Here is a 115,343-nt window from a genome sequence, read left to right as displayed (position 1 = left end):
CTGGCCCGCTGGGAGGCGCGGACCACGACCGAGGTCATCGAGGAGATCACCGGCGCGGCCGACGCCCCCGAGGTGCAGTTGCGCGCCCTCGTCGTGCGCGTCATCGGCGCGGCGGAAAGCGATCGCGTCGGTCCCGCCCTGCTCGCCACCGCCGGCCACCCGGCGGTCGCCGACGTGCTGGCCCGCGCCACGCGCGCCCGCCTCGACGTGATCACCACGCTGCTGCGACGGCTGGGGTTCCCGGCCGAAGAGGCCCGGCACCGGGCGCTACTCGCCTACAGCGCGTACCTCGGCCACGCCCAGGTGGCCCACTCCACGCCCGCCGAGTTGCCGGCCACGAAGGACGCCCGCCGCGCGTACCTGGACCACGTGTTGCGAGTCCTCACCGCGCGCTGAGGCTCTCTCCGGGCGCGACCGGATGGCCATACCGCCCGCGTCCACCGGCCCGGACGCCGAGCCCTGATGGTGACCAGCAGTCACACCGCGGTCCGCAGGCGATCGGCGGTCAGAGATCTGCGCCGTGTGGGCGGATGGCCTGAAGCCAGGTTCGCGGGCCGGGCTGCTCGAGCTGCCAGAACCCCCAGCCGTTGCGGTTGTCGTTGACCTGCGGGTTGTACTGGCGAACGACCGCTCGGGCGGCCGCTGTGGGGGTCTTGAAGGACCTGCCCCTCAGGGGGCCGTCGGTGATCTGCACGCGGGCGGGCGCGAAATAGAGCGCTCGGGTGCGGTGCCCCGAGTAGTCGGCGTAGATCGGCACGCCTTCGTCCTGGGCCGCGGGCTCCGCTTGTTGATCCGCGTGCGTGGCCACGAGCCGTCGGACGATCTCCCCCTCGCTCACGCCGGCCATCCGGGCGGCGAACGCCGACAACCCCGTGCACTGGTGGCAGTGGGGTGAAGAAGCCTTCGCGGAGGCCAAGCGGCGGGACGTCCCGGTGCTGATCTCCGTTGGGTACGCCTCCTGTCACTGGTGCCAGTGAACTTGTAAACCCAATACTAGATCTTTTGCGGAAATGGCCGCATGACGTGTGTCAAGCCGCTGTTACCCAGCCCTGTTGACGTAGAGCGTCCCATGCGGTCGCGACGTGTTCCGAGGTGAACATGCGCTCTTTCCGGCGGCTCCATGCCTGCACCAATTCCGCTGCCGACGCGGCACTCGACGCCGCTGGGTCGTTGTGCGTGGCGACCCAATGCACTGTCGAGAGCAGCTCCATGCCATAGGCAGACTCGAAACCTTCGATGAGTGCCATGACCCGGTCGATCCGCTCCAGCGTTAATGACTGGCCTGCCAAGAACCGGTGCGCTGCAACGTCGGCGCCCGGCAGGAGCCTCAAAGGCTCAGCTTCCCGCACGAGTGCGCTACCGTCGCCGAAGCCGATCAGGTAATGCCCTTCGAGCGTTTGAAGAGCGTGACGGGCGTTGTCTGCGTACGGGCCGTAGAGACCCTTGGCGTAGTTCAACTTCAGCGGTTCGCCAGCAACCTGCAAGAAATACATCAACTTCTGAACTTCGATTAGAGATGCTTCAAGTGCGCGGTCGATGTAGCGCGACAGCAGGTGGATCACGCTTGCCCGGGCGACTGTCAGCGGCGGCATTGGCGTTGCGGTGCGCATCAGTTCCGCGGCTGGCGTAGGTCCGGGGGGGTACACGACGACGTGAACGTCGGGAACCGCGCTCATTGCCTTCCAGATCAGTGGCCTGACGTCCGTCCAGGCGAGTCCGCCGTTGCCGCAGCCAAGCGGTGGCAGGGCGACGGACTTGATTCCGAGATCCTTGATGACCCGCACAAGGTCCTCTAGGCCGCGATCAACATCGGCCAACCTGGACCGCGCTCGCCAGTGACCTTTGGTTGGGAAGTTGATGATGTACCGAGGGTCGGTGAGTCTTCCGGTCGGCCATACGTGCATTCGACCCAGCTCGATCTGGCCGGCCCTAGCGACACGGGCATACTCGCGAAACATGTCCGGATAGGCACGTTTGAACTGTAGAGCGAGGCCTTTGCCCATCACCCCGGCGGTGTTGACAGTGTTGACCAACGCTTCCGCCTCGGCGTCGAGCAGGTTGCCGCTTGCCTCCGTGATCATCTCGGTCGCCTCATGCACTAGAAGTACCACTCGGGCCTGACGGCAATCGTTGACGAGGCTCCGGCAGCCTCCAGGGCCGCCCTGGCTTGCCGCGCCCAAGTCTCACTTTTGACCGCTACGCCGAGGAAGGCTGCCCAAGGCACCTGCTTGTGGATCAAGCACTCAGCCATTCTTCGCTCACGGCGGTCTGGCTCTTCGTCCGTATTGTACCAATATCTGGCTTTCATAAGATTCCAGTCGATCATTGAATCAAGGTCGGAAGGGTCGTTACTGAACCTTGCGACACGTAGCACTGCGTTTCGGTCGGTAAAGACCGCCGGAAGCCCGAGCTCGATGATCCGCTCAACGCTGCTGACGAGATACACGAGCTCGTCGCAGGTTCCCCGGTATGTAGGAACTTTGCCGTTGGCGATCGCGGACATCATGGGGCTACGGGCGGCGAAGTAGAAGGGTACGTAGTCTGCGATGACGCCCCCTGGTGGCACCGGAACCGGTCGTTGGCGGCGCTGTTCCTTGATGCCCACATTGCCAGCCTCGATCTTGAAGCTGACGGTCCTCTGCGCAGCCGAGTCTGACAGAAGGCCGTCTTGCCCGATGGCCGTTAGGTGACCGACGTGTGTGAAGTGCATGATCAACCTAGATTGAGGTGTCACAGGGACATGTTAGGTCGATCATGGCGTTGCAGCGATCGCTGCGCCCCGTGTGAAGCGTAGCGGCCCGTATGAGAGGGTGGGCCTCATGAACCGGCTCGGTGGTGCGACCTCGCCCTACCTCCGCCAGCATGCTGCCAATCCAGTGGACTGGTGGCCGTGGGGAGAGGAGGCGATGGCAGAGGCTAAGAGACGCGACGTTCCCGTACTGATATCAGTTGGGTATTCGTCGTGTCACTTATCCGGGTGACCATTGGTGCCATGTCATGGCGCACGAGTCGTTCGAGGATGACGAGGTCGCCGCCGTCGTCAACGAGCTGACCGTACCGATCAAGGTGGACCGGGAGGAGCGGCCGGACGTCGACGCCGTCTACATGACCGCCACCCAGGCCATGACCGGGCAGGGCGGCTGGCCGATGACCGTGTTCGCCACGCCGGCCGGCGAGCCGTTCTTCTGCGGCACGTACTACCCGCGCCAACAGTTCGTCCAGCTCGTCCGCGCGGTCGCGCAGGCGTGGCGCGACCAGCGCGAGGCGGTCCTCGCCCAGGGCGCCGCGGTGGTCGAGGCCCTGGCCGACTCACGGTTGTCGGGCGCGAACGCGCCGTCGGGCACCATCACGGCGGCCCTCCTCGACGCCGCCGCGGCCAGCCTCCTTCGGGAGTACGACCCGACGGACGGCGGGTTCGACCCGCTCGCCGCGCGCGGCGAACCCAGCCCGGGGCCGAAGTTCCCGCCCCACATGGCGATGCTGTTCCTGCTGCGCCATCACCAGCGTACGGGCGACGCGCAGGCGCTGGAGGTCGTGCGGCACACGGCCGAGGCGATGGCCCGGGGCGGCATCTACGACCAGCTCGCGGGCGGCTTCGCCCGGTACTCCGTCGACAACCACTGGCTCGTGCCGCACTTCGAAAAGATGTTGTACGACAACGCGCTGCTGCTGCGGGCGTACTCGATGATCTGGCGTCTCACCGGCGACGCGCAAGCCGAACGCGTGGCCCGGGAGACGATGGCCTTCCTCCGCGACGGGCTCGGCACGGCCGAGGGCGGCTTCGCGTCCGCGTTCGACGCGGACACCGCGGGCGAGGAGGGGCTCACCTACGTGTGGACCCCGGCCGAGCTGATCGAGGTGCTCGGCGAGGACGACGGCCGGTTCGCCGCCGACCTGTTCGGGGTGACCGAGGAGGGCACGTTCGAGAAGGGCGCCAGCGTGCTGCGGCTGGCCCGCGACATCGACGACGTGGACCAGCCGGTCGCCGCCCGCATCGCCAACGTGCGGGCGCGGCTGCGCGCCGCGCGGGCCGTCCGACCGCAGCCGGCGCGTGATGACAAGGTCATTTCGTCGTGGGCGGGTCTGGCGATCACGGCGCTGGTCGAGTTCGCGATCACCGCCCAGGTCGTCGAAGCGCAGCGGGGTACGCCGATCGCCGGGTCCGCCCTGGCGCACGCCGCGGCCTCCGGGCCGGGTGGCGGGTTCGCCGGGCTGGGCGCCGAGGCCGTGGCGGCGCTGCGCCTCGCCGTGCGGGCCGGCTCGCTGCTTGCCGGCACGCACCTCGTGGACGGGCGGCTGCGGCGCGCGTCGCTCGGCGGGGTCGTCGGGGAGCCTGCGGGCGTCCTGGAGGACTACGGCTGCGTGGCCGAGGCGTTCTGCGCGCTGCACCAGGCGACCGGCGACGGCCGGTGGCTCACGCTGGCGCGCGACCTGCTCGACGCGGCGCTGGCCCACTTCGCCGACGGCGAGGGCGGCTTCTACGACACCGCCGACGACGCGGAGAAGCTGGTCACCCGCCCGTCCGACCCGACCGACAACGCGTACCCGTCGGGACTGTCCGCGCTCGCCTCCGCGCTGGTGACCTACAGCGCGCTGGCCGGCGAGCCGTCCTACCGCGACGTGGCGGTACGGGCGCTGGAGACGGTCGCGCCGGTGATCCTGAAGCACCCGCGCTACGCCGGGTACTCGGCGGCGACCGGGGAGGCACTGGTGTCCGGCCCGGTCGAGATCGCGGTGGCGGACCCGGCCGGCGACTCGGCGTTGGCGCTCGCGGCCCGCCGGCTCGCCCCGCCCGGCGCGGTGGTCGTCATCGGCCCGCCCGACGCGGACGGCGTCCCCCTCCTGGCGGACCGCCCCCTACGCGGCGACCTGCCAACGGCGTACGTCTGCCGCGGCTTCGTCTGCGACGCCCCGGTAACGACCGTCGAGGACCTGACAACGGCCCTCACCCACTGACCGGCCCTCCCGCCCTCCCACACCGTCCCGCGCCCTCCCCTCGCCGTCCCCGCGCTGCCGCGCGCCCTCGCGCGCCCTCCCCTCGCCGTCCCCGCGCCCTCTCCGCGCTGTCGCGCGCCCCACCCAAGCCGACGTTTGGGCGATTCTGCGTGTAATTCCGGGGCGGGTTAACACGCGGAACCACCCAAACGTCGGCAGGAGGCCGCGCAGCGCGCAGCGCGGAGGGGGTGGGGCGCGGAGGGGGTGGGGCGAGGGCGGAGGGAGGGGGCGGGAGAGGGTTAGAGGCTCGCGCGGAGGGTGCGGTCTTTCTCCTCGACCATGGTGCGCAGCGAGTCCTGGAAGGCCGTGATGCGGGCGCGCAGCTCAGGGTCGGTCGCGCCGAGGATGCGGACCGCCAGGAGGCCGGCGTTGCGGGCGCCCGCGATCGACACCGTGGCGACGGGAATGCCGGCGGGCATCTGGACGATGGACATGAGCGAGTCCATGCCGTCGAGGTACTTCAGCGGCACCGGCACCCCGATCACCGGCAGCGGCGTGGCGCTGGCGACCATTCCGGGCAGGTGGGCGGCCCCGCCCGCCCCCGCGATGATCACTTTGAGGCCCCGGTCGGCGGCGACGCCCGCGTATTCCAGCATCGCCAGCGGGGTGCGGTGGGCGGAGACGACGCGCACCTCGTAGCCCACACCGAACTCGTCGAGCGCCTCGGCCGCCGCCTTCATGACGGGCCAGTCGGAGTCGCTACCCATGATCACGCCGACGTCCATCAGTGTCATGCCCTCGCTGGTTGGTGGTGGGGGTCGATCTCGCCCTCGCCGTCGCGCAGCCAGCGGGCCGCCGCGGCGGCGCGGGCCCGGACGGTGGCGAGGTCGTCGCCGAGCGCGGTGACATGCCCGATCTTGCGGCCGGGGCGTACCTGCTTGCCGTACAGGTGGATCTTCACGGCGGGGTCGGCGGCGAACAGGTGGTGCACCCGCTCGTCGATGCCCATGCCGCCGGCCGCGCCGCCGAGCACGTTGGCCATTACGACGACCGGCGCGGTCAGCGACGTGTCGCCGAGCGGGTAGTCGAGCACGGCCCGCAGGTGCTGCTCGAACTGCGAGGTCCGGGCCCCCTCGATCGTCCAGTGGCCGGAGTTGTGGGGTCGCATGGCCAGCTCGTTGACGAACAGTGCCCCGTCGACGGTCTCGAAAAGCTCCACCGCGAGTACGCCCACGACGTCCAGTTCGGTGGCGATCCTGATGGCGAGCTGTTGCGCGGTGACAGCCGTGTCGGCGTCGAGCCCGGGTGCCGGCGCGATCACCTCGACGCAGATGCCGCTCTCCTGGACGGTCTCGACGACCGGGTACGCCGCGACCTGGCCCCACGGGGAGCGCGCGACCACGGCGGCGAGTTCCCGCTTGAGCCTGACCCGCTCCTCGACGATCAGGTCGACGCCGGCGTCCAGCACGGAGGTCGCGTCGGCCACGGAGTCCCAGACCCACACGCCGCGCCCGTCGTACCCGCCGGTGGTCGCCTTGCCCACGACCGGGAAGCCGCCCACCTCGGCCGCGAACTCGGCGAGTGCCGCGTCGGCCGCCTCGCCCGGCAGGCGCCGCCAGCGGGGCACCGGCGCGCCCAGCGCCGACAGCCGCTCCCGCATGGCGCCCTTGTCCTGCGCGAACCGCAACGCCTCGGCGCCCGGCCGCACGGCCACCCCGTCGGCGGCGAGCGCCCGGATCAGGTCGCCGGGCACCAGCTCGTGGTCGAAGGTGACCACGTCGCAGCCCTTGGCGAACCGGCGCAGCGCCTCCAGATCGGTATGGCTGCCGAGGTGGGTGTCGGCCGCGACCAGCGCGGCCCCGTCGTCGGGATTAACGGCGAGTACGCGCAGCGACTGGCCGAGGGCGATAGCGGCCTGATGGGTCATGCGGGCCAGCTGCCCGCCGCCCACCATGCCGACCACGGGAAGATCGGTTCTGGGGTCCATCGCCGCCCAGCGTAACGGGCCGCCGGCTATGACATCTGGCGGAGGCGTCCCCGCAGGCGCACCAGGTCCCGGCGGCGCTTCTCGAACGTGGCGCCGAGGCCGAGCAGGAGCAGGCCGCCGAGCGCGAACACGAAGTACCCGGCCACCGAGCTGTCGATCGCGAGCAGGATCAGCTCGTGCAGCGCCACGATGATCGCCACGGCCGCGCCGATCACGGTGGGCGCGTGGCGCTGGTACGCCGCACCGATCGCCAGCACCGCGACCCCGGCGATGAACAACGCGATGCGTCGCCACAGTTCGCCCTCGCCGACGACGGCGAGCAGCAGGCTGGGCAGGAACCCGGCGGCCAGCGCCGGACCGTACGCGACCCAGCTCGACAGGTCTTCCCGGTAGCGCAGCTCGATCACGCCAGCGATCACGGCCACGGCCGCGAACGGCAGCGTGTACGCCTCGATCACGGCGACGTCGGCCGCGGCCATGAGCAGCCAGACGGCGCCCAGCTCGGCCAGGCAGGCGCCGATCACGAGCCGGATGCGCACCTGCGGGGTGCGGTCGCGGCGCAGGGCCGCCGCGCCGAGCAGCACGCCCCACACCATGAGGACGGCCGCCGTGTACCGCAGCGAGTCCAGGGTCAGCAGCAGCGCGAACGCCGACCCGACGTACGCGCCCAACTCGACCGCGGAGGCCTCGCCGGGGCGGTTGGCCGCCAGGTCGGGCCGGGCCAGCACCCACGACAGGGCGACGAGCAGGGCGGCGACGGCGAGCACCCCGAACGCGCTGGAGCGCAGGTCCGAGCCCACCGCGGCGGCCCCGGTGACCGGCAGGGCCAGTGCCGCGGCGCTCGCGACGAGCCACGCCGCCCGGCGGGCCACGGGGTCGCGCCCGAGCAGCGCGATGAGCCCGGCGGCGAACGCGGCGACGCCGAGGGCCACGAGGGTCGCCCCCGGGGTGGCCAGGCTGCCCGCGATGCCGGCCGCGCCGGTCAGCGCGCAGATCACGGCGGCGGTCGTGCGCAGGTGCTTGGTGGCGGCGGGCACGGTCGGTTTCACCAGCGCGGCACCCAGGCCGGTGGCCAGGGCGATCGCGAACGCCACCCACGCCGTCACCGGCCGTGGCGCGTTCACCGCCGTGGGCAGGACCAGCAGGAACGCGGCCGCGGGCGGCAGCGCGGCGGCGAAGACGTACCGGCGCCCGCCCAGGGCCAGCGCGGCGGCCGCCGCCGCGACGGTCAGCAGAGCCAGCGTGATCGCGGCCGGGCCGGCATTGGGTGGCAGCGGGGCGTCCGCGTACCCGGACCAGGGCTCGCGCAGCGTGCGGTACGGCCCGAACAGGGCGGTCAGCCACGCGGACGCGCTGGCCCCGATCGCGATGATCGCGGGCGGTCCGGCCGTGGCCACGAGGGCCGTGGCCCGATTGGTCGGCAGGGTCGCGCGGCGCAGCCGGATCATCGGCATGGTCGCGGTGGCCGCCGCCGCGATGAGGGTGGCCACGGCCGCGTAGATGCCGGCGGTGCGCCAGTCGGGCAGGCTGGCCAGCACCACGGCGATGGCGCCCAGCCCCACGCCGGCGACCGCGTACGTGAGCCAGGCGCGCACCGGTTGCCCGGTCTCGATGTCGATCGGCTCGGCGGGCTGGCCGGGGCCGCCCGCGAAGTCCCCGGCTGTCTCGGGCCGGTCGCCCGGTTGCGGCGCGGCGTCGGCGTGGAACGGCATCGGCGGGGTCTCGTCGTCCGCGAGCCCGGTCGCCGACCCGGCCCCGGCGCGGGCCGGGATGGGCCAGCGGCTGGCGGCCGCGAGCAGCGGCACGCCGAGAGCGGCCGCGCCCATGGCGAGCGTGAGGATGACCGACCGGGACGCGCCGGCAGCCGCGGCCCCCGCCGCGACCGCGCCGGGGACGGCGACGAGCGCGGCGGCCACGGCCACTCCCGGGACGAGCGCGACGCGGCTGCCGCGTCCGATCGCCGCCACGGCCACGCCGACGCCGGCGATGACCACGCCCGCGAGCGCGGCGGTCACCGCCTCGGGGCGCACCATGGCGGCGGCCACGGCGTACGTGCCGAGGATCGCCGCGAGCGCGAGCCGCTCCTGGGCCAGCGCCGGGTCGTCGATGAGGGCGGCGCCGATCCCGGCGGCGATGGCGAGCGCGCCCGCGATGAGGATGGGCGACCACCAGGGCAGCCCGAGCGCGGCCGGCATCGACAGGCCGGCCAGCGACAGCGCGACGAAGCCGACCCGCGCGTCGTTCGGCGCGGGCAGCAGGATGCCGGCCGCGGCGGCCGCGAGCAGCAGCGTGGCGGGCACCTGCCAGCCGAAGGGCGCGGTGGCGCTGGCCCGGGCCGTCCAGGTCGTCAGGTCGGCCGCGCCCCAGGGCAGGCCGGCCGAGATGACATTGGTCGCCTCCATGATCGCGACGGCGGCGGTGACGGTCGCGATCAGGCCGCCGAGGATGGCCGCGCCCAGGCGCGGGCCCCGCTGCCAGACCTCAGGCAGCAGGGACACGACGACCGACAGCACCACGACCATCGCGGTGATGAGCACCAGGTCGATGCCCGGCACGACCAGTCCGACGAGGGCGGCGACCGCCCACGCGAGCCCGGCCGTGGCGCCGGCCGCGCCCAGGTTGACGCCGTCGAAGACGCGGTCGCGGCGCTGGAACAGCGGCGGCGCCTGCTGGTCCTGCGCCACCCGGTTGTCGCCGGTCGCCGCGCGCGCGTAGGCGCCCACGGCCGACGGGGCCAGGCGTGCCGCGGCGAAGAACGCGTTGCGCCCGCCGTCGTCGACGGTCACCTCGAACACACGCGAGCCCATGGAGGCAGACGCCGAGACGAGCAGCAGCACCGCGAGCGGCACGTTGAGGTTGGTGAGGCCCAGCAGCTTGACCGTGAAGACGACACCGAGCAGCGCCACGAGGACGGCGCCGCCGGCCGTGATGGTGCGCGGCGTGTCGCCGGCCAGCTGCGCGAGGGCGGCGGCGGCGACGCTCACCGCGACCGCGAACAGGCCAACGGCCACCTGCGCGGTCTCGTCCACCCGCAGGACATAGGCCAGGGCGTACACGGCGACGGGCAGCGAGACGGTCGCGCCGCCGCCGGCCAGGTCGCCGACCCGGTCGGCGTATGGGCCGGCCCAGCCGGGACGCAGGTGGGCCAGCACGGCCACGGCCGCCCCGGCCAGCGCGCCCAGCGCGAACGTGGCGGCGGTCAGGCCCGGGCGGGCCAGGCTGGTCGCCGCCGCGTGCGCGGCCAGCAGCGCGCCCGAACCGGCACACAGGAGCGCGGCCGGCCCGTGTGGCGCGCCCAGCGCCACGATGGCGGCCACGGCGGAGCCGATCACGCTGACGATCGGGATGGCCCACCAGGCGAGCACGCCGGTGGCGGGCAGGGACAGCACCATGAGGACGCCGCCGAACACGACCGCCTCGCGCCGCCATGTCTCGGGCGTCGCCGCGTACGCCACGACGGTCAGCAGGAGCGCCGCGATCGGCACCTGCCAGCCGTCCACCTCCTGCGGGTGGATGTGGCTCGCGAAGCGGCCCAGGTCGGCGGCCCACGCGCGGGGGTCGAGGGCGGCCTTCACGGCGCCCACGGCCACGTACAGGGCCCAGAAGGTCACGGCGAGTGCCGCCACGGCGGCCGTGACCAGGGCGGCCAGCTCGGCCCCGGCCCGCACCGGCACGGGCAGCGCCCGGGCCAGGACGGCCACGATCGCGGCGAGCGCGGCGGCCAGGATGACCGTGTGCCCGGGCGCGGCGATCGCGTCCAGCCGCAGCAGCGCCGCGATGATGGCCAGCGTCCCGCCGGCCGTGGCGAGCAGCCGCCACCGGCTCTCGCCGGACGCGTACCCGCCCGCGATGCCGGCCGCGGCGGCCAGGATCAGGGCGGTCGCGGCCACGGCCGCGTCCGGGACGGTCGTGGCGAAGACGAGCGCGACCGAGGCGAACACGGCCGCGCCCGCCAGCGCGAGCCCGTACAGGCCCCACGCCGTCTCGCGCAGCAGCCCGGGCCAGCGCGGCGTTCCCGACCCGGCGTACAGGTCGGCCGCCTCGTCACGCGTCTGCGGGTCGTGCGCCGCCCGGTCCCGTACCGCCTGGTCGCGCGCGATGAGCTGCGCGGCGGCGAGGTCGGCCAGCGCGAGCACCGCCAGGGCCACGGCGAAGCCGGTGCGCCCGACCTCGGCGTGCAGCGCGATGAGCGGCAGCACCGGCTGCAGCGCGATGAGGGCGACGAACTGCGGCGCCGCGAGCCGTGTCGCGAGCCGGTAGGCCGCCGCGATGGCCGCGGTCAGTCCGAACAGGACGGCCGCGAAGATCTTCGGCGGTACGTCCGCCAGCCCGCCGAACTCGTTCTGATAGGCGACGAAGCCGTCGAGCAGGACGAGCAGCAGCCCGAACGAGGCGATGGTCTCGGCCGTCGCGTTCAGCGACCTGCGGGCCAGCGCGACCGGCAGCGCGAGCGCGACGGTCGTGGCCAGGACCAGGATGAACGCCTGACCGCCGCCGCTGGCGCCGCCGGAGAGCACCACGGTGGCGTAGACGATCGCGCCGATGCCCAGCAGCAGGCCGCCCAGTGTCAGCAGTACGTTCTGCGAGGTCTGCGGCGTTGTCTCCGGGTGCGCGTGGTGCTCGGGCTCGTCCGCCGGCGCCGAGCCCCAGGGACCCGGCGGGTCGGCGGGCGGCGAGGCGTCGGATGCCGTACGCCCGGCGCCGGCCGTTCCAGCGCCGGCCGCCCCGGTGCCAGCGGCGCCATCCCCGGCCGCCCTGGTGCCGGCTGTCCCGGCACCAGACGCCGCGGCACCAGACGCCGCGGCACCAGACGTCCCAGCCCCGGTTGTCGCGGCGCCGGTTGTCGCGGCGCCGGCCGCGGGCCGCGCCTGCGATGTGGCCCGGGGCGCGGCGGACGGCGCGTCGGTGGGGCCGGCGGTGGGCCGGGAGCCGGGCCGCTTGGTGGGGCCGTCGTAGTGCGAGGTCCCCGTCTCGGCCGGGGGCGTCCGGCGGGTCGGCCCGTCGTACAGCGAGCTTGCGCCCTCGGCCGGTGCGGAGCGCCGGGTCGGTCCCTCGTAGTGCGACGTGTCGGTCTCGGCCGGTGGCGTGCGTCGGGTCGGTCCGTCGTAGTGCGACGGCGTCCGGGTGGGCCGCGCGCCACTGTCGACAGTGGACCTGTCCCGCTCGGGCGCCGGCGCGCGCTCGGCGGCGGGCTCGCCCCCACGCGACCTGGCCTGCCGCGGTGCGCGCGTGCGCGTACCCGTCGAGGTGCTGCCCGATGGTGGGGCCGCGCCGCGGCTCGGACCACCGCCGACGGTCGCGTAGGTGACGCCGGCGGCGTGTTCGGCGACGAGGTTGCGGCCGATCTGCGCGATCAGGTCGTCGCTGCGGCGCTTGAGCGCCCTGCGGCGCGGGTCGTCGTAGCCGGTCGTGTCGAGGGTGTGACTGATGCGGGCCAGCTCCGCGGCGAGCGGGTCGTGCGGCCGGTGGCAGTCCCGGCAGCCGTTGTCCTCGTCCGCCACCCCGCCGCACGCGGGGCACGGATAAATCTCGACGCGGTCCACCGTTCGAGTCTGTCGTGTGGACACCATCGAGGGCCATACCCAAGTTCGGCGGGTATGGCCCTCGATCACATATTCGTCAGTTGTTGCCGTGCCTGACCGCTCACGGATGTCAGGCGCTGGGCCTTCCCAGGCCGCGCACGGTCCATCCGGCGGCCGTCCACAGTGCCTGGTCGAGGCAGTTGCGGCCGTCGATCACGAGCTTCGCGGCGACGAGGTCGCCGAGCGCGTTCGGGTCGGCGTAGCGGAACTCTTCCCACTCGGTGAGCACGCACACGAGATCGGCGCCGGTGACGGCGTCGTTGAGGCTCGGCGCGTACGTCATGTCGGGCAGCTCGCGCTTGGCGTTCTCCATGCCCTGCGGGTCGAAGATCGAGATCTGCGCGCCGTGCCGGGCCAGCGACCGGGTGATCGCCAGGGCCGGCGAGTCGCGCACGTCGTCGGAGTTGGGTTTGAATGTGGCGCCGAGCACGGCGATGTGCAGGCCGGAGAAGTCCGGACCGGCCGGCCCGTACGGGCGGGCGAGCAGCTCGGAGGCGATCTGCACGACCCGACCCCGGCTGCGCTGGTTGATCAGGTCGACCTCGTGCAGGAAGCGCAGCGCCTCGCCGGCGCCCAGCTCCTGGGCGCGGGCCTGGAAGGCGCGGATGTCCTTGGGCAGGCAGCCGCCGCCGAAGCCGATGCCGGCGCGCAGGAACTTGTTGCCGATGCGCGCGTCGTAGCCGATCGACTTGGCGAGCTGGGTCACATCGGCGCCGGCCGCGTCGCAGACCTCCGCCATCGCGTTGATGAACGAGATCTTGGTGGCGAGGAAGGCGTTCGCGGCGACCTTGACCAGCTCGGCGGTCGCGAAGTCGGTGACGACGACCGGCACCTCGCGGTCCTCGTTGTGGGCCAGGTCGAAGACGCCCTTGTGGGCCGTCATGAGCATGTCGTGGGCCCACTGGCTCTTCACGCCCAGGATGAGGCGGTTGGGGCGCAGGACGTCCTCCAGCGCGTGCCCCTCCTGCAGGAACTCCGGGCTCCACGCCACCTCGATGCCCAGGTCGGCCGGGGCGTGCTTGCTGACCAGCTGCTCGATCCACTCGGCGGTGCCGACCGGAACAGTCGACTTCCCGACGATGAGAGCCTTGCGGGTCAGGTGCGGGACCAGGGATATAACGGACGATTCGACGTAGCCGAGGTCGGCGCCCATGCCGTCGGCGCGCTGCGGGGTGCCCACGCAGATGAAATGCACGTCCCCGAACTCGGCGGCCTCGCGGTAGTCCGTGGTGAAGCGCAGGCGGCCGGCGGCGATGTTGCGGCGCAGCAGCTCGTCGAGGCCGGGCTCGTGGAACGGGACCGCCCCGGCCTGCAGCTTGCTGATTTTCGGCTCGTCGACGTCGACGCCGAGCACCTCGTATCCCAGCTCGGCGAAGCAGATGGCGTACGTGGCGCCGAGGTATCCGGTGCCCAGGAAGGTGAGGCGCGGGCGCGCCGCGCCGGAGGGCGGGGTCACCGCCAGCGCTGGCTGTGCCTGTGCACTCGCATACGGGTAGGTCACACGTCTCTCCGCTCATTCGGCACTGCGTCTTTGCTGTGCGTCGGGTACATCACCGTGCACTGCTAGCAGGTTATGCGCCATATGTACGTTTCGCCTCGCGCAGCACTCGTCCGTGATCGTCCTGCCTGGCTGCTCACGAGAGTGTGGTGAGAGTGGCGAGAATATCCGGTCCAGGTCCGGCGCGGGTAGCCGGAGCACGACAGGGCCAGTACAGGTTCCGGTTACCCCCTGGTAGCTTGACCCGCGGTCACTAGTGTGGATCACGGGGTTAGGAGGCGTGCCATGGCGTTCGAGGTGTACCAACTGCCGGAGGAGCACCAGGCGATCCGCGCGGCTGTCCGAGAGCTGTGCGATGCCAAGGTCGCGCCGAACGCGGCCGAGGCCGACGAGGCCGCCGAGTTCCCGCAGGCCTCCTACGACGCCCTGCGGGCCAGCGAGTTCCACGCCCCGCACATTCCCGTGGAGTACGGCGGCGCCGGCGCGGACGCCCTCGCCACCGCCATCGTGATCGAGGAGGTGGCGCGCGCCTGCGTGTCGACCTCGCTCATCCCCGCGGTCAACAAACTGGGCACGATGCCGCTGCTGCTCGGCGCGTCCGACGAGCTGAAGGACCGCTACCTGCCGCCGGTCGCGCGCGGCGAGGCGATGTTCTCCTACTGCCTGTCCGAGCCCGAGGCGGGCAGCGACGCCGGCGGCATGACCACCAAGGCCGTCCGCGACGGCGACGACTACGTCATCAACGGCGCCAAGCGCTGGATCACCAACGCGGGCGTGTCCGACTACTACACCGTGTTCGCCGTGACCGAGCCCGGCATCGGCACAAGGGGCATTTCGGCGTTCGTCGTGGAGAAGGCCGACCCCGGGGTGAGCTTCGGCGCCCCCGAGAAGAAGCTCGGCATCAAGGCGTCGCCCACCCGCGAGGTCTACTTCGACAACGTCCGCATCCCCGCCTCGCGCATGATCGGCGGTCCGGGAGAGGGCTTCAAGATCGCCATGCAGACGCTCGACCACACCCGGGTCACCATCGCCGCCCAGGCGGTCGGCGTGGCGCAGGGTGCGCTCGACGTGGCGCGCGGCTACGTGCGCGAGCGCCAGCAGTTCGGCAAGCCGATCGCGGACTTCCAGGGCGTACAGTTCATGATCGCCGACATGGGCATGAAGCTCGAAGCCGCGCGGCAGCTCACGTACGCCGCCGCTGCCCGTTCCGAGCGTGGCGACGCGGACCTGACCTACTTCGGCGCGGCCGCCAAGTGCTTCGCCTCCGACGCCGCCATGGAGATCACCACGGACGCCGTTCAGCTCCTCGGCGGCTACGGCTACACCCGCGACTTCCCGGTCGAACGCATGATGCGCGACGCCAAGATCACCCAGATCTACGAGGGCACCAACCAGGTCCAGCGGATCGTGATGGCCCGCCAACTCCTCAAGGGCATCGTCTGACCCGCGGCCAAACCCGCAGCCCGAGGTTATGGATTCAATGGGTCGCTATGCCGGCCAAATAATCCACAACCGCGAACTGCTTGGCCAGTACCATGACCGCATGAGCGCGGAGGCTGTCGGCAGGCACATGCCTGCCGTCATCACGCTCGACGACCTGGCCGCCATGACCGCTGCCGACACGCACGGCCGCCGGTACGAGACCAGCCCCGAGGGAGTGCTCTCCGTGGTGCCGCCCCCGGACAGTCAGCATGCCGTCATCGCCACGCGCCTCACGTTGTGGTTCGGGCTCGCGGGGTGGCCCGCCGAGCAGTTGATGCAGGCCGCCGGCGTGCGTATCCCCGGGCCGGACGGCGACGGGGGCCGCATCCCGGATTTGACGGTCTGGTCGCGTCCTCAGCGGGACGCCGTGTGGCTTGACGTGGCCGACCTGCTCCTCGTCGTCGAGATCCTGTCGCGCGGGTCCGAGTCGATCGATCAGGTCGCCAAAGTGACCGAGTACGCGGCCGCCGGCATCGCGCAGTACTGGACGGTCGCCCGGGATCCGGCGCAGACGGTCACGCTCTACCGGCTCGGGACCGACGGTGCCTATGAGGAGACCGCCAAGATGCCGCTGGCCTGGCTGCTCCAAACCGCGCCCCGCGACCACCTCTGAAGCCGTTTCCCGAACCTCGATCAGTACCGTCGCGTGGCGTCAAGACGCCGTCGGGCGGACGGCAACCCCGTTCGTTCTGCTATCCAGACCTGACGAACGGTGAGCACGATCCGTCGGTTTTCGTGGATACACGCTCCGCAGTCGCTTAGTAACATGCCGGTCGCGTGCCCGAAATCCCGGACTTGCCGGTGATTAGGCCGCGATCCGAACACATGGCGTCTTGGCTAGAAAACCGGCTCACAAGGGAGCGTGCCACATGGAATTCGAGGAGCGGGTCGCCGCGCTCGCGGCGAAGGTTCGCAACCAGCGCGACGCGATTCAGACCGAGGAGGCCGCCAAGACTGCGTTCGTCATGCCTTTTATCTCACTGATCCTCGGTTATGACGTATTCAATCCGCTGGAGGTTGTGCCAGAGTTCACGGCTGACTTCGGAACCAAGAAAGGCGAGAAGATCGACTACGCGATCATGCGTGAGGGTGAAGTCCAGATTCTCGTCGAATGCAAGCAGCCCCGCGACCTGCTGAAGGTCGAGCACGCTTCGCAGCTCTACCGATACTTCTCTGTCACCAACGCTCGGATCGCGATCCTCACCAACGGGCAGGTCTATCACTTCTACTCGGATCTCGACGCGCCCAACAAGATGGACGCCAAGCCCTTCTTCGTGCTGGACCTGGAGGACATCGATGACGTCCTGCTGCCAGAACTGCGCAAGCTCACCAAGGACGAATTCGATCTTGATTCCATCATCTACGCAGCCGAGGAGTTGAAGCAACTCGGCCAGATCAAGAGGACGATGGCGGCGCAGTTCAAGGAGCCCGAAGACGATTGGGTGCGGTTCTTCGCGGCGCGCATTCACGACGGTACGTTCACGCAGAGGGTTCGTGAGCACTTCAGACCACTTGTCGCCAAAGCGGCCGCGCAGTTCATCAGGGATCAGGTGAACGATCGGCTGAAGAGCGCGCTCAACGCGAGCGTTCCGCAGCAGGCGACCAGTGAGCAGCCCGAGACGCTGAACAGCGAGACCGCCGCGGTCAGTGATGTCGATCGGGACACCGAGGTCGAGACCACGCTGGAGGAACTCACGGGCTACCAGATCGTCAAAGCGATCGCGTGCAGTGAGGTCAAGCCGAATCGGATCGCCGGACGCGACGCCAAGTCGTACTTCGCGATCCTGCTCGATGACAACAACCGCAAGCCCATCGCGCGACTGCACTTCAACGGCAAGGCCAGGAAGTATCTGGGGACTTTCGACGTGAACAAGGTGGAGACCCGCCACCTCCTCGACTCGCTCGACGACATCTACCTCCACGCCGACGCCATCCGTGGCGCGGTCAAGAACTATGTGGGTGACGACGACACGAAGCCGTAGCGTGGCTCACTGGTGCCCTCGTCGGAGCTGAGGGCACCAGTTCGGTCGCTGTTTCGTTGTGGCGCGCCGGCTTCTGTCCGTCACCGGTCAGGCGGTCGCGGGTGTCGGGCTGACGGCCCGATGGTCAGCCCGACGGATGATCCATTCGGCGACGGCGAGGTTGAGGACCCAGCCCAGGAGGTGCCCGATTGCCCGGGGGAGTCCGTACGGGTCGTCGGCGAGGAGCAGCAAGGGACCGAGCGTGAAGACCTGCGTGCCGGCGCCGATGCCGATCGCGTACCCGCGCATCATCCACGCGCGGTGGCGGTCGAAGTCGCGCTGCCGCACGGCCAGGAAGCCGAGCACGAGGAAGGCGGCCATCGCCGCGCCGAACACGTACCGGAACACCGTCGTCAGCTCGTCGTCGGGCGGTTTCGGGTAGAACGCCGTCATCCACACGCCGCTGAGCGCCGCGACCAGTCCGGCCGGGAGGACCAGCCGACCGGACCGGCGGTGCCACGCGTGCCGGCGCAGCCCGGGTACGAACTGCAGCGCCCCCAGCACGCAGAACACGGTGGCGCCGATGATGTGCGCGACCACCGGTACGGGCGAGGCGAAGAACCGCGCGTTCTCTTCGGTGACGTCCGCCCCCGACGTCAGCTGGGTGACGCGGGCCGCGCCGGCCACGACCGGCACGAGGGCGAGCAGGATGAGCCCGGCGGGCGCGGGCCATTGTCGTCTCATGGGTTCGATCGTCGCGGCGCGACCGCCGCGGCTCATCGGTCCGCGGGCCGCTTCAGGGCCAGCCCACGGATGGAGAACGGGGCCAGTCTTTCGGTCATGGGGCAGCAGGGACGCGTTACGACCAGGGCAGCGGCAGCAGGTCCGCCACCGGACGGAACAGGACCGCGAGGACGGCCTTTGCCGGGCCGACGAGCAGGCCGGCGACGACGGCCACCAGCAGGCAGGCCCCCCACCGGGGCGTTTCGGGCCGCGTCGAGCTGTTCGCGACCGAGGTCGGCGACCGCCTGGCCGAGGGTGCGTTCCTGCTCGTCGCCGTAGAACGCGTAGGCCACGACCAGCAGCAGGAACGACAGGACGGTCGCGAGTTTGCCGGCGTCGCGCCAGAACTTCTGGTCGATCTGCCGCTTGGCGAACAGCCCGGCCGCGCGCACGCCCTTGAAAACCTGAGAAACCACCTGGTACGTGAGGTAGAGGGCGAGGGCGCCGATCACGAGCCAGAACAGCGCGCGGACGGTGCCGAGCGAGACATCGACCCCGACGTTCGCCAGTAGCTCGCGCACCGCGTCGAGGAACTCGTCCAGTCCGCCCACGGGGGGCAGCATAGGGCGCTGGTGACCGCCGCGCCGCCCGCCCGTACACAGTGGACGGAACGGCCCACGGACCGGTCAGGTGAGGATCAGCAGGCCGCCAAGGTAGACGGCGCCGATGAGCAGGCAGGCGTCGATGTCGATGATGAGCGAGAAGCCGGTCGCCCGCAGGGCGTGCTTCGTGGCCTGCCACGCCGGCCCGGCCACCTTGTGCCGGGCCAGTTCGGCGAGGAACACGCCGAGCACGAAGCCCAGCGGCAGCCCGACGACCGGCACCGCGAAGAAGCCGACGATGCCCAGCACGCCGCCGGCCAACATGGCCAGCGCCGGTACGCCGCGGCGCTTGAGGTCGCGGCCCGGCAGCACCCATTTCAGGATCGAGCCGAGCAGCGCGATGACGCTGCAGATGGCGAGCACGACCCATTTGCCGGTGCCGCCCTCCGCGAGGATGGCCCACACCAGCACGGATGCCCAGCACAGCAGCATGCCCGGGACGAAGGGCAGGATCACGCCGAGCGTGCCCACGAGAATGCCGAGCCCGCAGACCAGGTTCAGCGTCGCGCTGGTGTCGGTCAGATCCATGCCGTCACTCTGCCCAACCGCGTCAAGACCCAAGCGTCCCCGGTCAGGCGCGCGGCCAGTCCTCCGGGGAGGTCGGCTGGGTCGGCACGGGCGGCGAACCGTACGGCGATGAGGTCGGGAACGCCGGCTTCGGGTTGGCGACCGTGTCCTCCGCGTTGAGGTCGTCGACCTTCGTGTCATCGCCGCCCAGGCCGCCTGACGAGGTGGACGACACCGGCGGGTAGGGCGAGTACGGCGTCGTGGTCGACGGCGGCGTGTAGGCGGGGGAGTAGCTCGGGCTGTACGTCGGAGTGGGGTCCGGCGTCGGGTAATCCGGCGCGGCCGACGCCGGCCCGGCGGCGGCCGGGTGGGCGTGGCGGCGCCAGCGGCGCGGGCTCGCGATCGTGAACAGCAGCGGCAGCGCGAGGATCGCGGTCACCGCGTTGACCGGCCGTTCGAAGAGCTGTGGCTGTCCGAACAGCGTGTCGGGCGTGACGTCGAGGTAGCTTCCGGGGTCCACCAACGCCCAGCCCACCGGGCCGAGCAGGGCGAGGCCGGCGAGCACCGTGCCGACCGGGGACAGCCGGGCGAGGATCAGGACGCCGTAGGCGGCGCCGGCCACCGCGATCGCGGCCACCGCGAGAAGCGTCGGCGCCACCGTGCCGGACTCCACAGCCTCGCCGAACTTGATGGACGCGTAGCCGGAGACGAAGAACACCACCGGCGTCAGGATGATCGACAGCACGAGGCTCAGGAGGTGGCGCATGGACACTCCTCAGTGAAAGGCGACGCCAAGCACCGTAGCGTGTCCGGGCAGCCCTCGACACCCGCCGCCGACCTTGCACAATGAGCCGATGAGTGCGTCAACGTCGACCACCCCCGAGCCGGCCGTCCTGTGGCAACCACCCGCCGATGTCGGACAAACCTCGCGTATCGGTGACTATCTGCGCTGGCTGCGTGAAACCCGCGACCTGACCGCCTCGGACTACCGCGAGCTGTGGGAGTGGTCCGTCACCGACCTGACCGGCTTCTGGCAGTCGATCTGGGACTACTTCGGCGTCGAGTCCGCCACCCCCTACCGGGCCGTCGTCGAGGGCACCCTGCCGGACGCGCGCTGGTTCCCCGGCGCCACCCTCAACTACGCCGAGCACGTGCTGCGGCTGCCCGGGTTCGCCGACGACGAACCTGTCGTTCTCGCGTATTCCCAGTCCAGGTCCGCGGTCAGCCTCACCGCCGCGCAGCTCCGGGAAGAAGTGCGACGGGTACGGGCCGGACTGCGGCGACTCGGCGTCACGCGCGGCGACCGGGTGGCCGCGTACGCCCCCAACATTGCCGAGACGTACGTGCTCATGCTGGCCGCGGCGAGCCTCGGCGCGACGTTCTCGTCGTGCGCGCCGGAGTTCGGCACCCGCAGCGTGGTGGACCGCTGGCAGCAGATCGAGCCGACCCTCCTGCTCGCCGTCGACGGGTACCGCTACGGCGCCAGGACCGTCGACCGGCGCGCCGAGGTCGCCGAGATCCGGACCGCGCTGCGGTCACTCGTACACACGGTTTTTCTGTCGTATGTGGACAGTGAGCCGCCGGACGGCGCCCTGACCTGGGCGGACCTCGCGGCGCCCACCGATGAGCCGCTCACCTTCGAGCGGGTGCCGTTCGACCACCCGCTGTACGTGCTCTACTCGTCCGGCACGACCGGGCTGCCCAAGCCGATCGTCCACGGGCACGGCGGCATCCTGCTCGAACACCTCAAGATGCTCGCGCTGCACCACGACCTCGGGCCCGGTGACCGGTTCTTCTGGTTCACCACCACGGGCTGGATGATGTGGAACTACCTGGCGTCCGCCCCCGCCGTCGGCGCGGCGATCGTGCTGGTCGACGGCGATCCCGCGTTTCCGGACCTCGGCGCGCTGTGGCGGCTGGCCGCGTCCGCCGAGGTCACCTACTTCGGCACGTCCGCGCCGTTCCTCATGGCGTGCCGCAAGGCCGGCGTGGTGCCCCGCGCGGAAGCGGACCTGTCGCGGGTGCGGGGCATCGGGTCGACCGGCGCGCCGCTGCCGGTCGAGGGGTTCCACTGGGTGTACTCCGACGTGTCCGGCTCGGCGCAGCTGCAGTCGCTGTCCGGCGGCACGGACGTGTGCACCGGCTTCGTCGGCGGGGTGCCGCTGCTGCCCGTGTGGGCGGGCGAGATCTCCTGCCGGTGCCTCGGCGCGCGCGTCGAGGCCTTCTCGTCTTCCGGACAGCCGGTGCTCGAAGCCCTGGGCGAACTGGTCGTCACGGCGCCGATGCCGAGCATGCCGGTCGGCTTCTGGGGCGACGAGGCCGGGGACCGCTACCGCGAGGCGTACTTCGACGTGTACCCCGGCGTGTGGCGGCACGGCGACTGGATCACCATCACCTCGCGCGGTTCGTGCCAGATCACCGGGCGCTCCGACGCGACCCTGAACCGGGGCGGCGTGCGACTGGGCACGAGCGAGTTCTACGCGGTCGTCGAAGGGCTGCCCGCGGTGGCGGACTCCCTGGTCGTACACCTCGACGGGGCGGACCGCCTGCTGCTGTTCGTGGTCCTCGCGCCGGGCGCGACCCTCGACGAGGACCTGCGCGCGGAGATCCGCCGGGTCCTGCGCGGGTCCCTGTCGCCGCGCCACGTGCCGGACGAGATCCACCAGGTACCGGCCGTGCCCCGCACCTTGTCGGGCAAGAAGCTGGAGGTCCCGGTGAAGCGGATCCTGACCGGCACGCCGGTCACGGTCGCCGCGGCGGCCGGCGCCCTGGCCGACCCGGCCTCCCTGGACGCGTTCGCCGCCTTCCCGCCGCCCACCGCCCGATAGGCCGCCGCGCGAAGGGACGTGCGCCGACGCCTCCGCGTCCCCGCAAAGTGCGCACCCGGGCGGCTACGAGTGCCGTCGAAGCCACCCGGGCGCGCACATCGGCGGGCGGGCGGTCAGTCGGGCCAGCGGCGGGTGACGCGTTCGGCCGCGATTCGGCGGTCGGTGACGCCCGGGTCGGCGGCGACGTTGCGGACCAGGACGATCGTGGCCCCCGCGACCAGCGGGGCGAGCAGCCAGTTGCGGGCGTCGGGCAGCGCGTCGCCGTCCACGAGGACGCGGTCGCCGGCCGTGATCCCGGCCGCCGCCGCCCGCTCGCCGGCCGCCCCGACGACCTCGCCGTGCGTGCGGGGCCCTGGACCGTGCGTGCCGGGCCCCGCCGGGCCGTGCGTGCCGGGCCGGTCCGGGGTGCCGGAGGGGTCGCCCGGGGACGACGTGACGGCGAGGTCGCCGGGCCCGACCGGGGTGACGGGGGCGAACCGGTCGCCGTGGCCGCGCACCTCGGCGACGTAGTCGACCGTGCCGGGCGGCGGCGCCGGGCGCATCGGCATGGCCATCGGGGCCAGGCCCAGGGCGAACACGTCGGACGCGGAGGGGGGCGCTTCGCCGACCCGGTCAGCCGCCACGAAGGCGACCTGGGCCGCGCTGTCCGGCGTACCCCCCAGGGACACCGCGAGGCCGGCGGCCCAGGCGCCCAGCAGCACCGACGCGGTCTGCCAGTGCGCCGGCAGGCGCACGGCGGCGATGTCGCCGGGGGAAAGGCCGCAGCCGTCGACGAGGAGGTTGGCCGTCTTGGCGATCCAGTTGGCGAGCGTGGCGCCCGAAAGTTCCGCGCGCTCGCCGGTGGCGTCGTCATAGAAGGTGATCAGTGGGCGCGTCGGGTCGGCGGCCACGGCGGCGGCGAGGGCGTCCGGCACGGTACGCGTGGGCGGCGCAGGTCGTTCGGTGGTCACAACGTGACGACGTTACCGGGGCGCACGCGGGGTGCGACGAGGGCGCCGGCGCGACACGGAGAATGCGGTCGTGAACCCGTCGGTGTTCGATGTGTCGGCATGCCGCGTCGTGGGCATCGCAGGGTCGGGAATCGGGCGTAGGCTTGCCCGTTGGTTGGTGCACCTGTCCGTTTCGAGACCGGGAGAGCCCTGTGACTGCCGTACGAAAGCCCCGCGTACTCGTTGACGCCACGAGTGTGCCGGCGGATCGCGGCGGCGTGGGCCGGTACGTCGACGGGCTGCTCGGCGCTCTCGGCCGGCGCGAGGACGTCGATCTGGTGGTGGTGAGCCAGCGCGCGGACGTCGACCGGTACCAGCGGATGATCGCCCGTGGCGAGGTGGTCGGGGCGCCGGCGGCCGTGACCCACCGGCCCGCCCGCCTGGCGTGGGAGCAGACCGGGTTGCCGCTGCTGGCCCAGCAGGTGGGCGCCCAGGTGCTGCACGCGCCGTTCTACACGTGCCCGCTGCGGGCCGGGTGTCCGGTGACCGTGACGGTGCACGACATGACGTTCTTCACCGAGCCGGAGCACTACGACAAGTCCAAGCGCACGTTCTTCCGGTCGGCGATCAAGACCTCGCTGCGGCGGGCCGAGCGGGTGATCGTGCCGAGCAAGGCGACCCGCGACGAGCTGATCCGGCTGCTGGACGCCGACCCGGCCCGCATCGACGTGGCCTACCACGGGGTCGACCCGACCGCGTTCCACGCGCCCAGCGCGGAGGAGAAGGCCCGGGTGTGCGCCCGGCTGGGCCTGGCCGGCACCGAGTATGTGGCGTTCCTCGGCGCCAAGGAGCCCCGCAAGAACGTGCCGAACCTGATCCGGGGGTGGGTCGCGGCGGTGTCCGAGCGGGATAACCCGCCGGCGCTGGTGATCGCGGGCGGGCAGGGGCACGACGACGAGATCGACCAGGCGGTGGGGGAGGTGCCGTCGCACCTGCGGGTGCTCAGGCCGGGCTACCTGCGCTTCGCTGACCTGCCCGGATTCCTCGGCGGCGCGCTCGTGGCGGCCTACCCCTCGTACGGGGAGGGCTTCGGCCTGCCGATCCTGGAGGCGATGGCCTGCGGCGCCCCGGTGCTCACCACCCCCCGGCTGTCTGTCCCCGAGGTGGGTGGTGACGCGGTCGCCTATACCGGTCCGGAACCAGACGAAATCGCCGCCGCGCTGACCCGCCTGCTCGACGACGCCCACCTGCGATCCTCGCTGGCCGAGGCCGGGCTGGCGCGCGCCAAGGAGTTCAGCTGGGACACCTCGGCGGAGGTTCACATTATGACGTGGAGCAAGGTCGCAGCGTGACGGTTCGACACCCGAAACACCGCCCAGGCATCATTGCTGCATGTCAGTGACTCCTCTGCTCTACGCGGTCATCCCGGCCGGCGGCAGCGGCACGCGCCTGTGGCCGCTGTCCCGCGCGGGGAACCCGAAGTTCCTGCACGCGCTCACGGGCGAGCCCGCGACGCTGCTGCAGGCCACGGTGCACCGGCTCGACCGGCTCACCGCGCCCGAGCAGACGCTGGTCGTGACGGGCGTGGCGCACGCGACCGCAGTCGGCCGCCAGCTGCCCGACCTGCCTGAGGCGAACGTCCTCGTGGAGCCCTCGCCGCGCGACTCGTGCGCCGCGATCGGCCTCGCCGCCGCTGTGATCAGCCGGCGGGAGCCGGACGCGATCATGGGCTCCTTCGCGGCCGACCACCTGGTGCGCGACCGGGAGACCTTCGAGCGCACGATCCGCGAGGCTGTCGACGGGGCCCGCGAGGGCTACCTGATGACGATCGGCATCACCCCCAACAAGCCCGAGACGGGCTACGGCTACCTGCGCTGCGGCGACGAGGTGGGCCCCGGGCCGGTACGCATGGTCGAGGAGTTCGCCGAGAAGCCGTCGCACGACGTGGCGCTCGAGTACGTCGCGTCCGGCCGGTACCTGTGGAACGCCGGCATGTTCGTGTGGCGGGTCGACGTGTTCCTGGCGGAGCTGCGCCGCCAGCAGCCGGCCCTCTTCGACGGCCTGACCGAGATCGCCGCCGCGTGGGGCGGCCCGCACCAGGACGCCGTGCTGGGCGAGGTGTGGCCGCAGCTGACCCGGATCTCCGTGGACTATGCCGTGATGGAGGGCGCCGCGGCGGCGGGCCTGGTGGCGACCGTGCCGGGCACGTTCGGCTGGAACGACGTCGGCGACTTCGACACCCTCGGCGAGGTCCTGGACCCGACCGACGAGGCCGGCAACATCGTGGTCGGCTCCGCGAAGACGGAGTCGGGCGAGCCGCCGGTGCTGTTCCACGACGCGGGCGGCCTGATCGTGGTGCCCGAGTCGGGCCGGCTCATCGCCGCGCTCGGCGTCGAGAACCTGATCATCGTGGACACCGAGGACGCCGTCCTGGTCTGCCACCGGGACCGGGCGCAGGACGTCAAGCACCTGGTCGACAAGCTCAAGGAGCAGGGCGAGCACCAGTACGTGTGACGGCCGTCACGCCAGCGGCGCGGGAAGCGGCGCACCGATCGCCCCACGGACGACAACGTCGGCCGTGATCCCCCGGTCAGCGTCCGGAGCCCCGCTCCCCGAAGCCGGCGGCGTCAGCATCGCCAACCGCTCGTCGTGGCGTCGAGACGTTTCAGCTCAGCGTGAAACTCCCTGGTTATCCAGCGTCGGTATAGTCGTTTTGGCCATGTTGAAGATCTTTTTCTCAGCGGAAGACGTTGCCCGGATCACGGTCCTGTCGGAGCCGGACCCGATCTGGGAAATCGTGCTGAGTCTGTTCCGCCTGCGTGGCCGCCATCTCGACCCGGCCCTGAGCGCCTGGCGGGCCGCGGCGCTCGCGGAGCTCCGCCGGCCGCACCTGTCCCGGTCCGACCCCACGGGGCCCGGCGGGGACTGTCCCGGTGCGCCCCGCCCGGACCTCTCCCGCCAGCTCGGATTCCTGTTCGCGCTGCTGCCCGTGTCGGGATACTTCGCCGACTTCCTCACCCCGTCCGAGGCCGTGGGCACCGACCTCGACGCGAGCCTGGAGGCCATCCGTAGCACCCCCGCCCAGCTGCTGCGCCTCGACATCGACCTGCTCGCGGCCAGCAACCCGCTGCCCTCGACGACCGCCGGCCTGGCCCGGGGCGACACCGCGGTGATGACCGCCCTGACCGACACCATGAGGGCGTACCACGACGCCGTGCTCGCCCCCATGTGGACCAGGGTGACAAGCGCCTTCGAGGCCGAGCGCACGCGACTGGGCCGCGCCGCGCTCGACGGTGGGGTCGCCGGCCTGCTGGGCAGCCTGAGCCCGCTGATGAGCTGGCACGACGGCGCGCTGCACGTCACCTACCCGGTCGACCAGGAGCTGCACCTGGACGGGCGCGGCCTGGTGCTCGTCCCGTCGTACTTCTGCTGGCGGTATCCGGTCACCCTGCGCGACCCCGACCGCCGGCCGGTCCTCGTCTACCCGATCGCCCGGCCGAGCGGCTGGGTGGCCCCGGACGGCACCGAGCTCGACCCCTGCGTGCAGCTGGGTGCCCTGCTGGGCCGCAACCGGGCCGCCGTCCTCGTGGCCGTCGGGGGCGGCTGCTCCACCAGCGAGCTGGCCCGTCGGGTGGGCGTCTCCATCGCCGCCGCCAGCCAGCACGCCACCGTGCTGCGCAACGCCGGCCTGCTCATGAGCCTGCGGCACCGGCACACGATGGTGCACACGCTCACCCCGCTGGGCCAGGCGATGCTCCACCGGGGCTGACCGTCACGAGCGCGCCCACGCCGCCGGCGGGCAGATCAAAATCCGCCGGCCGTACGAGCTGCCAAGCGCTCGCCAGCCCGCCAGCCCACAGCGCGACCCGCAGCCGGTGCACCGCCGTACCGAGCGCGACCGCGGCCGGGCCGTCGGCGACGCCGAGCACCGCGGCCCGTTCGTCCAGGGGATGCCAGCGCACGCCGGCCACCTCGGGCACGATCGCCAGGGCGGCGGCGAGCCGCTCCGCCACGCCGGCGGGCGCCTGATCGTCCGGCTCACGGTCGGGCAGGGTGGCGGCCGTCCGCAGGCCGTCCGCGCGGGCCTCGGCCGTGCCGAGGGAGAACATGTCCGACTCCGCGTCCCGGATGAGGACCCGCGCCCCGTCGCCGTCCGGCGCGCCGGTGGGGACCCGGGGCAGGAACCCGCGCACCACGGCCACCGGCACCTGATCGGTCTTGCCCTTGACCAGCTCGCCGGCGGCGGCCAGCTCGTCGACGACCGCGAGCTGGGTGATGAACAGGTCGTTGCCGTACGCGTCCACCTCGCCGCGGTGGTCCCGCAGGGCCGGCAGGCCGGCCGCGCCGATCGCCACGTCGGTGAGCCCGAGACGCCACGGGCGGCCCATCGTGTCCGTGATGACGACGCCGACCTCCCGGCCGGACACCTCGCGCAGCGCGGCGCGCAGCGCCCGGGCCGACGCGTCGGGGTCGAGGGGCAGCAGCACGAGGTGCGTCGGGTCCACATTGGAGGCGTCGATGCCGGCCGCGGCCAGGACGAACCCGTGGCGGGTCTGCACGATCCGGGTCGGCCCGCGGGTGGCGACCGTCCGCGCGGTCTCCGCGGTCACGGCGGCCTGGCGGGCGGCGTCGCGCTCGGGACCCTCGTCGGGCGGCACGGTGACCAGCCGACCCTCCGCCTTGGACACGATCTTGCTGGTCACGATGAGGACGTCGCCGTCGCGCAGCCACGGCGCGGCGGCCCAGATGACCTCGGCCAGCGCCGTACCCGGGGTGATCTCGCCGATGCCGCGCACGGGCAGGACGATCAGCGCGTCCGGCGTCCGCCCGGGCTCAGTCACGCGCCACCCCGGCCAGGTCCAGCGCGGCCGCCACCATGCCGGCCGTCGCGTCCTCGTCGGTCATCCAGAGCGGGGCGGCCCGCACCCGCAGGCCTGCGGGCGTCCGCCCGGAACCGAACGCTGCCTCGTCGGCGGGGTCGACCAACCAGCCGTCCAGCACGCCGCCGGTGGCCCGCGCGCCGTACAGGCCGGCCACGCCGGCCGCGCTGCACTCCACGCCCACGGCCGCCAGGCACGCGTCCGCCATGCCGCGCACCGGGGAGCCGCCGATGATCGGGGAGACCCCGACGACCGGCGCCCGCCCGTCGACCACCGCGTCGCGTATGCCCGGCACGCCCAGGACGGGCGCGATGCTCACCACCGGGTTGCTCGGCGCGACGAGCACGATGTCGGCCTCGCGCAGCGCGTCCAGCACGCCCGCGGCCGGCTTGGCCGACTCCGCGCCCACGAAGACGAACCGCTGCGCCGGCAGGCCCGCGCGGTAGCGCACCCACCACTCCTGGAAGTGGATCGCCCGGGTCTGCCCGTCCAACTCGACGACGACGTGGGTCTCCACCCGGTCGTCGCTGGCGGGCAGCAGTTTCACGCCCGGCTGCCAACGCGCGCACAGCGCCTCGGTGACGGCCGACAGCGGGTATCCGGCGTCGAGCATGCGGGTGCGCACCAGGTGGGTGGCGATGTCCTTGTCGCCCAGCCCGAACCACGTGGGCTCCGCCCCGTACGCCGCGAGTTGTTCCTTGACGACCCAGGTCTCGCCCACCTGCCCCCAGCCGCGCGCGGTGTCCGCGCCACCGCCGAGGGTGTACATGACGCTGTCCAGGTCGGGGCAGATCCGCAGGCCGTGCATGGTGACGTCGTCGCCGGTGTTGACGACGGCGGTCACGGTCGTCGGGGTGCCGGCGGCGTCGAGCCGGCGCGCCAGCGCGCGCACGCCGAGCAGGAAGCGGGCGCCGCCGATGCCGCCGGCCAGGACCACGATGTGCATTGGCCCATCCTCGCGCAGCATGCGGCCGTTCGCGCACAGGGGCGCCGGAGGTCGCGCCGGAGTGGTGCCGGCGCGACATGCGACCGGAGCGGGCAGCTACTAGGCTTCGACTGTGACGAACCCGACGACACCCCCCACGAACGACCGCGACGCCATCGAGCTGACCAAGCCGTTGCGGGAGCCCGCCGCGCTCGTCCTCCTCGCCGTCAATGGCATGTTTCTGCTGCTGGGCGTGCTCGACCTGCTCGTCACCACGGACGCGTGGGCGGACGGCTTCGGCAACCGCGCGGCGGCGTCGTACGAGCGCTTCGTCGGGCTGCACGCGACCGTGCTGCCGTTGCTCGCCGTGCTGCTCGTCACACACATCCGGCCGGTCCCGGCCCGCGCCAAGCTCATCACCGTCGTGGCTCTCGCCGAGTACGCGGTGAGCGCGTTCTTCGGCGGGCTGACCTATATCGCGGCGTTCGCCACGGACATGTCCCGCGTCGACGGGCCCAGCCTCGGCCAGCTCTTCGAGAACCTGCTGGTGCGTACCCTCATCGCGGCCCTGTTCGCCCTGGCCGCGTTCGTGGTGTTCCGGGTCTGGCAGGGCCGCTACGCACCGCCGCGGGCGCCCCGGCAGCCGGCCGGCTACTACGGCGCGCCGACCCCGCACCAGGCCCCGCCCGGCTACCCGGCGCCCAACTACGCTCCCGGGTACGCGCAGCCGGGCGGCCAGCACCCCGCGAGCACCGGCTGGCCGCAGGTCCCGCCGCCCCCCGCGCCGGCCCACCCGTACGCCGCCCCGCCCCAGTCGGCCCAGCCACAGTCGGCCCCGCCGGCTCAGGTCGCGCCGCAGGAGCATGGCCCGCTGCCCGGCCAGCCGTCCGGGGACAGCATGCTGACCGTGCCCGTCCAGCCGTACGCGCCCGAGCAGCCCAAGGGCCCTGTGCTGCCGCCGGGGCCCACGGACCGGTCCGAGCCGGCCGGCCCGACGATCACGGAGAAGCTCGACTGACACCGCCCCAGCTGACCCGACAGTGTCCGGGCTGGTCGGTAGGCTTCATGGGTGCATGACGCTCCTGGGGATAGGCAAGCGGTAACAGACTCAGCGCCGGTGCCGGTGCCCACCGCCGCGGCGGTGCGCCGGGCGCTACGACGGGCCGCCGAGGGCCGCACCCTCGACGTCACCGAGGCCGCCGTGCTGCTCGGCGCGCGCGACGACGACCTTGACGCGCTGCTGACGGCCGCGTCGGCGGTACGCGACGCCGGCCTGCTCGCGGCCGGCCGGCCGGGCGTCGTCTCGTACTCGAAAAAGGTCTTCATTCCCCTGACCAGGCTCTGTCGCGACCGGTGTCACTACTGCACCTTCGCCACCGTGCCGCACCGCCTGCCGGCGGCGTTCCTGGACCGTGACGAGGTGCTGGCCATCGCGCGCGAGGGCGCCGCGCAGGGCTGCAAGGAGGCCCTGTTCACGCTCGGCGACCGGCCCGAGGAGCGGTGGCCGGCGGCCCGGCAGTGGCTGGACGAGCGCGGCTACGGTTCCACTCTGGACTACGTGCGGGCCAGCGCCATCGCCGTGCTGGAGGAGACCGGCCTGCTGCCGCACCTGAACCCCGGGGTGCTGAGCTGGGCCGACCTGCAGCGGCTCAAGCCGGTCGCGCCGAGCATGGGCATGATGCTCGAGACCACGGCGACCCGGCTGTGGAGCGAGCCGGGCGGGCCGCACTACGGCTCGCCGGACAAGGAACCGGCCGTCCGGCTGCGGGTGCTCGACGACGCCGGCCGGGTCGCGGTCCCGTTCACCACGGGCATCCTCATCGGCATCGGCGAGACGCTCACCGAGCGCGCCGAGTCGCTGCACGCGATCCGCCGCTCCGCCCGGGAGTACGGGCACATCCAGGAGGTCATCGTCCAGAACTTCCGCGCCAAGCCGGACACGGCGATGCGCGGCATGCCCGACGCCGACCTGCACGACCTGGCCGCCACGATCGCGGTCGCGCGCCTGGTCCTCGGCCCCAAGGCGCGCATCCAGGCCCCGCCCAACCTCATCGACGACGAGTACGCGCTGCTGCTGCGCGCCGGCATCGACGACTGGGGCGGCGTGTCCCCGGTGACCCCGGACCATGTGAACCCGGAGCGCCCCTGGCCCCAGATCGAGGAACTGGCGGCCCGCAGCGCCGCGGCCGGGTTCACCCTCCGCGAGCGCCTGACGATCTACCCCGAGTACGTGCGGGCGGGCGCGCCCTGGCTCGACCCCCGGCTGGCGGCGCACGTGGCCGCGCTGGCCGACCCGGCCACCGGCCTGGCGGTCGAGGCGGCGCTGCCGGTCGGGATGCCGTGGCAGGAGCCGGACGCCGCCTTCGTCCCCGGTGGGCGCACGGACCTGCACGCGACGATCGACACGACCGGCCGCACGGGCGACCGGCGCAGCGACTTCGACTCGGTCTACGGCGACTGGGCCGAGGTCGCCGAGCACGCGGCGGCGACGTCCGCGCAGCCGGCGCAATTCGACGGCGACGTGCTCGCCGGGCTGCGGCTGGCCGAGAAGGACCCGGCCGCGCTGCTCGATCCGGCGCACGAGGCCCTCGCGCTGGCCCTGTTCGGCGCGGACGGCCCGGCGCTGGACGAGCTGGCCCACATCGCCGACGGCCTGCGGGCGGCGACCGTCGGCGACGACGTCACCTACGTGGTAAACCGCAACATCAACTTCACCAACGTCTGCTACGTGGGCTGCCGGTTCTGCGCGTTCGCCCAGCGGGAGCGCGACGCCGACGCGTACCGGCTCTCCGTCGACCAGGTGGCCGACCGCGCGGAGGAGGCGTGGCGGCTCGGCGCCACCGAGGTGTGCATGCAGGGCGGCATCGACCCCGCGCTGCCCCCGACCGCGTACGCCGACCTGGTCCGCGCCGTCAAGAAGCGGGTGCCGGACATGCACGTGCACGCCTTCTCGCCCATGGAGGTCGTCACCGGGGCCACCAAGGCGAACGTGTCCATTCGCGAGTGGCTCACCGACCTGCGCGAGGCCGGGCTCGACACGATCCCCGGCACGGCCGCGGAGATCCTGGACGACGACGTGCGCTGGGTGCTCACCAAGGGCAAGCTCCCCGCCGCCACGTGGATCGAGGTCATCACGACGGCCCACGAGGTGGGCCTGCGCTCCAGTTCCACCATGATGTACGGGCACGTTGACCAGCCGCGCCACTGGCTCGGGCACTTCCGGGTGCTCGCCGGCATCCAGGACCGTACGGGCGGCTTCACCGAGTTCGTGGCACTGCCGTTCGTGCACACCAACGCGCCGATCTATCTGGCCGGCATCGCCCGGCCCGGCCCGACCTGGCAGGCCAACCGGGCCGTGCACGCGATGGCCCGGATCCTGCTGCACGGCCGCATCGACAACATCCAGTGCTCCTGGGTGAAACTCGGCGACGAGGGCACCGTGGCGATGCTGCGCGGAGGGTGCAACGACCTGGGGGGCACCCTCATGGAGGAGACGATCTCCCGGATGGCCGGTTCGGAACACGGCTCCGAGCGCACGGTCGAGCAACTGCACGCCATCGCGGCCGCCGCCGGACGGCCGGCGAGGCAGCGCAGCACGACGTACGCGGGCGGAATCTGAGGGCGAGACGATCACGCGGTGGGCAGGTAGAGTCGCTCGCGGCACGACCAATCCGCCCCACTGGGAGGCGCCATGTCGGATCCGTCCACGGTGCACAGTTCCGGGCCGCTCAGTTCCGGGCCGCTCAGCGGGGGTCCCTTCCCCGGCGCGGCGTCGAGGTCGCGCGGCGGCCTGATCGCGCGCGTCATCTGGGAGGCGCTCCTGCTGATCGTGGCCGTGGTCGCGGTCGCGGTGGCGCTCGCCGACGCGGGCGAGCGCGGCGCCACCGCGCTCTTCCTCCCGGCCGGCGTCCTGGCCGCCTACGCCGTGGCCATCGCGCTGTCCCTGCGTACGGCCACCCCCAACCTCGCGGTCACCGCGATCGGCGCGCTCTCCGGCCTGCTCTACAGCCGCCTCCTCGACAGCGACGACCCCATGCCGGTCGTCCTCGCGGCCGCCCTCGCCGTCGCGGCCGCCGCGCTGCTCGGCCTTGTGCTCGCGCTGCTGGTCGGGGTGCTGTCCGTGCCGGCCTGGGCGGCCTCCCTGGCTGTCGTCGGCGGCGCCCAGGCGGTCCTGGTCGCCGTGAACGACGGCCGCGTCGACACACTCAGCCGCGATGGGGTGCTCCGCGAGGAATGGATCGGCTACACGGTGCTCGCCGTCGTGCTGCTGGCCTCCATCGCCGGCGGGCTCCTGTGGGCGGTTCCCGGGGTACGCCGGGCGTTGAGCGCCAACCGCGTCGCCGGCGACCCCGTCGGGTTCAGCGGCCGTCGCATCCTCGGTGCGCTCGTCGGGCTCGTGGGCTCCAGCATCCTCGGCGGCCTGGCGGGGGTCCTGTTCACGGCCCGGGTCGGCGCGGCGTCCGGCGTCGTGGACTTCGGCACCCTGATCCTCGCGCTCAGCGCCGTACTGCTCGGCGGCGTCAGCGTGTACGGCGGCCGCGGCGGCTTCGCCGGCACCGCGTTCGCGGTAGTGATCATCGCGGCGATCCAGTTCATCATCAACCTTGAGGGCGGGCCACGCGCACTCCACTACGGCCTGGCCGCGCTGGCCGCCCTGGTCGGCTTCCTCGTCGGCCGCCTGCTGGAGTTCCTTGAGGGCCCGTTCGACGTGGCGCCAGCCGGGATGCCCGCCTCGGGGCCCGCCGCCGTGCCCGCCTCGGGACCTGCCGCCGTGCCGACCTCCGGGCCTGCCTCGGTGCGGCCCGCGCCCGGCGGCCCGACCCTGACCAACTACGCCCCGGTGCCGTTCTCCCACATGCCCCCGCAGGCGACCACTCCGGCTCCGCCGGCCACTCCTTCGGCTCCGCCTGCCACTCCCTCGGCTCCGCCTGCCACTCCCTCGGCTCCGCCGGCCACCGCCTCCGGCCCGTCGGCGCCACCGGTGGAGACTGCGTCCCCGGTGGAGACTGCGCCCCCGGCATCCTCGGCGGACGCGGAGGCTCCGCGCGGGGATGAACGATCGTAGATTCGCCGACGGCGGCTCGTTGCCGGCGCCGGAGGCGCCCCTGGCGTACTAGGGTTGCGGCATGGCGGTCCGCGCTGATGAGCGCACGGCGTTCGTGCTGGGCGGTGGGGGTGTCCTGGGCGCCAGCGAGGTGGGCATGCTGCGCGCCCTCGCGGACGCCGGCATCCGGCCTGACCTGGTCGTCGGCACGTCCATCGGCGCGATCAACGGGGTCTTCGTCGCGCACGATCCGGTGGGCGCGGCGGAGCGGTTGGCCGAGGTGTGGCGTTCCGAGGTGGTCCGCACCGCGTTCGGCGGATCGCTGTTCACCCGCCTCAACACCCTCGCCCGGTCCGGCACCCACCTGCACGCGAACGAGCCGCTGCGCCGCCTCATCGAGGACGAGCTGCCGGTTCGCGACTTCGCCGACCTGACCGTGCCGTTCCAGTGCGTCGCCGCGTGCGTGGAGCGGGCGGCCGCGCACTGGTTCAGCGAGGGCGAGATCGTGCCCGCCGTGCTGGCCTCGGCGGCCGTACCGGGGCTTCTGCCGGCGGTACGCATCGGTGACGAACACTTCTTCGATGGCGGCCTGGTGCACAGCATCCCGGTGGGGCGCGCGGTGCTGCTGGGCGCGACCCGCATCTTCGTCCTGCACGTGGGCCGCATCGAGCAGCCGTTGCGGGCGCCCCGACGCCCGTGGGAGGTCGGGTTGGTCTCGTTCGAGATCGCCCGGCGCCACCGCTTCGTCGAGGAGATGGCCGCGCTGCCCAAGGGCGTGACCGCCCACGTGCTGCCCGCCGGCTTCGCCCCGGCGGAAAGCGACGCGTCCGGCACCACCGCGTCCGGCAGCACCGCCTCCGGCAGCACCGCCTCCGGCAGCACCGCCTCCGGCAGCACCGCCGCGGACAACGAACCGCCGGTGAACGGGGAGACCGGGCCGGCTACCGGGAACTCCTCGCCGGGCAGCCCTTCGAACGGCAGCTCCCCGGCGGACAGTTCGTCGGCTGACAGTTCGTTGGCTGGCGGTTCGTTGGCTGGCAGCTCATCGGCCAGGAGCCCATCGGCGAAGCCGTCGACCGGCAGAGTGGCCGCCGGCCGGTTCGCGAGCCGTCGGACCACCAACGGCAACGGCTCCGCGGAGCTCAGCCAGTGGCGCTACCGCGACTTCGGTCGCGTCGACCGCCAGATCGACCGCGCCTACGAGGCAACGTCGCGATACCTGGCCAGCATCGCCCCAGACCGTGCCGCCCCAGACCGTGCCGCCCCAGACCGTGCCGCCCCAGACCGCGAGCGCTGAGCCCGATGGTGCCCCCCAAGGTGGTACGCCGCCTGGTCGTCGCGCCGCTCGTCATCGTGCTCGCGCTGACCTTGCTGCTACTCAGCCCTTTCCTGTCGCTCCTGGCCCTGCTGCTGCCCTCGCGGTACGGTCGGCGGCGCACGATGCGGCTCATCTGGTTCGCCGTCGTGTGGGCGCTCATGGAGGCGATGGCGCTGCTCGCCTGCCTCGGGATGTGGGTGTCGAGCGGGTTCGGCGGGCGCATCCGGTCACGGGTCTACCAGGAGCGCCACTACGCCCTCATGGGCTGGTTCCTCGGCCGCATCTTCCGCATCGCCACCCGCGTCTTCGACCTGCGCGTCGAGATCGACGAGCCCGAACGCACGCCGGAGGAGCTGCGTGCCCGGCTGGCCCGGCCGGTCATCGTGCTGAGCCGGCATGCCGGCCCGGGTGACAGCTTCCTGCTCGTCCATCACCTGCTCAACCGGTACCAGCGACGGCCCCGCATCGTCATGAAGGCCGCCCTGCAACTGGATCCCAGCATCGACGTCGTCATCAACCGCCTGCCGCACGCCTTCGTCCGGCCCCGCAGCGTCGTCCTGCCGGGTGGCTCCGGCGGTGTCACGGCGGACACCGCCGTCTCAGAGGAGAGCACCGCCTCGGAGGAGCCGGGATCGCGGGAGTCGCCGGTGATCGGGGAGATTCGGCGGCTGGCGGCCGGTCTCGCCAACGACGGCGCCCTCGTCATCTTCCCGGAGGGCGGCAACTTCACCCGCACCCGTTGGCGCCTGGGCATTCAACGGCTGGAACAGCGCCGACGGTACGCCGACGCGTGGCGGGCCCGGCGCATGACGAACCTGTTGCCGCCCCGGTCGGGCGGCGTGACGGCGGCATTGCAGGCGGCGCCCGCCGCGGACGTCATCTTCGTCGCCCACACCGGCCTGGACGACCTGGTCACCGTTGCCGACGTCTGGCGGGGACTGCCGATGGAGACGGTCATCAAGGCGCGTTGGTGGCGGGTCGTCGCGACGGACGTCCCGCGTACCCATGAAGCCCTGGTGCCCTGGCTGTTCGACTGGTGGGAGCGCATCGACGCATGGATCGCGCATCAGCGGGTACTACGCGGCGGTGATCTACCCCGCGAAGCCGAACCCGCCCGAGACACTGGATCCGCCGGAGAGATCGAACCCGCCGGAGACATCGAACCCGCCGGAGAGATCGAACCCGCGCAGGACGCCGAGCCGGCCTGAGGCACGAACCCACCGGAGCCTTTCTCCCGAAAAAATGCGTGAGCCGTCGGCGTGTCGGATTGCCGGCGCCGTTACCCAGGGCGCGGCTCGCTCGATAAAGACGTGTCGAGCGCGACCCGCACCGACTGACCGGCTCACCCGCCGGGGGAGGGCCGGCTCTTCGCCAGCACCGGATGGGCTTCTCACCAGGCACTTCGTCGCGTGGCTCCGGAATCACCGCGAGTCGCGTCGCGGCACGCCGATGAGCAGCCTATTTATCAGGTTCCGCTTGACGGCGCACGCATAACACGCGTGTAATTTCACCGGGGGTATTTGACGGGACGGTACAAATCGTCTCGTTGTGGATTTACTGCGTCCTCTTTTTGGCGTGGGGGTTGCGCCGGGTTTCGCCGGCGCACGGCAAGGAGGCAACAGATGGATGGCGGCCGACTGATCCTGGCGGATCTGTTGGGTAACGCCCCGGAGTGGCAGGAGCGGGCCCTGTGCTCGCAGACCGACCCGGAGGCGTTCTTTCCCGAAAAAGGGGGTTCGACCCGCGAGGCGAAGCGAATCTGCTCGCGGTGCGATGTCAAGGCGGAATGCCTGGAGTACGCGCTCGGGCACGACGAGCGGTTCGGCATCTGGGGTGGGCTCTCCGAGCGGGAGCGTCGCCGGCTCAAGCGCCGCGCGGCCTGAGATGGCGGCCTGAGATGGCGGCCTGAGATGGCGGCTTGAGATGGCGAGGGGCGCGCCGCGAGGCGCGCCCCGGCAGCTGAGGGTCAGTCGGTCTCGATGTCCTCGGGATCCACGCCCAGCAGGTTCGCGACCTGCTCAATGATCACGTCGTGGACGAGGTCCGCGAGTTCGTCCCGGTCGGCCGCACGGTACTCCAGCGGCCGCCGATAGAGCACGATCCGAGCGGGCATGGCGGTGCGCCCGGGTCGGCCCGGCAGCAGCCGGGCCAGCGGGACGTCGCCGTCCTCCAGTACGTCGGTGTCGTAGACGTTGAGGTCGGGCGGCACGTCCTCCACCGCGAACTCGATACCGGCCAGCTCGCGGGCGTAGCGCCGCTCCAGTTCCTCAACCGTGTCCAGGACGAGATCGTCGAAGATCTCCGCACGGGTACGGGACAGGGGCACCGAAGCGGGCACGAGTCGCCCGCGCAGGCCGCGTCCGTGCCGGTCGCGCCAGGGGCGCCGCCCCGGTCTGCCGGCCCCGCGCCGCCCGCCGGCACTGGTGTGACCGGCCCCACCGCCCGGTCCGGCGCTGCCGGGCCCGGCGGTGCCACCGGGCCCCGCGCTGCCACCCGGACCGCCGGGATTCGGGCCGGCGGAATTGGGGCCGCCGGCTGGTTCCGGCTGGTCCCCGCGCAGGCCCGCGCTCCGCGGGTCGAGAGTCGTCACCTCGGTAGCCTATCGCCACGGTCTCGAAGCGGTCTCAGCGTCGGCGTGTCGAAGCTCACCGCCCGGGTCGCACGCCTGTCGCGAGATAACGTGCGCGCGTGAGGTCCCCACGGCGTTGCTCCCGTAACGGCTGCCCCAAAACGGCCGTCGCGACGCTGACCTACGTCTACGCCGACTCCACGGCCGTCGTGGGCCCACTGGCCGCCTTCTCCGAGCCGCACTCCTACGACCTCTGCGAGGCCCACGCGCGCGGCCTGACCGCGCCGCGCGGCTGGGATCTCGTGCGTCACGAGGGCGAGTTCGAGCCCCCACCGCCTAATGTGGACGACCTGGTCGCGCTCGCCGAGGCGGTCCGCGAGGCCGCCCGCCCGAACCACCACGCCGACCCGCCGGGCTCGGCCAGCGCGGGCTCCGGTGGTGCGGGCTCCGGCGGTGCGGGCTCTGGTGGTGCGCAGACCGGCCGCCCCAACCGCACCACGGGCGGCGGGCGCACAACCGGCGGCGGCAGCGTGGGCCGCCGCGGCCACCTGCGGGTCATCCCGCCGCAGCGCTGACCCGGGTCTCAGCCGCCGAGCAGGCGGCTGAAGAGGGCCGCACGCCGCGACGGGCGACCGGTGCGGGCCTCCTCGGCATCGGCGGCCGTCATCACCCGCAGGCCGGCGTTGACGCCCAGCCAGCGCAACGGCTCGGGTTCCCAGCGCGGCGACCGGTGCCCCACCCACGGCAGGCGGACGAGTTCGGAGTCGGCACCCGCAATCAGGTCGGCGAGCGTACGGCCGGCGAGGTTGGCCGTACCGACCCCGTCGCCGACATAGCCGCCCGCCCACCCGACTCCCGTACGCTGGTCCAGCCCGACGGACGGGTGCCAGTCGCGCGGCACGCCGAGCGGCCCGCCCCAGTGGTGCGTGATCTCAAGATCGTCGGGCAGGGACGGAAAGAGCTCCGCCAGCGTCTCGCGCAGCGCGGCGTGCACTGCGGCGTCGCGATCGAACTCCGGCCGTACGGCCGACCGGAAGTGGTACGGCGCGCCCCGCCCGCCGAACGCCAACCGGTCGTCGGCCGTGCGCTGCCCGTAAATGATCAGATGCCGGTGGTCGGTGAACGTCTCCCGCCGGGCCAGTCCCACCTCGGCCCAGAACGACGCGGGCAGGGGCGCGGTCGACAGCATCAGCGAGTACACGGGCGCGACGACCCGTCGCATGGACGGCAGCGTCGGCGTGTACCCCTCGGTCGCCCGCACGACCGTGGCGGCCCGGACGGTGCCACGATCGGTGACGACGGTGCCGTTCGGGTGGGTGCCGGTCGGGTCGCCCTGGCGGACGGTGGTGCGCGGCCGGATCTCCTGTACGCGGGTCCGCTCATAGATCGTGACGCCGCGCCGCTCGACCGCCCGGGCCAGGCCGCGTACCAGCTTCGCCGGGTGGATCGCCGCGCAGTGTGGCGTGTACGTGGCGCCGAGCACCCCGGCCGCCCCGCACCGCCGGGCCGCCTCCTCCGCGTCGAGCAGCCGCAGGTCATCCTCGGTAAACCCGTACTCCCGGGCCTCTTGTATGTCGAGGCGGGCCCGTTCGAGCTGGACCGGCGTGCGGGCCATCGTGATCGTGCCGCCCTTGGCGAAGTCGCAGTCGATGCCCTCGGCGGCCGTGACCGCCCCGACCTCGTCGACCGTGGCCTGCATGGCGCGGTAGAGCGCCACGGCGGCCGCGCGCCCGTGCCGGCGGGCCAGCGCCGACACCGACTGGGGGAACAGCGCCGAGCACCAGCCACCGTTGCGCCCACTCGCGCCGTACCCGGCGATCTCCGCCTCGACGACCGCGATGCGCAGCGTGGGCCGCGCCCTGGCCAGGTAGTAGGCCGTCCACAGCCCGGTGTACCCGGCGCCGACCACGCACACGTCGACGTCGGTGTCGCCGTCCAGCGCCGGGCGCGGCGTGAGGTCATCGTCCACACTGGACATCCAGTGGGACAGCGCCCGATAATCCGGTGTGGCCCCGTCGTTCGGTGTGGCCCCGTCGTTAGGTGTGGCCCGGTAGCCCACTACAGCTGTCGCCAGGCCTCGGTGAGCACGCCGCGCAGGATCTGTTCGATCTCCGCGAAGTGCGACTCGTCGCAGATCAGCGGCGGGGCGAGCTGCACCACCGGGTCACCCCGATCGTCCGCGCGGCAGTACAGCCCGGCCTCGAACAGGGCCTTCGACAGGAAGCCGCGCAGCAGCCGCTCCGACTCGTCGTCGTTGAAGGTCTCCCGGGTGGCCTGGTCCTTGACCAGCTCGATGCCGTAGAAGTACCCGTCGCCGCGCACGTCTCCGACGATCGGCAGATCGCGAAGGTGCTCCAGGTGGGACCGGAAGACCCCTTCATGGGTACGCACGTGAGCCAGCAGCCCTTCGCGCTCGAACACGTCGAGGTTGGCCAGCGCCACGGCGGCCGCGACGGGGTGCCCGCCGAACGTGATGCCGTGCAGGAACGTGTCGGAGCCCGTGGCGAACGGCTCGAACAGCCGCTCGCTCGCGATCATCGCGCCCAGCGGCACGTACCCGCTGGTGAGGCCCTTGGCGCACGTGATGATGTCCGGTTGGTACCCGTAGCGCTGCGATCCGAAGTACTCCCCGAGCCGGCCGAAGGCGCAGATCACCTCATCGGATACCAGCAGCACGTCGTACCTGTCGCAGATCTCGCGGACCCGCTGGAAGTAACCGGGCGGCGGCGGGAAACAGCCACCGGAGTTCTGTACCGGCTCCAGGAACACGGCGGCGACCGTGTCGGGGCCCTCGAAGAGGATGGCCTCCTCGATCCGGTTGGCCGCCCAGCGCCCGAAGGCCTCCGCGTCGTTGCCGGGCATGCCATCGGGGCCGTCCGGTCCGGCGGTGCCTGCCGGCGCTCGGTAGAGGTTCGTGTTGGGCACCTTGACGCCCGACGGCACGAGCGGCTCGAAGTCGGCCTTGATGCCGGCCAGCCCGGTGATCGACAGGGCGCCCATGGACGTGCCGTGGTAGGCGATGTGCCGCGAGATGACCTTGTGTTTGGTCGGCTTGCCTACCCGCTTGAAGTACGCGCGGGCGAGCTTCCACGCGCTCTCCACGGCCTCGGAGCCGCCGGTGGTGAAGAAGATCCGGTTCAGGTCGCCGGGCGCGAGGGTGGCCAGGCGCTCGGCCAGCTCCACGGCCTTCGGGTGCGCGTACGACCACAGGGGGAAGTACGCCAGCTCGGCGGCCTGCTTCGCGGCGGCCTCGGCCAGCTCGGTGCGGCCGTGCCCGGCCTGCACGACGAACAGGCCGGCGAGCCCGTCCAGGTAGCGCTTGCCGTGCTGGTCCCAGACGTACGCGCCCTCGCCGCGGACGATGACCGGCACCTCCGCGTCGTGGTAGGACGACATCCGGGTGAAGTGCATCCACAGGTGGTCGGCGGCGTGCTCGCCGATCTGTTCCCGTTCCATATCGGCCATTGTCCGCCTCCGGGCTCATGCCCAGGGGCAAAGTGCCCCCGGTCTCGGCACAACGGTTATCGCACAGATATTCCGGCTCGGCAAGCCCTAAGCGCAGTCGATGACACCTATGGCAACGGATTCCGTAGTTTTCTGGGCTTCACGCGGTGCCCCAGCTATAGGTCTGTTTGCGGAGCTTCAGATAGACGAAGGCCTCGGCGGCCGTGACGCCCTCCACGGAGCGGACCTGCTGCAGGATCTCCAGCAGATGGTCATCGTTGCGGCACACCGCCTCGGTGAGCAGGTCGAAGGAGCCGGCCGTGATCACGACGTAGTCGATGTCGACGAGCTCGGCGAGCCGGTCGGCGGTGCGATCGAGGTCGCCGGACGTCCGGATGCCGATCATCGCCTGGCGCGGGAAGCCCAGCTGAAGGGGATCGGTGACGGCGACGATCTGCATGATGCCCGCGTCGAGCATGCGCTGCACCCGCTGTCGGACCGCCGCCTCGGACAGTCCGACGGCCTTGCCGATCGTCGCGTAGGGCCGCCGCCCGTCCTCCTGCAACTGCTCGATGATCTGCTTGGCGACATCGTCCAGCAGCGGGTTGGCCCCCTCGCGCCCACCATGGCGCGCGGCGTCCCGGCCGCCGTTGCGGCGCTGCCCAACCGGCTCGGGTGTGCGCGGCTCGGGCGTGTGCTGCTCGGGCGTGTGCTGCTCGGCTGTGCGCGGCTCCGGCGTTCGCGGCTGTGACATGACGTAGCTCCCTGAATCGTTACCGTGGCGTGTCTTGGGCGTTGCTCCACGGTTTCCGGTCGGCGCGAACGATGCCGATTAGGACGTGACCGACGCCGAGAGTGTCGCGCATTTCGTCGCGAGCCGCTACAACCGCAACGGAATCCCTTGTGACGGCGGCTTTGGTCTGCCAGGATCGGTGCTCACCTGAACGGATCACCAGGCCCCCCGATGATCATCGCCGGTTCGTCCGACCCCCCGTAGGAGCACGCTATGCGCACTTCCCCTCGCAAGCCGCTTTCGCCGGAGGCGGCCGCCGTGCTGTCCGCCTTCTCGGGTTCCGCCTTTGGCGGGTCTGTCTTTGGCGGGTCTGTCGTCTCCCGCCGCACCCTGATGCGCGGCGCCGCGGCGACCGGCGCGCTGGCCGCCCTCGGCGGCTCGCTCGCGGCCTGTGGCACCGAGGGAACGAAGCAGACGGAGGCCTCCTGCGTCAGCGAGGACAAGTCGGCGACCGAGAAGACGCTGGCGTTCTCCAACTGGCCCCTCTACATCGACGTTGATGAGAAGGACGAGTCTAAGCGTCCGACTCTGCTCGCCTTCGAGAGCCAGACCGGCATCAAGGTGACCTACACGGAGGACATCAACGACAACAACGAGTTCTTCGGCAAAATCAACAAGCAGTTGGGCGATTGTCAGGCGATCGACCGCGACATCGTCACGATGACCGACTGGATGGCCGGAAAGCTCGTCCGCCTCGGCTGGATGCAGAAGCTCGACAAGGCCAACCTCCCGAACGTCGCGGCCAACCTCGCCGCCTCCTTCAAGGGCCCGGGCTGGGACCCGCAGAACGACTACAGCGTCGTCTGGCAGGCCGGCCTCACCGGTGTCGCCTACAACGCGAAGGTCGCCAAGGAGGTCAGGACCATCAACGAGCTGCTCACCCGCCCGGACCTCAAGGGCAAGGTGACCATGCTCAGCGAGATGCAGGACACCATGGCGCTCATGCTGCTGGCCAACGGCAACGACCCGGCCAACTTCACCGAGGCGCAGTTCGACGCGGCGCTGACCAAGCTCGACGCGGCCGTCAAATCGGGCCAGATCCGCAAGTTCACCGGCAACGACTACGCCCAGGACCTCGACAAGGGCGACATCGCGGCGTGCATCGCCTGGTCGGGTGACGTCATCCAGTTGGGCTTCGAGAACGAGAACGTGAAGTGGGTCAACCCGGAGGAGGGCCTGACCTACTTCACGGACAACATGATGGTGCCGAACAAGGCGACGCATAAGGCGAACGCCGAGAAGCTCATGAACTACTACTACGACCCGAAGGTCGCCGCGGAACTCGCCGCCTGGGTCAACTACATCTGCCCGGTCGAAGGCGCCCAGGCGGAGATGGCGAAGATCGACAAGGAGCTGGCGGAGAACCCGTTGATCTTCCCAAGCGCCGCTGACATGGCGAAGGCCAAGGACTTCCAGAGCCTTACGGACGCCGAGGAAAAGGCGTACCAGGAGAAGTTCCAGAAGGTCATCGGGGCGTAGGCGGATGAGCGACCTGCACCTGGCCAACGTTACGAAGAGGTTCGGCGCGTTCACCGCGGTCGACGACCTCACGCTGACCGTGCCGCAGGGCTCCTTCTTCGCGCTTCTCGGCCCGTCCGGCTGCGGCAAGACGACCACCCTGCGCATGGTCGCCGGTCTCGAGGAGCCCACGTCCGGCAAGGTGCTGCTCGGCGGGGTGGACATCGCCCACAAGCGCCCGTACCAGCGCCCCGTCAACACGGTCTTCCAGAGCTACGCGCTGTTCCCGCACCTGAACATCTTCGACAACGTCGCCTTCGGCCTGCGCCGGCGCGGAGTGAAGAACCTCAAGCCGCAGGTCGACGAGATGCTGGAGCTGGTGCAGCTGGGCGGCCTGGGCGCCCGCCGGCCGGCACAGCTCTCCGGCGGCCAGCAGCAGCGCGTCGCCCTCGCCCGGGCGCTGATCAACCGTCCGCAGGTCCTGCTGCTCGACGAGCCGCTGGGCGCGCTCGACCTCAAGCTGCGCCGCCAGATGCAGATCGAGCTCAAGCGCATCCAGACCGAGGTCGGCATCACGTTCCTGCACGTCACGCACGACCAGGAGGAGGCCATGTGGATGGCCGACACGGTCGCGGTGATGAACGCGGGCCGCATCGAGCAACTCGGCGCCCCCGCCGACATGTACGAGTTCCCGGCGACCGCCTACGTCGCCAACTTCCTCGGCCAGTCCAACCTGCTGTCCGCGACGGTGACGGGCCGCACGGGCGACGACCTCACCCTGGACGTGGGAGGCACGCGCTTCCCGGCCCCCGCGGACCGCGCCAGGTCCGCGCAGGGCAGCGTCTTCTTGGGCGTACGCCCGGAGAAGGTGCAGTTGGCGCCCGCCGGCACGGAGCTGCCGGCCGGGCATGTGGGCATCGAGTCGGTCGTCACGGACACCTGCTACGCGGGGGTGAGCACCGAGTACCTGCTGCGCACCCCATGGGGCCAGCAGCTGTCGGCGTTCTCGGCCAACGCCCAGCCCGGCGGTCCACTGACGCCCAATACGCCCGTGGTGGCCTACTGGCACCCGTCGCACTCGTTCGTCCTGCATCGGGAACCTGAACCAACCACTGAGCCGGCCGTGTCATGAGCGCGTTCGGGCACCTCGGGGCCGGTACGGGTTCGGCCGTTCCGCCGCGGGCAAGCGAACCGGTCGCGGGCGCCAAGCGCCGCAAGCTCCTGCCGTACCTGCTGCTCCTGCCCGGTGGCCTCTGGCTGGTCGTCTTCTTCATCGTGCCGCTCGTCTCGCTATTCGCCACGAGCCTGTACGACCCGTCCGGGTCGCTGCAGGACGGCTACGCGATGACGTGGCACTTCGCCAACTACGTCGACGCGGTGCGCGACTTCCTGCCGCAGTTCGGCCGTTCCCTGCTCTACTCGGCGATCACCACGGTGGTGTGCCTCCTGCTCGGCTATCCCCTCGCGTACGCCATCGCGCAGAGGTCGGGCCGGTTCAAGAACCTGCTGCTCGTCTGCGTGATCGCGCCCTTCTTCACCAGCTTCCTGCTGCGTACGCTGGCGTGGAAGACGATCCTGTCGGACAACGGTGGGCTGGTGCAGTTCCTGCGCGGCCTGCCGCTCATCCCCGACGACCTACAGCTGCTGGCCACCCCGTTCGCCGTGGTGTGCGGCCTGATCTACAACTTCCTGCCGTTCATGGTGCTGCCCCTCTACGCCAGCCTGGAGAAGCTCGACGGCCGGCTCCTGGAAGCCGCCAGCGACCTGTACTCCAACTCGTTCGCGGCGTTCCGCAAGATCACCCTGCCGCTGTCCATGCCCGGCGTGGTCGCCGGCACGCTGCTGACCTTCATCCCGGCGATGGGCGACTACATCAACTCGTCGCTGCTGGGCACACCGAACACCACGATGATCGGCAACGTCATCCAGTCCCGGTTCCTGGTCGTCACCGACTATCCCTCGGCCGCCGCGCTGTCGTTCGTCCTCATGGTTTCGATCCTGATCCTCGTCCTCGTCTATGTCCGCCGTGCCGGGACAGAGGAGGTGCTGTGATGATCCGGTGGATTACCCAGCGCTGGACACTGTGGGTGGGAATCCTCGTTCTTATCTACATGTTCGTGCCGATCTACTACGTGGTGCGGCTGTCGTTCGACCAGTCGGGCGGCCGGCTCGACTACGACCTCAACGGCACCTTCACCACGGAGTACTGGCGTGCGGCGCTGCAGCCGGGCGAGATGCGCGACGCGGTCGTCAACAGCCTGCTCATCGGCCTGGCCGCCACGGTCGTGGCGACGATCCTCGGCACCCTGCTGTCGTTCGCGCTCGCGCGGTACCGCTTCCGCGGGCGCGCGCCGCTCAACCTGTTGATCTTCCTGCCGATGGCGACGCCCGAGGTGGTCATGGGCTCGTCGCTGCTCGCGCTCTTCATTTCGGCCGGCATCCCGCTGGGCTTCGTGACCGTACTGATCGCGCACATCCTGTTCTGTGTCTCGTTCGTCGTCGTGACCGTGAAGGCGCGGTTGGCCGGCATGGACCCCCGCCTGGAGGAGGCGGCCATGGACCTGTACGCCAGTGAGCGCCAGACGTTCCTGCGGGTCACCCTGCCGCTGGTCGCGCCGGGCATCCTGGCCGCCGCGCTGCTGTCGTTCTCGCTGTCGTTCGACGACTTCATCATCACGAACTTCAACACCAGCTCGACGTTCGCGACGTTCCCGATGTTCGTCTGGGGTTCGTCCCTGCGCGGCATCCCGCGCGAGGTGAACGTCGTCGGCACGGTGATGTTCCTGGTGGCGTTCCTCATCGTCGCGGTCGGCGAGTTCCTCAGCTGGCGCCGCCGGGCCGCACAACGCGCAGCCCTACGCGCCGGCTGATGCCATGCCAGCTGATGCCATGCCAGCCGATACCGTGCCAGCCGATGCCGTGCCAGCCGAATCCGTGCCAGCCGATGCCGTGCCAGCCGATGCCGTGCCAGCCGGGGCCGTGCCGGTCCCGTTCTGGTGGGACCGGCCCGGGTGCCCGTCGCCCCTGCCGGAGCTGACCGGACACGCGGAGGCCGACCTCGCCATCGTCGGTGGCGGGTACTCGGGACTGTGGACCGCGCTGCTGGCCAAGCGCGCGGACCCGGCTCTCGACGTGCTCATCCTGGAACGCGGCACGTGCGGCGAGGCGGCATCCGGCCGCAACGGCGGCTTCTGCGCGGCGAGCCTCACCCACGGTCCGGCCAACGGCCTGGATCGCTTCCCCGACGAGATCGACACCCTGGTCGCGCTCGGCCGGCGCAACCTCGACGCCATCGAGCGCACGGTCGTCGAGCTGGGCATCGACTGCGACTGGGAGCGTACGGGCGAACTCTCGGTGGCCACGGCGCCCTGGCAACTCGCCGTCCTCGACGAGGAGGCCGACCTCGCCGACCGCTTCGGGCTGCGGGCCGACCGCCTCGACGCCGCGGCGACCCGCGCGGAGCTCGACTCGCCCACCTACCTCGGCGGCGTCTGGCACCGCGACACCACCGCGATGCTCGACCCCGCCAAGCTGGTCTGGGGCCTGCGCCGGGCCTGCCTGGACGCGGGCGTCCGCATCGCCGAACAGACCGAGGTCACCGCTGTGCGCGCGGACGGCCCGGCCCTGAAACTGACCACCCCCGCAGGCACCGTCTGGGCCGGCCGGGTGGTGCTCGCGACCAACGCGTTCCCGCCGCTGCTGCGACGACTGCGGGCCTATGTGGCGCCGGTTTACGACTATGCCCTCGTCACCGAGCCCCTCACACCGGCGCAGCTCGCGTCCCTGGGCTGGCGGCATCGGCAGGGCCTGGCCGACTCGGCGAACCAGTTCCACTACTACCGCCTCACCGCCGACAACCGGATCCTCTGGGGCGGCTACGACGCCATCTACCACTACGGCAACCGCGTCGACCCGTCGCTGGAGTCGCGGGCGGCCACCTTCTCGCTGTTGGCGATCCAGTTCTTCGACACGTTCCCGCAGCTGGCTGGCCAGGTGCGGTTCTCGCACCGGTGGGGCGGCGTCATCGACACGTGCAGCCGGTTCTGCGCCTTCTTCGGCACCGCCTACGGCGGTCGCCTGGCCTACGCCGCCGGCTATACCGGCCTGGGCGTGGGCGCCACCCGCTTCGGCGCCGCGGTCGTGCTCGAACTTCTCGGCCTTCCCGCCGACCATGGCCTTGAACGCGACTCGCTCACGTCGCTGCGCTTTGTACGGAGCAAGCCGACCCCCTTCCCGCCGGAACCCGTGCGCTACCTGGGCATCCAGGCGACCCGATGGTCGCTGGCGCGCGCGGACGCCCACGAGGGCCGTCGCAACCTGTGGCTACGCACCCTCGACCGCCTCGGCCTGGGCTTCGACTCCTGAATACCGGCTCATGCATACCGACTCCTGAATACCGGCTCGTGAATACCGGCTCGTGAATACCGGCTCGTGAACAGCGACCTGATCCCCCGATTCATCCCCCTCGGTAAGGAAACAACATGCGAGTACTGCAGATCGGTGCCGGAGGCGTCGGCGCCGCGGCCGTTCGGATCGCGGCCCGACGCGCCTTCTTCGACGCGTACCACGTCAGTGATTATGATCTTGACCGCGCGGAGGGTGCGGTCGCCGCGGTGGGAGACCCCCGCTTTCGTGCCCTGCGGATCGACGCGTCGGACTCGGCCGCGGTGGCCGCGCTGTGCCGGGAGCAGCGGATCACGCACGTGCTCAACGCGGTCGACCCGCGGTTCGTGATGCCGATCTTCGAGGGCGCGTTCGCGGCCGGGGCGGACTACCTGGACATGGCGATGTCGCTGTCGCGGCCCCATCCCGAGCGGCCCTACGAGCTGCCGGGCGTGAAGCTCGGTGACGAGCAGTTCGCGGCCGCGGACGCGTGGGCGCGGGCCGGGCGGCTCGCGTTGGTGGGCATCGGCGTCGAGCCGGGCCTGTCGGACGTCTTCGCCCGGTACGCCGCCGACCACCTGTTCGCGTCGATCGACGAGATCGGCGTGCGGGACGGGGCGAACCTGACCGTGGCCGGGTACGACTTCGCGCCGTCGTTCTCCATCTGGACCACGATCGAGGAGTGCCTCAACCCGCCGGTGATCTGGGAGAAGGAGCGCGGCTGGTACACCACCGAGCCGTTTTCCGAGCCGGAGGTCTTCGACTTTCCCGAGGGGATCGGCCCGGTCGAGTGCGTCAACGTGGAGCACGAGGAGGTCCTGCTCATCCCGCGTTGGGTGAAGGCCGGCCGGGTAACGTTCAAGTACGGCCTCGGCAACGAATTCATCGAAGTGCTTCGTACGCTGCACAAGCTCGGCCTGGACGCGACCACGCCGGTGTCGGTGCCAGTCTCGGGGCCGGTGTCGGGGCCAGTCTCGGGTCCCGTGGCCGGCCTGACCGGCCGTGTCGAGGTCAGCCCGCGTGACGTCGTGGCCGCGTGCCTGCCCGACCCGGCCGGACTGGGCGACCGGATGACCGGCAAGACCTGCGCGGGCACGTGGGTGCGGGGCGTTGGCGCTGAAGGTACGCCGTTCGCCGGCCGTCCCCGCGAGACGTACCTCTATCACGTCGTCGACAACGGGTGGTCTATGCGGGAGTACGGCTCGCAGGCCGTCGTCTGGCAGACCGCCATCAACCCGGTGGTGGCGCTGGAGCTGCTGGCGACCGGCCGGTGGGGCGGCCCGGATGGCCCTCAGGCCGGAGTGCTGGGTCCGGAGGCCTTCGACCCGGTTCCCTTCCTGGACCTGTTGACGGAGTACGGCTCCCCGTGGGGCATCCGCGACACTCCAACGTCCGTGTGACCGCAGGTGGAACCGTAAGGCTGGCATTCTGGTCGTGTGCCAGTAATCCGCCCGTACCGACCCACCGACGATCCCGGCCTCATCAACGTGTGCATCCGCACCGGTGCGGCCGGCGAGGACGCGACTGACCGCTACGCCGACCCGAGCGTGCTGCCGGCGATCTTCGCCCTGCCCTATGCCCACCTGGAGCCGGCTCGGGCCTTTGTCGTTGAGGACCCGGGCGGCACCGACGAGCCGGCCGGTGTCGTCGGTTACGTGCTGGGTACGGCGGACACGGCCACGTTCGCGCGCCGGTTCCGCGAGGAGTGGTTGCCGCTGGTCGCCGACAGGTACCCGCTGGCTGACGGTGGCCGAGCGGACGGTGGCCGAGCGGACGGTGAGCCGCCCACGCCGGACCAGGGGATGGCGGACAGTCTGCGTCATCCTGAGCGGATGGTCGTGCCGGCGTTGGCCGCCTGGCCCGCTCACCTGCACATCGACATCCTCCCCGCCTACCAGCGCCGCGGCCTCGGCCGCCAGCTGATCGAGTCGTTCGTCGGAGCCCTCAGCGAGGTGGGGGTCCGCGCCGTCCACCTGGGCGTGGCGACCGCCAACGTGAAGGCGCGCGCGTTCTACGACCGGGTCGGCTTCGAGGTCCTCGACGTCCCGGGCGTACCCGAGGGCAGTACCTACCTCGGTATGAAGTTCTAGCCCTCCGCCGAGGGCCGGCCGGTCAGGGCGCCCGGATCCGGTAGCGGGTGTTGCGCATCGGCCGCTGCTCCGGGTCGATCCACGGCGGCGGGATGAACTCGGGCAGGCCGTCCTTGCTCAGGCGCACCCGCCAGCCGTCCGGCTCGTGCAGGAGCCGGTGATGGACCCGGCACACGAGCACGCCGTTGCCGACGTCCGTGGGCCCGCCGTCGAGCCACGACAGCATGTGGTGCGCCTCGGTCCAGGCGGCTTCGCGGTCGCAGCCGGGAAAGGCGCAGCCCTGGTCCCTGATGGCAAGGGCCCGCCGCGCCGGCCCGGAGAACAGGCGCCGTGCGCGGCCGACGTCGAGGACCTGTCCCTCGCCGGACAGCACGGCAGGCAGGATGGCCGCGTCGCACGCCAGCCGGCGCACCGTGGCCGCGCTGAGCGCCTCGCCGTGGTCGGTGTGCCCGACGCCGAGCGTGCGGGTCAGTGCGTCGAAGCTCGTGGTGACCACGAGCTGGGTCGGCTGGCCACCGCGGGCCGGCAGCCCACCGCGGGCTGGCGGGCCACCGCGGGCTGGCGGGCCACTGCGGGCTGGCGGGCCACTGCGGGCTGGCAGGCCACTGCGGGCTGGCAGGCCACTGCGGGCTGGCAGGTCGCTGTGGCCCATGACCTTGTGACAGACCTCAACCAGGGCGTCGGCGCGCCGCTGACCGGCCGTGCGTCCGTCGCCCACCCCGCGCGGGGCCGACAGCGGATCCAGCGCGGTGCGCAGGATCGTCGCGCCCTCGCGGTCGAGGTAACCCCGGATGACCGTGCCACCGAGCGCGTCGTCCTGCAGATCGAGCCGCCGTGCCCGGCGGGCCCGCGCTTCGGCCTGTTCCAGTGCGCGGCGCTCAGTTTCGTCGGCGATGTCCGGGGCGATCACCGTCAGCGCATGCCGCCCGGCGATGCGCAACTCGCGCGGACCCAGCGCCTCCGCGTGCGAGAGGAGCAGCCCTTCGATCCGCGCCACAAGGTGCCCGCCCACGGTGGTCACGGGAGCCACGACGACAGGACGGGGCGTCTGCGCGTCAGCAGCCCTCCCGTCAGGATCATGCCCGCCGTCAGGGTGCGGCGTGGCGTCAGGGTGCGGCGTGGCGTCAGGGTCCGGCGTGGCGTCAGGGTGCGGCGTGGCGTCAGGGTCCGGCCCCGCGTCGAGCGCGTCGTGGGGAACCGCGTCGAGAGCGTCGACGATCGTGCGGGCCTGTTCTGCGTTGATCTCGCCGGTGAGCAGGCGGTCGCGTGTGGCCGGGTAGCGGCGTAGCGCCCGGGCGAGCCGCACCATCGAACCTGCCGATCCGCCTGAGACATGCCAGCGCCAGCGCAGCCAGGCCACTGTGGAGGTCGCCCCCGCCTCCCGTGCCAGGCCACGCTCGTCGAGCTCGCCCAGCAGGCCCAGCTTGAGGCCAGCCACCCGCTGCTCCAACACGTGCAGCGCCGCGCAGTCGGCCAGCAGCTGCGTGTCGACTCGCGCCCAGGCCGGCTGCGCGGCCAGGCGCGTCAACGCGCCGGCGATGGTGGACAGCTCCCCCGTGAGCATGGCCCCACATTAGTACACCCGTACGAAGATCAGAAGTCGTCAATCGAGCAGAGCGGCGGTCCAGACCGCCAGGTGCTCCTCGATGTAGTCCGCCGCCGGGCCCCAGTGATCGCCGTGGCCCTCGGCGTACAGCCGGGCCCACGGCTGGGCGCCCGTCAGCGACGACGTATGGAGCAGGTCGTACATGGCGCGGGTGCGGGCGACGATCAGCGGCGGCAGGGCGCGGCGCTGCGCCTCGTCCAGGCCGTACCCGTCGGCCAGGGCGCGCAGGCGCGGCGCGTCCACGGACGGTGAACCGCCGGGGGAGAGCGGCGTGAACCCGTGGGCCGCGTACGCCAGGTCGGACAGTCGGGTGCCCGGGCCCGCGCCGTCCCAGTCGATGAAGACCCAGCGCCCGTCCCCGCGCACCAGGTTCCAGGGGGCCAGGTCGTTGTGGCAGATCAGCTCCGCGCCCTCGGGCTCGAAGACCAGGTCCCACCGCAGGCCGGCCGGCGGGCGGAACGTCACGACAGCGTCGTGGTAGTCCCGGATCAGCCCGCCGGCCCGCCGCAGTTCGGCCGGTGTCATGGGCGGCAACGCGTCCGCCATGCTCCCCGGCACGTACTCGATGATGTGTCGTTGTTTCTCGTCGCGACCCAGGGTGCGCGGCGCGCCGGCGAAGCCGACCGCCGCGAGATGGCGCAGCAGGGCCTCGATGGCCGGGGTCGCGGTCGTTGCCGGCTTGCGCACGGTCGCACCGACGCGCACCACCGACTCCGCCACGTTGCCGCCGACCAACGGGACCTCGTCCACGCCGTCTCCACCTCTTCTCGTACGGGTGGCTAGCGCTGCTTCAGCGCGAAGACGCCCCAGCCGAGGTACTCACGCCCGTAGCGGACGTAGCGCACCGGGGCTGTGGTGAGCTCCTCGCGCAGTTGCGCGGCCAGTTCATGCTCCGGGTTGGCGTCGAGCCAGGTCCGGATGTTGAACCATTGGGACGCGCTGTAACGGTCCCAGCTGTCCTGATCGGCCAGCACCATCTCGACGAGGTCCCAGCCCAGCTCGCCGAAGAGGCGGACAAGGTCCGGCAGGGACCGGAAGTCCTCCTTGCTCGACGCCCAGCAGCCGTGGACGGTCTCCAGGTCGGGCGGGTCGAGCCGCCAGAAGGGCTCGCCGATCAGCAGCAGGCCGTCCGGGCGGACGCTGCGTCGCAGCAATTCCACCGTGCCGGCGACACCGTCGCCGATCCAGGTCGCGCCGATGCACGCGGCCACGTCGACGGGCGTGTCGGCCACGAAGCCGACCGCGTTGGCCTCGATGAACGTGAGCCGGTCGGCGACACCGAGCTGCGCGGCCCGGGCGGACGCGGCCTGCGTGTTGACGGGGTTGACGTCAACGCCGACGCCGGCCGTGCCGTGGTCGCGGGCCCAGGTGCAGAGCAGCTCGCCCTTGCCGCAGGCGAGGTCGAGGATGGTCTGCCCGGCACGCAGGTGCAGGGCGTCGCCGAGCGTCGCGAGCTTCTCGGGGGTGAACGGGTTGAGGATCCGCTGGCTAGTCTCGCGGATCGTGAACGTACGCATGTCCAATGCAGGGCTTCCTGACGTGTGAGGGTTGGTGGTTCGACAGCGGCTGGACCCGGCCGGAGACCCTCACACAAATCACCTCATCAGACGTGGAACTGTTCGCACAGAATAGTGGCATGACAGGTCCGCGCTGCGCGGCCCCTGCTGGCGGCTAGTTCCCGGCCACCTCCCCGAACGCCGCGTCGAGGATGTCCAGGCCGGCGTTGAGCTGGGCGTCCGTGATGACCAGGGGCGGCAGGAAGCGGAGCACGTTGCCGTAGGTGCCGCACGTCAGCACCAGCAGGCCCGCCTCGTGGCAGGCGCGTGCCACGGCTGCCGCCACCTCGGGGTTGGGCGGTGGGCCCGTGCGGGCGGCGCTTTCTGTCGTACCCCCGTGGGTCAATTCCATCGCGAGCATGGCGCCGCGGCCGCGGACATCGGCCACGACGGCATGGCGGCTCGCGAGCGCGTGAAGGCGGGGGAGCATGACGGATTCGATGTGGCGGGCGGCGGCGTTGAGGTCCTCGGCGCGCATGGTCTCGATCGCGGCGAGGGCGGCCGCGCAGGCCACGGGGTTGCCTCCGTAGGTGCCGCCCAGGCCGCCGGGGTGCACGGCGTCCATGATCTCGGCGCGGCCGGTGACGCCGGCCAGGGGCAGGCCGCCGGCCAGGCCCTTGGCCGTCGTGACCAGGTCGGGCACGACCGACTCGTGGGAGGAGGCGAACCAGGAGCCCGTTCGGCAGAAGCCTGTCTGGATCTCGTCGGCGATGAGGACCGCGCCGGCCTGCGTGGCCCATTCGCGCAGGGCGGGCAGGAAGCCGGGCGCGGGCACGACGAAGCCGCCCTCGCCCTGGATGGGCTCGATGAGCACGGCGGCGACGTTCGACGCGCCCACCTGCTTCTCGATGAGGTCGATGGCGCGGGCCGCCGCGACGTCGCCGGGCAGGCCGCCGTCGCGCAGCGGGTAGGACATCGGCACGCGGTAGATCTCGCCGGCGAACGGGCCGAAGCGGTGCTTGTACGGCATGTTCTTGGCGGTCAGGGCCATCGTGAGGTTCGTGCGGCCGTGGTAGGCGTGGTCGAACACCACGACGGCCGGGCGGCCCGTGTGGTGGCGCGCGATCTTCACGGCGTTCTCGACGGCCTCGGCGCCCGAGTTGAACAGGGCCGAGCGCTTGTCGTGCTCGCCGGGCGTCAGCTCGTTGAGCTGCTCGCAGACGGCCACATACGACTCGTACGGGGAGATCATGAAGCAGGTGTGGGTGAAGCGCTCCACCTGCGCCTTGACCGCCTCGACCACGCGCGGGGCGGCGTTGCCGACGCTGGTCACCGCGATGCCGGAGCCGAAGTCGATCCACTCGCGGCCCTCGACGTCCGTGAGGGTCGCGCCGCCGGCGTGGTCCACGTACGACGGCAGCAGGCTGGAGACGCCGCGCGACACGGCGGCCGCGCGGCGCTTACCCAACTCCTCGGACCGGGCCATGGTCACGCCTCGCCCATGAAGTGCATGACGTGCTTGACCCGGGTGTAGTCCTCGAGGCTGTAGAGCGACAGGTCCTTGCCGTGGCCGGAGTGCTTGAAGCCGCCGTGCGGCATCTCGGAGATGAACGGGATGTGCGTGTTCACCCAGACGCAGCCGAAGTCGAGCTTCGTGGTCATCCGCATGGCCCGACCGTGGTCGCGGGTCCAGACGGAGGCGGCCAGGCCGTACTCGACGCCGTTGGCCCAGCGGACCGCCTCGTCCTCGTCGGTGAACCGTTGCAGGGTGATGACCGGGCCGAAGACCTCGTCCTGGATGATCTCGTCGTCCTGGCGGACGCCCGTGACCACCGTGGGCGTGTAGAAGTAGCCGCGCTCGCCCTGGCGCGAGCCGCCCGCCAGCAGGCTCGCGTGGTCGGGCAGCCGGTCGATGAAGCCGGTCACCCGGGCGAGCTGGTTGGCGTTGTTCAGCGGGCCGTAGAGGATGTCCTCCTCGGTGGGCGCCCCGGTCTTCGTGTTGCGGGCCTGCTCGGCCAGGGCGGCGGCGAACTCGTCGTAGATGCCGGGGCCGACCAGCACCCGGGTCGCGGCCGTGCAGTCCTGGCCCGCGTTGAAGTAGCCGCCGATGGCGATCGACTCGGCGGCCGCCGCGATGTCGGCGTCGTCGAAGATGACGACCGGGGCCTTGCCGCCCAGCTCGAGGTGGGTGCGCTTGAGGTCCGGCGCGGCGGCGGCGGCCACCTCGCGGCCCGCCCGGGTCGAGCCGGTGATCGACACGATCTGCGGGGTCGGGTGCGACACGACGGCGCGGCCGGTGTCCCGGTCGCCGGTGACGACGTTGAACACGCCCGGCGGCAGGAACTCGGCGGCGATCTCGGCGAGCAGCAGCGTCGACAGCGGGGTGGTGTCCGAGGGCTTCAGGACGACCGTGTTGCCGGCGGCGAGCGCTGGGGCGATCTTCCAGATGGCCATCATGAGCGGGTAGTTCCACGGGGTGACCTGGCCCGCGACGCCGATCGGCTCGCGGCGCACGTACGACTCGTGGCCGGCCAGGTAGGTGCCGGCCGCCTTGCCCTCCAGCATGCGGGCCGCGCCGGCGAAGAAGCGCAGCTCGTCCACGCACGGCGGGATCTCCTCGTCGGCGGTGAGCTGGCGGGGCTTGCCGGTGTTGAGGCATTCGGCGTCCAGCAGGTCCTCGGCCCGCGCCTCGACGGCGTCGGCCAGCTTCAGCAGCGCCAGCTGGCGTTCCTTCGGCGTCGTGCGGCCCCACGAGGCGAACGCCGTCGCTGCGGCGTCCATCGCCCGGTCCACGTCGGCGGCGCCGGAGACCGGGGCCGCGGCGAACACCTCGCCGGTGGACGGGTCGATCAGGTCGGCGTAGCCGCCGTCGGCCGGCTCGGCGTACTCGCCGTTGATGAAGTTCCGCAGGATCCGCTTGTCCGCCATCTTCAGACTCCCGTAATCGCAATTTGCTCGCCATCTTCGCAACCGAATCCGCAGCAGACAAGGTAAGCGGCGACTGTTTCCGTGTCATGAGGCCTCGGTCTAGGCTGCGGGGAGGAGGTGGCGTCGATGATCCCGTTCTGGGTGGCAGGCAAGGCGCGGACCGGTGCGGACGAGTTGGTCGTGACGCACCCCTACGACGGCCGGGTCGTCGGTACCACCTCGTGGGCCACGCCGGAGCAGGTGGAGACCGCCGTGGCGGCTGCCGCCGAGGTGGCCGAGGAGGCCGCCGCGCTGCCCGCGTACGTGCGGGCCGCGGCGCTCGACCACGTGTCGGCAACGCTCGCCGAGCGCGCGGACGAGGTCGCCCGGCTCATCACCGCCGAGAACGGCAAGCCGCTCAAGTGGGCGCGCGCCGAGGTCGGGCGCGCCGTGTCCACGTTCCGCTGGGCGGCCGAGGAGGCCCGCCGGTTCAGCGGCGAGCTGCAGCGCCTCGACACCGACCCGGCCGCGGCCGGCCGGCTGGCCCTGGTCAAGCGCGTCCCGCGGGGGCCCGTGCTCGGCATCAGCCCGTTCAACTTCCCGCTCAATCTCGTGGCCCACAAGGTCGCCCCCGCGCTCGCGGTCGGCGCCCCCATCGTGGTCAAGCCCGCGCCGGCCACGCCGCTGTCCGCCCTCCTGCTGGGCGAGATCCTGGCCGGCACGCAGCTGCCCGCCGGCATGGTCTCCGTGCTGCCGGTGCCCAACGAGCGCGCGGGCGACCTGGTCGCCGACCCGCGACTGCCGGTCGTGTCGTTCACCGGTTCCGGCCCGGTCGGCGCGCGGATCCGCGCCGCCGTCCCGCACAAGCACGTCACGCTGGAGCTCGGCGGCAACGCCGCCGCGCTGGTGTGCGCCGACTGGGCCACCGACGAGGACCTGGACTGGGCGGCCACCCGCATCGCCACCTTCTCCAACTACCAGGCAGGGCAGAGCTGCATCGCCGTCCAGCGCGTCATCGCCCACCGCGACGTGTTCGATCGGCTGCGCGAGCGCGTCATCGCCAGGGTCGAGGCCCTGCGCACGGGCGACCCGGCCGACGAGGCCACGGATGTCGGGCCCCTGGTCAGCGAGGACGCGGCCAAGCGGGTGGAGGCGTGGGTCAGCGAGGCGCTCGCCGCCGGCGGCACTGTCCACACCGGGGGCGTACGCGACGGGGCGAGCTACGCGCCCACCGTCCTGACAGGCGTACCGGCCGACGCGAGGGTGTGCGCCGAGGAGGTCTTCGGGCCGGTGCTGGTGATGGCCCCGGTGGAGTCCGACCGGGCCGGCTTCGCGGCCGTCAACGACTCCGCGTACGGGCTGCAGGCCGGGGTGTTCACGCACAGCCTGCAGACCGCGTTCGCGGCGCACCGGGCGCTGCGGGTCGGCGGAGTGATCATCGGGGACGTACCGAGCTACCGCGCCGACCAGATGCCGTACGGCGGCACGAAGGGTTCCGGGGAGGGTCGCGAAGGGCTGCGCTCAGCCATGGACGACTACACCGAGCCGCGGGTGATGGTACTCACAAATATCGATATCTAGCGCGAAACGTGGTGCGCGCTCGGCGGTAACCGGGCCTCGTTACGCTGTGCCTGACGAACTAGTTCAAGGGAGCGGGCCCGTGGCTGACCTTTCGGCGATCGTGAAAGCGTACGACGTGCGGGGCACCGTCCCCGACCAGCTCAACGAGGACGTGGCCCGCGCCGTGGGCGCCGCCTTCGTGCAGACGCTGGCCGCCGGCGGCGAGGCCGTCGACACGATCGTCATCGCGCACGACATGCGCGCCTCGTCGCCGGGCCTGGCCGCCGCGTTCAGCGAGGGCGCGCGGGGCGAGGGCGCCAACGTGATCATGGCGGGCCTCGGCTCGACCGACCTGCTCTACTTCGCCTCCGGCAGCCTCAACCTGCCCGGCGCGATGTTCACGGCGAGCCACAACCCGGCCAAGTACAACGGCATCAAGATGTGCCGGGCCGGCGCCAAGCCGATCGGCCAGGACACCGGCCTCGCCGAGATCCGCGACCGGGCCCAGGCGATCGTCGACAACGGCTGGTCGCCCACCGCGCAGGGGTCCGAGGAGACCCGCGACCTGCTCGTCGAGTACGCCGCACACCTGCGCACGCTGGTCGACCTGAGCGGCATCCGGCCGCTGTCGGTCGTCGTCGACGCCGGCAACGGCATGGGCGGCTACACCGTGCCGGCCGTCCTGGGCGACCAGGCGCTGCCCGCCCTGCCGCTGACGATCATCCCGATGTACTTCGAGCTGGACGGCGACTTCCCCAACCACGAGGCCAACCCGCTGGCCCCGGAGAACATCGTCGACCTGCAGAAGGCGGTCGTCGCGCACGGGGCGGACATCGGCCTGGCCTTCGACGGCGACGCCGACCGCTGCTTCGTGGTCGACGCGGACGGCAACCCGGTGCCGCCGAGCGCGATCACCGCGCTGGTCGCGACCCGGGAGCTGGCCAAGCACCCCGGCTCGGCGATCATCCACAACCTGATCACCTCCAGGGCAGTGCCGGAGATCGTCGCCGAGAACGGCGGCACGCCCGTGCGTACCCGGGTCGGGCACTCGTTCATCAAGGCCGAGATGGCCGAGACGGGGGCCGTTTTCGGTGGTGAGCACTCCGCGCACTACTACTTCCGTGACTTCTGGGGCGCCGACACCGGCATGCTGGCCGCCATGCACGTGCTCGCGGCCCTCGGCGAGCAGGACCGACCGCTGTCGGAGCTGGCGGCCGAGTTCACCCGGTACGCGGCCTCGGGCGAGATCAACTCGACCGTGGACGACCAGCAGGGCCGGCTGGACGCCGTGCGCGCGGCGTTCCCGGACGCCGAGCTCGACGAGCTGGACGGCCTGACGCTCAGCTTCCCGGACGGTTCGTGGGCCAACCTGCGCGCCTCCAACACAGAGCCGCTGCTGCGCCTCAACGTCGAGGCCCCCACGGAGCAGCGCATGGCCGAGGTCCGCGACGCCATCCTCGGTGTGGTTCGCGCCTGACGGGGGCATATCGCATACGTGCGACGGGCGGGCTGGAAGGTGGCGGCTAAGCTGCCTTCCAGCCCGCCGGTTCGACCGTGGAAGGAGCTTCCGGTGCCGTTGGACCCGCAGCTACTGGAGATCCTCGCCTGCCCGGACACGCATCACGCGCCGCTGCGCCACGACCCGGCCGAGCAGACGCTGACCTGTACGGAGTGCGGCCGGGTGTTCGAGATCCGTGACGACATCCCGGTGCTGCTGCTCGACGAGGCGCGTCCCGGCACGGGTCCGAGCGCCGGAGAGAGCGCATGAGCGAACCGGAGGTGGCGGCATGATGCCGATGGACGGCATGACGCCGTTGGAGGGACAGGCCGGGCTGCGCGGACACCGCCAGCTCGACGAGGCGCTGCTCGACAACGCGGCCGCGCTGGCCAACGCCGACCAGCAGGGCATGCTGCGGGCGCTGGCGTCCGCGGGCGCCCAGGTCCGCGAGTCGGCCGCGCTCGCCGCCGAGGCCAACCTCGCCCAGATCGCCGACGACGGCCGGCCGCGCGCCGTCGTGGTCGCCGGCGTCGGCACGGCGGCCCGGGCCGGTGACATCCTCGCCACCGTGGCCGGGTCGCGCTCCCAGGTCCCCGTGATGGCGCACCGCAGCGCGGGCGTGCCCGGCTGGGTCGGCGCCGCCGACGCGGTGATCGCCGTCTCCGCGAGCGGTCGCAGCCCCGAGGCGCTCGCCGCCGCCGAGGCGGCCGCCCGCCGGGGCGCCCGGCTCGTGGCCATCGGCGCGCCGAACTCCGAACTGCAGGCCCTGGCCGAGCGTGCCCGTGCCCCGTTCGTGCCCGTGCCCCGGCGCGCCCCGGCGCGCGCCAGCCTCTGGGCGGTGACCGTGCCCGTGCTGCTGGCCGCCCGTACGCTCGGGTTGGTCAGAGTGGCCGAGGCGGACCTGGCGGAAACCGCGGCCCGGCTCGACGCGGACGCCGAGCGGTGCCGGCCGACGGCCGACTCGTTCGTCAACCCGGCCAAGGAGATGGCGATCGCTTTGGGCAACTCCATCCCGATCGTGTGGGGCTCCTCGCCGCTGGCGACCGTCGCGGCCCGGCGGGTCGGCGACATGTTGTCCGCCAACGCGCGCTACCCGGTCGTGTCCGGTTCGCTCGGCGAGGCCGGCCGCGGGCGGGTGGGCCTGCTCGACGGGGTGTACGGCGGGCTGGCCGAGGGGGAGCGCGACATCTTCGCCGACCCGGATGAGCAGTCCGACCAGGTGCGCCTGCGGGTCCTGCTGCTGCGCGACGGCGGCCTGGCCGACGAGGACGCGGCCGAGGACGAGCCCAGCGCGGTCGAGGAGCGGCGCGCCGACGCGGTCGAGGCGCTCGCGCTGCGCCGCGGCGTGCGCTGCGACACCCTGCGCGGGGAGGGGGCCTCGCCGCTGGAGCGGCTGGCCTCGCTCATCGCCGTACCCGACTTCGCCTCCGTCTACCTGGCGTTGGCGCATGGACTTGACCCGACCGCGGTGCCCGCGGTGACCGAGATGAAGGAGTTCACCCAGACATGAGCGCAGGTGGCGGCACGAAGGCGATCATCGCGGCATTGCTCGCGAACCTGGGGATCGCCATCACCAAGTTCCTCGCCTTCCTCCTCACCGCCTCGTCGTCGATGCTCGCGGAGTCGATCCACTCCGTCGCGGACTCGGGCAACCAGGCGCTGCTGCTGCTCGGCGGCAAGCGGGCCAAGCGCCACGCCACCCCCCAACACCCCTTCGGGTACGGGCGGGAGCGCTACCTGTACGCGTTCATCGTCTCGATCGTGCTGTTCAGCGTCGGCGGCCTGTTCGCGCTGTACGAGGGCATCCACAAGATCCAGGAGCGGCACCCGATCGACAAGTGGCAGTGGGTGCCCGTCACCGTGCTGGTCATCGCGATCATCCTGGAGTCGTTCTCGCTCCGCACCGCCATCATGGAGAGCAACCACGTGCGCGGCAACACCTCGTGGGTGAAGTTCGTGCGCCACTCCCGGGCGCCCGAGCTGCCGGTCGTGCTGCTGGAGGACATCGGCGCCCTGCTCGGTCTCGTCTTCGCGCTGTTCGGCGTCGGCCTGACGCTGATCACGGGCGACGGCCTGTGGGACGGCATCGGCACGATCATGATCGGTGTGCTGCTCGTCGCGATCGCCGTGATCCTGGCCGTCGAGACCAAGAGCCTGCTCATCGGCGAGTCGGCGACCGCCGAGCACGTGGACGCGATCGCCAAGGCGATCACCGCGGGTCCCGAGGCCGAGCGGATCATCCACATGAAGACGCTGCACATCGGCCCGGAGGAGCTGCTCGTCGCCGCGAAGATCGCCGTACACCACGACGACTCCGCCGACACCATCGCCCACGGCATCGACACGATCGAGAAGCGCATCCGCGAGGCGGTGCCGATCGCCCGCGTCATCTACCTTGAGCCGGACCTGTTCAGCGCGGCCCGCGCCGCCGCCGACCCCACGCCCAAACCCGTGGAATGAACCGGATGCACCTGCTGCGGACCTCCATCCGGCCGTACGCGTGGGGCTCCCGGACGGTCATCGCCGAGCTGCAAGGGCGGCCGTCCCCGGCCGAGGGCCCCGAGGCGGAACTGTGGGTCGGGGCGCATCCCAGCGCCCCGTCCCGGTTACCGGCCCCGGATGCCTCCGCGGCGGAGGTGGCGCTCGACGAGGCGATCCGGGCGGACCCGGCCGGCCTGCTCGGCGCCCCGGTCGTCGCCCGGTTCGGGGCGCGGTTGCCGTACCTGCTGAAGTTCCTCGCCGCGGAGCGGCCGCTGTCGCTCCAGGTGCACCCCGATCCGGCGCAGGCGGCGGCCGGGTACGCGGCCGAGGAGGCCGCCGGGATCCCGCTCGGCGCCCCCCAGCGCAACTACCCGGACGCCTCCCACAAGCCCGAGCTGCTCGTTGCGGTGACCGAGTTCGAGGCACTGTGCGGGTTCCGGCCGTCAGCCGAGGCCGCGCAGGTGCTGGGTGCCTTCAACGTGCCGCAGCTGCGGCCCGTCGTCGACGCGCTCGCCGGCCCGGGGGACGAGGCCTCGGCGCTGCGGACGGCCGTACACCTGCTGATGGACTGGCCCGTCGCGGAGCGCGCCGGGCTGGTCAGCGCGGTGGCCGGTGCGGCTGCCGGGGCGGCGGCCGGTGCGGTGGCCGGTGGCCGGGCCAGCTGGGGCGACCGGCCGGCCGGCGGCCGCGTGGCCGCGGCGTTCGGGCTCGCGGCGCGGCTCGCTGAGGGGTACCCGGCAGACGTGGGCGTCATCGTGGCCCTGCTGCTCAACCACGTCCGGCTGCGCCCGGGCGAGGCGGTGTGGATGCCGGCCGGGAACCTGCACGCGTACGTGCGCGGCGCCGGCATCGAGGTCATGGCCGCCAGTGACAACGTCCTGCGCGGCGGGCTCACGGCCAAGCACGTGGACGTACCCGAGCTGCTTCGGGTCCTGCGCTTCGAAGCCCTGCGCGACCCGATCATGCGGCCGGTGAAGGTGGACGACCAGGTCACGACCTGGTCGACGCCGGCGGAGGAGTTCCGCCTGTTCAGTGCCGAGGTCGCGGGCCGGGTGACGCTGCCGGACGACGGGCCCCGGTCGATCATCTGCACGCGGGGGCGGGTCACGCTCACCGCCCGTGACGAGCGGCTGGACCTGCTCGCCGGACAGGCGGCCTTTGTGCCAGCCGGGCTGCCGGCGGTGGCGGCCACGGGCACCGCGACGCTCTTTCAGGCCGGCACCCCGTAGCGACATTCGCGTGCGCATGGCGCCGCCGCGGGTGCGCGGCGTTGGGCGCGCGCGTTGGGGTAGTGGCGCCGGGTGCGCGGTGTTGGGTGCGCAGTCTTGGGCGCACGCCTTGGGTGAGCCGCGCCGGGTGCGCGGCGTTGGGTGCGCGGCCTTGGGGGAGCGGCGCCGCGTGCGCGGTGTTCGGCGAGCGGCACCGGTTTGGCGTCGGGTGCACGGCGCCGGGATTGCCGCGCCGGCCTCGTGGCTTGGTCGCGGTTGGTCGCGAGCTGGGGCGCACCGTGAATGCGTCATGCGGGCCTGATCAGTTCATGCAAAAGGATCTTGGGCGCGAAACCTACCTATGAGTGGGCTTTGGCCCCAAGATCGCCGTGCGCCGTGCGCCGTGCGCCGTGCGCCGTGCGCCGTGCGCCGTGCGCCGTGCGTCGTGCGCCGTGCGTCGTGCGCCGTGCGTCGTGCGCCGTGCGCCGGTTGGGCTGCCTATTGGTGCTGTTTCGGGTTCGCGGGCGACGGGTTAGATGATCTCTGGCGGTGGCGCCTGGTGAGGGGCGCTGGGCTGCGGGAATGGGACGATCATGTCGAATGTAGGGCGTTTATTCCTGGTATGGAATGATTTTTGGAGTTTTGCTTGACACTAGGACAGCGCAGTGTGAGGCTATGACCACGCAGCGTTATCGCGACGAAGGTCCGAGCCACGCGCGGGGGAACCAAACCGGGGGGAAGCACGGGGCGGGGTGTAGTGATCGGAAAGTCCGGTCGGCACCACCGCCCCGTGCGCTGTCCGCAGACATGTCACCGCGCCTCCGTGGGGTCGAGTCGGGTTTGCCGCGTAAGGTGGGGGTCCGGCGAGTAAGCCGCCGGCCGTCGTGCCGGCCCCGGACCTCACAGGAGTTGCCCAGATGACCAGTACGCTGCCGTCGCGCGCCGTGGATGCGGTCGCCGAGAGGCCCGCTACCGTCGGCGCCGGGGACTACAAGGTCGCCGACCTGTCCCTCGCCGCGTTCGGGCGCAAGGAGATCCAGCTCGCGGAGCACGAGATGCCCGGCCTGATGGCCCTTCGGGCGGAGTACGGCCCGAGCCAGCCGTTGCGGGGCGCGCGGATCACCGGTTCGCTGCACATGACGATCCAGACCGCGGTGCTCATCGAGACGCTGACGGCGCTCGGCGCACAGGTGCGCTGGGCGTCCTGCAACATCTTCTCCACTCAGGACCACGCCGCCGCCGCGATCGTCGTCGGGCCGGACGGCACGGTTGACGCCCCGTCGGGCGTGCCGGTCTACGCCTGGAAGGGCGAGACCCTCGAAGAGTACTGGTGGTGCACGGAGCAGGTGCTGCTCTGGCCCGACGGGGCCGGCCCCAACATGATCCTCGACGACGGCGGCGACGCGACCCTGCTCGTGCACAAGGGCGCCGAGTTCGAGGCGGCCGGCGCGGCCCCGTCACCGGAGACCGCTGACTCGGAGGAGTACGCGGTCATCCTGCAGCTGCTCAACCGGTCGCTCGCGGAGGACCCGCAGCGCTGGACGCGGGTGGCGGCCGGCATCAAGGGCGTCACCGAGGAGACCACGACGGGCGTGCACCGGCTGTACGAGATGCAGCAGCGCGGTTCGTTGCTCTTCCCGGCCATCAACGTGAACGACTCGGTGACCAAGAGCAAGTTCGACAACAAGTACGGGTGCCGGCACTCACTCATCGACGGCATCAACCGCGCCACCGATGTGCTGATCGGCGGCAAGGTCGCGGTCGTGGCCGGCTACGGCGACGTGGGCAAGGGCTGCGCCGAGTCGCTGCGCGGCCAGGGCGCCCGGGTCATCGTGACCGAGATCGACCCGATCTGCGCGCTGCAGGCGGCGATGGACGGGTACCAGGTCGCCACGATCGAGGACGTGGTCGCCACGGCTGATATTTTCATCACCGCGACGGGCTGTTACGACGTCATCACGGCCGAGCACATGTCGAAGATGAAGCACCAGGCGATCGTCGGCAACATCGGCCACTTCGACAACGAGATCGACATGGCCGGCCTGGCGAAGCTGCCCGGCGTCGTCAAGGAGAACATCAAGCCGCAGGTCGACGAGTGGCGCTTCCCCGACGGGCACACGGTCATCGTGCTGTCCGAGGGCCGGCTGCTGAACCTCGGCAACGCGACCGGTCACCCGAGCTTCGTCATGTCCAACTCGTTCTCGAACCAGACGATCGCGCAGATCGAGCTGTTCACCAAGACCGACGAGTACCCGGTGGGCGTCTACACGCTGCCCAAGCACCTGGACGAGAAGGTGGCCCGACTGCACCTGGCGGCCCTGGGGGTGCACCTCACGGAGCTGTCCAAGGAGCAGGCGGAGTACCTGGGCGTGGCGGTCGACGGCCCGTACAAGCCGGATCACTACCGCTACTGAACGCACGTGAAAGGCGTGAGGGCGGCCCGATGGCCGCCCTCACGCCTTTTCTGGAGCGGTTCCAAGATGGACACGCGCTTGACGAACGCTGGGAGTGGGTGCGTAAGGTATGGCTGACCTAAGTTAGGCAAGCCAAACCCTCGCCCACAGGAGCACGCCCGTGAATGCCTTTCTCGGCAACTTTCTGATCGGGCTCCGGGAAGGTCTCGAGGCCAGCCTGGTCGTCAGCATCCTGGTGGCGTTCCTGGTCAAGACCGACCGCCGCCGGATCCTGCCCCAGGTGTGGCTCGGCGTGGGGGTCGCGGTCGCCCTCTCCATCGGGTTCGGCGCGTTCCTGTTCTATGTCAAGGACCTGCTGACGTACGAGCAGCGCGAGCTGTTCGAGGCGGTCACCTCCATCATGGCGGTCGTCTTCGTCACCTGGATGATCTTCTGGATGCGGAAGTTCGCCCGCAGCCTCGCCAAGGACCTGCGCACGAAGCTGGACGAGGCCGTGAGCGTCGGCACCGCCGCCGTGGTCGCCATGGCGTTCCTCGCGGTGATCCGCGAGGGCCTGGAGACCGCCACGCTGTTCTTCGCCGCCGCGCAGGGCGCCTCGACGACCGCGGGCCCCTTGCTCGGCATCGTGACCGGCCTGCTCACCTCCGTCGTGCTCGGCTGGCTCATCTACGTCAGCGCCATCCGGATCAACCTCACGGTCTTCTTCACCGTGACCGGCTGCCTGCTCGTGCTGGTCGCCGCCGGCATCCTCAAGTACGGCGTGCACGACCTGCAGGAGGCCGGCATCCTGCCGGGCCTGTACGACCACGCGTTCGACATCTCCGGTTGGTACGACCCGACGACCTGGTACGGGTCGCTGCTCGGCGGCATGTTCAACGTGACCCCGACGCCGAGCGTCATCGAGATGGTCGCCTGGATCGCGTACGCGGTGCCCGTACTCCTGCTGTTTTTGAAGCGGCCGCGCAGTGTGGCGCGCCCCGCGGCCGAAACCAACGCGGTCATCGCGAACTAACCAAGGAGACAACCCACCATGCGCCTGCTTCGCCTCAGCGTGCTCGCCGCGAGCTGCGCCCTGGCCGTTACCGGCCTGTCGGCGTGCGGCAAGGAGGACAACGGGGGCACGGCCGATGCCGCCGGTGGCCCCATCGCGGTGGCCGCGTCCGACACCGCGTGCGAGGTCGCGCGGACCGACACGGCGGCCGGCACCGTCACCTTCACGGTCACCAACAAGGGCACCAAGGTGACCGAGTTCTACGTGTACGCCGAGGGCGACCGGGTCATGGCCGAGGTGGAGAACATCGGCCCGGGCCTGAGCCGGGACATGCATGTGGAGCTGCCCGCCGGCACCTACGAGACCGCCTGCAAGCCCGGCATGGTGGGCAAGGGCATCCGTGGCGCGTTCACGGTCAGCGGCAGCGCGCAGGCGCTCAACGCGGACGCGAAGCTGGCCGCGGCGACCGAGAGCTACTCCCGCTACGTGCGCAGCCAGACGGACGCGCTGCTGGTCAAGACGCAGGAGTTCGTGGACGCGGTGAAGGCCGGCGACATCCCGAAGGCGAAGGCGCTGTTCCCGGTCGCCCGGACCTACTGGGAGCGCATCGAGCCCGTCGCGGAGATCTTCGGCGACCTCGACCCCAAGATCGACGGCCGCGAGGAGGTCATCGAGGAGGGCATGGCGTTCACCGGCTTCCACCGCATCGAGAAGGACCTCTGGGTCACCGGTGACGTCAGCAAGTCGGGCCCGATCGCCGACCAGCTGATGGTCGACATCAAGGAGATCGTGGCGAGGGCCAACGCCGAGAAGCTGTCGCCGCTGCAGCTCGCCAACGGGGCCAAGGAGCTGCTCGACGAGGTCGCCACCGGCAAGATCACCGGCGAGGAGGACCGCTACTCGCACACCGACCTGTGGGACTTCGCCGCCAACGTGCAGGGCTCGAAGGCGGCCATCGCCGCGCTGCGGCCCGTCCTGCAGGAGCGGGCCCCCGACCTCGTGACGCAGCTCGATACCAACTTCACCGCCGTCGAGGCGGCGCTGGACAAGCACCGCAAGGGCGACGGCTGGCAGCTGCACAACGAGCTCAGCCAGGCCGAGCTCAAGACCCTGTCCGACGCCATCAACGCGCTGGCCGAGCCGGTCAGCAAGGTCGCCGCCGTGGTGGCCGGCAAGTAGAGCGAGGAGAACGGGAGATGGCGCACACGATCTCCCGGCGGCAGCTGATCGCCGCCAGCGGCGCCGGGGCGGGACTGCTCGCCGCCGGCGCCGTCGGCGCGCTCGCCGTCGAGGCGCGTTCCGAGACCGCGGGTACGGCCTCGCCCGGGCCGCACGACGCCGTCCCCTTCTACGGTGAGCACCAGGCCGGGATCGTGACCCCGGCGCAGGACCGGCTGCACTTCGTCGCGTTCGACGTCATCACGGACGACCGGGCGAAGCTCGTGGAGATGCTGCGGGACTGGACGCTCGCGGCCGCGCGGATGACCGCCGGGCTCGACGCCGGGGCGCTCGGCGCGGTCGGCGGCCCGGCGCAGGCCCCGCCGCAGGATACCGGCGAGGCGCTGGGCCTGCCGCCGTCGCAGCTCACGCTCACGTTCGGCGTCGGCGGCAGCCTGTTCCGCGACGCCAAGGGGCGCGACCGGTTCGGCATCGCCGCCAGGCGGCCCGCCGCGCTGGAGGACCTGCCGCACTTCCCGGGCGACGCGCTGCGGCCGGAGATCTCAGGCGGCGACCTGTGCGTACAGGCGTGCGCCCAGGACCCGCAGGTAGCCGTGCACGCGGTCCGCAACCTCGCCCGCATCGGCATGGGCGTGGTGAGCGTGCGGTACTCCCAGCTGGGCTTCGGGCGCACGTCGTCGACGTCGACCGCGCAGGCGACCCCGCGCAACCTCATGGGCTTCAAGGACGGTACGGCCAACCTCAAGGCCGAGGAGACCGACCAGGTGCGCGACCACCTGTGGGCGGCGGCCGCGGACGGTTCGGACTGGATGGCCGGCGGGACCTACCTGGTCACCCGCAAGATTCGCATGACGATCGAGACCTGGGACCGGACCTCGCTCGCCGAGCAGGAGGCCATCTTCGGCCGCGACAAGGGCGAGGGCGCGCCGCTGTCCGGCGGCAAGGAGTTCGACGAGCCGGACTTCGCGAAGGTCGGCGACGACGGCGAACCGCTCATCGCGGACGTGGCGCACGTCAGGCTCGCCCACCCGACCAGCAACGGCGGCGCCCGGCTGCTGCGGCGCGGGTACAACTTCGTGGACGGGTCCGACGGGCTCGGACGGCTCGACGCGGGGCTGTTCTTCATGTCGTACCAGCGGGACCCGCACAAGCAGTTCGTACCCGTGCAACGCAACCTCGCCCGGCACGACATCCTCAACGAGTACATCCGGCACGTGTCCAGCGGGCTGTTCGCCATCCCGCCGGGCGTGCGGGACGCCGCCGACTACTGGGGCGCCGGCCTGTTCGGCTGAGCCGCCGAGGCCTGTCCCGCAGAGGGGCGGTTGCCCCTACCGCTGGGAGTGCTCGGCGGGCACCGGCTGGGCGGGCCGGATCGTCGGGCCCGGCGCGGTCGGCGCGCCGCCCGCGGGGTGCGAGGGGTGCGGCGGTTGCGGGTATGCCTGCGGTGGTTGCGGGTATGGGGGTCGCCGGGTGGCGTTGCGTGGGGGACGGGGCGGTGGTGCGGCCAGGGCGAGCTGGGTCAGCTCCGGCCAGACCAGGGCGGCACGCGAGCGGACAGCGGCCAGCCGCTGCAGCGCGCGGCGGTGGCGTTCGGCGTGCACCGTGGCCAGGTAGGCCCAGCCGGGCATGCCGGGCGGGGGCGGCGGGTTGGTCACGGCCGCGACCTCGGCGGCCAGCGCGTGGCCCAGCTGAGTACGGGCCGGCTCGCGCAGCTGCTTGTTGCGGGCCAGGAAGTGGCGCACCGCGAGCGCCAGGTTGTCGTCGACCCCGGCGAGATCCAGGGTGGCCGCCCACGCGGCGTACCCGGGCGGCATGGTGGGCACCCAACCCCACGACTGCGGGGTCCGTTCGTGGATGACCAGCGTGCCGGCGGCGTAGTCGCCCAGTCGCTTGCCGGTCGGGCTGACCACCATGGTGGTCAGACACGCCAGCCAGGTCAGCGGCGGGGCGATCATGCCCGGCCACTCGATCGCGGCGCCGACCAGGCCGCGGGTCATGGCGTGCCGGAACCGGATCGGGCCGCCGTCGTCACGGACCACCCGTAGGCCCAGCAGCGCCTTGCCGGCGGAGCGGCCGCGGGTGAGCAGCTCCATGGCGACCGGGAAGCCGAGGACCACGAGGACCAGGACGATGACGACGAGGGCCCGGACCAGCGACTCGTCGAACTGCACCGCGCCCGCGGAGGCCAGCACGCCGACCAGGAACGTGAGCCCGAAGCTGAGCGCCACCAACAGCAGGACCTGGAGGACCACGTCGATCAGGCGGGCCAGCATGCGTGAGCCCAACCGGGCGACCCGCATGTCGAGCCGGATGGCGTCGCCCGTGACGAACCGCGCCGACGCGCCGCGGTCGGTCAACGCCGAGGCGGGCTCCTCGAACGCCGCGAGGCGGCCGGCCGCGCCGGCGGCCGTCGCGGGCGCGCCGGCCCGCGTGGCCCCGGCCGCTGCGAAGGCGGGCGCGGTGAGGGCCGGCGGGGCGGGCGTGGCGAAGGACGCGTCGGGGAAGGCGGGGGTGGCCGGGTCGGGGGTCACCCGTACAGTGTCCACGACCGGTACGCTCCATGGGTTCCCGTACTCCCCGCTGTTTGTCCGCGGCCGCACCTCCGGGAGTCCGATTGGACCTGGACGCGTTCGTCACCGAGCACGGCGCCGAGTGGCGACGGCTGCAGTCGCTGATCCGGCGCCGCCGTCGCACCTTGACGGCCGCTGACGTGGACGACCTTGTCGTGCTCTACCGGCGCACCGCCGCGCACCTGTCGGTGGTGCAGAGCCGCTCGCCCGACCCCGTCCTCGTCGCGTGGCTGTCGCGGCTGGTGCTCGACGCCCGGGGCAAGCTGACCCCCTCGACGGGCGCGAGCTGGTCGTCGTTCGCCCGGTTCTGGATCAGTTCGTTCCCCGGCGAGGTGTACCGGGCGCGGAAGTGGGTGTTCGGCGTGACCGCGGCCTTCATCGGGGTGGCGGCGGTGCTGATCGCCGTGTTCACCGACCCGGAGCGCCAACTGATGCTGCTTGACCAGGCGGACATCAACGCGCTGGTGGAGCAGGACTTCGCGGCGTACTACTCCAGCGGCGCGCCGCAGAACTTCTCCTTCGCGGTGTGGACGAACAACGCGTGGGTCAGCGCGATCTGCCTGGCCGGCGGCATGCTCGTGCTGCCCGCGGTCTACGTGCTGTGGAACAACGTGTTCAACCTCGGCCTCGTCGGCGGCATCATGATCGGCCACGGCCGGGCGGACACGTTCTTCGGCCTGATCCTGGTGCACGGCATGCTGGAGCTGACCTGCATCTTCGTCGCCGCGGGCGTCGGGCTGCGGGTGGCGTGGGCGTGGTTGGCGCCCGGCCGTTACCTCACCCGGGGGCAGGCGTTCGCGCGGGCCGGGCGCTCGGCGATCGTCGTGGCGATCGGGCTCGTGCCCGTCCTGCTGGTCAGCGGCCTCGTCGAGGGCTTCGTGACCCCGTCGGTGCTGCCCACCGTGATCAAGCTGTTCCTCGGCGCGATCGTGTGGCTCGCGTTTCTCGCCTACGTCGTCGTGGGTGGCCTGCTGGCCGAGCGGTCCGGGCAGCTCGCCGACCTCGACGAGCTGGACCGCGAGGCGCTCGCGCCGACGGTCTGACCCCGGCGGTCGCTACAGGCGCCCGGCCGCCTTCAGCGACAGGTAGAGGTCCGCGACGTCCGAGGCGAACCGGTGTGCGGGCGCGTCGACGACCTGGACGCCCGCGCGGGCCAGTGCCGCGCGCACGCGGGCCAGCTCGGCGAGCGCCTTCTCGGCCGCCGCCGCCGTGTGCAGCCGCGCGGCCGTGCCCCGACCGGCGGCCAGGGCCTCCAACGACGGGTCGTGCACGGCCGCCACGATGACGGTGTGCTTGGCGACGAGCTGCGGCAGGACGGGGAGCAGGCCCTCGCCCAGCGCTCCCGGGTCGAGCGTGGTGAACAGCACGACGAGGGCCCGCTTGCGCTCCAGCCGCAGCACCTCGGCAACGACCCGGCCGAAGTCGGTCTCGACCAGCGCCGGGGTCAGCCCGGCCAGGGCCTTCGTCAGCCGGGGCAGCAGGGTCCGCTTGACCGAGGTGGAGACGCTGGCCCGTACCTCGGTGTCGCAGGCCAGCAGGTCGACGCGGTCGTCGGCGTGCGAGGCGAGCGCGGCGAGCAGCAGCGCGGCGTCGATCGCGGCGTCCAGGCGCGGTTCCCCGGCGAGCGCGTCGCCCTCGCCGACCTGGTCGGGCGCGCCGGGCGCGACCGTGCCGACGCGGCCCGCGCTGGTGCGGCCGGTGTCGAGCACGCACAGCACGCGCCGGTCGCGTTCGGGCCGCCACTGCTTGACGGCCACGTGTTCGCGCCGGGCGCTGCCACGCCAGTCGATCGACCGTACGTCGTCGCCGATGACGTAGTCGCGCAGCGAGTCGAACTCCGTACCCTGACCGCGGCCGCGCGTGACGACCTGGCCGTCGATGACGCGCAGGCGCGACAGCTTCTCGGGCAGGAACCGCCGCGACGTGAACGGGGGCAGGGCGGTCACGGTCCACCGGGGGGTCGCCCTGGCGGCGTGGCGGCGTCCGGTCTGCCGGTACGCGAGCCCGGCCGGCCCGTACGAGCGGACGGTCACCCGGGCGGCCGGCCGGTCGCCCCGGCGGGTCGGGATGAGCGTGGTGTCGATCGCGCGCGTCTGGCCCGGCCCGGCGTCGACGTCGTGCGCGTACGGGCCCTGCGCGCCGGCGGAGGGAACCCACGCGTCGCGGACCACCGCGCGCAGGTGGCGGTTGGACCGGTTGGTGACCGTCAGCCGCACGGTGACGGACTCGCCCAGGCGCACCTGGGTGGGACCGCCGCGGCCCAGCCGCACGTCCGACAGCGGCACGGCGGCCCACCAGTCCAGCGCGGTGACGCCCGCGACGAGCAGCACGGCGGCGAGCAGCGCCCACCACAGCCAGGCCGAGCCGCCGGCGTCGGCCAGGGCGGCGACCGCGACCGCCGCCCCGCCCACGATCCCGAGCAGTACGGCCACCCGCCAGGTGATCATCGTGGCGCCGGCACCGTCGCGAGCAGCGCCTCGAGCACCGCGTCGGCGGTCGTGCCCTCCAGTTCGGCCTCGTGGCGCACCCGGATGCGGTGGCGCAACGCCGGGCGGGTCACGGCCTTCACGTCGTCGGGGGTGACGTGCCCGCGCCCGACCAGCCACGCGTACGCCTTGGCGGCGTTGAGCACGGCCGTGGCGCCACGCGGCGAGGCGCCCAGCTCCAGGGAGGGGGCCAGCCGGGTGGCCCGGCACAGGTCCACGATGTACGCGAGGACGACGTCGGCGACCTGCACCCGTTGCAGCGCCTGCCGGGCCACGGCCAGGTCGGTGCCGCTGGCGACCGGCCGTACGCCGACGGAGGCCAGGTCGCGGGGGTCGAAGCCCTGGTGGTGGGCGCGCAGGACGCCCAGCTCCTCGTCCCGGTTCGGCAGCGGGACGGTCAGCTTGAACAGGAACCGGTCGAGCTGCGCCTCGGGCAGCGGGTACGTGCCCTCGTACTCGATGGGGTTCTGTGTCGCGGCGACCAGGAACGGGTCGGGCAGCGGGCGGGGCCGGCCCTCGACCGACACCTGGCGCTCCTCCATGACCTCCAGCAGCGCCGACTGGGTCTTCGGCGGGGTCCGGTTGATCTCGTCGGCGAGCAGCAGGTTCGTGAAGACCGGACCCTCGCGGAAGACGAACTCGGCCGTGCGTGAGTCGAAGATCAGCGAGCCGGTCACGTCACCGGGCATGAGGTCCGGGGTGAACTGCACCCGCTTGGTGTCCAGGCTGATGGCGGCGGCCAGCGTGCGGATGAGCAGCGTCTTCGCCACGCCCGGCACGCCCTCCAGCAGCACGTGGCCCCGGCAGAGCAGCGCGAGCACCAGGCCGGTCACGGTGGCGTCCTGCCCGACGACCGCCTTGGAGATCTCGGCGCGCAGCCGCCCGAGCGCCGCCCGCGCCGCGTCCTCCGCGCCTGGCGCGAGGTATGGCGCGCCGCCCGCCGGGCTGGCCGATGGCGCGGCGGGGCGGGTCGTGTCGAGGTCCGCTATGTCTGTCACGGGCTTCCTCCAGGTGGTCCCTCGCGCAGCACCGCGCGTTGCAGGTGGTCCAGGTCGGCGACGGCGGCCGCCAGTTCATCGTCGGTGAGGTCCGGATCGTCGGCGGGTGGGGCGCCCGGGGGGCCGGGGGGCGGGCCGTAGAGCGTCCAGCGGACCCGGTCAGCCGGCCACCGCGTACGGGCGGCGACGGCGGCGACGAGCGCCTCGGCGGCCGGGCTGCCGGCCACGAGCGGCGTCGGGGCGTTGAGGCCGGCGGTCTGGCCATGGCGCAGCGCCGCGGCGATCCGGGTGACCGCCGCCGCGCGCAGCGTGGCGAGCGTCGCCGCGTGGGCGCGCACGCGGGCGTAGAGGCGCCCGCGCCCCACGATGGTCTCGGTGGCGGGCACGACGACCGGCAGGGGTTCGGCCACGGGCGGGCCGAGCCGCCCCGCCCGGCCGGCGGCGAACGCAGCACCGGCCGCGGCCGTGAGCACGAGGGCCGCCCACAGCCACGGCGGCAGCGAGTCCCACAGCGGGCTGTCCGACGCGGGGGCCCGCTTGGGCTGGCGGTAGTGCGGCAGCTCGATGTCCATCTGCGGCTGCGGCTCCGGCTCGTGGACGTCGATCCAGATGACGAGCTTCTCGCGGGAGAGCAGCTGGGTGGCGAGCCGCTCGTTGTCGTACTCGTCGATGCGGTCGTTGCGGAACGGGTCGGTCGACCCGGCGATCGTCACGTCGCGGCTGCCCTCGACCTGCCCCACGAGGCCGCCGCCGAAGCAGCTGAACTGCCGGTACCCGGGATCGGGGAAGGGGACGAACCGGTCCTGGCCGAGGCTCGCGCGCGCCACGCCCGCGACGAGGGCCGGGTCGCACGGTCCGGCATGGTGGGTCGGCGGCGCCGAGACGTGTTCGGGCGCGGCCGACCAGCGGGCGTGCTCGCGCATCGCGCCCCACATCATGCCGCCGATGAGGCCGGGCCGGATGACCACGAAGTGGTGCCGCCCGGGCTGGCTGAGGGCCTCGCCGGCGAACGTGACGGTCAGCAGGTCGGGTGTGGGCACCACGATGGTGGCCTCGGCGCCGCTCAGCTCCACGAGCGCCTGCTGTGAACTGGTCACCCGCTTGATGGTGATGCCCTGGTCGGTGAGCAGCCTGGCGAGGTGGCTCGACCCGTCGCGGCCGGTCCCGGTGGGCGACAGGGTCCCCGGGTCGTCCAGGTCGGGCGACTCGACCTCGTGCGCGATGAAGGTGACCAGGAAAAGGAGGCCGAGGACGGCGTACGGAATGGCCAGCCGGTGCCAGCGCCGGCGCCGTACGGGACGCGGCGGCGGCCCGGCGGTGGGCCCAGGGACAGGCGGCCCAGGGACAGGCGGCGCAGGGACAGGCGGCCCAGGGATAGGCGGCCCTGGGACAGGCGGCCCTGGCACCGGCGGCACGGCGGCGGGCGCGGTCACGGGGCACCCCCGGCCGGCGGGCCCACCGGGGCGGCGAGGATCTGGGCGATGCGGGCCGCGTGTTCGCGCATGGCGGCGTCGTCGGCGGCCGTGGCGGGCCGCAGGGCGTACCAGATCTCGGAGAACGTGGCGGCCGAGGCGCCGAGCGGACCGGTGAGGCCGGGCCGCGCGGCGATCGCGGCATTGGCTAGTTCGGTGACGGTCCACCCCGCGCGGTTGTCGATGACCTGGCGCTCGATGAGGTCGCGCACGATCGCGCGCAGGCGCTCGCGGACGGCCTCCGCGTAGCGGCCGGCGGCCGCCAGCTGGTCGGCGCTGAGCGTCAGCATGGCCGCCGGCACGTCGGGCACGATGTCGTCGTCCTCGCGCTCGGCGGGCTCCTCGGGCTCGGGCTGCTCGGGCTCGGCCTCGGCGTCGGTCGCCTTGCCGCGCTTGTCGCGGCGCTGACGGCGGCCGGACGCGAGCTTGTGCCACCACCGCGACGGCAGCCAGGCGGGCCACGTGTACCACAGCACCGCGATCAGCCCGGTGAGCAGGAACAGCAGGACGCCGAGCACGGGCACGCCGCCGGGGACGAGGTCGCCCAGCGCCGCGACGAAGTCGTCCCAGTAGCGGGTAGGTCTCTCGGTCACGAGTTGGCCGCCAGCAGGCTGTTGACCGGGGCGCGGCGGGCCTGGGCGCGGCGCAGGGTGATGTCGAGGCCCTCGCTGCGGAAGCGGGTGTCCACGAGGAGGACGGCGTCGAGGCAGGCCAGAACCGGATAGGCGATCGCGTTGATGAACAGCCAGCCCAGGCCTGTGACGAGATGGTCGGTGAACGCCGTGCTCGTGTCGATGAAGATGCCGACGACGGCCACCGTGCCCAGCCCGACCGCGAGCCGGATGAGCAGCCAGCTCAGGTAGCCGACCAGCCGGATCCAGCCGGCGCGCAGCCCGTAGCGCACCGACAGGCGCACCGAGCGCAGCAGTGCGCCGCCCGGACCGCGCCCCTCGATGACGGCGGCCGGGATCGCGAGGCCCAGCAGCAGGAACACCACTGGGCCCGGCAGCACGATGGCGGCGGCGCAGACGCTGATGACGGCCACGATGGCGGCCGTCGCGAGGGCGGCGCCGCGCCGGACGGGCCATCGCCCGGTGGCGCCGATGGTCGCCGGCAGGGCCGCGCTCGCGGTGATGCCGAGCAGCGCGACGGCCAGCGCCTCGGTGCCCGCGCCGACAACGAGCAGCAGCCAGAACGCGCCGTAGCGGTCCTGGTGGGGCCAGATGCCGTCGACCACATCGGCGTACTGCCGCATGCCGAACAGGATCACCTGCTCGGCCAGGGAGATGAGGAGGCCGCCGAGGAGCAGGGCGCGTGCGCGGGTGCGCAGGAGTGCGACCGCGGCGTCGAGCAGTTCGCCCGTTGTCAGCGGCCTGGCCTGCAGGCCAGCGGGTGGTACGGATGCGCGCACGCGGAGACTCCCGTGGTGGAGAACGGGACCATGGTGGCACGTGCGCGCATCCCTGGCGACCCCGGCCGGTTGGCTGGGGACAGCCGTTCAGTGAGGTGCCATGGGTTCCAGGTAGGCGGCGGCCTCGGTCGCCGCGGCGGTCGGGTCGCCGGCGCGGATGGCCTCGACCAGCCGCGAGTGGTCGACGTAGCGCTCCTGGCTCAGCTCGTTGCCGATGTGTCCGGCCACGCTGGCCCGCAGGGCGGCGCCGAAGTCCAGGTAGAGATCGGCGAGCACCTGGTTGTGGGCGGCCACCACGACCATGACGTGCAGCGCCACGTCCGCCTCGATGAAGGTGGCGGCAGACCCCGCGCGCCACGCGGCCTCGCGGGCCGCGAGCGCGCCGTCGAGGGCTTCAAGATCTTCAGTGGTACGCCGTAACGCGGCCAGCCGCGCGGCCTCCACCTCGAGCGCCCGGCGCACCTCGAGCACCTCGTCGAGCTCGGCCTCGGCCACCCGCCGCGCCACGGCGGTGGACAGTTCCGTTGAGCCGACCACGTAGGTGCCGGAGCCCTGGCGCCGTTCCAGCAGGCCGGCGTGCACGAGGGCGAGCACCGCCTCGCGCAGGGTGTTGCGGCCGATGCCCAGCGCCGCCGCCAGCTCCGGCTCCGGCGGGATCCGTTCGCCGACGGGCCACTCGCCGGAGGTGATCTGTTCCCTTAGTTGCGCAATGACCTGCGTGATGAGGGTGGTGCGGGAGGGAGTGCGCAGTGGCATGGACTACATCCTAGGGACCAAATTCATCCCATCATTCTATGATTGGGCCCGTGGCCCCCTCCACCCTGGTCGATGCACCCCCCGGATCCGTCCCCCCGCCCCCGTCCCCACCGGTCCCCGACACCTCGTCGAAGCTCATTGGCAGCGGCCTCGTGCTGGCCGCGATCGTGCTCGTCGCCCTGAACCTGCGCACGGCCGTCACGAGCCTCGGCGCGCTGCTCGAGGACGTCAGCGCCGGGCTGCGCATGTCGGGCACCCTCGCCGGCGTGATCACGATGCTGCCCGCCCTCAGCTTCGCGGCCTTCGGCGCGCTCACGCCCCGCCTGGCGCGGCGCCTGGGCGCCACCCGGCTGCTCCTCGTCGCCATGAGCGTGCTCGCCGCCGGCCTGGCCGTGCGTGCCCTCACCGACTCCACCGCCGTGTTCGTGGTGACCAGCGCCGCCGCGCTGTCCGGCATCGCGGTCGGCAACGTGCTGCTGCCCTCGGTCGTCATGCGCTACTTTCCGCACAAGGTCGGAATGGTCACCGGCGTGTACTCCATGACCCTCGTCGTCGGCACCGCTACCGCGGCGGCCACCTCCGTGCCGGTCGCCCACCTCGCCGGTTCGTGGCGCGCGGGGCTCGGCGTGTGGGCCCTGCTCGCCGCCGTGGCGATCGTGCCCCTGGTCGTGGTCGCCCGCATGAGCGCCGCCGAGTCCCGGGCCGCCACCGTCCGCGCGACCGCCGAGCCGGCCCGGGCGGCACGCCCCGCGTCCCGGGTGCGGGCGTCGCGAACCCGGCTGGGCTGGGCGATGGCGCTGCTCTTCGGCGCGCAGTCGTTCGGGGCGTACGCGGTCATGAGCTGGCTGGCCCAGCTGTTCCGCGACGCCGGTTTCTCGGCTGAGGTGGCCGGCCTGCTGCTGTCCGGCGTGATGGCGATCGGCATCCCGATCGCGCTGTTCATGCCGGCCGTGGCGGCCCGCTGGCTCGACCAGCGCGTCCTCATCAGCGTGCTCGCCGTGGTGACGGCGGCGGCCTACGTGGGGCTGCTCGTGGCGCCCCGGTCGGGCGCCCTGCTGTGGGTCGCCCTGCTGGCCGTCGGGCACAGCACCTTCCCGCTCATCCTGTCGCTGTTGGGGATGCGGGCCCGTACCGCCGCCGGGACGGTGGCGTTGTCGGCGTTCGCGCAGAGCGTGGGTTACCTGATCGCGGCGGCGGGACCGCTGCTGATCGGGGTGCTGTATGAGGCCACCGGGGCGTGGGTGGCGCCGGTGGGCGTCCTGCTCGGTGCGTTGGTGGTGCAGGCCACATGCGGTCTCGCGGTCGGCCGTCCCCGTACGCTTGAAGATGAATTAGACTCTTATTCGGAAAAGTCGGGATAAGCTGCTAGGCCCACCCCGGACCGACGTTCGGCCGTTCCCACAACTGGCGGCCAGGATGGAATATTGGACGCCATGAGAGCGCGTGTCCTGGTGGTCGACGATGATCCAGCCCTTGCCGAGATGCTCGGCATCGTCCTGCGCAACGAGGGTTTCCTGCCCTCGTTCGTCGCGGACGGCGAACGTGCGTTGTCGGCGTTCCGTGAGGCACGGCCCGACATCGTCCTGCTGGACCTGATGCTCCCCGGCATGAGCGGCATCGACGTGGCCCGCGCGATCCGGGCCGAGTCCGGCACGCCGATCGTCATGCTGACCGCCAAGAGCGACACGGTCGACGTCGTGCTCGGCCTGGAGTCCGGGGCGGACGACTACGTGGTCAAGCCGTTCAAGCCCAAGGAGCTGGTGGCCCGGATGCGGGCCCGGCTGCGCCGGGGCGAGGACGCCGCGCCGGAGATGCTGACCATCGGCCCCACCGGCAACCAGATCGCCATCGACGTGCCCGCGCACACGGTCACCCGCAACGGCGAAGAGGTCAAGCTGACCCCGCTGGAGTTCGACCTGCTTGTCGCGCTGGCCCGCAAGCCCCGCCAGGTCTTCACCCGCGAGGTCCTGTTGGAGCAGGTCTGGGGCTACCGGCACGCCGCCGACACCCGCCTGGTCAACGTGCACGTCCAGCGGCTGCGCGCCAAGATCGAGCCCGACCCGGAGCGGCCCGAGGTGATCCTCACCGTCCGCGGCGTCGGCTATAAGGCGGGAACGGCGTAACGACGCATGCTTCGCCCCTCCCGGCCCGCAACGCTCCTCGCCAACCTCCGCCGCGCCTGGCGGAGGTCGCTGCAGTTGCGCGTCGTGACCATCACCCTGGTCGCGTCGACCGCGTTGGTGGGGACGTTCGGCGTGGTCGTCGGCAAGATGATCGTGGAGGGCCTGCTCGACGCCAAGACGGCCGACGCGATGAAGCAGGTCGTGGCGGGCACCGAACTGCTCAAGGACAACGTCAAGCAGGTGCCCGACCCGCAGGGTGACCCGGCGCTGCGCAACAACCTGCCCAACCTGGTGGCCGGGCTCGCCCGGGGCAACCAGGAGGGCTTCTCCGTGGTCGTCGTGCCCTCCGGCGAATCCAACGTGCCGCTCACGGCCCAGCCGGACGCCTCGGCGTACTGGCAGTTGTCGGACGGGTTCAAGCGGCAGGTGGCGGCCGGCGGGTTCATACAGCAGCGCGCGGCGATCGACGTGGCGGGCGCCGGCGTGCAGCCGTACCTGGTCTTCGGCCGTACGATCACCGCCCGGACGTACCAGCTGGAGGTCTACTACTTCTTCCCGCTGGATTACGAGGTGCGCGCCGCCGAGCTGGTGCGCAACATCCTGTTCGCCACGGGGACCGCGCTGGTGATGCTGCTCGCCGCCATGGCGTTCCTCGTGACGCGAATGGTGGTCAGCCCGGTGCGGGTGGCGGCCCGAACCGCCCAGCGCCTCTCGGCCGGCCTGCTCGACCAGCGCATGGAAGTGCACGGCGAGGATGATCTCGCCGCCCTCGCGGCGTCGTTCAATCAGATGGCGGAGAACCTGCAGCGCCACATCCAGCGGCTGGAGGAGATGTCGCGGTTGCAGCGCCGGTTCACCTCGGACGTCTCGCACGAGTTGCGCACCCCGCTGACGACCGTCCGGATGGCCGCCGACCTCATCTTCACGGAGCGTGACGGGTTCGAGGCGCCGGTGGCGCGCAGCGCGGAGCTGCTGCAGGCCGAACTGGACCGGTTCGAGCGGCTGCTCACCGACCTGCTGGAGATCAGCCGGTTCGACGCCGGGTTCGCGGTGCTCGACGCCGAACCCACCGACCTGGTCCCGATCGTGCACCGGGTGGTCGACCAGTTGCGCGGCGTGGCCGAGCGGGCCGGCGTCGACTTCGAGCTGATCCTGCCGGACGAGCCGGTGATCGCGGAGATCGACCCACGGCGGGTCGAGCGGGTGCTGCGCAACCTGGTGGGCAACGCGGTCGACCACGGCGAGGGCCAGCCCGTGCAGATCCGGCTGGCGGTCGCCGACGGGGTCGTCGCGGTGACCGTACGGGACCACGGCGTGGGTCTGAAGGCTGGTGAGGAGAAGCTCGTCTTCAACCGGTTCTGGCGGGCCGACCCGTCGCGCGCCCGGCAGACCGGCGGCAGCGGCCTCGGCCTGTCGATCAGCGTGGAGGACGCCCGCCTGCACGGGGGCTGGTTGGAGGCGTGGGGCGCGCCCGGCAAGGGTGCCCAGTTCCGGCTCACGCTGCCCACGCGCGCGGGAGAGCACCTGACGTCCTCGCCGTTGCGGTTGGTGCCCGACGGTGTCAGCACCAGCCCGGTCGTCATCCGCCAGACGGTCGGGTCCGACGCGCCGCGCGGCGCGGCACCGCAGACCGACATCCTTACCGCCGGATCGGGGGAGCCGCGATGACCACAATCCGCCGCCTTGCCCTCGCCGTGACGACCGTGGCGAGTATCGCGCTCGCCGGCTGCGGTGTGACCACCTCCGACGCGCCGCACCGGGTCGGCGACGGGCTCGACGCGTTCGCGCCGGTGAACGCCGACACGTACGTGCAACCCCGCGATCCCACGGGCATCCGCGATCCCGAGGAGCTCGTCGTGGCGTACCTCAACGCGGCGGCCGGCACGGACGAGGCCCCCATCGACCGGGTCCGCAAGTTCCTTGCGCCGGAGGCGCTGGAGAGCTGGCAGCCCGGTCGGAACGGCCCGCGGCAGGTGGTCCGGGTGCTGGACATCGATCCCGGCCCCGAGGAGGGCGGCGTGACCAAGGTGAAGGTCTCGGTCGAGCCCGTCGGTGTGCTGCGCGAGGCGGGCAAGCTCGAGCGTTCGCAGAGCAACCAGACAGAGCTGACCTTCAAGATCGTCCGTATCGGCGGTCAGGACCCCCAACTGAAGTTCTCCGACGTGCCGCCCATGATGCTGCTGCAGGACCAGGCGCTGCGCGAGCACTACCAGGCGATTCCGGTCTACTACTGGGACAAGACCGGGCAGGTGCTCGTTCCGGACCTGCGGTACTTCTCGCGGGCCACCGCCCGTGACCTGTTGCTCACCACGGCGGTCGACTATCTGCTCGCCGGCCCGTCCCCGTGGGTCGAGAGCGTGGTGGACCCGGTACGGGAGGGCACGAAGCGGGGAGACAACCTCGTGCTGGTGTCCACGGACGGAACGGTGCGGGTGAACCTCCAGGGCGCCGCCGACGAGCGCGAGGCCGGCCGCCTCATGAGCCAGCTGCGCTGGACGCTGGGCGCCGTCAACGGCAAGCCCACCAAGCTGACACTGAACATCGAGGGCAGCCCGCGCCCGATTGACGGCGCGTCGGACGACTATCTCAAGGACAACGGCACGTTCACGCTGCCGCGGCCCTCGCAGACGTACTCGATCCCGCAGGGTGGCGCGAACAAGGGGCGGGTGATCGCCGACAACGTACCGGTGCAGCCGATGTTGCTCAGCGACAGGAACGTCAATCGCAACGTCGTCAGCGCGGCGGTCAACCGCGACGCCACGCTCGGCGCGATCGTCGCGCGTACGGGTGATCGCCTGTCGCTCGCCCTGGTCAGTGTCGGCAAGGATGACACGGGGCTGCGGCACATCGCGGTGAACGTCGGACGGCCCTCGTCGATCGCCCGGCCCGCCTGGCTGTACAAGACCGACAAGGCGCTCGTCGCGATCGATGGCGTGCTGCACGTCGTGGACAGTGGCAGCAGCACCGCCCGGGAACTGTCGTCGCTGAACCTCACCGGCGTGACCCAGGTGTCGGTCTCCACGGACGGCCGGCGGATCGCGCTGCTCGCGGACAAGAAGGTCTACATCGCGCCCGTGACCGTGGACGGGGCGACCGTCACGGTGGGCACGGCGCAGCTGATCAGGACGCGGTTCGAGGCGACCGGCGTCGTGTGGTCGGCCGAGAACCAGGTGCTGGTGATGGGTACGGTCGACAACCGCGTGGTGGCGTGGACCTTCAACTCCCACGGCGCCGCGGCCGTCGAGGCGAAGGAGAACGGCCGCTCCGGCGAGGTGCAGATCGACGTCGCTCAGGCGCTCGCGTTGCAGGGCCTGACCGACCTGTCCGCCTACCCGCCCTCGCCGTGGGACCCGAGCCTGGTCCCGTCCGTGTACGCGCAGGTCAACGGGCAGGCCCACCAGTACTACCCGGGCAGTGGCACGGTGGGGCGGGTCGACGGTTCGAGCTTGGTGTTCTATCCGAACTGAGCTGTCAGTCCACAGTTCTGGCCTGGTTTCCCACAACGTTGTCCACAACTTGCGGAGGTCCTTTCCACAGGGGGCCGGTCGGCCCTTGGCAAGATCCGTCCGTTGGCGCAGGCTACGGGCATGAGAGCGATCGGGCGGCTGGCAGGGGTACTGGCAGATCTTGTGTTGCCGGTGACCTGCGCCGCGTGCGGCAGGCCGTCGCACGCGGTGGCCGCGTGCGAGGCGTGCCTGACCGCTCTCTCCGGTGCGGTGCCCGGGCCCACCCGGCCCGAGCCGGCCCCGGATGGCCTGCCGCCATGCGTGGCCGCCGCCACCTACGAGGGCCCGGTGCGGGAGCTGCTGCTCGCGTTCAAGGAGCGCGGGGAGCGCTCGCTCGCCGGGCCGCTCGGGCACGCGTTGGCCCGGGCGGTGGCCACCGGTGCGCCCGCCGGCTGCCAGCATCTGGTCCTGGTCGCGGTGCCGACCACGGCGGCCGCCGCCCGGCGGCGCGGCGGGGATCATATGGCCTGGCTGGTGAGCGCGGCCGCGCGTGCGCTGCGGCGCGCGGGGTGGCGGGTCACCGTGCTGAGGCCGGTGCGCGCGCGGCCCAGGGCCGACTCAACGGAGCTGGACCGGGCGGGACGCGCCCGGGCGGCGCGGGAGGCCTTCGCGCCGAGGAGGCGCACCGTCGCCCGGACGCCGCGCGGTGCCGGGGTCGTGGTGGTCGATGACGTCATCACCACGGGTGCGACCGTGGCGGCGGTGTCGCAGTTGCTGGCGCGGCTCGGCATGCCGGCGGCGTGGGCCGCCTCCGTGGCCGCGACCCGCCTGCGGCGCCCGTCGACCGTGCGTCAGCCGGTCGCGACCGCATCGCAGGAGCTGTGGATCACGTTACCGGGCGGCGTTCCGAGCCGGCGGCTGGATCACGGCAATGCCGGACACTTCACAGCTCATTCCCACTTTCGCGGCCAATGCGAAGATCTCCGGCAAACGGTTTTGGCGGGAGGGGTGACTAGCGGCCGTTGAAGGGTTAGCGTCGATGACCACGGGCAAGTTCTCCACCGCTGAGCACGTGCCCGTTCACCTTCTCGACACGCGGCCAGGCGGGGAGGCGCCGGGCCGCAGACGATTCCCATACCGCATGCCCCGCCCGGTGTCATCCGGGCACGAAGAGAACGCAGGGGGAGGCCAGGCGTGGACATTGTCGTCAAGGGTCTGAACGTCGAGGTGCCCGATCACTACCGCCAGCATGTCGCGGACAAGCTGCACAAGATCGAGCGCTACGACCAGAAGATCATCCGGACCGAGGTGGAGCTCTTTCACGAGCGCAATCCCCGTCAGTCCGACAACTGCCAACGGGTGGAGATCACGTGCTTGTCGCGCGGTCCGGTCGTTCGCGCCGAGGCGTGCGCGGCGGACTTCTATACAGCACTCGACAACGCGGTCTCCAAACTGGAAGGTCGAATGCGCCGGGCCGCCGACCGGCGGCGCGTGCACCGCGGTCGGCGGGCCCCGGTCTCGGTGGCGGAGGCCACCGCGCCGCTCGCTGGCGAGCTCACGGGGGACCTGTTCGCCACGCCGACGGCGGACCAGCCCGACCTCGCTAAACCCGCCGACGAGCAGGAAGTCGACGACCAGCCGTGGCACATCGCGCGGGAGAAGGTGCACCCCGCCGAGCCGATGACAATTGACGACGCGCTATTCGAGATGGAGCTCGTCGGCCACGACTTCTACCTGTTCTTCGACAAGGAGACCAGCCGCCCGAGCGTCGTCTACCGGCGCCGCAAGGGCTACGACTACGGGGTCATCAGCCTCAGCGAGTGGACCGGCGTCAGCCGCTAGCGCGCCGAGCACGTCAGCCAGCGGGCCCGCGCCAGAGCGGGCCGCTGGCGTCGTGCGTCTTACCTAGGCGGTCGGATCGTCCGGGAGCAGGGCGTACAGGATGTCGTCGACGCGGGGCTGCCCCGGGCCACCCGGCAGCCGGGCGCGCTGAAAGCCCTCGCGCCGGAAACCGGCCCGCTCGAGCACCCGCTGCGAGCCGACGTTGTCCGGCGCCGTGCCGGCGATGAGCCGCTCGATGCCGGCCTGGTCGAAGGCCCAGGCCGCGACCAGGCGCGTGGCACGGGTCGCGTACCCACGCCCCCGCGCTGACGCCGCCATGCCGTAGCCGAGCATGGCCTGGCCGGTGACCGGCTCCTGATAGAACAGGGCGATCTCGCCCAGGTACGCGCCCGATCCGGCGTCGCGGACGGTCAACGCGGCCGTCTCCCCGGCCAGCCACCGGGCGCCCGCCCGCTCGCACGCCTGCGTCACGTCCCCGGCGCTCGGCGGCACGGGCGGCACCGAGCGGGCGTACACGTCGGGCTCGCGGCGCAGGGCGTACGTGTCGGCCGCGTCGGCCGGCCCCAGCGGGCGCAGGCACACCACGCCGTCGGCGAGACAGCGGTCCGGGGGCGCGCCGGGGCCCGGCAGGTCGGGCAGCAGGCGCGGGGTCGGCGTGCCCGGGTCGCCGGCCAGGCGCACCCACACGAGCTGGTCGTACCGGTCGCCGCCGCGTCCCACGCCCGCGGCGCGGGCCACCGCCTCCCGGACGAAGCCGGCGCCCAGCGCCACCCGCTGGCTCGCCGCGTTCTCCCAGGCCGTACGCAGTTCCAGGCGGGCCACGCCGGCGCCGAAGGCGTACCCGGCCAGCGCCCGGGTGGCCGCGGTCGCGACGCCCCGGCCACGCGCCCAGGGCGCCACCCAGTACCCGATCTCCGCGCTGCCCGGGTCCTCCGCCGGCCGGTGCCGGGCGACCCCGATGCCACCCAGCAGCCTCCCCGACCCCGGGTCGGCGATCGCGTACGCGTACCCGCCGCGGGCGGCGGCGTCCGGCGCGCCCGTGGTGATCCACCACTCGGCGTCCGCCCGCGTGTACGGCCGCGGCAGCCCCGGCACGAACCGCTGGGTGAGGGCGTCGTCGCAGGCGGCCGCCACGTCGTCGGCGTCGGCGGCCCGGTACGGACGCAGCAGCACGCCCTCGCCCGGCACCTGCGGCTCAGCCGGCATGGCGGCCCTTACCGGCGACGCCCGGCGCGGCTACGTCCGTGGGCAGCAGCGCGCCGACCCAGGCGTCCACGTAGCCGTCGCGGGCGCGGCACCCGTCCCGCGCCACGCCCTCGACGACGAAGCCGGCGGCCTCGGCCACCCGGCGGGAGCCGTCGTTGCCCACGTACGCCCGCCACTCGATGCGCGCCAGGCCGCACGCCTCGAAGCCCCAGCGGGTCAGGGCCCGCAGCGCGGCGGAGGCGTACCCGCGCCCGCGCGCCCACGGGGCCAGCAGGAACCCGACGTCGCCCAGTTCCAGGCGGTCGCCGGAGACGCGCAGCTCCATCGACCCGGCGTAGCGCCCGGCCGGGTCGGCGATGGCGCAGACCATGCCCGTACCGGCCGTCCACTGCGCCGCCGTGTGCTCGCGGATGAAGAAGTCCCCGTCCGTGCGCCCGTACGGCTCCGGCACGGTGGTCCAGCGGATCGACTCGGGGTCGCGGCACGCGGCGACGATGTCCGCCAGGTCGCGCTCGGCGGGCGGGCGCAGCGTGATGGTCTCGCCGGACCGCGTGGTCGCGCTCAGGGTGGGTTGCCGCGCCGCGAAGGTGGCCGCCCGGCGCGTCACGAACGGCGGCAGCCAGTCGTCCGTCTCGCGCAGCTCGCCGGGGAGCAGGCTGCCCGTCCAGCCGTCGACGAGCCCGGCACGGCCGGTCAGCGCGCGGCGCTGGAGGCCCTCCATCCGGACGCCGATGCGCAGCGCGACCAGGCGCGAGTAGTGGTTGCCGACCTCGGCCCGCCAGACCAGGCGTCGCAGCCCCAGCGAGGCCAGCGCCCAGCGCGCCGTGGCCCGGGCCGCGTGCGTCCCGACGCCCCTGCCGCGCGCCCAGGGCGCGACCCAGTAGCCGATCTCGCCCCACCCGGCGGCCTCGTCCAGCGCGACGAGGCCGGCCGATCCGAGCAGCTCGCCGGTGGCGGCGTCGAAGACCCCGAGCGGGGCCAGGTTGCCGGTCGCCCACGCGTCGAGCGCGCTGGCGGTGAAGTCCACCGCGTGATGGCGCTCGTACGGCACCGGCACCATCGTCCACCGCTGGATCGCCGGATCCTGGCACGCGCGGTGGACCGCGTCGGCGTCGTCCGCCTGCCAGGGGCGCAGCAGCAGGCCCGCCTCGTGGATCTCGACTGGTCGCATGGAGCCGATCCTGCCTGAGCGGCGTGACCGGCTCCAAGCGGGTTAACCGCGTGGGGCGCCGGTGTGATCGCCGAGGGCGAGCGGATGCGTCGGGTCATCGTCCAATCCGGCCGGGCGGCCGGTGGTCGGCTCGACGGGACGAGCCTGCGCCGGGATCGCCGGCAGCGCCAACATGGCCGAGCGCTCCTCGGGGGCGGCCGGCAGCGCGGGCACGGCGCCCAGCGAGTCCAGCTCCGGAATCGCGGCGAGGTCCACCTCGAACAGCGGCGCCTTGACGCGCGCCTCGCGCGCCCGGCTGAGCCTCGGCGGCGGAGCCGTGGAGCCGGCCGACGGCAGGGCGGCGGCCGCCTTGGCTGCCCTGCGCGCCGCCCGACGGCTCTTCGGCGGGACGGGGACGATCCCCGCCGGGGGTGCCGTGGTGCCCCGCGCGGCCGTGCCGGTGCCCAGCTTCGCCGATGTCATGAGCATCACCGGGTCGGTGCCGCCGGTCGCGCCGACCGTGATGGCGCTCGGGGCCGGCACGGGAACGGCCGATGGGGCGGCTCCGACGCCGGCTCCGGCCGGCGCCTCGAAGTGCGGTTGCCCGTAGGCGGGGATCTCGAAGGAGGACTGGTCCAGCGCGGCCAGGTCGTCGTCGGTGACCGTGGGATGCGCGACCGCGGGCATCTGGGCCTGTCGCGCGAGCCGCCTGTTCCGGAGGAACTCCATGCGCCACAGTAACAGCGGCGCCAGACAGATCAGCAGGTTCACTGTCGGCCACACCGCCACGGCGAAGTTGGCGTGGCCGAGATAGAACGCGACCGCGAGCGCGGCGGCGAGCAGGGCCGCCCACTGCAGGTGCCGGCGGAACACCCAGATCGTGTCGCGGCTGCGGGAGGTGCCCTTCGGCGTCACCACGAACCGGGCGGGGCGCATCAGGATCGTCGCGATGAGCTGGGAGGCGTAGATCGGTGACGAGATCACCGACATCAGCATGCCCTTGAGACCGGTCGACCCCTCCACCTCGTACGGGCTGACGTTGTAGCGCCGGCTGCTAACGTAGAGCCAGAGCTGGAAGACGGTCGCGTCCGCGTACAGGGCGAGCCAGATCGACGGTGAGACCGTGAGGCCGTGCGCGCCGACAGCCAGGTAGAGGACCGCGTTGATACCGCCGAGCAGCCAGCCCACGGCCATGGAGGGGTAGAACGTGGTGATCAGGCAGTAGTGCAGCAGCTGGCCGGGGGTCAGCCGCCACGCGCGCCGCCAGTACGTCTTGGCGAGGATGTCGAACGTGCCGCGCGACCAGCGCATCTGCTGGCTGAAGTAGTCGCGCCACGACTCGGGTCCCTCGCCGGCGGCGAGCACGTCGGGGGTGTAGATGGACTTCCACCGCCGCCGGGTGGCCGGGTTGCGGGTGGTGTGCATCCGGATGCCGGTCGCCATGTCCTCGGTGATCGAGTCGGCGAGGCCGCCGATGCTGCGCAGCGCGGAGATGCGGATGGCGTTGTTCGTGCCGACGAGCATCGCGGCGTGGTACCGGTTGGCGGCCCGCTGGATGATGCCGTGGAACGGGAACTGCTGGGACTCCGCACCCCGGGTGACGTACGTCTGGCCGTTCTTGTAGCACTGCGGCCCGACGACGTAGGCGACGTTGGGGTCGCGGAAGTAGCCGAGGATGCGCTCGACGAAGTTCGGCAGCGGCACGTGGTCGGGGTCGACGGACAGGAACACGTCGTACTCGTCGCCGTGCGCGTCCAGCCAGGCGTTGTAGTTGCCGTGCTTGGTGCGGGCGCGGAACGGGCCCTTGCGGGTGTTGTACCGCTCGATGCCCTTGCGGCTGAAGTGCCGCACGCCGATCTCCTCGCACGCGGCGACGACGGCGGGGTCGTTGCCCTCGTCGAGCAGCCACACGTCGAGCCGGCCCGCGTACTCGATGCGCCGGGCGGCCTTGAGCGTCTCCAGCACGACCGCCAGCGGTTCCTTGCTCGGCACGATCGTGGTGAGGAACGCCAGGCGCAGGCTGGGGTCCGGCGTGACCGGGATCGGGTCGCGGGCCACCACGGAGGCCAGCGAGAGGGAGATCACGTTGACGAGCCGGAACAGCTCCATGATCCCGACGGCCACGATGACGAAGATGTTGATGCCGACGAGCCAGCCGGAGCCCTCGAATGACGGATAGTGCTCCGGGCTCAGCAGCCAGCGGAAGAAGAGGGCCGCGATCGTGACGTTCAGCAGCGCGATGATCACACGTTTGACCAGGCTGCCCAGGCCGTCGGTGCGGACCAGCGTGCGGAACCTGACGCGGTACCGCCCCGCCGGTGGTGCGTGGATGGGCCCGGTCAGCTGGCTGTAGGCCTCCAGGTCGCCGAGCGTGCGGCGAATGGTGCGGCCGCGTACCGGTGGCGTGGCGGTCTGCATGACCCCCCTATTTATTCCTATTTTTTGTCAATGTGAGCCATGCGCAATTCGGAGCTGAATTAATTTAACTTGGCGCGGATTTCCAGTCCAGAATTACGGGTCGTAAAGAGTTGCTTACTCCGCCTCCTGGCCAGCGATTACATGAAAACATAAAGAGTTCCCAGGAATCCTGACAGGAATCTGACACTGATCATACGGTCTTGCGGCCCTCCCTAGAATTCGGAACTTATGAGCCGCGTGATAAGCCCGAAACCGGCGCGTACGGTCGCCGTCATATCCGTCGTACTTATTGGTCTTTTGTCGGGGTGTGGCGACGAGCCGCCGGCACAGCCCGAGGTCTGGGACACCGGTCTCAACGGGCCCGCCGGCACGCGCGGCCCCGGCGGCACCGAGCCGATCGCCGGCCGGCAGCTTTACGTGAACCCCGAATCGTCCGCCGCCAAGCAGATCGCGGCCTGGCGGGCCGAGGGGCGCACGGCCGACGCCGAGGCGATCGCCGAGATCGCCGACCGGCCCACCGCCGTCTGGCTCACCGCCGACGCCGGCGCGGTGGAGGCCCAGGTTGATCGTGTCGTGGGCGCGGCGCAGGCCGCCGACCGGCTGCCTGTCCTCGTGACGTACAACATTCCGCACCGCGACTGCGGCGGGTACTCCAGCGGCGGTGCGGCCTCGCCGGAGGCCTACCGGGAGTGGATGGCCGCGATCGCGCGTGGCATCGGCGGCCGGCCGGTGGTCGTGATCCTCGAACCGGACGCGATCCCGCACGTGCTCGACGGCTGCCTCACCGAGCGCATCAACGAGCGCTTCGCGCTGCTCACCGAGGCCATCGCCACGCTCAAGGCGACCGGCCGGGCCCGCGTCTACCTCGACGCCGGCAATCCCAACTGGGTCGACGACGTGCCGAAACTGGCCCGCGCGCTGCGCCACGGCGGGGTGGAGGCCGCGGACGGCTTCTCGCTCAACGTGTCCAACTTCATCGACCTCGACAAGAACCTCGACTACGGCGCCCGGGTCTCCGACGAACTGGGTGGCGCGCACTTCGTCATCGACACCAGCCGCAACGGCAACGGGGCCCTGCCCGCTGGCGGCCAGACCGATGGCGGGCCCAACTGGTGCAACCCGCCCGGTCGCGCCCTGGGGCACCCGCCGACCACCGAGCCCGACGTGGACCGCGTCGACGCGTACCTGTGGGTGAAGTTCCCCGGCGAGTCGGACGGCGCGTGCCGGCCGGGCGAGCCGAGGGCGGGTCAGTGGTGGCCCGACTACGCCCTCGGCCTGGTCGCCTCGACGAAGTAACGGCTACCCGACGAACACCCAGTGGGCGACCGAGGGGACGCCCCGCTTGTCCGTCAGGAACAGCATGTACGGCCCGGGCGGCACGAGCGCGCGCTGCTTCGGGACGGTGAGCTTCACGCCGGTCGCCGTGGGGGTCATCTCCAGCGCGACCGAGCGCTGCTCCACGTCCGTGACGTGGGTGCTCGCCCCCGGCCGCAGGAGCCGTGCGGTGGCCAGCTGGCTGGGGTCGGACGTGGTGAACTCGCCCGTCTTGCCCCAGCTCAGCTTGTCCGGGCCGGCCATGATCGCGGGGCGCACGCCGCCCTGGTAGAGGTAGGCCGGCGTGAACACCTCCAGCCGCTGCTCGAACGGCGCGGTGATGGTGTCGAGCTTGTCGGCGAACAGCGGGTTGGAGCCCACGGTCAGCACCCGCCCGTCGGGCAGCAGCACGCCCGCCGAGTGGTAGTCGCGCCCGACGTTGGGGTCGGCGGCGTACGACAGGGTGTTCGTGTCCGGGTGGTAGATGCGCGCGTTGTTGTTGTCGCTCGCGCCGCGGCCCCGGTAGCCCTTGGACCCGTTGGAGATCAGGGTGGTGTCGTCCGGCAGGGTCACCAGGATCGGGTACCGCGCGGCCTCGGGCAGGTCCGGTCCGGGGGTGAAACGGGGGGTCTCGGCGTCGAGGTCGACGATGTCGATGCGGGCGGTCGACTTCGGGGAGTCGCCGACGCCACCGCCGCCGACCACCATGAGCTTCTGGTCCTGCACCGGACCGACCCACACGGAGCCGCTGGTCTCCAGCATGTCGGCGTCGCGGATGCCCGGCACGAGGGTGAGCTTGTTGGTCCTGAGGTCCCAGAACGCGGGGTCGCGTCCCTTGGTCGCGGGGCCGTAGCCGGAGTTGGAGCCGGAGTAGAACAACACCCCGGGCTTGGCCGTCTGGAAGATCGCCGGGTACGTCGGGAAGTACTGCTGCAGATCCTTACGCTCGGTCCAGGCCTTCGTCTTCGGGTCGTAGATCTCGTTGATGCCGGGCACCACCTGGCCCGCCCCGTCGAGGCCGGACACCGCGATGACGCGCCCGTCGGGCAGGCCGGTCAGCGTCGGGTACCAGCGCTGCTCGGCCATGTCGCCGACCCGCTCGTACTGCTCGGTGTACGGGTTGAACTCGAACGCCTCACGCCGGCCCTGGAAGTCCTGCTTGTCCAGGGTCATCTTCTCGTTGAGGCCGTAGATGTTCTCCCGGTCCTGGCCGATAAGGCCGGTGATCTTGTAGTTCGCGCGCAGCGGGGTGACCCCGGACGGGCCCTCGACCGTGGACTCGACCCAGATCGAGGTCGTGCTGGCCGTGACCTTGGCGCCGCCCTTGACGATGACCTTGGTGGCGGGCTGGACGGTGAACTCCGACGTCGCCGTGAACTTCTTTCCGGCCGGCGAGACGAACTCCGTGCCCTTGGGGAAGACACGCGGTCCGCCGTTCGGCGACTCGTTCTTCACCACCATGAGGCCGGCGGCCCGGGTGACCTGGGGTTCGAGGACCTCGTAGCGCAGCGTGCCACCCGCGACGAGCAGCTTGCCGTCGGGCAGGAAGGCGTGGCCCGCGCAGAAGATGTCGGTCGGCGTGGAGATCAGCCGGGTCCGGCCGGTCGCCGGGTCGTACACGAGGCTCTTGAACGTGCCCGCGGCGAACTGCTCCGTGTCGTTGCCGGAGCCGGCGATGATCAGGATCCGGCCGGTCGGCAGCAGCGCCGCGTGGATGGCGTTGACCCGCACGTCCGGTGGCAGCTCGATCACGTCCCACTTGCCGTACCGGGACTTGTAGTCGTCGCTGTTGATCAGTTGATCGTGCATGTAGTCGGAGACATACGACCACGCAGGTGGCGTGTTAGCGCCAAGAATGACCACAACGGCCAGTACGCCCATGATGAACCGCCTGCGACGCAGACCGCGCGGCATCTCTCTCATTACCGTCCTCCTCAACGCCCCTGGAGGATAGGAAGATCCGCGTGTGGCGCGCATCCGGCGGACGGGTGGAGTGCTCGGTGGGCGAACGGTGGCCGTTGTATCACCGGAACGTCTCTGGTATAGCCGTCCCGGTCGAAAATCCGCAGGCGGTGTTTCCATGAGCATTTGGGGGCCTGTGCCGGCGAGCCGAAACGTGATTCCCGCCACATCCGGGTGCCTGTCAGGCTGCTCGGGGGAGCCCGAGCTGGGTTCTGTACTGGCGACTACCGGACACAGGAGTCGCTCACATGCTGGGCGATTTGCCGTAATGATGCCTGCCGGGTGGGCGCGGGAGGCGGCTTCGGGTCGACAGCGCCTACGATGGTCGGCGCAGGCATGTTTGTCCTCCGGCTTTCACCGGCAGGGCCGTAGGGAGCGCTGACCCGTGTCGATTCTGGAAAAGATCCTCAACGCCGGCGAGGGCCGGACTGTTCGCCGCCTCCGGGCGATCGCGGACGCCGTCAACTCGATCGCCGACCATTACACCGACTTGTCAGACGATGAGCTGCGCGACATGACGGACGCGTTCCGCGAACGGTACGCCGAGGGCGAGAGCCTCGACGACCTGCTGCCGGAGGCGTTCGCGGTGGCCCGGGAGGCCGCCAGCCGGGTGCTCGGCCAGCGGCCGTACGACGTGCAGGTGATGGGTGGCGCCGCGCTGCACTTCGGCAACATCGCCGAGATGAAGACCGGTGAGGGCAAGACGCTGACGAGCGTCATGGCCGTGTACCTCAACGCGATCGCCGGCAAGGGCGTGCACGTGGTCACGGTGAACGACTACCTGGCCCAGCGCGACGCCGAGTGGATGGGCCAGGTGCACCGGTTCCTGGGGCTGACCGTGGGCGTGATCCTGCCGAACCAGAAGCCGGAGCAGCACCGCGCCGCCTACGAGTGCGACATCACGTACGGCACGAACAACGAGTTCGGCTTCGACTACCTGCGCGACAACATGGCGTGGTCGAAGGACGAGCTGGTCCAGCGCGGTCACTTCTTCGCGGTCGTCGACGAGGTCGACTCGATCCTCATCGACGAGGCCCGGACGCCATTGATCATCTCCGGCCCTGCCGAGCAGTCGGCCCGCTGGTACGGCGAGTTCGCCAAGGTCGTCGACCGGCTCACCCCCGGCAAGGACGGCGAGGGCGACTACGAGGTCGACATCTCCAAGCGGACCGTGGCCGTCACCGAGCGCGGCGTCGGCCGGGTCGAGGACTGGCTGGGCATCGACAACCTCTACGAGTCGGTCAACACCCCGCTCGTGGGCTACCTCAACAACGCGCTCAAGGCCAAAGAGCTGTTCAAGCGCGACAAGGACTACATCGTCAACGACGGCGAAGTGCTGATCGTCGACGAGTTCACCGGCCGCATCCTGTATGGCCGCCGGTACAACGAGGGCATGCACCAGGCGATCGAGGCGAAGGAAGGGGTGGAGATCAAGCAGGAGAACCAGACGCTCGCGACGATCACCCTCCAGAACTACTTCCGCCTGTACGAGAAGCTGGGCGGCATGACCGGTACGGCGCAGACCGAGGCGGCCGAGTTCCAGAAGGTCTACAAGGTCGGCGTGGTGACCATCCCCACCCACCGCCCCATGATCCGTCAGGACAAGGCCGACGTGATCTACAAGTCGGAGAAGGCCAAGTTCAACGCGGTCGTCGAGGACATCGTCGAGCGCCACGCCAAGGGCCAGCCGGTGCTCGTGGGCACGGTCAGCGTCGAGAACTCCGAGATCCTGTCGCAGATGCTTCGCCGGCGCGGCATCCCGCACTCGGTCCTCAACGCGAAGTACCACGCCAAGGAGGCCGAGATCGTGGCCCAGGCCGGCCGCAAGGGTGCGGTCACGGTCGCCACGAACATGGCCGGCCGCGGCACGGACATCCTGCTCGGCGGCAACGCCGAGTTCCTCGCCGCGGCGGAGCTGCGGGCCCGCGGGCTCGACCCCGAGGAGAGCCCGGACGAGTACGCCACGGCGTGGGAGGACGCCCTGCCCCGCTGGAAGAAGCAGTGCGACGAGGAGGCCGAAGAGGTCGTGGCGGCCGGCGGCCTCTACGTGCTCGGCACCGAGCGGCACGAGTCCCGGCGCATCGACAACCAGCTGCGCGGCCGCTCCGGCCGCCAGGGCGACCCGGGCGAGTCCCGCTTCTACCTGTCGCTGCAGGACGAACTCATGAAGCGGTTCCGCGCCAACGCGGTGCAGGCCGTCATGGACAGGCTGAACATGCCCGAGGACCTGCCCATCGAGTCGAAGATGGTGTCCCGGCAGATCAAGTCGGCGCAGACCCAGATCGAGGGCCAGAACGCCGAGATCCGCAAGGACGTCCTCAAGTACGACGAGGTGCTCAACAAGCAGCGCCAGGTGATCTACGCCGAGCGCGCCCGCGTGCTCAACGGCGAGGACCTGCACGACCAGGTCAGCAACATGATCGACGACACCGTCCGGGCGTACGTCCAGGGCGCCACCGCCGAGGGGTACGCCGAGGACTGGGACCTCGACCAGCTGTGGAGCGGCCTCAAGCAGCTCTACCCGGTGGGCATCACCATCGAGGAGCTGGAGGAGGAGTCCGGCGGCGGCCGCGCCGGCATGGACGCCGAGTTCCTTGAGGCCAAGCTCATCGACGACGCGCACGCCGCGTACGCGGCCCGCGAGGAGGAGATCGGCTCCGAGCCGCTGCGCGAGCTGGAGCGCCAGGTGCTGCTCGCCGTTATCGACCGCAAGTGGCGCGAGCACCTCTACGAGATGGACTACCTCAAGGACGGCGTCGGCCTGCGCGCGTACGCCCAGCGCGACCCGCTGGTGGAGTACCAGCGCGAGGGCTACGACATGTTCGCCCAGATGCTCGAGGGCATCAAGGAGGAGGCGGTCGGCTTCCTGTTCAACATCGAGGTGCAGGTCGAGGAGCAGGCCCCCGAACTCGGCGTCGGCTCCCAGCCGCCGGTCGAGATCAAGGCCAAGGGCCTCGGCGGCCAGAGCCGCCCCCAGCAGCCCCTGTCCTACTCCTCGCCCTCCATCGACGGCGCCGCCGGCGCCGGCGGGGTGGTCGTGGAGCAGGAGGCGCCCGCGCTCGGCATCGGCGGCCAGGCCCAGCGGCCCAACCGCGGCCCCGCGTCCGCGACCGCGGCCGGCGCGAAGCAGCCGTCGGCCGGCCAGGCCGTCGGCTCGGGCCCGTCGCGCAACGCCCCGTGCTACTGCGGGTCGGGCAAGAAGTACAAGCGCTGCCACGGCGCGCCCGGCGGCGCCTGAGCGCCGTCCCGTGCTGAGACCCGGAGCGCCCGCCGGCCCTGTGCCGCCGGGCGCTCCGGGCGTTTCACAGCACCCGCAGGTGGGTGCAGGTCCAGCGCCGGTCGGCCAACTCCAGCCGCAGGGTCACCGCCCGGGTGCGCTGCCGGCGCTCCATCAGCACGACGACCTCCGCCACCCCGGTGAGCGGCTCGCCGATGTGCACCCGACGCACGGCCGGCCGACCGGCGCGCTCAGGGCGCGGCCCGCGTGGTGGCGCGCCGGTCGCGGCACGGGTGGTCACCGGCGTCCGGCCGCGCGGCACCAGGTCGGCGACCAGCGGCTCCCCGTTCGCGGTCAGCGCCGACAGCTGGCGGGTGATCTCCACGTACTCGTCCGGCGCGCACAGCGCCCGTAGCTGGGACACGGGCCGGTAACCCCCGAGCACCTCCAGGCACGCGGCGAGGAACCGGTGCACCGCCAGCCGCGCGCTCGTCTGCTGCTGATTGCCGCGCGGCTGGTTGTCGCCTGGCGCCGCGCCGCCGCGACCGGCGGTGTTCGCGTGGGTGCGGAGGGGCGCTCCGTCCGGGCGGGCGCCGGGGGCCGGGGCGGAGTCCGCTCCGCCCGGGGCGTCCGCGGCGTCCGCTGCGTCCGCGGCGTCCGTGCCGGCCGGCCGCAGCGGGAAGGGCAGCGTGGGCGCGGAGGCCGCGTAGGGGTCCGCACCGGCGCGGGACCACTCGTCATCGGTGGGCGGCTCCAGCGGCGGCACCGGACGGACGCGGATCGGCGGGCGAGGGCTCGACGTCTCGCGTTCCGACGGGCGTACTCGCAGGGTTGCGGACATCGCGGCCTCCTCAACGGGACGAACCTTACGTTTGCCTTCGTTTGCCTTCGAAGCTCAGTGTGGCGGGAGACATTGATGAACGCAAGAAGCTTCCGTTTGGATTCGTTTGCCTGTGGATAACGCGAGGGCGTGTGAGTGGCGGCGCTCGGTTTCGCCAAAGGCGACCTTTTGGCGGGCGTGCGGGCGCACCACCTCGCCAAAGGCAACCTTTTGGCGGGCGTGCGGGCGCGTCACCTCGCCAAAGGCAACCTTTTGGCGGGTGGGGGGCCGGTTGACCTCGCCAGAGTCGCGTCTTTGGCGGGGTAGGGGCCGCCGTCGGTCGCCAGAGTCGCGTCTTTGGCGGGGTAGGGGCCGCCGTCGGTCGCCAAAGTCGCGTTTTTGGTGAGGTGAAGGCTCCTCGGGGTCGCCAAAGTCGCGCCTTTGGCGGCAGGCGGGGCACGCGGGGTCGCCAAAGGCACGCTTTTGGCGAGGGGAGACCGACGGACGAGGAAGGGTTAGGTGTCGTCGCGGTCGATGAGGGGGTTGGTGCGGACCCATTGCGCCGTCTCGGCGTACTTGCCCTCGATGTAGTCCTCCAGGCGGGCGCGCTCGATGCGCCACTGCCCCCGGCCGCCGACCTTGATTGCGGGCAGTTCCCCGCTGCGTACCATGTGGTAAACCTGCGACAGGGAGACCGCGAGTTCGTCGGCGACGTCCTGCATGGTCATGAACCGGGCGGTCATCGCGGAGTCTCCCAGAGTCGGTGGCAGCCTCAGTTTGCCACTGGAAGCCTGCGATTAACCACTGGAGCGCGCGTGCCGACGAGCCTCATCCGCGTCTACCTGCCGGCCACCGTGCCGGCGCTCGCCGAGCTGCGGGACAAGGGCGCCGCGTGGCTGCCCGACGGTGTCCTCGCGCACGCGGTCACGCCCGGCCTGCGGGAGTGGTACGCGGAGGGCGACGAGGAGGAGCTCGAGTACGTCGCGTTCACGCACGCCGCGCAGGAGGCGCTGGTCCTGTTGCAGCGCGACACGGCAGCACCCCGCCGGCGGGTGGTCATCTCCGTGGACCTGCCGGCGAACGCTGTGCCGCCCGCCACCCGTGAGCTGGGCGAGAGCGGGGTCCGGCTGACCGGGGAGGTCCCGCTGTCCGCCGTCGCGGCGATCCACGTGGACACCGAGGAGGCGGAGCCGGACGTGCGGCAGGCGGCCGCCGTGGTGCACATCGCGGCGCTGGGCGACGAGGACGCGCAGTTCACCGTGGATGGCGCCGAGGACCACGAGTTGGCGTGGTACGACCCGTCGGAGCTGGATCAGCTCGTCGAGGGCGGCTGAGCCGCCGCCTCGCTGTCGTCCTCGTGCGCGGGCTTGAGCGTACGGCCGTGCAGCACCATCGCGATGATCCCACCGAGGAAGCCGACCGCGAGAGCGAAGTTGATCCGGTTCTCGCCGAGGTAGCTGATCGCGAAGGCGTCCCAGGAGGAGAAGCCGCTGGCGACCCGGAGCAGTTGCGCGCCGCCCAGCCGGGTGATGATCTCGGCGACGACGTAGAGGAGGCCCGGGGCCGCGCCGGCGAGCAGGAACATCGGCCAGCGCAGGCCGGCGCGGCGCAGGCACAGGTATGCGGTGACCCCGGCCGCCAGCCCGCCCACCAGGGCGGAGGTCAGGGAGAACCAGCCCGCGGCCGCGCTCTGCGAGCGGACCGTGTCGGCCGCGCCGAACAGCGACTTGAGCGGCTCCTGGAAGATCGTCAGGACCGCGGTCGTGAGGAACACCACCAGCACGCCCGCGACCCCGGCGCGCGTGATCCTGACGGGTGCGGCGGCGAGCGCGCCGCCGATCAGCGCGGCCAGCGCGGTCGTGATGGCGAGCCCGCGCACGGCCGAGGTGGCGCCGTACGCGACGAGGATCACCCCGGCGGCCACCACGCCGACGACCAGGCCCACGCCGCCGGTCACCGCGGCCCGCCTGGCGACCCGCGCCGCGAGCCCCGGCCAGGGGGAGGCGGCCGGTTCGGCCGGCGTCTCGGACGGGTCGTCCACAGCCCCGTCCGCCACCCCGTCGGTGGCGGGTTCGGTGCGGGCGGCCAGGCGCAGCGCCGCGAACAGGCCCGCCGCGACGCCCGCGACCAGGCTCGCCGTGATCACGCCGGGCAGCGCGAGGGCCACGGAGCTGATCGCCACGGCGGGGTCGTCGAGGTTGCGCGCGATCGAGGCGTGCGCCGCCCACATCTCGCGCGCCAGCCACAGCAGGCTCAGGACGAGCAGCACGAGTCCGCCGGGGGCGCGTACCCGGGAAACGGGGGAGGCGTCGGCCGGGGCGAGGCCAGTCTGGGTCATGTCGGTCTCCTTGTCGCGGCCGGGCCGTGCCGCGGGCCCACCCAGGGTACGCGGGCACGCGGGGCCGGCTGGGACGGCCGTCACCCGCGCAGATGGTCTTGAGGTAGGCCCGGAACAGGCGTGCGAGTATGGGGGCGGGGCCACGGCAACGTCGCCGTGGACATCGTGCGGAGGAGCCTGCGATGGATGCTGTCTTTTCGGTGCCCGAACCACGCAACGAGCCGGTGCGGCAGTACGCGCCCGGATCCCCGGAACGCGCCGGCCTACAACGGCGCCTCGCGGAGCTCGCGGCGGAGCGGGTCGAGCTCACGATGACGATCGGCGGCCGGCAGCGCCCCGGCGGCGGTGACGCGATTGACGTCGTCCAGCCGCACAAACACGCGCACGTGCTCGGCGTCACCCACAATGCGACCAACGACGATGTGGCGGCTGCGGTCGCGGCCGCGAAGGCGGCGGCTCCCGGCTGGCGCGCTCTGCCGTACGAGGAGCGGGCGGCGGTCTTCCTGCGGGCTGCCGAACTGCTCGCCGGTCCGTGGCGCGACACCCTCAACGCGGCCACCATGCTCGGCCAGTCGAAGACGGCCTACCAGGCCGAGATCGACTCCGCCTGTGAGCTGATCGACTTCCTGCGCTTCAACGTCCACTTCGGCGACGAGATCCGCCGCGTCCAGCCCATCTCGTCGCCCGGCATCTGGAACCGGTTCGACCACCGTCCCCTTGAGGGCTTCGTCGTGGCGATCACCCCGTTCAACTTCACGGCCATCGCCGGCAACCTGCCGATGTCGCCGGCCCTCATGGGCGTCCCGGTGATCTGGAAGCCGTCCGTCACGCAGCAGTTCGCCGCGCACCAGATCATGCGCCTGTTCGAGGCGGCCGGCCTGCCGCCCGGTGTGATCAACATGGTGACGGGCGACGGCACGGCCGTGAGCGCGGTGGCGCTCACCGACCCTGACTTCGCGGGCCTGCACTTCACCGGCTCCACGCCGACGTTCCAGCTGCTGTGGCGCACGATCGGGGAGAACCTGACCCGCTACCGCTCCTACCCGCGCATCGTCGGCGAGACCGGCGGCAAGGACTTCGTCATCGCCCACTCCAGCGCCGACGCCGACGCGCTGCTCACCGCGCTGGTGCGCGGCGCATTCGAGTACCAGGGACAGAAGTGCTCCGCCGCCTCGCGCGCCTACGTGCCCCGGTCGCTGTGGGAGGGCGGGCTGCGGGACCGCCTCGCCGCGACCGCGGACTCCCTCACGTACGGCGACGTGACCGACCTGTCGAACTTCGGCGGCGCGGTCATCGACCAGCGCGCGTTCGACAAGCACGCGGCCGCCCTGGACCGGATCAAGAACGCCGAGTCGTGCACCGTCCTGGCGGGCGGCACCACGGACGACTCCGAGGGCTGGTTCGTGCGCCCGACCGTCGTCGAGTCCACCGACCCGACGCACGAGGTGTTCACCACGGAGTACTTCGGCCCGATCCTCGGCGTGCACGTCTTCGACGACGACTCGTTCGAGGACGTGGTGAAGCAGGCCGAGTCCGTGGCGCCGTACGCGCTCACGGGCGCGATCTTCGCCCGCGACCGGAAGGTCGTCGACTGGGCCTCCGACGCGCTGCGGTACGCGGCCGGCAACTGCTACATCAACGACAAGCCCACGGGCGCGGTCGTCGGGCAGCAGCCGTTCGGCGGCGCGCGGGCCAGCGGCACCAACGACAAGGCCGGCTCGGCCCACAACCTGCTGCGCTGGGTCTCACCACGCGCCATCAAGGAAACCTTCGACCCCCCAACGAACCACAAGTACCCCCACATGGGCTGAGGTCCGGTTGCCGGTTATGGATTCATTGAGTCGCTATGGCGGTCAAAGAATCCATAACCGCGAAGGGAACGAGCCGGATGTCGCTCGGGCGCGTTACCGTCGGAGCGGGCGGGAGTCCGCGCCGCCCTCCGAGGGAGGACCCCGTGCCGTCGACCCGATCACGCGACCGCGAGCTGGTCGCCACCACGAGCAACCTTGTCGAGTTCCTGCGCGACGTGGCGCAGGCGCGTCGGCGTCGCGTGCTCGACGTGGGCGAGTACGAGACGGTGCTGTGGCTCGCGGACCTGCCCGCGGAGGTCGTCCTCGACCGCGACGCGGGCGCCGGCGAGGCGCTGTTCGCGGTGCCGCGCGTGCGCGCCGAGGCGGCCCCGCCGTTGCCGGCCGAGCTGCGCGGCTGGGTCGATGAGGCCGCGGCAAAGGACGCCAACGGTGCCGAGCCTCGCCTGACGCCGCCCACAGGCAGCCGGTCCGAGGCCGGGTCGGCAGGTGACGCCGCGGCCGGGACGGCCGCTCTGGTGGCGCCGACGCCACGGCAGGGCCTGCCGGTCGTGCCGGCACGCCAGGACGCCGCGCCGGCCGCAGACGGCACGACCGCCCCGGGCCACCCGACCGTCGTGACCGACGCGACCGTCCTGGACCGCGCCGGGGCGCGGGCCGTGGGCACCGCGTCGGTCGACGCGACCCTCATCCTGCCGCGCGTGCCGGACGAGGAACCGCGCGTGCCGCAGGCGGTGCTCGACGCGTACGGGCGGTGGCTGCCCGAGTGGCTCGCGTGGGCCGCCCGCGACCGGGCCACGACGACGATCCGGCAGTGGTACCAGGCGCTGGCCTCGGCCGCGCACCTGCTCAGCCAGCAGGAGGACCAGTACGAGGCCGTGCTCGGCACCGGGCTGCTCACCTGGTCGGGCGGCGGGGTCAGCGTGCGCAACCACATCCTCGCGACCCGGGTACGCATCGTCGTGGACGCCGAGCGTGACGAGGCCCGCGTCGTCCTCGACGCCGAGGCGACCACCCGCGTGCAGGACCGCGAGCTGCTCGACGGCGTCGCCCAGTTCCATCCGCCGCGCGTGGAGACCGTGCACGAGCAGGTCCGCGAGGGCGCCTTCGTCGCGCCGCTCACGGACGCCGAGAACCTCATGAAGATCTGGGCCGAGCGGGCGCTGGACGACGCCACCCCGTTCGACGCGACGTGGTCGCCATCGACCGCGAAGGACCAGGCCGGGGTACGGCTGGCGCCCGCGATCGTGCTGCGCCGCCGCGAACGCGCGAGCCTCATCGGGTACTACGACGCGATGCTGCAGGCGCTGTCCGGCCCGCAGGCCCAGTCGCCGCTCGGGTTGGCCCAGCTCGTCACGTCGATGGAGGCCAACGAGCGGCTGGAGTGGCTGCGCGACAAGGGCGACGACCCGGAAGCGACCAGGGTGCTCGACGCGGACGGGGTGCCGGATGTGCGCCCCGACGTGCTCGGCGTGGATCCGCTGTTCCCGCTGCCGGCCAACCCGGAGCAGCTGCGCATCATGGAGCGGCTGCAGACGAACAACGGGGTGGTCGTGCAGGGCCCGCCCGGCACCGGCAAGACGCACACGATCGCCAACCTCATCTCCGCGCTGCTCGCCGACGGCCAGCGCGTCCTGGTGACGAGTCAGAAACCACAAGCTCTGCGGGTACTCCGCGACAAGCTGCCGCCCGAGGTGGCCAAACTGTGCGTGAGCGTGACCGACCTGGGCGGCGCTGGCTCGGCCGAGCTGGAGGGCAGCGTCAAGGCGATGGCGAACCGGTACGCCGGCTTCGACCCGCAGGCCCACCAGTTGCAGGAGGACCGGGCCGCGCAGCGGCGCGCCGACCTGATCGAGCGGGTCGACCGGCTCACGGACGACATCCGGGTGCTCCGCGAGGCGGAGCTGACCCGCCACCCGGAGGTCGCCCCCGGGTACGCCGGCACGCTCGGTGAGATCGCGCAGCGGCTGCGCCGCGACGCTGTCCGCCACGACTGGATGCCGGTGCCCGCAGCGGCCGCCATCGACCTGGAGACCACGCTCGTGCTCGACGAGCCGGTGACCGCGACGGCCTGGCAGCCGCCGGCGCTCACGGTGACGGAGGCGGCCGAGCTGCTGCGCCTGCTCGCGGCGCAGACGCCCCGGCGGGTGGCCCGGCGCCGGCAGCGGCTCGTGGACGTGTCGACCTACCCGGTCGGCGACGAGGTGCGGGCCATGATGGCGGCCGAGGCGGCGGCTTACGAGGCCGCCGCGCGCGAGTCGACCGAGGTGTCCCGGCAGCTCGACGGCTGCGACGCGGCGACCCTGCAGGCGCTGAAGGCCGCGGTCGACAATGCCCGCCGGGCGTCGGCCGACCTGGGCCTCGACGCCGACGTGACCGCGTGGCCGGCGCAGGACTGGGCGGTCCGGGCGATCGCCGACGGGCTCGCGGGTCGTGACGCCACCGTGTGGGGCCAGCTCGCGGCGGGCCGGGAGCGGATCGCGGACGCCGAGCGGGCGATCGCGACGATCGGGTTCCGGGAGGTCGCCATCGCGCCGGCCGCTCCGGGTACGGCGGCCGCGCGCTTCGAGCTGGTCGCCAAGCTGCGCGACCACCTCGCCGCCGGCAACAAGCTGCGCGGCGGCCTGCTCAAGCCGGGTGTGCAGCGCGACGCCGAGGACGTCCTGGACCACGCGACCGTGGACGGCGCGCCGATCGACACGGCCGAGCGGGTGTACGTCGTCGCGGCCGCACTGCAGGCGCAGGCGACCGTCGAGGCGCTCGCGCGCGGCTGGGCCATGGTCGGGGTGCCGTTCGGCGGCCAGGACGCCGGCCGGCCGGGCGGGCCCGGCCATGGCGGCGGCGAGCCCATCCAGCGGCAGGTGGCGCGGCTGGTGGAGACCTACCACCGGCTGGCGCACGTGCAGCGGTTCCTCGCGGCCGTCGGCGACGTGCGCCGCGCCCTGGAGGCGGCGCGCGCCTGGCTGCCGCTGACGGACCTGGGCGACTGGTGGGAGCTGGTCGACGCGCTCGACGCCGTACGGCTGCGGGTCGAGGCCGAGCAGGCCACCGCGCGCCTCGGTGCGCTCGCCGAGCGGATGACCCTCGACGCACGCGGCGGGGGAGCGCCCGTGGGGACCGCGCCGGCCGCCGGGCCGGGGGAGGCGCCGCCGGAGCTGGTCCGCGCCGCGAACGCGCTCGTGGGGCGCGACGCCGACGCGTACGCCCAGGCTCTCGCGGAGCTGTCGCTCGCGCCGGGTGAGCGGGCCGACCAGCTGGCCTGCGACGCCCTGCTGGCGCGGCTGGAGGCCGCGCACCCGGCACTGGCCGCCGCGATGGCGGCGGCGCCGGCCGACCCCGCGTGGCCCGGGCGGCTGTCCGGTTGGGACGCGGCGTGGGCGTGGGCCGCGGCGGCGGCGTTCTTCCAGCAGCAGCGCCAGCCGGGCCGGGAGCAGGAGCTGGAGGCGGAGCTGGCCGACGCGGTGACCCGGCTGCGGCAGGAGACCGCGACGCTGGCCGCGCTGCGCGCCTGGGGCCACTGCCTGCGGCGGATGACGGCGCACCAGGCGCAGGCGTTGCAGGCGTACGAGCAGCACATGCGCGCGGTCGGCAAGGGCACCGGGCGGTACGCGGCGCGTTACCGGTCGCGGGCCCGGGAGGCGATGCGCGAGGCGCGCGACGCCGTGCCCGCCTGGGTGATGCCGCTGGACCTGGTGCTGGAGACGCTGCCGCCGGTGCGCGACTCGTTCGACGTGGTGATCGTGGACGAGGCGAGCCAGGCGTCGCTGGAGGACCTGTTCCTGCTGTGGCTCGCGCCGCGCGTGATCGTCGTGGGCGACGACAAGCAGTGCGCGCCGTCGCAGGTACGCCTCGGTGAGCTGGAGCCGATCTTCGGCAAGCTGCACTCGTACCTGCCGGACCTGCCGGGGTACCTGCGCGACGCGTTCACGCCGAAGTCGAGCCTGTTCGACCTGCTGCGCACGCGCTTCGGGGCGGTCATTCCGCTGCGCGAGCACTTCCGCTGCATGCCGGAGATCATCGAGTACTCGTCGCGGCAGTTCTACGCGGACGAACCGCTGGTGCCGTTGCGGCAGTTCGGCGGCGACCGGCTCCCGCCGCTGCGCGCGGTGTTCGTCCCCGGCGCTCAGACGGAGGGCACCGCCACGCGGCTGCGCAACCCGGTCGAGGCCGAGGCGATCGTGGCGCAGATCGAGGCGTGCGTGGCCGATCCGGCGTACGCGGGCAAGTCGATCGGTGTGGTCGTGTTGCAGGGCACCGGGCAGGTGCAGCTCATCCACTCGCTGCTGCTGGAGCGGCTGGAGCCGAAGGAATGGGAGGACCGGCGGCTGCGGGTGGGCACGCCCCCGGACTTCCAGGGTGACGAGCGCGACGTCGTGTTCCTGTCGCTCGTGATCGCGGAGAAGCGGCAGGCGCTGACGGGTACGGAGTGGCAGCGGCGGTTCAACGTGGCCGCCTCGCGGGCGAAGGACCAGGCGTGGCTGTTCCACTCCGTGGGGCTGGCCGACCTGTCGCTGGCCGACCTGCGGCACTCGCTGCTGTCCTATGTGCTCAATCCGCCGCCCGCGCTCGGCGGGCCGGTGCTCGCGGACGTCACGGCCGACGAGCCGCACCCGGCGTTCGGCTCGCTCATCGAGCAGCAGGTGTTCCTGCAGATCCGGGCTCGCGGCTATCACGTGACGCCCCAGGTGGAGGTCAACGGGCGCTACGTCGACCTGGTCGTCACGGGCGCGCGCGGGCGCCTCGCGGTCGAGGTGGACGGCGCGCACTGGACCGGTACGCCGGAGCAGCGGGAGGCCGACCTGGACCGGGAGCGGGAGCTGAAGCGGGCCGGCTGGCGCTTCTGGCGGGTCCGGGAGAGCGAGTTCCGCTACGACCCGCAGGCCGCGCTCGCGGGGCTCTGGGAGACGCTGGACCGCCTCGACATCCGCCCGTTCGACGCCGCGGATGCCGCGCCGGCCACGACCGCGACCGTGTGGGAGCCCGCGCCTCTATCCACTGTGGAGGGCGTCGACGGGCTGGAGTCCGGAAATCCGGACGAACTGGACGACGTACGGCTCGTCACCACGCGGGTGCTGTGATCTATCTCTGCTGGTGAGGATCACCGTGGAGGGGTGGGAAACTGTCCGCCGCCCGATTAGAATGGGTGTACTAATCGAGTGATGTGGACGGAGGCGCCATGACCCCGGTGCGGACCCCGACCGATCTGCCGTACGCGACGCTGCTGGGCTTCACCCGCTACGTGGCGCGCACCGGCCCGACGAAGGCCACCTTCGTCGGCGGCCTGCGCAAACAGCGCGCCAGCGGCGGCGGGTTCAACCCGCACGGCCAACTGGTCAAGGCGCTCAAGGCCGACATCCAGTTCCGTACGGCCGGCCGCCACCTGGTCGAGGTCGTCGACCAGGTGAAGCCGCGCTGGCGTCCGCTCTACTCGGCGTTGTCGCAGGGCGCGCGGCGTTATCTGGAGTCGCTGGGCGACCTCACCGATGTCGCGCTCATGCCGACCCACGAGGCGATCGCCATGGTCGACGCCCTGCCCGTGAAGGTCAGCCCGCACTTCGGGCTGCGCCGCGCCGACGGCCAGCGCGAGGCCGTGCGGCTGCACTTCGACGAGGAGCCGCCGACCCGCGAGGCGACGCTGGCCACGCTTCACCTCATGGCGTCGCACATGGACCAGATCCTGCCGAACGCCGAGCCGGTGCTCGTCGACCTGCGCCGGGGAGAGGTCCTCCGCGCCGGCAGGGCCGCCGGCACGCCCGAGGTGGGCCGCTGGCTGGCGGGCGAGGCCGCCGCCTTCTCCGCCATGTGGCGCGCCGCCGCCTGATCCGTCCGCGACGCGCGGGAACGGCGTACCGACACGCGCCGTCCCCGCGCGTCGTCTTGTGTGACCATACGGTCGTCCTAATGCGGTATTAGTGGGTGTATGTCCGATGATGGCGCGTGGTCGCGGCGGATGCTGGCGATCACGCCGGCCGCGATCGGAGTGGGCGTCGGGTGCAGTTTCCTGCTCGGCGCGGTGCTCAAGCTGGCCAACAGCCTGGAGCACGGGGTCTGGGTGGCGCTGCCCGAGGCCGCGGGATTCCCGCCGGACTCCTGGTGGTGGATTCTCGGCGTGCTCACCGCCACCGGGCTCGCCGTGGGCCTCGTGGTCGCGTACCTGCCGGGTCACGCCGGGCCCGATCCGGCGACCGAAGGACTCGTCGCCCCGCCGCACGCGGTCTCCGTCGTGCCCGGCCTGCTCATCGCCGTCACCCTCGCCCTGGCCGGCGGGGTCAGCCTCGGACCGGAGAACCCGATCATCGCCTCGTCCGTGGCGCTGGCGTGCGCGCTGGGTGTGGCCTGGCGCGGGCCGGCCACCACGCCGCTGTGGGTGGGGCTGGCCTCGGCCGGGACCATCGGCGCCATGTTCGGCACCCCGGTCGCCGCGGCGCTCGTCCTGTCCGAGATGCCGGGCACCGATCCCCGCGAGCCGTTGTGGGACCGGCTGTTCGCCCCGCTCGTCGCGGCGGGCGCCGGCGCGGTCACGACGCAGTTGCTCGGGCAGCCCGTGTTCGCCGTGGCCGTCCCGCGCTATCCGGGGCTGCGCCTCATCGACGTGGTCAGCGGGAGCGTGATCGCGGTGGCCGCGTGCGCGCTGGGCCTCGGGATAGTGGCGCTGTTCCCGGTCGCGCACGCGATGTTCTGCCGGTTCCGGCATCCGGTCATCATGCTCACCTGTGGTGGCCTCGTCCTCGGCCTGCTGGGCGTGATCGGCGGCCGCATCACGCTGTTCAAAGGCCTGCACGAGATGCAGGAACTCACCGCGGACGTCGCCGCGTACTCGACGCTCGGCCTGGTGCTGATCATCGCGGTCAAGGCGGGGGCCCTGCTCGTCGCGGCGAGCTCCGGTTTCCGTGGCGGCCGGATCTTCCCCACGGTCTTCATCGGCGTCGCCATCGGCCTGCTGGCGTCCCGCATCGCGCCGGGCGTACCGACGGGCGTGGCGATCGGCAGCGCCGTGCTGGGCATCGTGCTCGCCATCACCCACCAGGGCTGGCTCAGCCTGCTCATGGCCGCCGCGGTCGTCGCGGACACGACCCTGCTGCCGATCCTGGCCATCGCCGTACTCCCCGCGTGGCTGTTCGTCCGCTCGCGGCACGGCATGGTGATCGAGGAACCGGCTCCACCACGGCCTACGCCGGCGTGACCGAGCTGATCCGGCTCAGCGCGAACACCCGCTCGTCGTCGCGCAGGCGGCACCAGGCCTCCAGCACGTGCCCGTCGAGGGCGAGCGGCTCGATCACCCGGTGCGTCACGTCGCCCTCCGCGTCCCGGTATGTGATCTTGACTGACTCCTCAGCCGTGAGCGCGTCCGCGAGCAGGCAGATCTCCTGATCGGACAGGCCACGCGCGTGCGCGCCGATCAGCTCGTGCAGCAGGTCGTGGGCGTCATCGCCGTCCAGCTCGTCGAGGTCGTCCACCAGCCCGGGGCGCCTCGTCTGCCCCGGCACCCGGGCCGGTCGCGGCCCGCGCGTCGCGCGCCGGGACGGCTCCAGCGGCGGCCCGGCCAGGATCGCCGCCGCGATCTCGGGCGCGGTCGGGTCCTCCGGGGCGGCCTCGGCGATCGGGGCGGCGCCCAGGTCGGCCTCCGACCACGCCGTCGGGCTCGCGCGGCGCGGGCTCGGCCGGTCCACCACGATCGCGCCGGTGGCGTCCTCCGCGGCCGGGGCGTACCCGGCCGAGCGCAGCGCGGCCACCGTCTCGGCCGGCCCGGCGGCGCTCGTGAGGACGGTCGGCGCGAGCGGGACGAGTCCCAGCCTGGCAAGCGGTCGCGCCTTCGCCACCTCGGCGAGCAGGGAGGCGTCGGCGCTGTGCAGCACGCAGCCCACGGCGCGGACCCGGACCTCGCCGTGGCGGCGGCCGGCGTCCGCGATGAGGTAGGTCAGCGGCTGGGGCAGCGCGCCCGTCGTACTGGCGGCCGTCAGCGCCGCGGTGAGGGCCGGGCCGTCCGTACCGGCGTCGAGCGCGCGGCGTACGGAGGCCGCGGAGAAGCGCCACACGGACGCCCCGCCCCGCGACTCGCGGTCGGCGGCCGAGTCGAGCAGGTCGGCCAGGTCGCCGGCTGGGGAACCGGGCACGACGACCGTCAGGTCGGCCTGGAAGGTCGCGCTCGTCGTGGCCGTACCGAGCAGGTCCCGGCCGGCGGCTCGCAGCGCGCCCGGATCGTCCGCCGCCAGGGCCGCGCCGAGGGGCGTGAGCGCCCCGTGCGCCACGATGCCGAGCGTGCCGGCCTCCTGCCAGCACGCGCACGTGAACGCGTCGCCGTCGGGCAGCAGGTCCATGACGGCGGGTACCTGCCAGCGCACGAGCCGGGCCACGTCGGCCGGGTCGGCCACGGACTCCCCCGGCGCCAGGGCGGCCACGGCCCGCAGGACGGCCTGGCGGAGCATGACCAGCACGGTGCCGGTCGCGTCGCGCAGCAGGGCGGGCGTACTGGTCGTGTCCGCAGGCGCGGCCGATGTGGCGGTCAACCCGCCGCCGCCCACCCACGCCGCGGCCCCGCCGCCCGCCCCCGTGCCGGTAGGGGCGGCCGGCAGCTGCCACCACGCCGCGGCGAGGGTGGCGAGGCGGTCAGCCGGCTCGGCACGCAGCCAGCGGTCGTACGCCTCCGTGGCGAGCACGCTGGTCTCCTCGATCGCCAGGAGGCCGCCCGTGTACCCGATCTCCAGCCAGAGCCGGACGTCGCCGGGCCCGGTCCCCGAGGCCTTCGCGAGCCGCTTGAGTTCCCGGCTGCCGACGCCGCCCGACTTCAGCAGCGCCACGGGCGCCAGCGCGGCGGCACCGAGAACCGCGCCGGCCCGTTCGAGGGCGGACGTTGCCGCGGCGGCCGACTCGCGCCGCAGCGCGTCCGCGGCGACCGGCGCCGTCCTGGCCGCGGGCGGGTGCGGGTCGAACGGTGGCCGCCAGTCGGGTCCGCGCAGGGCCATCGCGATCTCCGCCGGCATGACCGCGGTGTCCCAGTCGTCCGGCACGAACAGACCGTTGCGCAGGCCCCAGACCACGTCGTCGCGGACGGTGCCGCTCGTGCGGGTGTACCCCTGTTCGGAGACGGCCGGGCCGTGCCAGGCGACGTGGGTGACGAAGTCGCGGACCCCGGCCGGCGCCGCGGCGACCACGGCCCGCACGGCCGCCCCGTCGGCCGCCGCGGCCACGAGCGCCGCCAGGACCTCCCGTTTGGTCCTACCGGCCGGCAGGCGCCACGCGGTCGCGATGCCGTGGAGGTCGCGTGCCGTCAGCTGGTTGTAGGCGTACTCGACCGGCGGGCCGAGCCGGTGCGGCTGCGGAAACGCCTCGAGCAGCGCGGGCGGTACGCACAGGACGTCGCCGACGCGCCAGGCGAGCGCGCGGTCGGCGAGCCAGTCCAGGACGCGGGCCAGCTCCGGGTCGTCGGGCGTGACGCCCAGCCCGGCGGCCAGCTGCGCGAGCGGGGCGGCGGGGCCCACGTCCAGCGCGGCGACCATCTCGACGACCTGGGTGGCCGGCGTGTGCGAGGTGTAGAGGGCGGTCAGCGTCGCGGAGCGGCGCGAGAGCCGGGCGACCAGTTCCGTCAGCGTCCGGGCCGGCCGGGGCAGCCGGGCCTCGGCTCGGTTGGCGACAATCCGGGCCAGCGCGTCGGCGTCCAGGCTGCTGAGCCAGGTACCCAGGTCCGGGTACGTCATCGCGGTGTCCCCTCAGATCGTCCGAACGCGGCGCACCCATCCTGCCTTGCGTGGGGGCCGGCCGCACCGGACGCGCCCGCCTGGTCGCGCCACGGGGTGAGAAATGTGAACGGCGTGTCGCCACGCCGCCGTGGCGGTGAATTTTGATCTCATCACAGCCTGGGCGTTATGCGAAGATTTATGCTGTTTACGCAGAGAATGCCCGCTACGACCCTTTGTCGGCTGCGCGATCATCGTCCACATGGGTCCTGACCGGACAGTGCACTGTGGAATGGATATTGCCGAAATCCTGGACACCCGAGGGACGAAGTGGCAGCGTAGAGGCATGGCAGATGGAGTCAACGCAACCGCGGCGGCCCTTCTCGGGCTGTTGCATGAGGGCCCGATGACGGGTGGACAGTTGATGGCGACGGCGGAGCGCCGCCTGGGGCCCTACTGGTCCATGACGCGCAGCCAGGTCTACCGTGAGCTGCCCGCACTCGCCGACATGGGGTACGTGCGGGAGGGCAAGCCCGGTCCGCGGGCCAGCCAGCCCTACGTGATCACGCCGGCCGGCAAGCGTGCCTTCGCCCGTTGGCTCGCCGAGGAGCCCAGCCTGGAGTCGCTGCGCAACCCGACCGCGCTGCGCGTGGCGTTCGGCGCCCACCAGTCTTCGTCGGCACTGAAGAACCTCTACTCGACCGCGACCGAGGAGCACACCGAGGCGCTCGCCGCCGTCCGGGAGCAGATCAAGGCGGCCAAGGCCGAGGGCGACAGCTACGGCGTCGCGGCACTGGACTTCGCGGTGGCCTACCACAAGGCCGCGCTGACCTGGCTCAAGAGCGTTCCGGCCAAGTAGGGCTCGGGTCGCGAGCCTTGATCACAACAGCCGGCTAGGCTTGATGCTCGTGACCACTGCCGACCTCGCTGACAAGCTCAAGGAACTCGACGCCACGCTGCGCAACATCGAGACCGTGCTGGACCTCGACAAGATGCGCCGCGAGAAGGCCGATCTCGAGGAGCAGGCCGGCGCCCCCGATCTCTGGGATGACCAGGCGAAGGCCCAGCAGGTGACCTCCCGCCTCTCCTACGTGGGTGGCGAGATCAACAAGGTCGAGCGACTGCGCGCCCGACTCGACGACGCCGCCGTGCTCCTGGAGCTCGCCGAGGCGGAGGACGACGCCGCGTCGCTGGCCGAGGCCGGCAACGAGGTCGTCGCCCTGACCAAGTCGGTCGAGGAGCTTGAGGTCCGGACCCTCCTGTCGGGGGAGTACGACCCCCGCGAGGCGCTCGTCACGATCCGCTCCGGCGCGGGGGGTGTGGACGCCGCGGACTTCGCGGAGATGCTCCTGCGGATGTACCTGCGCTGGGCCGAGCGGCACGGCTACAGCACGGACGTCTACGACACCTCGTACGCGGAGGAGGCGGGCCTCAAGTCGGCCACCTTCGCGATCAAGTCGCCGTACGCGTACGGCACGCTGTCGGTCGAGGCGGGCACCCACCGGCTGGTGCGGATCAGCCCCTTCGACAACCAGGGCCGCCGGCAGACCAGCTTCGCCGCCGTCGAGGTCGTCCCGGTGGTCGAGCAGACCGACGAGATCGACATCCCGGATGACGACCTGCGCGTGGACGTGTACCGGTCGTCCGGCCCGGGCGGCCAGGGCGTCAACACGACCGACTCCGCCGTGCGGCTGACCCACATTCCCACCGGCATCGTGGTCAGCTGCCAGAACGAGCGCTCCCAGCTGCAGAACAAGGCCACCGCCATGAGTGTGCTGAAGGCGAAGCTGCTCGCGGTGAAGCGCGCGGAGGAGCAGGCCAAGATGGACCAGCTGCGCGGCGACGTGGCGGGGTCCTGGGGCGACCAGATGCGCTCCTATGTGCTACACCCTTACCAGATGGTGAAGGATCTTCGTACGGAGTACGAGACCGGCAACCCGACGGCTGTCTTCGACGGTGACATCGACGGGTTCATCGAGGCGGGCATCCGCTGGCGGAAGCAGAACCAGCTTGCCGCGGCGGCGTAGCCACCGCGATACCGAAAAAGGCGGCAGCGGCACCGGAGCCGTTGCCCGGAGGAGGGACCAGTGCAGGTCTCGGCGCGGGGAGACTACGCGGTCCGCGCGGCGTTGACGCTGGCGGCGGCCTACCCGACCACCGTTTCCGCGCAGGCGCTCGCCACCGAACAGCAGATGCCCCGCAAGTTCCTGGAGGCGATCCTCGCCGACCTTCGCCGCGCCGGGGTGGTGCAGAGCTCCCGCGGCGTCGACGGCGGATACACGCTGTCCAAGCCGCCCGGCGAGGTGGTGGTCGGCCAGATCCTGCGCGCGGTCGACGGACCGCTCGCGGGCGTGCGCGGTCAGCGTCCCGAGGAGACGGCCTACCTGGGCGCGGCGGAGTACCTGCCGCACCTGTGGGTGGCGGTGCGCGCCTCCGTGCGCCGGGTGCTCGATGAGGTCACCCTCGCCGAGCTGGTGCGCGGGCGGCTGCCGGCGCACGTACGGCGGCTCATCGCGGACCACGAGGCGTGGCAACCACGCTGACGCAGCGTGTTCCCCCTACTCCTCAGAGCAATCTTTGGTGAGTACGGGCGATCGCATGACCGGCACGTTTCAGGGTGAATGCGGCTCAACCGGGCACGTGGACTTGGCGGTTCGGTGACAGCGCGTAGACTCACCACCCGTGATTGCGCTTGAGCACGTGACAAAGACCTACCCCAAGGCGTCGCGCCCTTCCCTCAACGACGTCTCGGTCACCATGGAGAAGGGCGAGTTCGTCTTCTTCATCGGACCCTCCGGCTCCGGCAAGTCAACGTTCATCAAGCTGTTGCTGCGCGAGGTCCAGCCCACCAAGGGCAAGATCATGGTGAACGGGCGCGAGCTCGGCCACATGCGGTCGTGGCGCGTGCCGCACTTCCGGCGCTCCATCGGCTGCGTATTCCAGGACTTCCGCCTGCTGCCGAACCGGACCGCGTACGAGAATGTCGCCTTTGCCCTCGAGGTGATCGGCAAGACGCAGGCCGTGGCGCGCCGGGTCGTGCCCGAGGTGCTCGAACTCGTCGGCCTCGGCGGCAAGGAGCACCGGTATCCGCATGAGCTCTCGGGTGGTGAGCAACAGCGCGTCGCGGTCGCCCGGGCGTTCGTGAACCGGCCGCTCATCCTGCTCGCCGACGAGCCCACCGGAAACCTGGACCCGGACACCTCGATCGAGATCATGCGACTGCTCGACCGGATCAACCGGACCGGCACCACGGTCGTGATGGTGACGCACGACTCCAACATCGTGAACCAGATGCGTCGCCGGGTCGTTGAGATTGAGGCCGGCAAGATCGTTCGTGACCAGCCCCGGGGCGTCTACGGCTGACGGCCGGACCAGAGAAGGCGGGAAGGATCCCACCCGATGCGTATCAAATACGTCCTGTCCGAGGTGCTCACCGGACTGTGGCGCAACGTCACCATGACCATCGCGATGATCATCACGATGGCCGTGTCGCTGACGCTGGTCGGCGCGAGCCTGCTGATGTTCATGCAGGTCAACCTGATGAAGAACTTCTACTACGAGCAGATCGAAGTCACGATCTTCCTCAAGAGTGACGCGACCCAGCCGCAGAAGGACGCGATCAGCGCGGCCCTGAGCGGCGACGAGCTCGTGGAGGATTCGGAGTTCGAGACGCGCGAGCAGGCGTTCGCCCGGTTCAGCGAGATCTTCAAGGACGCGCCCGACCTGGTCGCCTCCACCAAGCCCGACTCGCTGCCCGAGTCGTACCGGGTCAAGCTCAAGGATCCCGGCAAGTTCCCCGAGATCGAGTCGAAGTTCCAGACGATGGAGGGCGTCGACGAGATCGTCGACCAGAAGGCGCTGCTCTCCAAGGTCTTCTCGGTGATCGGTTCGCTGCAGAAGCTGGCTCTGATCATCGCCATCGTGCAGGGTGTCGCGGCCCTCCTCCTGGTGATCAACACGATTCAGGTGGCCGCCTACAGCAAACGACGCGAAGTCGCCGTCATGAAGCTCGTCGGCGCCTCGAACTGGTTCATCCAGGCACCCTTCGTCCTGGAAGCCGTGGCGGCGGGCCTGATCGGCGCGATCATCGCGTACGTCATCCTGATCTGTTCCAAGATCTTCGTCATCGACGGGACGCTGAAACCGCTCACCACCCTGCTGTTGGACGTTCCCTGGAGCAACGTGCACCTGGTGTTCCCGGCCATCGCCGGGGTGGCCGTGCTGATCAGCTCGATCACCGGCTGGGTCGCGCTGCGCTTCTACATCAAGGTCTGACCCAGCTCTGCCGGAACCACCTCGGGCCCGAGGCGTGCCGCCCACCAGCGGCCGCCCCGGGCCCGAGGCGCGTTACCGGGGGCGACTTGGCGGAGTCTCCAATGGCGCTCGAAGTAACGCGGCCGGGCTCGACCTCCTCCGCCATAGTCGGTAGAGCAATGAACCGTGGTGGTAGCTATACGTACCGCTACGGTTCATTGCTCCTTCGGTGGTCTGCCGGCCGCCGTCGTCTTCTCGCCTCGCCCAGCGTCGACTGCACGATGGCGGGACGCGCTCTGGTCCCGGCCGCATCGGGAAGCCGCATCGGGCGTGCAGCTGGCATGCGGCGAGCGGAATCTCAATGGTGTCATTTTCGGCAAAACGGTCGTTAGTCACTGCGGGCGGCGCTACCCGGTGCCGCGTGGGCCAGGAACGGTGGGCAGTGGAGCGAACCGCGCTCAAACGCGTCGTGGGCGCGCTGGCGGCCGTCCTCGTGCTGCTGGCCGAGGTGCCGGCGACGGCTGACCCGCATGACGACAAGAAGCGCGTGGATCGGGCTGCCGCCCGTACGAGGGCTGCTCTGGAGATCGCCAACGGCCGGGCGCAAGCGGCCGGCGTGGCGTACACCCAGGTCAACAGGAAGCTGCCGGGAGCCCGGCGGCGGCTCGCGGTGGCCCAGGGCCAGCCGGCCGGCGCCCGGGTCGCGGCCCGCACCGCCGCGCGGGCCGCGCGCTGCGCAA

88 protein-coding genes and 4 pseudogenes (1 of these 92 running past the window's edge) are annotated in these 115,343 nt (G+C 72.0%); 54 read left to right on the top strand and 38 right to left on the bottom strand.

Features of this window, described 5'->3' with window-relative positions:
• Nucleotides 1–396, top strand: partial view of a TetR/AcrR family transcriptional regulator gene (locus ABD191_RS08165; RefSeq protein ID WP_344078570.1) — the 3' portion only. The gene continues 174 nt to the left of window position 1, outside the view; the window shows 396 of its 570 coding nt (coding positions 175–570); its start codon lies beyond the left edge, outside the window; its stop codon occupies nt 394–396.
• A gap of 109 nt (nt 397–505) precedes the next feature.
• Here ABD191_RS08165 and ABD191_RS08160 read toward each other — a convergent pair whose 3' ends face one another.
• The gene (locus ABD191_RS08160) at nt 506–838 is read right to left on the bottom strand and encodes a hypothetical protein (protein ID WP_344078568.1); all 333 of its coding nucleotides are present in this window, start codon (nt 836–838) and stop codon (nt 506–508) included.
• Between ABD191_RS08160 and ABD191_RS29210 the strand changes: the two are divergent.
• Nucleotides 822–971, top strand: a pseudogene (locus ABD191_RS29210) (DUF255 domain-containing protein); the annotation flags it as partial. The gene ABD191_RS08160 and the pseudogene ABD191_RS29210 overlap by 17 nt on opposite strands.
• A 57-nt stretch (nt 972–1,028) precedes the next feature.
• Here ABD191_RS29210 and darG read toward each other — a convergent pair.
• Nucleotides 1,029–2,081, bottom strand: a complete 1,053-nt coding sequence (darG, locus tag ABD191_RS08155) for a type II toxin-antitoxin system antitoxin DNA ADP-ribosyl glycohydrolase DarG (protein WP_344078566.1) — start codon at nt 2,079–2,081, stop codon at nt 1,029–1,031.
• Nucleotides 2,082–2,098: 17 nt separating this feature from the next.
• Nucleotides 2,099–2,710, bottom strand: coding sequence for a type II toxin-antitoxin system toxin DNA ADP-ribosyl transferase DarT (darT, locus tag ABD191_RS08150; RefSeq protein WP_344078564.1), 612 nt, complete (start codon nt 2,708–2,710; stop codon nt 2,099–2,101).
• Between the two features lie 109 nt (nt 2,711–2,819).
• Between darT and ABD191_RS08145 the strand changes: the two are divergent.
• Nucleotides 2,820–4,956, top strand: a pseudogene (locus ABD191_RS08145) (thioredoxin domain-containing protein).
• A 278-nt stretch (nt 4,957–5,234) separates the two neighbouring features.
• On the opposite strand, the gene purE reads toward ABD191_RS08145, so the two are convergent.
• From purE to ABD191_RS08125, 4 genes are all read right to left on the bottom strand, one after another.
• Nucleotides 5,235–5,723, bottom strand: a complete 489-nt coding sequence (gene purE / locus ABD191_RS08140) for a 5-(carboxyamino)imidazole ribonucleotide mutase (protein WP_344078813.1) — start codon at nt 5,721–5,723, stop codon at nt 5,235–5,237.
• A 2-nt stretch (nt 5,724–5,725) separates the two neighbouring features.
• Complete coding sequence (locus tag ABD191_RS08135) at nt 5,726–6,922, bottom strand: 5-(carboxyamino)imidazole ribonucleotide synthase (RefSeq protein ID WP_344078562.1); 1,197 nt, start codon at nt 6,920–6,922, stop codon at nt 5,726–5,728.
• Between the two features lie 26 nt (nt 6,923–6,948).
• Complete coding sequence (locus ABD191_RS08130) at nt 6,949–12,465, bottom strand: SCO7613 C-terminal domain-containing membrane protein (RefSeq protein WP_344078560.1); 5,517 nt, start codon at nt 12,463–12,465, stop codon at nt 6,949–6,951.
• A gap of 109 nt (nt 12,466–12,574) precedes the next feature.
• Nucleotides 12,575–14,005, bottom strand: coding sequence for a UDP-glucose dehydrogenase family protein (locus ABD191_RS08125; protein WP_344078558.1), 1,431 nt, complete (start codon nt 14,003–14,005; stop codon nt 12,575–12,577).
• 282 nt (nt 14,006–14,287) lie between these two features.
• On the opposite strand from ABD191_RS08125, the gene ABD191_RS08120 reads away from it, so the two are divergent.
• The 3 genes from ABD191_RS08120 to ABD191_RS08110 all read left to right on the top strand — a co-directional run bounded on the left by ABD191_RS08120 (nt 14,288) and on the right by ABD191_RS08110 (nt 17,466).
• Nucleotides 14,288–15,445, top strand: a complete 1,158-nt coding sequence (locus ABD191_RS08120) for an acyl-CoA dehydrogenase family protein (protein WP_344078557.1) — start codon at nt 14,288–14,290, stop codon at nt 15,443–15,445.
• A gap of 100 nt (nt 15,446–15,545) precedes the next feature.
• Complete coding sequence (locus ABD191_RS08115; RefSeq protein ID WP_344078555.1) at nt 15,546–16,097, top strand: Uma2 family endonuclease; 552 nt, start codon at nt 15,546–15,548, stop codon at nt 16,095–16,097.
• A 256-nt stretch (nt 16,098–16,353) separates the two neighbouring features.
• On the top strand, nt 16,354–17,466 hold the full coding sequence (locus tag ABD191_RS08110; RefSeq protein ID WP_344078554.1) for a type I restriction endonuclease: 1,113 nt from the start codon (nt 16,354–16,356) through the stop codon (nt 17,464–17,466).
• Between the two features lie 87 nt (nt 17,467–17,553).
• On the opposite strand, the gene ABD191_RS08105 is transcribed toward ABD191_RS08110, so the two are convergent.
• From ABD191_RS08105 to ABD191_RS08090, 4 genes are all read right to left on the bottom strand, one after another.
• Entirely contained in the window at nt 17,554–18,189 is a 636-nt protein-coding gene (locus ABD191_RS08105; protein ID WP_344078552.1) for a DUF2306 domain-containing protein, read from the bottom strand.
• Between the two features lie 32 nt (nt 18,190–18,221).
• Nucleotides 18,222–18,779: a hypothetical protein gene (locus ABD191_RS08100; protein ID WP_344078550.1), complete on the bottom strand. Its 558-nt coding sequence runs from the start codon at nt 18,777–18,779 to the stop codon at nt 18,222–18,224.
• Nucleotides 18,780–18,854: 75 nt separating this feature from the next.
• A complete protein-coding gene (locus tag ABD191_RS08095; protein WP_344078548.1) occupies nt 18,855–19,358 on the bottom strand; it encodes a DUF456 domain-containing protein in 504 nt (167 codons plus the stop codon).
• A 43-nt stretch (nt 19,359–19,401) separates the two neighbouring features.
• Complete coding sequence (locus tag ABD191_RS08090; protein WP_344078546.1) at nt 19,402–20,103, bottom strand: hypothetical protein; 702 nt, start codon at nt 20,101–20,103, stop codon at nt 19,402–19,404.
• A gap of 88 nt (nt 20,104–20,191) precedes the next feature.
• Here ABD191_RS08090 and ABD191_RS08085 point away from each other — a divergent pair, with 88 nt between their 5' ends.
• Nucleotides 20,192–22,165 (top strand): acetoacetate--CoA ligase, encoded by a 1,974-nt coding sequence (locus ABD191_RS08085; protein WP_344078544.1) that lies wholly within the window; start codon nt 20,192–20,194, stop codon nt 22,163–22,165.
• A gap of 113 nt (nt 22,166–22,278) precedes the next feature.
• On the opposite strand, the gene ABD191_RS08080 is transcribed toward ABD191_RS08085, so the two are convergent.
• Nucleotides 22,279–23,115, bottom strand: a complete 837-nt coding sequence (locus ABD191_RS08080; RefSeq protein ID WP_344078542.1) for a TIGR03089 family protein — start codon at nt 23,113–23,115, stop codon at nt 22,279–22,281.
• Between the two features lie 191 nt (nt 23,116–23,306).
• Here ABD191_RS08080 and ABD191_RS08075 point away from each other — a divergent pair, with 191 nt between their 5' ends.
• From ABD191_RS08075 to ABD191_RS08065, 3 genes are all read left to right on the top strand, one after another.
• On the top strand, nt 23,307–24,446 hold the full coding sequence (locus ABD191_RS08075; protein WP_344078541.1) for a glycosyltransferase family 4 protein: 1,140 nt from the start codon (nt 23,307–23,309) through the stop codon (nt 24,444–24,446).
• A gap of 40 nt (nt 24,447–24,486) precedes the next feature.
• Nucleotides 24,487–25,608, top strand: a complete 1,122-nt coding sequence (locus tag ABD191_RS08070; RefSeq protein WP_344078539.1) for a mannose-1-phosphate guanylyltransferase — start codon at nt 24,487–24,489, stop codon at nt 25,606–25,608.
• Between the two features lie 205 nt (nt 25,609–25,813).
• Nucleotides 25,814–26,863, top strand: a complete 1,050-nt coding sequence (locus ABD191_RS08065) for an ArsR/SmtB family transcription factor (protein ID WP_344078537.1) — start codon at nt 25,814–25,816, stop codon at nt 26,861–26,863.
• On the opposite strand, the gene ABD191_RS08060 is transcribed toward ABD191_RS08065, so the two are convergent.
• Together ABD191_RS08060 and cofD are read right to left on the bottom strand one after the other, a co-directional pair.
• Complete coding sequence (locus tag ABD191_RS08060) at nt 26,826–27,935, bottom strand: coenzyme F420-0:L-glutamate ligase (RefSeq protein ID WP_344078535.1); 1,110 nt, start codon at nt 27,933–27,935, stop codon at nt 26,826–26,828. The two genes, ABD191_RS08065 and ABD191_RS08060, sit on opposite strands and share 38 nt — an antisense overlap.
• Nucleotides 27,928–28,920, bottom strand: coding sequence for a 2-phospho-L-lactate transferase (gene cofD, locus ABD191_RS08055; RefSeq protein ID WP_344078533.1), 993 nt, complete (start codon nt 28,918–28,920; stop codon nt 27,928–27,930). Before cofD ends, ABD191_RS08060 begins: the two co-directional genes overlap by 8 nt.
• A 112-nt stretch (nt 28,921–29,032) precedes the next feature.
• Here cofD and ABD191_RS08050 point away from each other — a divergent pair, with 112 nt between their 5' ends.
• The 6 genes and pseudogenes from ABD191_RS08050 (at nt 29,033) to ABD191_RS08025 (ending at nt 37,144) form a co-directional block, all read left to right on the top strand.
• Nucleotides 29,033–29,917 (top strand): hypothetical protein, encoded by an 885-nt coding sequence (locus tag ABD191_RS08050; protein ID WP_344078531.1) that lies wholly within the window; start codon nt 29,033–29,035, stop codon nt 29,915–29,917.
• Nucleotides 29,918–30,016: 99 nt separating this feature from the next.
• Nucleotides 30,017–32,518, top strand: coding sequence for a bifunctional FO biosynthesis protein CofGH (locus ABD191_RS08045; RefSeq protein WP_344078529.1), 2,502 nt, complete (start codon nt 30,017–30,019; stop codon nt 32,516–32,518).
• A 72-nt stretch (nt 32,519–32,590) separates the two neighbouring features.
• Nucleotides 32,591–33,964 carry an ABC transporter permease gene (locus ABD191_RS08040; protein ID WP_344078527.1) on the top strand — a complete coding sequence of 458 codons (1,374 nt, stop codon included), beginning with the start codon at nt 32,591–32,593 and terminating at the stop codon, nt 33,962–33,964.
• A gap of 61 nt (nt 33,965–34,025) precedes the next feature.
• Nucleotides 34,026–34,769 (top strand): annotated as a pseudogene (locus tag ABD191_RS08035) (patatin-like phospholipase family protein); the annotation flags it as partial.
• Nucleotides 34,770–35,245: 476 nt separating this feature from the next.
• A complete protein-coding gene (locus ABD191_RS08030) occupies nt 35,246–36,469 on the top strand; it encodes a 1-acyl-sn-glycerol-3-phosphate acyltransferase (protein ID WP_344078525.1) in 1,224 nt (407 codons plus the stop codon).
• Nucleotides 36,470–36,883: 414 nt separating this feature from the next.
• On the top strand, nt 36,884–37,144 hold the full coding sequence (locus tag ABD191_RS08025; RefSeq protein WP_344078524.1) for a WhiB family transcriptional regulator: 261 nt from the start codon (nt 36,884–36,886) through the stop codon (nt 37,142–37,144).
• Between the two features lie 83 nt (nt 37,145–37,227).
• Here the strand turns inward: ABD191_RS08025 and ABD191_RS08020 are convergent, their stop codons facing one another.
• Entirely contained in the window at nt 37,228–37,599 is a 372-nt protein-coding gene (locus ABD191_RS08020; protein ID WP_344078811.1) for a metallopeptidase family protein, read from the bottom strand.
• A gap of 350 nt (nt 37,600–37,949) precedes the next feature.
• Here ABD191_RS08020 and ABD191_RS08015 point away from each other — a divergent pair, with 350 nt between their 5' ends.
• Nucleotides 37,950–38,405, top strand: a complete 456-nt coding sequence (locus ABD191_RS08015) for a DUF3499 domain-containing protein (RefSeq protein WP_344078523.1) — start codon at nt 37,950–37,952, stop codon at nt 38,403–38,405.
• Nucleotides 38,406–38,413: 8 nt separating this feature from the next.
• Here the strand turns inward: ABD191_RS08015 and ABD191_RS08010 are convergent, their stop codons facing one another.
• The 3 genes from ABD191_RS08010 to ABD191_RS08000 form a co-directional block, all read right to left on the bottom strand.
• Nucleotides 38,414–39,808, bottom strand: a complete 1,395-nt coding sequence (locus tag ABD191_RS08010) for an NAD(P)/FAD-dependent oxidoreductase (protein ID WP_344078522.1) — start codon at nt 39,806–39,808, stop codon at nt 38,414–38,416.
• Nucleotides 39,809–39,888: 80 nt separating this feature from the next.
• Nucleotides 39,889–41,286, bottom strand: coding sequence for an aspartate aminotransferase family protein (locus ABD191_RS08005; RefSeq protein WP_425560680.1), 1,398 nt, complete (start codon nt 41,284–41,286; stop codon nt 39,889–39,891).
• Between the two features lie 148 nt (nt 41,287–41,434).
• On the bottom strand, nt 41,435–41,875 hold the full coding sequence (locus ABD191_RS08000; protein ID WP_344078809.1) for an Lrp/AsnC family transcriptional regulator: 441 nt from the start codon (nt 41,873–41,875) through the stop codon (nt 41,435–41,437).
• 405 nt (nt 41,876–42,280) lie between these two features.
• Here ABD191_RS08000 and ABD191_RS07995 point away from each other — a divergent pair, with 405 nt between their 5' ends.
• From ABD191_RS07995 to ABD191_RS07965, 7 genes are all read left to right on the top strand, one after another.
• Nucleotides 42,281–43,546, top strand: a complete 1,266-nt coding sequence (locus ABD191_RS07995; protein ID WP_344078519.1) for a polyamine ABC transporter substrate-binding protein — start codon at nt 42,281–42,283, stop codon at nt 43,544–43,546.
• Nucleotides 43,547–43,550: 4 nt separating this feature from the next.
• Nucleotides 43,551–44,657, top strand: a complete 1,107-nt coding sequence (locus ABD191_RS07990) for an ABC transporter ATP-binding protein (RefSeq protein ID WP_344078517.1) — start codon at nt 43,551–43,553, stop codon at nt 44,655–44,657.
• Complete coding sequence (locus ABD191_RS07985) at nt 44,654–45,577, top strand: ABC transporter permease (protein ID WP_344078516.1); 924 nt, start codon at nt 44,654–44,656, stop codon at nt 45,575–45,577. Before ABD191_RS07990 ends, ABD191_RS07985 begins: the two co-directional genes overlap by 4 nt.
• Nucleotides 45,577–46,395, top strand: a complete 819-nt coding sequence (locus tag ABD191_RS07980; protein WP_344078514.1) for an ABC transporter permease — start codon at nt 45,577–45,579, stop codon at nt 46,393–46,395. The genes ABD191_RS07985 and ABD191_RS07980 overlap by 1 nt, the downstream gene beginning before the upstream one ends.
• A 49-nt stretch (nt 46,396–46,444) precedes the next feature.
• Complete coding sequence (locus ABD191_RS07975; protein WP_344078512.1) at nt 46,445–47,890, top strand: NAD(P)/FAD-dependent oxidoreductase; 1,446 nt, start codon at nt 46,445–46,447, stop codon at nt 47,888–47,890.
• A 116-nt stretch (nt 47,891–48,006) separates the two neighbouring features.
• Entirely contained in the window at nt 48,007–49,308 is a 1,302-nt protein-coding gene (locus ABD191_RS07970; RefSeq protein WP_344078510.1) for a saccharopine dehydrogenase family protein, read from the top strand.
• Nucleotides 49,309–49,344: 36 nt separating this feature from the next.
• Complete coding sequence (locus tag ABD191_RS07965) at nt 49,345–49,998, top strand: GNAT family N-acetyltransferase (RefSeq protein WP_344078508.1); 654 nt, start codon at nt 49,345–49,347, stop codon at nt 49,996–49,998.
• Nucleotides 49,999–50,020: 22 nt separating this feature from the next.
• On the opposite strand, the gene ABD191_RS07960 is transcribed toward ABD191_RS07965, so the two are convergent.
• The 5 genes from ABD191_RS07960 to ABD191_RS07940 all read right to left on the bottom strand — a co-directional run bounded on the left by ABD191_RS07960 (nt 50,021) and on the right by ABD191_RS07940 (nt 56,028).
• Nucleotides 50,021–51,562: an HNH endonuclease signature motif containing protein gene (locus ABD191_RS07960; protein WP_344078506.1), complete on the bottom strand. Its 1,542-nt coding sequence runs from the start codon at nt 51,560–51,562 to the stop codon at nt 50,021–50,023.
• Between the two features lie 39 nt (nt 51,563–51,601).
• Nucleotides 51,602–52,354, bottom strand: a complete 753-nt coding sequence (locus ABD191_RS07955) for a phosphotransferase enzyme family protein (protein ID WP_344078504.1) — start codon at nt 52,352–52,354, stop codon at nt 51,602–51,604.
• A gap of 29 nt (nt 52,355–52,383) precedes the next feature.
• Complete coding sequence (locus ABD191_RS07950) at nt 52,384–53,121, bottom strand: SAM-dependent methyltransferase (RefSeq protein WP_344078503.1); 738 nt, start codon at nt 53,119–53,121, stop codon at nt 52,384–52,386.
• Nucleotides 53,122–53,275: 154 nt separating this feature from the next.
• On the bottom strand, nt 53,276–54,586 hold the full coding sequence (gene gabT, locus ABD191_RS07945) for a 4-aminobutyrate--2-oxoglutarate transaminase (protein WP_344078502.1): 1,311 nt from the start codon (nt 54,584–54,586) through the stop codon (nt 53,276–53,278).
• A gap of 2 nt (nt 54,587–54,588) precedes the next feature.
• Entirely contained in the window at nt 54,589–56,028 is a 1,440-nt protein-coding gene (locus ABD191_RS07940; RefSeq protein WP_344078500.1) for a gamma-aminobutyraldehyde dehydrogenase, read from the bottom strand.
• A gap of 126 nt (nt 56,029–56,154) precedes the next feature.
• Here ABD191_RS07940 and ABD191_RS07935 point away from each other — a divergent pair, with 126 nt between their 5' ends.
• From ABD191_RS07935 to efeB, 10 genes are all read left to right on the top strand, one after another.
• The gene (locus tag ABD191_RS07935) at nt 56,155–57,588 is read left to right on the top strand and encodes an aldehyde dehydrogenase family protein (protein ID WP_344078498.1); all 1,434 of its coding nucleotides are present in this window, start codon (nt 56,155–56,157) and stop codon (nt 57,586–57,588) included.
• A 79-nt stretch (nt 57,589–57,667) separates the two neighbouring features.
• Nucleotides 57,668–59,044: a phosphomannomutase/phosphoglucomutase gene (locus ABD191_RS07930; RefSeq protein WP_344078496.1), complete on the top strand. Its 1,377-nt coding sequence runs from the start codon at nt 57,668–57,670 to the stop codon at nt 59,042–59,044.
• Between the two features lie 93 nt (nt 59,045–59,137).
• Nucleotides 59,138–59,335 (top strand): Trm112 family protein, encoded by a 198-nt coding sequence (locus tag ABD191_RS07925; protein WP_344078494.1) that lies wholly within the window; start codon nt 59,138–59,140, stop codon nt 59,333–59,335.
• A 28-nt stretch (nt 59,336–59,363) separates the two neighbouring features.
• Entirely contained in the window at nt 59,364–60,575 is a 1,212-nt protein-coding gene (locus tag ABD191_RS07920) for an SIS domain-containing protein (protein ID WP_344078808.1), read from the top strand.
• Nucleotides 60,572–61,525 carry a cation diffusion facilitator family transporter gene (locus tag ABD191_RS07915; RefSeq protein ID WP_344078492.1) on the top strand — a complete coding sequence of 318 codons (954 nt, stop codon included), beginning with the start codon at nt 60,572–60,574 and terminating at the stop codon, nt 61,523–61,525. The genes ABD191_RS07920 and ABD191_RS07915 overlap by 4 nt, the downstream gene beginning before the upstream one ends.
• A gap of 5 nt (nt 61,526–61,530) precedes the next feature.
• Entirely contained in the window at nt 61,531–62,775 is a 1,245-nt protein-coding gene (gene manA / locus ABD191_RS07910; protein WP_344078490.1) for a mannose-6-phosphate isomerase, class I, read from the top strand.
• An 896-nt stretch (nt 62,776–63,671) separates the two neighbouring features.
• The gene (ahcY, locus tag ABD191_RS07905; protein ID WP_344078488.1) at nt 63,672–65,168 is read left to right on the top strand and encodes an adenosylhomocysteinase; all 1,497 of its coding nucleotides are present in this window, start codon (nt 63,672–63,674) and stop codon (nt 65,166–65,168) included.
• 160 nt (nt 65,169–65,328) lie between these two features.
• Nucleotides 65,329–66,180, top strand: a complete 852-nt coding sequence (gene efeU, locus ABD191_RS07900; protein ID WP_344078486.1) for an iron uptake transporter permease EfeU — start codon at nt 65,329–65,331, stop codon at nt 66,178–66,180.
• 18 nt (nt 66,181–66,198) lie between these two features.
• Nucleotides 66,199–67,338 (top strand): iron uptake system protein EfeO, encoded by a 1,140-nt coding sequence (gene efeO / locus ABD191_RS07895; protein ID WP_344078484.1) that lies wholly within the window; start codon nt 66,199–66,201, stop codon nt 67,336–67,338.
• A gap of 17 nt (nt 67,339–67,355) precedes the next feature.
• Entirely contained in the window at nt 67,356–68,630 is a 1,275-nt protein-coding gene (efeB, locus tag ABD191_RS07890) for an iron uptake transporter deferrochelatase/peroxidase subunit (RefSeq protein WP_344078482.1), read from the top strand.
• A gap of 36 nt (nt 68,631–68,666) precedes the next feature.
• On the opposite strand, the gene ABD191_RS07885 is transcribed toward efeB, so the two are convergent.
• The gene (locus tag ABD191_RS07885; protein ID WP_344078480.1) at nt 68,667–69,884 is read right to left on the bottom strand and encodes an RDD family protein; all 1,218 of its coding nucleotides are present in this window, start codon (nt 69,882–69,884) and stop codon (nt 68,667–68,669) included.
• 68 nt (nt 69,885–69,952) lie between these two features.
• Between ABD191_RS07885 and ABD191_RS07880 the strand changes: the two genes are divergently transcribed.
• On the top strand, nt 69,953–70,951 hold the full coding sequence (locus ABD191_RS07880; RefSeq protein WP_344078479.1) for a stage II sporulation protein M: 999 nt from the start codon (nt 69,953–69,955) through the stop codon (nt 70,949–70,951).
• A gap of 12 nt (nt 70,952–70,963) precedes the next feature.
• Here the strand turns inward: ABD191_RS07880 and ABD191_RS07875 are convergent, their stop codons facing one another.
• The 6 genes from ABD191_RS07875 to ABD191_RS07850 form a co-directional block, all read right to left on the bottom strand.
• A complete protein-coding gene (locus ABD191_RS07875) occupies nt 70,964–72,355 on the bottom strand; it encodes a DUF58 domain-containing protein (protein WP_344078478.1) in 1,392 nt (463 codons plus the stop codon).
• Nucleotides 72,352–73,272, bottom strand: coding sequence for an AAA family ATPase (locus ABD191_RS07870; RefSeq protein ID WP_344078807.1), 921 nt, complete (start codon nt 73,270–73,272; stop codon nt 72,352–72,354). The genes ABD191_RS07875 and ABD191_RS07870 overlap by 4 nt, the downstream gene beginning before the upstream one ends.
• A 116-nt stretch (nt 73,273–73,388) precedes the next feature.
• Nucleotides 73,389–74,825, bottom strand: a complete 1,437-nt coding sequence (locus ABD191_RS07865) for a DUF4350 domain-containing protein (protein ID WP_344078476.1) — start codon at nt 74,823–74,825, stop codon at nt 73,389–73,391.
• Nucleotides 74,822–75,457, bottom strand: a complete 636-nt coding sequence (locus ABD191_RS07860; RefSeq protein ID WP_344078474.1) for a DUF4129 domain-containing protein — start codon at nt 75,455–75,457, stop codon at nt 74,822–74,824. Before ABD191_RS07860 ends, ABD191_RS07865 begins: the two co-directional genes overlap by 4 nt.
• Complete coding sequence (locus tag ABD191_RS07855) at nt 75,454–76,275, bottom strand: hypothetical protein (protein WP_344078472.1); 822 nt, start codon at nt 76,273–76,275, stop codon at nt 75,454–75,456. Before ABD191_RS07855 ends, ABD191_RS07860 begins: the two co-directional genes overlap by 4 nt.
• Before the next feature lie 87 nt (nt 76,276–76,362).
• Complete coding sequence (locus ABD191_RS07850; RefSeq protein ID WP_344078470.1) at nt 76,363–77,031, bottom strand: FadR/GntR family transcriptional regulator; 669 nt, start codon at nt 77,029–77,031, stop codon at nt 76,363–76,365.
• A 38-nt stretch (nt 77,032–77,069) separates the two neighbouring features.
• Here ABD191_RS07850 and ABD191_RS07845 point away from each other — a divergent pair, with 38 nt between their 5' ends.
• The 6 genes and pseudogenes from ABD191_RS07845 (at nt 77,070) to hpf (ending at nt 84,442) form a co-directional block, all read left to right on the top strand.
• Complete coding sequence (locus ABD191_RS07845) at nt 77,070–78,392, top strand: MFS transporter (RefSeq protein ID WP_425560679.1); 1,323 nt, start codon at nt 77,070–77,072, stop codon at nt 78,390–78,392.
• 72 nt (nt 78,393–78,464) lie between these two features.
• Nucleotides 78,465–79,154: an MtrAB system response regulator MtrA gene (mtrA, locus tag ABD191_RS07840; protein WP_344078466.1), complete on the top strand. Its 690-nt coding sequence runs from the start codon at nt 78,465–78,467 to the stop codon at nt 79,152–79,154.
• A 6-nt stretch (nt 79,155–79,160) separates the two neighbouring features.
• Nucleotides 79,161–80,822, top strand: a complete 1,662-nt coding sequence (gene mtrB / locus ABD191_RS07835; protein WP_344078464.1) for an MtrAB system histidine kinase MtrB — start codon at nt 79,161–79,163, stop codon at nt 80,820–80,822.
• Nucleotides 80,819–82,621, top strand: coding sequence for an LpqB family beta-propeller domain-containing protein (locus ABD191_RS07830; protein WP_344078462.1), 1,803 nt, complete (start codon nt 80,819–80,821; stop codon nt 82,619–82,621). Before mtrB ends, ABD191_RS07830 begins: the two co-directional genes overlap by 4 nt.
• Nucleotides 82,622–82,741: 120 nt before the next feature.
• A pseudogene (locus tag ABD191_RS07825) lies at nt 82,742–83,437 on the top strand (ComF family protein); the annotation flags it as partial.
• A gap of 357 nt (nt 83,438–83,794) precedes the next feature.
• Complete coding sequence (gene hpf, locus ABD191_RS07820) at nt 83,795–84,442, top strand: ribosome hibernation-promoting factor, HPF/YfiA family (RefSeq protein ID WP_344078458.1); 648 nt, start codon at nt 83,795–83,797, stop codon at nt 84,440–84,442.
• Between the two features lie 63 nt (nt 84,443–84,505).
• Here hpf and ABD191_RS07815 read toward each other — a convergent pair whose 3' ends face one another.
• The 3 genes from ABD191_RS07815 to ABD191_RS07805 are packed head-to-tail and all read right to left on the bottom strand — an operon-like array spanning nt 84,506 to nt 89,216.
• Complete coding sequence (locus ABD191_RS07815; RefSeq protein ID WP_344078456.1) at nt 84,506–85,648, bottom strand: GNAT family N-acetyltransferase; 1,143 nt, start codon at nt 85,646–85,648, stop codon at nt 84,506–84,508.
• Nucleotides 85,638–86,819, bottom strand: a complete 1,182-nt coding sequence (locus ABD191_RS07810; protein ID WP_344078454.1) for a GNAT family N-acetyltransferase — start codon at nt 86,817–86,819, stop codon at nt 85,638–85,640. The genes ABD191_RS07815 and ABD191_RS07810 overlap by 11 nt, the downstream gene beginning before the upstream one ends.
• 42 nt (nt 86,820–86,861) lie before the next feature.
• Nucleotides 86,862–89,216: a glycosyltransferase family 2 protein gene (locus tag ABD191_RS07805; protein ID WP_344078452.1), complete on the bottom strand. Its 2,355-nt coding sequence runs from the start codon at nt 89,214–89,216 to the stop codon at nt 86,862–86,864.
• A 228-nt stretch (nt 89,217–89,444) separates the two neighbouring features.
• On the opposite strand from ABD191_RS07805, the gene ABD191_RS07800 reads away from it, so the two are divergent.
• Nucleotides 89,445–90,512: a glycoside hydrolase family 6 protein gene (locus tag ABD191_RS07800; RefSeq protein WP_344078451.1), complete on the top strand. Its 1,068-nt coding sequence runs from the start codon at nt 89,445–89,447 to the stop codon at nt 90,510–90,512.
• 3 nt (nt 90,513–90,515) lie between these two features.
• Here ABD191_RS07800 and glxA read toward each other — a convergent pair whose 3' ends face one another.
• On the bottom strand, nt 90,516–92,453 hold the full coding sequence (gene glxA, locus ABD191_RS07795) for a radical copper oxidase GlxA (RefSeq protein WP_344078450.1): 1,938 nt from the start codon (nt 92,451–92,453) through the stop codon (nt 90,516–90,518).
• Between the two features lie 424 nt (nt 92,454–92,877).
• Between glxA and secA the strand changes: the two genes are divergently transcribed.
• Nucleotides 92,878–95,730 carry a preprotein translocase subunit SecA gene (gene secA, locus ABD191_RS07790; protein WP_344078449.1) on the top strand — a complete coding sequence of 951 codons (2,853 nt, stop codon included), beginning with the start codon at nt 92,878–92,880 and terminating at the stop codon, nt 95,728–95,730.
• Nucleotides 95,731–95,794: 64 nt separating this feature from the next.
• Here the strand turns inward: secA and ABD191_RS07785 are convergent, their stop codons facing one another.
• Nucleotides 95,795–96,550: an Rv3235 family protein gene (locus ABD191_RS07785; protein ID WP_344078448.1), complete on the bottom strand. Its 756-nt coding sequence runs from the start codon at nt 96,548–96,550 to the stop codon at nt 95,795–95,797.
• Between the two features lie 494 nt (nt 96,551–97,044).
• Entirely contained in the window at nt 97,045–97,272 is a 228-nt protein-coding gene (locus ABD191_RS07780) for a helix-turn-helix domain-containing protein (protein WP_344078446.1), read from the bottom strand.
• Between the two features lie 72 nt (nt 97,273–97,344).
• On the opposite strand from ABD191_RS07780, the gene ABD191_RS07775 reads away from it, so the two are divergent.
• On the top strand, nt 97,345–97,863 hold the full coding sequence (locus tag ABD191_RS07775; RefSeq protein ID WP_344078444.1) for a DUF6912 family protein: 519 nt from the start codon (nt 97,345–97,347) through the stop codon (nt 97,861–97,863).
• On the opposite strand, the gene ABD191_RS07770 is transcribed toward ABD191_RS07775, so the two are convergent.
• Nucleotides 97,842–98,867 (bottom strand): hypothetical protein, encoded by a 1,026-nt coding sequence (locus ABD191_RS07770; protein ID WP_344078442.1) that lies wholly within the window; start codon nt 98,865–98,867, stop codon nt 97,842–97,844. The genes ABD191_RS07775 and ABD191_RS07770 overlap by 22 nt on opposite strands.
• A 182-nt stretch (nt 98,868–99,049) precedes the next feature.
• Here ABD191_RS07770 and pruA point away from each other — a divergent pair, with 182 nt between their 5' ends.
• The 4 genes from pruA (at nt 99,050) to ABD191_RS07750 (ending at nt 107,858) form a co-directional block, all read left to right on the top strand.
• Nucleotides 99,050–100,678 (top strand): L-glutamate gamma-semialdehyde dehydrogenase, encoded by a 1,629-nt coding sequence (pruA, locus tag ABD191_RS07765; protein WP_344078440.1) that lies wholly within the window; start codon nt 99,050–99,052, stop codon nt 100,676–100,678.
• A 143-nt stretch (nt 100,679–100,821) separates the two neighbouring features.
• Nucleotides 100,822–105,753: an AAA domain-containing protein gene (locus ABD191_RS07760; RefSeq protein ID WP_344078438.1), complete on the top strand. Its 4,932-nt coding sequence runs from the start codon at nt 100,822–100,824 to the stop codon at nt 105,751–105,753.
• Between the two features lie 98 nt (nt 105,754–105,851).
• Complete coding sequence (locus ABD191_RS07755; RefSeq protein WP_344078437.1) at nt 105,852–106,496, top strand: hypothetical protein; 645 nt, start codon at nt 105,852–105,854, stop codon at nt 106,494–106,496.
• Nucleotides 106,497–106,595: 99 nt separating this feature from the next.
• Entirely contained in the window at nt 106,596–107,858 is a 1,263-nt protein-coding gene (locus tag ABD191_RS07750) for an ion channel protein (RefSeq protein WP_344078435.1), read from the top strand.
• On the opposite strand, the gene ABD191_RS07745 is transcribed toward ABD191_RS07750, so the two are convergent.
• Entirely contained in the window at nt 107,845–110,370 is a 2,526-nt protein-coding gene (locus tag ABD191_RS07745; protein ID WP_344078433.1) for a helicase C-terminal domain-containing protein, read from the bottom strand. The two genes, ABD191_RS07750 and ABD191_RS07745, sit on opposite strands and share 14 nt — an antisense overlap.
• 325 nt (nt 110,371–110,695) lie before the next feature.
• Here ABD191_RS07745 and ABD191_RS07740 point away from each other — a divergent pair, with 325 nt between their 5' ends.
• The 6 genes from ABD191_RS07740 to ABD191_RS07715 all read left to right on the top strand — a co-directional run.
• Nucleotides 110,696–111,208, top strand: a complete 513-nt coding sequence (locus ABD191_RS07740; protein WP_344078431.1) for a helix-turn-helix transcriptional regulator — start codon at nt 110,696–110,698, stop codon at nt 111,206–111,208.
• 49 nt (nt 111,209–111,257) lie between these two features.
• Nucleotides 111,258–112,376 carry a peptide chain release factor 2 gene (gene prfB, locus ABD191_RS07735; protein ID WP_344078429.1) on the top strand — a complete coding sequence of 373 codons (1,119 nt, stop codon included), beginning with the start codon at nt 111,258–111,260 and terminating at the stop codon, nt 112,374–112,376.
• Nucleotides 112,377–112,436: 60 nt separating this feature from the next.
• Nucleotides 112,437–112,892, top strand: a complete 456-nt coding sequence (locus ABD191_RS07730) for an RrF2 family transcriptional regulator (RefSeq protein ID WP_344078427.1) — start codon at nt 112,437–112,439, stop codon at nt 112,890–112,892.
• A gap of 139 nt (nt 112,893–113,031) precedes the next feature.
• Nucleotides 113,032–113,712, top strand: a complete 681-nt coding sequence (gene ftsE / locus ABD191_RS07725; RefSeq protein ID WP_344078425.1) for a cell division ATP-binding protein FtsE — start codon at nt 113,032–113,034, stop codon at nt 113,710–113,712.
• A gap of 36 nt (nt 113,713–113,748) precedes the next feature.
• Nucleotides 113,749–114,624, top strand: a complete 876-nt coding sequence (ftsX, locus tag ABD191_RS07720) for a permease-like cell division protein FtsX (RefSeq protein ID WP_344078423.1) — start codon at nt 113,749–113,751, stop codon at nt 114,622–114,624.
• 400 nt (nt 114,625–115,024) lie between these two features.
• Nucleotides 115,025–115,343, top strand: a 319-nt coding sequence (locus ABD191_RS07715) for a hypothetical protein (RefSeq protein ID WP_344078420.1), incomplete at its 3' end; no start/stop codon positions are given.

This window comes from Luedemannella helvata, from assembly GCF_039528415.1.
Classification (GTDB): domain Bacteria; phylum Actinomycetota; class Actinomycetes; order Mycobacteriales; family Micromonosporaceae; genus Luedemannella; species Luedemannella helvata.
This window is presented reverse-complemented; position numbering and strand designations above follow the sequence as displayed.

Bases quoted from the DNA above. Each gene is read 5' to 3' on its own strand.
- efeB (WP_344078482.1), top strand. From the start codon at position 67,356: ATGGCGCACACGATCTCCCGGCGGCAGCTGATCGCCGCCAGCGGCGCC.
- pruA (WP_344078440.1), top strand. From the start codon at position 99,050: ATGGATGCTGTCTTTTCGGTGCCCGAACCACGCAACGAGCCGGTGCGG.
- ABD191_RS07960 (WP_344078506.1), bottom strand. From the start codon at position 51,562: ATGCTCACGGGGGAGCTGTCCACCATCGCCGGCGCGTTGACGCGCCTG.
- ABD191_RS07970 (WP_344078510.1), top strand. From the start codon at position 48,007: ATGCGAGTACTGCAGATCGGTGCCGGAGGCGTCGGCGCCGCGGCCGTT.
- ABD191_RS08065 (WP_344078537.1), top strand. From the start codon at position 25,814: ATGTTGAAGATCTTTTTCTCAGCGGAAGACGTTGCCCGGATCACGGTC.
- ABD191_RS08005 (WP_425560680.1), bottom strand. From the start codon at position 41,286: ATGGAACGGGAACAGATCGGCGAGCACGCCGCCGACCACCTGTGGATG.
- ABD191_RS08070 (WP_344078539.1), top strand. From the start codon at position 24,487: ATGTCAGTGACTCCTCTGCTCTACGCGGTCATCCCGGCCGGCGGCAGC.
- ahcY (WP_344078488.1), top strand. From the start codon at position 63,672: ATGACCAGTACGCTGCCGTCGCGCGCCGTGGATGCGGTCGCCGAGAGG.
- ABD191_RS08030 (WP_344078525.1), top strand. From the start codon at position 35,246: ATGGTGCCCCCCAAGGTGGTACGCCGCCTGGTCGTCGCGCCGCTCGTC.
- ABD191_RS07800 (WP_344078451.1), top strand. From the start codon at position 89,445: ATGAGCCGCGTGATAAGCCCGAAACCGGCGCGTACGGTCGCCGTCATA.
- ABD191_RS07785 (WP_344078448.1), bottom strand. From the start codon at position 96,550: ATGTCCGCAACCCTGCGAGTACGCCCGTCGGAACGCGAGACGTCGAGC.
- ABD191_RS07985 (WP_344078516.1), top strand. From the start codon at position 44,654: ATGAGCGCGTTCGGGCACCTCGGGGCCGGTACGGGTTCGGCCGTTCCG.
- ABD191_RS07750 (WP_344078435.1), top strand. From the start codon at position 106,596: ATGTCCGATGATGGCGCGTGGTCGCGGCGGATGCTGGCGATCACGCCG.
- ABD191_RS08085 (WP_344078544.1), top strand. From the start codon at position 20,192: ATGAGTGCGTCAACGTCGACCACCCCCGAGCCGGCCGTCCTGTGGCAA.
- ABD191_RS07755 (WP_344078437.1), top strand. From the start codon at position 105,852: ATGACCCCGGTGCGGACCCCGACCGATCTGCCGTACGCGACGCTGCTG.
- ABD191_RS08120 (WP_344078557.1), top strand. From the start codon at position 14,288: ATGGCGTTCGAGGTGTACCAACTGCCGGAGGAGCACCAGGCGATCCGC.
- efeO (WP_344078484.1), top strand. From the start codon at position 66,199: ATGCGCCTGCTTCGCCTCAGCGTGCTCGCCGCGAGCTGCGCCCTGGCC.
- ABD191_RS07815 (WP_344078456.1), bottom strand. From the start codon at position 85,648: ATGCCGGCTGAGCCGCAGGTGCCGGGCGAGGGCGTGCTGCTGCGTCCG.
- ABD191_RS07845 (WP_425560679.1), top strand. From the start codon at position 77,070: ATGATTGGGCCCGTGGCCCCCTCCACCCTGGTCGATGCACCCCCCGGA.
- ABD191_RS07980 (WP_344078514.1), top strand. From the start codon at position 45,577: ATGATCCGGTGGATTACCCAGCGCTGGACACTGTGGGTGGGAATCCTC.
- manA (WP_344078490.1), top strand. From the start codon at position 61,531: ATGCACCTGCTGCGGACCTCCATCCGGCCGTACGCGTGGGGCTCCCGG.
- ABD191_RS07935 (WP_344078498.1), top strand. From the start codon at position 56,155: ATGATCCCGTTCTGGGTGGCAGGCAAGGCGCGGACCGGTGCGGACGAG.
- ftsX (WP_344078423.1), top strand. From the start codon at position 113,749: ATGCGTATCAAATACGTCCTGTCCGAGGTGCTCACCGGACTGTGGCGC.
- cofD (WP_344078533.1), bottom strand. From the start codon at position 28,920: ATGCACATCGTGGTCCTGGCCGGCGGCATCGGCGGCGCCCGCTTCCTG.
- ABD191_RS07780 (WP_344078446.1), bottom strand. From the start codon at position 97,272: ATGACCGCCCGGTTCATGACCATGCAGGACGTCGCCGACGAACTCGCG.
- ABD191_RS08090 (WP_344078546.1), bottom strand. From the start codon at position 20,103: ATGCGCCACCTCCTGAGCCTCGTGCTGTCGATCATCCTGACGCCGGTG.
- ABD191_RS08105 (WP_344078552.1), bottom strand. From the start codon at position 18,189: ATGAGACGACAATGGCCCGCGCCCGCCGGGCTCATCCTGCTCGCCCTC.
- ABD191_RS07940 (WP_344078500.1), bottom strand. From the start codon at position 56,028: ATGGCGGACAAGCGGATCCTGCGGAACTTCATCAACGGCGAGTACGCC.
- ABD191_RS07740 (WP_344078431.1), top strand. From the start codon at position 110,696: ATGGCAGATGGAGTCAACGCAACCGCGGCGGCCCTTCTCGGGCTGTTG.
- darG (WP_344078566.1), bottom strand. From the start codon at position 2,081: ATGATCACGGAGGCAAGCGGCAACCTGCTCGACGCCGAGGCGGAAGCG.
- ABD191_RS07915 (WP_344078492.1), top strand. From the start codon at position 60,572: ATGAGCGCAGGTGGCGGCACGAAGGCGATCATCGCGGCATTGCTCGCG.
- ABD191_RS07830 (WP_344078462.1), top strand. From the start codon at position 80,819: ATGACCACAATCCGCCGCCTTGCCCTCGCCGTGACGACCGTGGCGAGT.
- darT (WP_344078564.1), bottom strand. From the start codon at position 2,710: ATGCACTTCACACACGTCGGTCACCTAACGGCCATCGGGCAAGACGGC.
- ABD191_RS08110 (WP_344078554.1), top strand. From the start codon at position 16,354: ATGGAATTCGAGGAGCGGGTCGCCGCGCTCGCGGCGAAGGTTCGCAAC.
- mtrA (WP_344078466.1), top strand. From the start codon at position 78,465: ATGAGAGCGCGTGTCCTGGTGGTCGACGATGATCCAGCCCTTGCCGAG.
- ABD191_RS07920 (WP_344078808.1), top strand. From the start codon at position 59,364: ATGGACGGCATGACGCCGTTGGAGGGACAGGCCGGGCTGCGCGGACAC.
- ABD191_RS07850 (WP_344078470.1), bottom strand. From the start codon at position 77,031: ATGCCACTGCGCACTCCCTCCCGCACCACCCTCATCACGCAGGTCATT.
- glxA (WP_344078450.1), bottom strand. From the start codon at position 92,453: ATGAGAGAGATGCCGCGCGGTCTGCGTCGCAGGCGGTTCATCATGGGC.
- ABD191_RS08040 (WP_344078527.1), top strand. From the start codon at position 32,591: ATGTCGGATCCGTCCACGGTGCACAGTTCCGGGCCGCTCAGTTCCGGG.
- ABD191_RS07990 (WP_344078517.1), top strand. From the start codon at position 43,551: ATGAGCGACCTGCACCTGGCCAACGTTACGAAGAGGTTCGGCGCGTTC.
- ABD191_RS07995 (WP_344078519.1), top strand. From the start codon at position 42,281: ATGCGCACTTCCCCTCGCAAGCCGCTTTCGCCGGAGGCGGCCGCCGTG.
- ABD191_RS08010 (WP_344078522.1), bottom strand. From the start codon at position 39,808: ATGTCCAGTGTGGACGATGACCTCACGCCGCGCCCGGCGCTGGACGGC.
- ABD191_RS08025 (WP_344078524.1), top strand. From the start codon at position 36,884: ATGGATGGCGGCCGACTGATCCTGGCGGATCTGTTGGGTAACGCCCCG.
- ABD191_RS07745 (WP_344078433.1), bottom strand. From the start codon at position 110,370: ATGACGTACCCGGACCTGGGTACCTGGCTCAGCAGCCTGGACGCCGAC.
- gabT (WP_344078502.1), bottom strand. From the start codon at position 54,586: ATGGCCCGGTCCGAGGAGTTGGGTAAGCGCCGCGCGGCCGCCGTGTCG.
- ABD191_RS08135 (WP_344078562.1), bottom strand. From the start codon at position 6,922: ATGGACCCCAGAACCGATCTTCCCGTGGTCGGCATGGTGGGCGGCGGG.
- ABD191_RS08115 (WP_344078555.1), top strand. From the start codon at position 15,546: ATGAGCGCGGAGGCTGTCGGCAGGCACATGCCTGCCGTCATCACGCTC.
- ABD191_RS07810 (WP_344078454.1), bottom strand. From the start codon at position 86,819: ATGCGACCAGTCGAGATCCACGAGGCGGGCCTGCTGCTGCGCCCCTGG.
- ABD191_RS07770 (WP_344078442.1), bottom strand. From the start codon at position 98,867: ATGACCCAGACTGGCCTCGCCCCGGCCGACGCCTCCCCCGTTTCCCGG.
- ABD191_RS07950 (WP_344078503.1), bottom strand. From the start codon at position 53,121: ATGCGTACGTTCACGATCCGCGAGACTAGCCAGCGGATCCTCAACCCG.
- ABD191_RS08095 (WP_344078548.1), bottom strand. From the start codon at position 19,358: ATGGATCTGACCGACACCAGCGCGACGCTGAACCTGGTCTGCGGGCTC.
- ABD191_RS07875 (WP_344078478.1), bottom strand. From the start codon at position 72,355: ATGATCACCTGGCGGGTGGCCGTACTGCTCGGGATCGTGGGCGGGGCG.
- mtrB (WP_344078464.1), top strand. From the start codon at position 79,161: ATGCTTCGCCCCTCCCGGCCCGCAACGCTCCTCGCCAACCTCCGCCGC.
- ABD191_RS07805 (WP_344078452.1), bottom strand. From the start codon at position 89,216: ATGCAGACCGCCACGCCACCGGTACGCGGCCGCACCATTCGCCGCACG.